113 protein-coding genes, 1 tRNA gene and 1 pseudogene (1 of these 115 only partly in view) are annotated in these 110,541 nt (G+C 63.7%); 68 read left to right on the top strand and 47 right to left on the bottom strand.

Annotation, left to right across the window (positions count from 1 at the left end):
- Positions 1-194: 194 nt before the first annotated feature.
- The gene (locus LDH74_RS01125) at positions 195-1,280 is read right to left on the bottom strand and encodes a succinylglutamate desuccinylase/aspartoacylase family protein (protein WP_226040801.1); all 1,086 of its coding nucleotides are present in this window, start codon (positions 1,278-1,280) and stop codon (positions 195-197) included.
- 186 nt (positions 1,281-1,466) lie between these two features.
- Here LDH74_RS01125 and LDH74_RS01120 point away from each other — a divergent pair, with 186 nt between their 5' ends.
- A complete protein-coding gene (locus LDH74_RS01120) occupies positions 1,467-2,219 on the top strand; it encodes a GNAT family N-acetyltransferase (protein ID WP_226040800.1) in 753 nt (250 codons plus the stop codon).
- 490 nt (positions 2,220-2,709) lie between these two features.
- On the opposite strand, the gene LDH74_RS01115 is transcribed toward LDH74_RS01120, so the two are convergent.
- Together LDH74_RS01115 and LDH74_RS01110 are read right to left on the bottom strand one after the other, a co-directional pair.
- On the bottom strand, positions 2,710-3,867 hold the full coding sequence (locus LDH74_RS01115) for an aminotransferase class I/II-fold pyridoxal phosphate-dependent enzyme (RefSeq protein WP_226040799.1): 1,158 nt from the start codon (positions 3,865-3,867) through the stop codon (positions 2,710-2,712).
- Between the two features lie 2 nt (positions 3,868-3,869).
- Positions 3,870-4,355, bottom strand: a complete 486-nt coding sequence (locus LDH74_RS01110; RefSeq protein WP_226040798.1) for an Lrp/AsnC family transcriptional regulator — start codon at positions 4,353-4,355, stop codon at positions 3,870-3,872.
- A 302-nt stretch (positions 4,356-4,657) separates the two neighbouring features.
- On the opposite strand from LDH74_RS01110, the gene LDH74_RS01105 reads away from it, so the two are divergent.
- From LDH74_RS01105 to LDH74_RS01040, 14 genes are all read left to right on the top strand, one after another.
- Positions 4,658-5,656, top strand: a complete 999-nt coding sequence (locus LDH74_RS01105) for a HEAT repeat domain-containing protein (RefSeq protein ID WP_226040797.1) — start codon at positions 4,658-4,660, stop codon at positions 5,654-5,656.
- Positions 5,657-5,724: 68 nt separating this feature from the next.
- The gene (locus LDH74_RS01100) at positions 5,725-5,919 is read left to right on the top strand and encodes a hypothetical protein (RefSeq protein ID WP_226040796.1); all 195 of its coding nucleotides are present in this window, start codon (positions 5,725-5,727) and stop codon (positions 5,917-5,919) included.
- Positions 5,916-7,046 (top strand): iron ABC transporter permease, encoded by a 1,131-nt coding sequence (locus tag LDH74_RS01095; protein WP_226040795.1) that lies wholly within the window; start codon positions 5,916-5,918, stop codon positions 7,044-7,046. Before LDH74_RS01100 ends, LDH74_RS01095 begins: the two co-directional genes overlap by 4 nt.
- A complete protein-coding gene (locus tag LDH74_RS01090) occupies positions 7,047-7,277 on the top strand; it encodes a hypothetical protein (RefSeq protein WP_226040794.1) in 231 nt (76 codons plus the stop codon).
- Positions 7,274-9,184, top strand: coding sequence for an ABC transporter ATP-binding protein (locus tag LDH74_RS01085; protein ID WP_226040793.1), 1,911 nt, complete (start codon positions 7,274-7,276; stop codon positions 9,182-9,184). Before LDH74_RS01090 ends, LDH74_RS01085 begins: the two co-directional genes overlap by 4 nt.
- A 56-nt stretch (positions 9,185-9,240) precedes the next feature.
- Positions 9,241-10,422: an ABC transporter substrate-binding protein gene (locus LDH74_RS01080; protein WP_226040792.1), complete on the top strand. Its 1,182-nt coding sequence runs from the start codon at positions 9,241-9,243 to the stop codon at positions 10,420-10,422.
- On the top strand, positions 10,419-11,606 hold the full coding sequence (locus LDH74_RS01075; RefSeq protein WP_226040791.1) for an ABC transporter substrate-binding protein: 1,188 nt from the start codon (positions 10,419-10,421) through the stop codon (positions 11,604-11,606). The genes LDH74_RS01080 and LDH74_RS01075 overlap by 4 nt, the downstream gene beginning before the upstream one ends.
- Positions 11,607-12,776, top strand: coding sequence for an ABC transporter substrate-binding protein (locus LDH74_RS01070; RefSeq protein WP_226040790.1), 1,170 nt, complete (start codon positions 11,607-11,609; stop codon positions 12,774-12,776).
- Positions 12,773-13,960 carry an ABC transporter substrate-binding protein gene (locus LDH74_RS01065; RefSeq protein ID WP_226040789.1) on the top strand — a complete coding sequence of 396 codons (1,188 nt, stop codon included), beginning with the start codon at positions 12,773-12,775 and terminating at the stop codon, positions 13,958-13,960. The genes LDH74_RS01070 and LDH74_RS01065 overlap by 4 nt, the downstream gene beginning before the upstream one ends.
- On the top strand, positions 13,961-15,145 hold the full coding sequence (locus tag LDH74_RS01060; protein ID WP_226040788.1) for an ABC transporter substrate-binding protein: 1,185 nt from the start codon (positions 13,961-13,963) through the stop codon (positions 15,143-15,145). It begins immediately after the preceding gene.
- Complete coding sequence (locus tag LDH74_RS01055; RefSeq protein WP_226040787.1) at positions 15,146-15,319, top strand: hypothetical protein; 174 nt, start codon at positions 15,146-15,148, stop codon at positions 15,317-15,319.
- A gap of 182 nt (positions 15,320-15,501) precedes the next feature.
- Positions 15,502-16,428, top strand: coding sequence for an FAD-dependent oxidoreductase (locus LDH74_RS01050; protein WP_226040786.1), 927 nt, complete (start codon positions 15,502-15,504; stop codon positions 16,426-16,428).
- A gap of 148 nt (positions 16,429-16,576) precedes the next feature.
- A complete protein-coding gene (locus LDH74_RS01045; RefSeq protein WP_226040785.1) occupies positions 16,577-16,993 on the top strand; it encodes a metal-dependent transcriptional regulator in 417 nt (138 codons plus the stop codon).
- Between the two features lie 84 nt (positions 16,994-17,077).
- Positions 17,078-17,245, top strand: coding sequence for a hypothetical protein (locus LDH74_RS01040; RefSeq protein ID WP_226040784.1), 168 nt, complete (start codon positions 17,078-17,080; stop codon positions 17,243-17,245).
- A 177-nt stretch (positions 17,246-17,422) separates the two neighbouring features.
- On the opposite strand, the gene dpsA (LDH74_RS01035) is transcribed toward LDH74_RS01040, so the two are convergent.
- Both dpsA (LDH74_RS01035) and LDH74_RS01030 read right to left on the bottom strand, forming a co-directional pair.
- The gene (dpsA, locus tag LDH74_RS01035) at positions 17,423-17,968 is read right to left on the bottom strand and encodes a DNA starvation/stationary phase protection protein DpsA (protein ID WP_226040783.1); all 546 of its coding nucleotides are present in this window, start codon (positions 17,966-17,968) and stop codon (positions 17,423-17,425) included.
- A gap of 278 nt (positions 17,969-18,246) precedes the next feature.
- Complete coding sequence (locus tag LDH74_RS01030; RefSeq protein ID WP_226040782.1) at positions 18,247-18,891, bottom strand: hypothetical protein; 645 nt, start codon at positions 18,889-18,891, stop codon at positions 18,247-18,249.
- A gap of 118 nt (positions 18,892-19,009) precedes the next feature.
- Here LDH74_RS01030 and LDH74_RS01025 point away from each other — a divergent pair, with 118 nt between their 5' ends.
- From LDH74_RS01025 to LDH74_RS01010, 4 genes are all read left to right on the top strand, one after another.
- Positions 19,010-19,237, top strand: coding sequence for a hypothetical protein (locus tag LDH74_RS01025; RefSeq protein WP_226040781.1), 228 nt, complete (start codon positions 19,010-19,012; stop codon positions 19,235-19,237).
- Positions 19,238-19,330: 93 nt separating this feature from the next.
- Positions 19,331-19,942 (top strand): thioredoxin family protein, encoded by a 612-nt coding sequence (locus LDH74_RS01020; RefSeq protein WP_226040780.1) that lies wholly within the window; start codon positions 19,331-19,333, stop codon positions 19,940-19,942.
- A 78-nt stretch (positions 19,943-20,020) separates the two neighbouring features.
- A complete protein-coding gene (locus tag LDH74_RS01015; RefSeq protein WP_226040779.1) occupies positions 20,021-20,809 on the top strand; it encodes an aldolase/citrate lyase family protein in 789 nt (262 codons plus the stop codon).
- A 128-nt stretch (positions 20,810-20,937) separates the two neighbouring features.
- Positions 20,938-22,098, top strand: a complete 1,161-nt coding sequence (locus tag LDH74_RS01010; protein WP_226040778.1) for a mechanosensitive ion channel family protein — start codon at positions 20,938-20,940, stop codon at positions 22,096-22,098.
- A gap of 32 nt (positions 22,099-22,130) precedes the next feature.
- Here the strand turns inward: LDH74_RS01010 and LDH74_RS01005 are convergent, their stop codons facing one another.
- Positions 22,131-23,249: an NADH:flavin oxidoreductase/NADH oxidase gene (locus tag LDH74_RS01005; RefSeq protein WP_226040777.1), complete on the bottom strand. Its 1,119-nt coding sequence runs from the start codon at positions 23,247-23,249 to the stop codon at positions 22,131-22,133.
- A gap of 136 nt (positions 23,250-23,385) precedes the next feature.
- On the opposite strand from LDH74_RS01005, the gene LDH74_RS01000 reads away from it, so the two are divergent.
- Positions 23,386-24,234: a BtpA/SgcQ family protein gene (locus LDH74_RS01000; RefSeq protein WP_226040776.1), complete on the top strand. Its 849-nt coding sequence runs from the start codon at positions 23,386-23,388 to the stop codon at positions 24,232-24,234.
- A gap of 140 nt (positions 24,235-24,374) precedes the next feature.
- Here the strand turns inward: LDH74_RS01000 and LDH74_RS00995 are convergent, their stop codons facing one another.
- The 4 genes from LDH74_RS00995 to LDH74_RS00980 all read right to left on the bottom strand — a co-directional run bounded on the left by LDH74_RS00995 (position 24,375) and on the right by LDH74_RS00980 (position 27,884).
- Positions 24,375-25,613, bottom strand: a complete 1,239-nt coding sequence (locus tag LDH74_RS00995) for a tripartite tricarboxylate transporter permease (protein WP_226040775.1) — start codon at positions 25,611-25,613, stop codon at positions 24,375-24,377.
- Positions 25,614-25,835: 222 nt separating this feature from the next.
- The gene (gene rpl12p, locus LDH74_RS00990; protein WP_226040774.1) at positions 25,836-26,186 is read right to left on the bottom strand and encodes a 50S ribosomal protein P1; all 351 of its coding nucleotides are present in this window, start codon (positions 26,184-26,186) and stop codon (positions 25,836-25,838) included.
- Positions 26,187-26,209: 23 nt separating this feature from the next.
- A complete protein-coding gene (locus LDH74_RS00985; RefSeq protein WP_226040773.1) occupies positions 26,210-27,250 on the bottom strand; it encodes a 50S ribosomal protein L10 in 1,041 nt (346 codons plus the stop codon).
- A gap of 1 nt (position 27,251) precedes the next feature.
- Positions 27,252-27,884 (bottom strand): 50S ribosomal protein L1, encoded by a 633-nt coding sequence (locus tag LDH74_RS00980; RefSeq protein WP_226040772.1) that lies wholly within the window; start codon positions 27,882-27,884, stop codon positions 27,252-27,254.
- Positions 27,885-28,180: 296 nt separating this feature from the next.
- Here LDH74_RS00980 and LDH74_RS00975 point away from each other — a divergent pair, with 296 nt between their 5' ends.
- The gene (locus tag LDH74_RS00975) at positions 28,181-28,789 is read left to right on the top strand and encodes a hypothetical protein (protein WP_226040771.1); all 609 of its coding nucleotides are present in this window, start codon (positions 28,181-28,183) and stop codon (positions 28,787-28,789) included.
- Positions 28,790-28,988: 199 nt separating this feature from the next.
- Here LDH74_RS00975 and LDH74_RS00970 read toward each other — a convergent pair whose 3' ends face one another.
- The 4 genes from LDH74_RS00970 to LDH74_RS00955 all read right to left on the bottom strand — a co-directional run bounded on the left by LDH74_RS00970 (position 28,989) and on the right by LDH74_RS00955 (position 31,834).
- Positions 28,989-29,477, bottom strand: coding sequence for a 50S ribosomal protein L11 (locus tag LDH74_RS00970; RefSeq protein WP_226040770.1), 489 nt, complete (start codon positions 29,475-29,477; stop codon positions 28,989-28,991).
- Positions 29,478-29,581: 104 nt separating this feature from the next.
- Positions 29,582-29,884 carry a divalent-cation tolerance protein CutA gene (gene cutA / locus LDH74_RS00965; protein ID WP_226040769.1) on the bottom strand — a complete coding sequence of 101 codons (303 nt, stop codon included), beginning with the start codon at positions 29,882-29,884 and terminating at the stop codon, positions 29,582-29,584.
- Positions 29,885-29,995: 111 nt separating this feature from the next.
- Positions 29,996-30,187 (bottom strand): HEWD family protein, encoded by a 192-nt coding sequence (locus LDH74_RS00960; RefSeq protein WP_226040768.1) that lies wholly within the window; start codon positions 30,185-30,187, stop codon positions 29,996-29,998.
- Between the two features lie 135 nt (positions 30,188-30,322).
- Positions 30,323-31,834: a phosphoenolpyruvate carboxykinase (ATP) gene (locus tag LDH74_RS00955; protein ID WP_226040767.1), complete on the bottom strand. Its 1,512-nt coding sequence runs from the start codon at positions 31,832-31,834 to the stop codon at positions 30,323-30,325.
- Positions 31,835-32,108: 274 nt separating this feature from the next.
- On the opposite strand from LDH74_RS00955, the gene LDH74_RS00950 reads away from it, so the two are divergent.
- Positions 32,109-34,688: a chromosome segregation ATPase gene (locus tag LDH74_RS00950; protein WP_226040766.1), complete on the top strand. Its 2,580-nt coding sequence runs from the start codon at positions 32,109-32,111 to the stop codon at positions 34,686-34,688.
- 114 nt (positions 34,689-34,802) lie between these two features.
- Here LDH74_RS00950 and LDH74_RS00945 read toward each other — a convergent pair whose 3' ends face one another.
- Entirely contained in the window at positions 34,803-34,934 is a 132-nt protein-coding gene (locus tag LDH74_RS00945) for a rubrerythrin-like domain-containing protein (RefSeq protein WP_226040765.1), read from the bottom strand.
- A 237-nt stretch (positions 34,935-35,171) separates the two neighbouring features.
- Here LDH74_RS00945 and LDH74_RS00940 point away from each other — a divergent pair, with 237 nt between their 5' ends.
- The 3 genes from LDH74_RS00940 (at position 35,172) to LDH74_RS00930 (ending at position 36,356) form a co-directional block, all read left to right on the top strand.
- A complete protein-coding gene (locus LDH74_RS00940; protein ID WP_226040764.1) occupies positions 35,172-35,354 on the top strand; it encodes a hypothetical protein in 183 nt (60 codons plus the stop codon).
- A gap of 152 nt (positions 35,355-35,506) precedes the next feature.
- Positions 35,507-36,097: a class I SAM-dependent methyltransferase gene (locus tag LDH74_RS00935; RefSeq protein ID WP_226040763.1), complete on the top strand. Its 591-nt coding sequence runs from the start codon at positions 35,507-35,509 to the stop codon at positions 36,095-36,097.
- A 118-nt stretch (positions 36,098-36,215) separates the two neighbouring features.
- Positions 36,216-36,356, top strand: coding sequence for a rubrerythrin-like domain-containing protein (locus LDH74_RS00930; RefSeq protein WP_226040762.1), 141 nt, complete (start codon positions 36,216-36,218; stop codon positions 36,354-36,356).
- A 125-nt stretch (positions 36,357-36,481) separates the two neighbouring features.
- Here the strand turns inward: LDH74_RS00930 and LDH74_RS00925 are convergent, their stop codons facing one another.
- Together LDH74_RS00925 and LDH74_RS00920 are read right to left on the bottom strand one after the other, a co-directional pair.
- Positions 36,482-36,952 (bottom strand): hypothetical protein, encoded by a 471-nt coding sequence (locus tag LDH74_RS00925; protein WP_226040761.1) that lies wholly within the window; start codon positions 36,950-36,952, stop codon positions 36,482-36,484.
- A 106-nt stretch (positions 36,953-37,058) separates the two neighbouring features.
- Entirely contained in the window at positions 37,059-37,508 is a 450-nt protein-coding gene (locus LDH74_RS00920) for a hypothetical protein (protein WP_226040760.1), read from the bottom strand.
- Positions 37,509-37,661: 153 nt separating this feature from the next.
- Here LDH74_RS00920 and LDH74_RS00915 point away from each other — a divergent pair, with 153 nt between their 5' ends.
- The 3 genes from LDH74_RS00915 to LDH74_RS00905 all read left to right on the top strand — a co-directional run bounded on the left by LDH74_RS00915 (position 37,662) and on the right by LDH74_RS00905 (position 39,213).
- On the top strand, positions 37,662-38,075 hold the full coding sequence (locus LDH74_RS00915; protein WP_226040759.1) for an SHOCT domain-containing protein: 414 nt from the start codon (positions 37,662-37,664) through the stop codon (positions 38,073-38,075).
- 44 nt (positions 38,076-38,119) lie between these two features.
- The gene (locus LDH74_RS00910) at positions 38,120-38,899 is read left to right on the top strand and encodes an HAD-IIA family hydrolase (RefSeq protein WP_226040758.1); all 780 of its coding nucleotides are present in this window, start codon (positions 38,120-38,122) and stop codon (positions 38,897-38,899) included.
- Between the two features lie 86 nt (positions 38,900-38,985).
- A complete protein-coding gene (locus tag LDH74_RS00905) occupies positions 38,986-39,213 on the top strand; it encodes a glycine zipper 2TM domain-containing protein (RefSeq protein ID WP_226040757.1) in 228 nt (75 codons plus the stop codon).
- A 195-nt stretch (positions 39,214-39,408) separates the two neighbouring features.
- Here the strand turns inward: LDH74_RS00905 and LDH74_RS00900 are convergent, their stop codons facing one another.
- Positions 39,409-39,864 (bottom strand): acyl-CoA thioesterase, encoded by a 456-nt coding sequence (locus tag LDH74_RS00900; protein WP_226040756.1) that lies wholly within the window; start codon positions 39,862-39,864, stop codon positions 39,409-39,411.
- A gap of 328 nt (positions 39,865-40,192) precedes the next feature.
- Here LDH74_RS00900 and LDH74_RS00895 point away from each other — a divergent pair, with 328 nt between their 5' ends.
- From LDH74_RS00895 to purM, 3 genes are all read left to right on the top strand, one after another.
- Positions 40,193-41,962 (top strand): TraB/GumN family protein, encoded by a 1,770-nt coding sequence (locus tag LDH74_RS00895; protein WP_226040755.1) that lies wholly within the window; start codon positions 40,193-40,195, stop codon positions 41,960-41,962.
- Positions 41,962-42,591 carry a metalloprotease gene (locus LDH74_RS00890; protein WP_226040754.1) on the top strand — a complete coding sequence of 210 codons (630 nt, stop codon included), beginning with the start codon at positions 41,962-41,964 and terminating at the stop codon, positions 42,589-42,591. Before LDH74_RS00895 ends, LDH74_RS00890 begins: the two co-directional genes overlap by 1 nt.
- A 108-nt stretch (positions 42,592-42,699) precedes the next feature.
- Positions 42,700-43,683, top strand: coding sequence for a phosphoribosylformylglycinamidine cyclo-ligase (gene purM, locus LDH74_RS00885; protein WP_226040753.1), 984 nt, complete (start codon positions 42,700-42,702; stop codon positions 43,681-43,683).
- 124 nt (positions 43,684-43,807) lie between these two features.
- Here purM and LDH74_RS00880 read toward each other — a convergent pair whose 3' ends face one another.
- A complete protein-coding gene (locus LDH74_RS00880) occupies positions 43,808-44,311 on the bottom strand; it encodes a macro domain-containing protein (RefSeq protein ID WP_226040752.1) in 504 nt (167 codons plus the stop codon).
- A gap of 41 nt (positions 44,312-44,352) precedes the next feature.
- A complete protein-coding gene (locus LDH74_RS00875) occupies positions 44,353-44,676 on the bottom strand; it encodes a hypothetical protein (protein ID WP_226040751.1) in 324 nt (107 codons plus the stop codon).
- 171 nt (positions 44,677-44,847) lie between these two features.
- On the opposite strand from LDH74_RS00875, the gene LDH74_RS00870 reads away from it, so the two are divergent.
- Positions 44,848-45,015, top strand: a complete 168-nt coding sequence (locus LDH74_RS00870; protein WP_226040750.1) for a hypothetical protein — start codon at positions 44,848-44,850, stop codon at positions 45,013-45,015.
- Positions 45,016-45,215: 200 nt separating this feature from the next.
- Here the strand turns inward: LDH74_RS00870 and dpsA (LDH74_RS00865) are convergent, their stop codons facing one another.
- Positions 45,216-45,761 (bottom strand): DNA starvation/stationary phase protection protein DpsA, encoded by a 546-nt coding sequence (gene dpsA, locus LDH74_RS00865; protein WP_226040749.1) that lies wholly within the window; start codon positions 45,759-45,761, stop codon positions 45,216-45,218.
- 201 nt (positions 45,762-45,962) lie between these two features.
- Between dpsA (LDH74_RS00865) and LDH74_RS00860 the strand changes: the two genes are divergently transcribed.
- Complete coding sequence (locus LDH74_RS00860; protein WP_226040748.1) at positions 45,963-47,432, top strand: aldehyde dehydrogenase family protein; 1,470 nt, start codon at positions 45,963-45,965, stop codon at positions 47,430-47,432.
- A gap of 75 nt (positions 47,433-47,507) precedes the next feature.
- On the opposite strand, the gene LDH74_RS00855 is transcribed toward LDH74_RS00860, so the two are convergent.
- On the bottom strand, positions 47,508-48,638 hold the full coding sequence (locus tag LDH74_RS00855) for a hypothetical protein (protein ID WP_226040747.1): 1,131 nt from the start codon (positions 48,636-48,638) through the stop codon (positions 47,508-47,510).
- Between the two features lie 83 nt (positions 48,639-48,721).
- On the opposite strand from LDH74_RS00855, the gene LDH74_RS00850 reads away from it, so the two are divergent.
- The 6 genes from LDH74_RS00850 to LDH74_RS00825 all read left to right on the top strand — a co-directional run bounded on the left by LDH74_RS00850 (position 48,722) and on the right by LDH74_RS00825 (position 54,972).
- Complete coding sequence (locus tag LDH74_RS00850) at positions 48,722-49,699, top strand: carbohydrate kinase (RefSeq protein WP_226040746.1); 978 nt, start codon at positions 48,722-48,724, stop codon at positions 49,697-49,699.
- Positions 49,700-49,766: 67 nt separating this feature from the next.
- Entirely contained in the window at positions 49,767-50,939 is a 1,173-nt protein-coding gene (locus LDH74_RS00845; RefSeq protein WP_226040745.1) for a YhjD/YihY/BrkB family envelope integrity protein, read from the top strand.
- 542 nt (positions 50,940-51,481) lie between these two features.
- The gene (locus tag LDH74_RS00840) at positions 51,482-51,904 is read left to right on the top strand and encodes a hypothetical protein (protein ID WP_226040744.1); all 423 of its coding nucleotides are present in this window, start codon (positions 51,482-51,484) and stop codon (positions 51,902-51,904) included.
- Positions 51,905-52,088: 184 nt separating this feature from the next.
- Entirely contained in the window at positions 52,089-53,213 is a 1,125-nt protein-coding gene (locus tag LDH74_RS00835; RefSeq protein WP_226040743.1) for a metal ABC transporter substrate-binding protein, read from the top strand.
- The gene (locus tag LDH74_RS00830; protein ID WP_226040742.1) at positions 53,210-53,947 is read left to right on the top strand and encodes a metal ABC transporter ATP-binding protein; all 738 of its coding nucleotides are present in this window, start codon (positions 53,210-53,212) and stop codon (positions 53,945-53,947) included. Before LDH74_RS00835 ends, LDH74_RS00830 begins: the two co-directional genes overlap by 4 nt.
- A gap of 5 nt (positions 53,948-53,952) precedes the next feature.
- The gene (locus LDH74_RS00825; protein WP_226040741.1) at positions 53,953-54,972 is read left to right on the top strand and encodes a metal ABC transporter permease; all 1,020 of its coding nucleotides are present in this window, start codon (positions 53,953-53,955) and stop codon (positions 54,970-54,972) included.
- Positions 54,973-54,986: 14 nt separating this feature from the next.
- Here LDH74_RS00825 and LDH74_RS00820 read toward each other — a convergent pair whose 3' ends face one another.
- Together LDH74_RS00820 and LDH74_RS00815 are read right to left on the bottom strand one after the other, a co-directional pair.
- Positions 54,987-55,388, bottom strand: coding sequence for a hypothetical protein (locus LDH74_RS00820; RefSeq protein WP_226040740.1), 402 nt, complete (start codon positions 55,386-55,388; stop codon positions 54,987-54,989).
- A gap of 230 nt (positions 55,389-55,618) precedes the next feature.
- Positions 55,619-56,250 (bottom strand): annotated as a pseudogene (locus LDH74_RS00815) (IS6 family transposase); the annotation flags it as partial.
- Positions 56,251-56,594: 344 nt separating this feature from the next.
- On the opposite strand from LDH74_RS00815, the gene LDH74_RS00810 reads away from it, so the two are divergent.
- From LDH74_RS00810 to LDH74_RS00800, 3 genes are all read left to right on the top strand, one after another.
- Positions 56,595-57,614 carry a hypothetical protein gene (locus LDH74_RS00810; RefSeq protein WP_226040739.1) on the top strand — a complete coding sequence of 340 codons (1,020 nt, stop codon included), beginning with the start codon at positions 56,595-56,597 and terminating at the stop codon, positions 57,612-57,614.
- Between the two features lie 137 nt (positions 57,615-57,751).
- Positions 57,752-58,114: a hypothetical protein gene (locus LDH74_RS00805; protein WP_226040738.1), complete on the top strand. Its 363-nt coding sequence runs from the start codon at positions 57,752-57,754 to the stop codon at positions 58,112-58,114.
- Positions 58,115-58,223: 109 nt separating this feature from the next.
- Positions 58,224-58,859 (top strand): IS6 family transposase, encoded by a 636-nt coding sequence (locus LDH74_RS00800; protein ID WP_226040268.1) that lies wholly within the window; start codon positions 58,224-58,226, stop codon positions 58,857-58,859.
- Positions 58,860-59,222: 363 nt separating this feature from the next.
- On the opposite strand, the gene LDH74_RS00795 is transcribed toward LDH74_RS00800, so the two are convergent.
- The gene (locus LDH74_RS00795; protein ID WP_226040737.1) at positions 59,223-60,479 is read right to left on the bottom strand and encodes a hypothetical protein; all 1,257 of its coding nucleotides are present in this window, start codon (positions 60,477-60,479) and stop codon (positions 59,223-59,225) included.
- 234 nt (positions 60,480-60,713) lie between these two features.
- Between LDH74_RS00795 and LDH74_RS00790 the strand changes: the two genes are divergently transcribed.
- Both LDH74_RS00790 and LDH74_RS00785 read left to right on the top strand, forming a co-directional pair.
- The gene (locus LDH74_RS00790) at positions 60,714-61,688 is read left to right on the top strand and encodes a glycosyltransferase family 2 protein (protein WP_226040736.1); all 975 of its coding nucleotides are present in this window, start codon (positions 60,714-60,716) and stop codon (positions 61,686-61,688) included.
- A 140-nt stretch (positions 61,689-61,828) separates the two neighbouring features.
- Positions 61,829-63,148, top strand: coding sequence for a PKD domain-containing protein (locus tag LDH74_RS00785; RefSeq protein ID WP_226040735.1), 1,320 nt, complete (start codon positions 61,829-61,831; stop codon positions 63,146-63,148).
- 154 nt (positions 63,149-63,302) lie between these two features.
- Here the strand turns inward: LDH74_RS00785 and LDH74_RS00780 are convergent, their stop codons facing one another.
- The gene (locus tag LDH74_RS00780) at positions 63,303-64,628 is read right to left on the bottom strand and encodes a polysaccharide deacetylase family protein (RefSeq protein ID WP_226040734.1); all 1,326 of its coding nucleotides are present in this window, start codon (positions 64,626-64,628) and stop codon (positions 63,303-63,305) included.
- Between the two features lie 221 nt (positions 64,629-64,849).
- Between LDH74_RS00780 and LDH74_RS00775 the strand changes: the two genes are divergently transcribed.
- Both LDH74_RS00775 and LDH74_RS00770 read left to right on the top strand, forming a co-directional pair.
- Complete coding sequence (locus tag LDH74_RS00775) at positions 64,850-66,553, top strand: asparagine synthase-related protein (protein ID WP_226040733.1); 1,704 nt, start codon at positions 64,850-64,852, stop codon at positions 66,551-66,553.
- A gap of 154 nt (positions 66,554-66,707) precedes the next feature.
- Complete coding sequence (locus tag LDH74_RS00770; RefSeq protein ID WP_226040732.1) at positions 66,708-67,193, top strand: hypothetical protein; 486 nt, start codon at positions 66,708-66,710, stop codon at positions 67,191-67,193.
- 67 nt (positions 67,194-67,260) lie between these two features.
- On the opposite strand, the gene LDH74_RS00765 is transcribed toward LDH74_RS00770, so the two are convergent.
- Positions 67,261-67,872 carry a hypothetical protein gene (locus LDH74_RS00765; protein WP_226040731.1) on the bottom strand — a complete coding sequence of 204 codons (612 nt, stop codon included), beginning with the start codon at positions 67,870-67,872 and terminating at the stop codon, positions 67,261-67,263.
- A gap of 377 nt (positions 67,873-68,249) precedes the next feature.
- On the opposite strand from LDH74_RS00765, the gene LDH74_RS00760 reads away from it, so the two are divergent.
- Positions 68,250-69,239: a DUF1616 domain-containing protein gene (locus LDH74_RS00760; RefSeq protein ID WP_226040730.1), complete on the top strand. Its 990-nt coding sequence runs from the start codon at positions 68,250-68,252 to the stop codon at positions 69,237-69,239.
- Positions 69,240-69,818 (top strand): metal-dependent hydrolase, encoded by a 579-nt coding sequence (locus LDH74_RS00755; protein WP_226040729.1) that lies wholly within the window; start codon positions 69,240-69,242, stop codon positions 69,816-69,818. It begins immediately after the preceding gene.
- 411 nt (positions 69,819-70,229) lie between these two features.
- Here LDH74_RS00755 and LDH74_RS00750 read toward each other — a convergent pair whose 3' ends face one another.
- The 5 genes from LDH74_RS00750 to LDH74_RS00730 are packed head-to-tail and all read right to left on the bottom strand — an operon-like array spanning position 70,230 to position 76,695.
- Positions 70,230-72,212 carry a hypothetical protein gene (locus tag LDH74_RS00750; RefSeq protein ID WP_226040728.1) on the bottom strand — a complete coding sequence of 661 codons (1,983 nt, stop codon included), beginning with the start codon at positions 72,210-72,212 and terminating at the stop codon, positions 70,230-70,232.
- Positions 72,202-73,164: a glycosyltransferase gene (locus LDH74_RS00745; RefSeq protein ID WP_226040727.1), complete on the bottom strand. Its 963-nt coding sequence runs from the start codon at positions 73,162-73,164 to the stop codon at positions 72,202-72,204. Before LDH74_RS00745 ends, LDH74_RS00750 begins: the two co-directional genes overlap by 11 nt.
- Before the next feature lie 2 nt (positions 73,165-73,166).
- Complete coding sequence (locus LDH74_RS00740) at positions 73,167-74,237, bottom strand: DUF354 domain-containing protein (RefSeq protein ID WP_226040726.1); 1,071 nt, start codon at positions 74,235-74,237, stop codon at positions 73,167-73,169.
- Positions 74,237-75,295, bottom strand: coding sequence for a glycosyltransferase family 2 protein (locus tag LDH74_RS00735; RefSeq protein WP_226040725.1), 1,059 nt, complete (start codon positions 75,293-75,295; stop codon positions 74,237-74,239). The genes LDH74_RS00740 and LDH74_RS00735 overlap by 1 nt, the downstream gene beginning before the upstream one ends.
- Positions 75,295-76,695 carry a nucleotide sugar dehydrogenase gene (locus LDH74_RS00730; RefSeq protein ID WP_226040724.1) on the bottom strand — a complete coding sequence of 467 codons (1,401 nt, stop codon included), beginning with the start codon at positions 76,693-76,695 and terminating at the stop codon, positions 75,295-75,297. Before LDH74_RS00730 ends, LDH74_RS00735 begins: the two co-directional genes overlap by 1 nt.
- 537 nt (positions 76,696-77,232) lie before the next feature.
- Between LDH74_RS00730 and LDH74_RS00725 the strand changes: the two genes are divergently transcribed.
- Together LDH74_RS00725 and glmS are read left to right on the top strand one after the other, a co-directional pair.
- Positions 77,233-77,697 (top strand): helix-turn-helix domain-containing protein, encoded by a 465-nt coding sequence (locus LDH74_RS00725; protein ID WP_345778539.1) that lies wholly within the window; start codon positions 77,233-77,235, stop codon positions 77,695-77,697.
- 866 nt (positions 77,698-78,563) lie between these two features.
- On the top strand, positions 78,564-80,375 hold the full coding sequence (gene glmS / locus LDH74_RS00720; RefSeq protein ID WP_226040723.1) for a glutamine--fructose-6-phosphate transaminase (isomerizing): 1,812 nt from the start codon (positions 78,564-78,566) through the stop codon (positions 80,373-80,375).
- 1,014 nt (positions 80,376-81,389) lie between these two features.
- Here the strand turns inward: glmS and LDH74_RS00715 are convergent.
- The 7 genes from LDH74_RS00715 to LDH74_RS00685 all read right to left on the bottom strand — a co-directional run bounded on the left by LDH74_RS00715 (position 81,390) and on the right by LDH74_RS00685 (position 87,818).
- On the bottom strand, positions 81,390-82,397 hold the full coding sequence (locus tag LDH74_RS00715) for a carboxypeptidase regulatory-like domain-containing protein (protein WP_226040722.1): 1,008 nt from the start codon (positions 82,395-82,397) through the stop codon (positions 81,390-81,392).
- 567 nt (positions 82,398-82,964) lie between these two features.
- Complete coding sequence (locus LDH74_RS00710; protein WP_226040721.1) at positions 82,965-83,156, bottom strand: hypothetical protein; 192 nt, start codon at positions 83,154-83,156, stop codon at positions 82,965-82,967.
- A 104-nt stretch (positions 83,157-83,260) separates the two neighbouring features.
- The gene (locus LDH74_RS00705) at positions 83,261-83,428 is read right to left on the bottom strand and encodes a hypothetical protein (protein ID WP_226040720.1); all 168 of its coding nucleotides are present in this window, start codon (positions 83,426-83,428) and stop codon (positions 83,261-83,263) included.
- A 172-nt stretch (positions 83,429-83,600) separates the two neighbouring features.
- A complete protein-coding gene (locus LDH74_RS00700) occupies positions 83,601-83,996 on the bottom strand; it encodes a hypothetical protein (RefSeq protein WP_226040719.1) in 396 nt (131 codons plus the stop codon).
- 472 nt (positions 83,997-84,468) lie between these two features.
- A complete protein-coding gene (gene surE / locus LDH74_RS00695; RefSeq protein WP_226040718.1) occupies positions 84,469-85,257 on the bottom strand; it encodes a 5'/3'-nucleotidase SurE in 789 nt (262 codons plus the stop codon).
- A gap of 174 nt (positions 85,258-85,431) precedes the next feature.
- Positions 85,432-87,009 carry a class I SAM-dependent methyltransferase gene (locus LDH74_RS00690; protein WP_226040717.1) on the bottom strand — a complete coding sequence of 526 codons (1,578 nt, stop codon included), beginning with the start codon at positions 87,007-87,009 and terminating at the stop codon, positions 85,432-85,434.
- The gene (locus LDH74_RS00685) at positions 87,006-87,818 is read right to left on the bottom strand and encodes a prephenate dehydrogenase/arogenate dehydrogenase family protein (RefSeq protein ID WP_226040716.1); all 813 of its coding nucleotides are present in this window, start codon (positions 87,816-87,818) and stop codon (positions 87,006-87,008) included. Before LDH74_RS00685 ends, LDH74_RS00690 begins: the two co-directional genes overlap by 4 nt.
- A 202-nt stretch (positions 87,819-88,020) precedes the next feature.
- Between LDH74_RS00685 and LDH74_RS00680 the strand changes: the two genes are divergently transcribed.
- Positions 88,021-89,076: an NAD(P)-binding protein gene (locus tag LDH74_RS00680; RefSeq protein WP_226040715.1), complete on the top strand. Its 1,056-nt coding sequence runs from the start codon at positions 88,021-88,023 to the stop codon at positions 89,074-89,076.
- Positions 89,077-89,087: 11 nt separating this feature from the next.
- Here LDH74_RS00680 and trkA read toward each other — a convergent pair whose 3' ends face one another.
- The 3 genes from trkA to LDH74_RS00665 all read right to left on the bottom strand — a co-directional run bounded on the left by trkA (position 89,088) and on the right by LDH74_RS00665 (position 92,359).
- Entirely contained in the window at positions 89,088-90,425 is a 1,338-nt protein-coding gene (trkA, locus tag LDH74_RS00675) for a Trk system potassium transporter TrkA (RefSeq protein WP_226040714.1), read from the bottom strand.
- A 152-nt stretch (positions 90,426-90,577) separates the two neighbouring features.
- The gene (locus LDH74_RS00670) at positions 90,578-91,099 is read right to left on the bottom strand and encodes an SRPBCC family protein (protein ID WP_226040713.1); all 522 of its coding nucleotides are present in this window, start codon (positions 91,097-91,099) and stop codon (positions 90,578-90,580) included.
- 72 nt (positions 91,100-91,171) lie between these two features.
- Positions 91,172-92,359 (bottom strand): M48 family metalloprotease, encoded by a 1,188-nt coding sequence (locus LDH74_RS00665; RefSeq protein WP_226040712.1) that lies wholly within the window; start codon positions 92,357-92,359, stop codon positions 91,172-91,174.
- A 647-nt stretch (positions 92,360-93,006) separates the two neighbouring features.
- On the opposite strand from LDH74_RS00665, the gene LDH74_RS00660 reads away from it, so the two are divergent.
- The 11 genes from LDH74_RS00660 to LDH74_RS00610 all read left to right on the top strand — a co-directional run bounded on the left by LDH74_RS00660 (position 93,007) and on the right by LDH74_RS00610 (position 104,585).
- Complete coding sequence (locus LDH74_RS00660) at positions 93,007-93,744, top strand: NAD(P)/FAD-dependent oxidoreductase (protein WP_226040711.1); 738 nt, start codon at positions 93,007-93,009, stop codon at positions 93,742-93,744.
- Positions 93,745-94,219: 475 nt separating this feature from the next.
- Positions 94,220-94,954, top strand: a complete 735-nt coding sequence (locus tag LDH74_RS00655; RefSeq protein WP_226040710.1) for a molybdopterin-binding protein — start codon at positions 94,220-94,222, stop codon at positions 94,952-94,954.
- A gap of 64 nt (positions 94,955-95,018) precedes the next feature.
- Entirely contained in the window at positions 95,019-96,191 is a 1,173-nt protein-coding gene (gene coaBC, locus LDH74_RS00650) for a bifunctional phosphopantothenoylcysteine decarboxylase/phosphopantothenate--cysteine ligase CoaBC (protein ID WP_226040709.1), read from the top strand.
- A gap of 115 nt (positions 96,192-96,306) precedes the next feature.
- Positions 96,307-96,975 carry a hypothetical protein gene (locus tag LDH74_RS00645; protein WP_226040708.1) on the top strand — a complete coding sequence of 223 codons (669 nt, stop codon included), beginning with the start codon at positions 96,307-96,309 and terminating at the stop codon, positions 96,973-96,975.
- A gap of 115 nt (positions 96,976-97,090) precedes the next feature.
- Entirely contained in the window at positions 97,091-97,660 is a 570-nt protein-coding gene (gene hpt, locus LDH74_RS00640) for a hypoxanthine/guanine phosphoribosyltransferase (protein ID WP_226040707.1), read from the top strand.
- A 229-nt stretch (positions 97,661-97,889) separates the two neighbouring features.
- The gene (locus tag LDH74_RS00635) at positions 97,890-99,551 is read left to right on the top strand and encodes an ABC transporter substrate-binding protein (protein WP_226040706.1); all 1,662 of its coding nucleotides are present in this window, start codon (positions 97,890-97,892) and stop codon (positions 99,549-99,551) included.
- A 21-nt stretch (positions 99,552-99,572) separates the two neighbouring features.
- Positions 99,573-100,520 (top strand): ABC transporter permease, encoded by a 948-nt coding sequence (locus tag LDH74_RS00630; RefSeq protein WP_226040705.1) that lies wholly within the window; start codon positions 99,573-99,575, stop codon positions 100,518-100,520.
- Between the two features lie 3 nt (positions 100,521-100,523).
- A complete protein-coding gene (locus LDH74_RS00625; RefSeq protein ID WP_226040704.1) occupies positions 100,524-101,648 on the top strand; it encodes an ABC transporter permease in 1,125 nt (374 codons plus the stop codon).
- A complete protein-coding gene (locus tag LDH74_RS00620) occupies positions 101,648-102,727 on the top strand; it encodes an ABC transporter ATP-binding protein (RefSeq protein ID WP_226040703.1) in 1,080 nt (359 codons plus the stop codon). Before LDH74_RS00625 ends, LDH74_RS00620 begins: the two co-directional genes overlap by 1 nt.
- Positions 102,724-104,052: an ABC transporter ATP-binding protein gene (locus LDH74_RS00615; protein WP_226040702.1), complete on the top strand. Its 1,329-nt coding sequence runs from the start codon at positions 102,724-102,726 to the stop codon at positions 104,050-104,052. The genes LDH74_RS00620 and LDH74_RS00615 overlap by 4 nt, the downstream gene beginning before the upstream one ends.
- The gene (locus LDH74_RS00610; protein WP_226040701.1) at positions 104,049-104,585 is read left to right on the top strand and encodes a hypothetical protein; all 537 of its coding nucleotides are present in this window, start codon (positions 104,049-104,051) and stop codon (positions 104,583-104,585) included. The genes LDH74_RS00615 and LDH74_RS00610 overlap by 4 nt, the downstream gene beginning before the upstream one ends.
- 264 nt (positions 104,586-104,849) lie before the next feature.
- Here LDH74_RS00610 and LDH74_RS00605 read toward each other — a convergent pair.
- From LDH74_RS00605 to LDH74_RS00595, 3 genes are all read right to left on the bottom strand, one after another.
- Positions 104,850-104,924: transfer RNA gene (locus tag LDH74_RS00605), tRNA-Met, on the bottom strand.
- Positions 104,925-104,990: 66 nt separating this feature from the next.
- Positions 104,991-105,437: a GtrA family protein gene (locus tag LDH74_RS00600; RefSeq protein ID WP_226040700.1), complete on the bottom strand. Its 447-nt coding sequence runs from the start codon at positions 105,435-105,437 to the stop codon at positions 104,991-104,993.
- Positions 105,438-105,642: 205 nt separating this feature from the next.
- Positions 105,643-105,927: an HAH_0734 family protein gene (locus LDH74_RS00595; RefSeq protein WP_226040699.1), complete on the bottom strand. Its 285-nt coding sequence runs from the start codon at positions 105,925-105,927 to the stop codon at positions 105,643-105,645.
- 222 nt (positions 105,928-106,149) lie between these two features.
- On the opposite strand from LDH74_RS00595, the gene LDH74_RS00590 reads away from it, so the two are divergent.
- The 5 genes from LDH74_RS00590 to LDH74_RS00570 are packed head-to-tail and all read left to right on the top strand — an operon-like array spanning position 106,150 to position 108,367.
- A complete protein-coding gene (locus LDH74_RS00590) occupies positions 106,150-106,431 on the top strand; it encodes a 50S ribosomal protein L44e (RefSeq protein ID WP_098724294.1) in 282 nt (93 codons plus the stop codon).
- 5 nt (positions 106,432-106,436) lie between these two features.
- Positions 106,437-106,610 (top strand): 30S ribosomal protein S27e, encoded by a 174-nt coding sequence (locus LDH74_RS00585; RefSeq protein ID WP_226040698.1) that lies wholly within the window; start codon positions 106,437-106,439, stop codon positions 106,608-106,610.
- Positions 106,607-107,407: a translation initiation factor IF-2 subunit alpha gene (locus LDH74_RS00580; protein ID WP_226040697.1), complete on the top strand. Its 801-nt coding sequence runs from the start codon at positions 106,607-106,609 to the stop codon at positions 107,405-107,407. The genes LDH74_RS00585 and LDH74_RS00580 overlap by 4 nt, the downstream gene beginning before the upstream one ends.
- A gap of 6 nt (positions 107,408-107,413) precedes the next feature.
- Positions 107,414-107,593: an RNA-protein complex protein Nop10 gene (locus LDH74_RS00575; protein ID WP_226040696.1), complete on the top strand. Its 180-nt coding sequence runs from the start codon at positions 107,414-107,416 to the stop codon at positions 107,591-107,593.
- 6 nt (positions 107,594-107,599) lie between these two features.
- The gene (locus tag LDH74_RS00570) at positions 107,600-108,367 is read left to right on the top strand and encodes a proteasome assembly chaperone family protein (protein ID WP_226040695.1); all 768 of its coding nucleotides are present in this window, start codon (positions 107,600-107,602) and stop codon (positions 108,365-108,367) included.
- Between the two features lie 59 nt (positions 108,368-108,426).
- Here LDH74_RS00570 and LDH74_RS00565 read toward each other — a convergent pair whose 3' ends face one another.
- Both LDH74_RS00565 and LDH74_RS00560 read right to left on the bottom strand, forming a co-directional pair.
- Positions 108,427-108,777: a hypothetical protein gene (locus LDH74_RS00565; RefSeq protein WP_226040694.1), complete on the bottom strand. Its 351-nt coding sequence runs from the start codon at positions 108,775-108,777 to the stop codon at positions 108,427-108,429.
- 92 nt (positions 108,778-108,869) lie between these two features.
- Positions 108,870-109,649, bottom strand: coding sequence for a MarR family transcriptional regulator (locus LDH74_RS00560; RefSeq protein ID WP_226040693.1), 780 nt, complete (start codon positions 109,647-109,649; stop codon positions 108,870-108,872).
- Positions 109,650-109,761: 112 nt separating this feature from the next.
- Here LDH74_RS00560 and artA point away from each other — a divergent pair, with 112 nt between their 5' ends.
- A protein-coding gene (gene artA, locus LDH74_RS00555; protein WP_226040692.1) for an archaeosortase A crosses the window boundary here: on the top strand, positions 109,762-110,541 show its 5' portion. Its footprint extends 288 nt past the window's final position; only the first 780 of its 1,068 coding nucleotides appear in the window; the start codon lies at positions 109,762-109,764; its stop codon lies off the right edge, out of view.

The raw sequence follows: 110,541 nt of genomic DNA, 5'->3' as shown, positions 1-110,541 counted from the left end.
TTAGTGCGCGGTAATACCACAAGAATCAAAGTAAATTTTTCCACAAAGGTGAAATCAGTTCGGGCACGTCCTCTCGGATGTCCGACTTCCCGGCGACAGTCGCGAAGCCCTCACCGTACGGATTGCTGTCTGTCAGTTTCGGCGTACCCGCGGGACGGTCGGAGTTTCGTCGACAAACCGGTCAGGGAGCCGCCTCAGAGATCCGATCGCGAACTCTCCGTCGTCCGCTCGCGCTCGAGGGCCGTGAGCGTGTCCGGCGAGAGGCCGACCAGGTGACAGAGCGGGTTCCCCGGGTAGACGACCGGATTCTCGAGGACGCCGACGATGAGGCCGGTGAAGGGGGCCTCGACCGTGACGATGTCTTCCTCCTCTTTGAACGGGTTCGTGACCGTACAGATCACCTCGCCCTCCTCGACGAGCGCGCCGCGACCGCGTTTCATGTCGACGATACCGCCGGCGTCCGCGCGGAGCCAGGTTTTCTCGTTGTCGTCGTCGATGATCGTTCGCCAGCCGGGCCAGTGAACGGAGGACTTCCGGTGACAACCGAACTCCGCGAGGACGCTCGCGACGCCGGTGAGCGCACGATCGATCAGCCGCCGCTGAAACCGGTGGGCCTCGCCCATTTCGACGGTAATCGTCGGGATGTCGGCTTCGGTCGCCTCGCGGCGCAGCGTCCCCGACGGCCCCTCGCCGGCGATGATGACGTTGGAACTGAACGCCATGGCGAGTCTGCCGACGTCCGATCGTTCCATGTTCGCCCGGACGTGGAGCATGTTCGTTCGCCCTCGCGTGGAGGTGTGGAAGTCGATCCCGAGGTCACAGGGTTCGATGAAATTGGTGAAGATCTGGTGGGCCATCCGTCTGGCACTCGTCGACCCCTCCCGACCGGGGAACGATCGGTTCAGGTCCCGGTCGTAGATCGGCAGATACCGCTCCTGTGCGAGGAAGCCGGGAACGTTCATCACCGGCAGGCACACCAGCGTCCCGTGGAGCACGGAGTGGTCCCAGTCGTGGGCGACTTCGCGAACGACCTCGATCCCGTTGAGTTCGTCGCCGTGGGCCGCCGCCGAGAGAAAGACCGTCGGCCCGGGATGTTCGCCGTTGATCACCGTGACGGGGATCCTGACGGGATCGCCGAGATACGTCTCGCTGATGCCGTAGCGAATGTTCGCCGATTCACCGGGATCGACCCGGCCACCGTTGTAGGTAAAGGCCTCGGCCATCGTTTCGGATCCATCCGCTCCGTCGGGTGGCTCGCTCGTCGTCGCGTTGTCGCTCATATGACGTGCTCCGGCGGCACCACCGTGAATGTTCTCCCTTCAGTATTGCCGACCAGTTCGCGGTATACCCTCTCGAGCGATTCCATATTTCCTTTTCCGGAGAAAAAACGGTTTCCCGCCGACTCGGTCAGGCAGAACCTGGGACTGTGGGCATACGTTTTGTATCTGGCTGTGCTACAGACAGCCATGGAAATTCGTGAAGCAACTGACTCGGACGCTGCAGCGATTCGCTCGATCGCACACGACTCGCTCAACTCCACGTACACGGCATTTCTCGAGGAGGAGACCATCGACGAGGCAATCGACCAGTGGTACGGCGACTCGCTCGCCGACGAGTTCGCCGACGATCGCTCGCTCTTTCTGATCATCGAGCGCGACGGCGATATCGCCGGCTTCTCGCAGAGCGAACTGGTCGGCCAGCAGGCGAACACCGGCCACTTGCTCTGGCTGCACGTCCATCCCGACCACCGCGGCGACGCGACGGGCGTTCGTTTGTTGGTCCGCACTCGCGAAGCGTTACTCGAGGAAGGAGCGGACGGAATCCAATGCTTCGTTCTCGCGGACAACGAGGGCGGTAACGAGTTCTACCGATCCCACGGCTTCGAGCAGGCCGGCCAGCGCGAGGTCGAGATCGGCGACGAAACCTTCACCGAGAACGTCTACGTCGAGGCTGACCTCGAGGACGACGGCGGGTGGGGGGCGATCGACGAAGTCACGACGGACGGCGAGACGGTCTACGTGAGCTACGGGGAGGGCGCTCGCGGGACGAGAGCGCCGTTCTACCCGACCTACAAGAGCGAAGATCGTCACGACCGCTACGCCTGGTTCTGCGGGAACTGCGACTCGATCGATAACGCGATGGACGCGATGGGTCGGATCGAGTGCAACAACTGTGGCAACCGGCGCAAGGCGACCCGGTGGGACGCGTCGTACCTCTAGCAGAGTCGGCCCTTCCGTCTCCAACCCCCTTCCGTCTCCGGCTCCTTTCGCACTGGCCCCTGTTCTCGTCTCCGACGATTCCCCTTCTGCTGGGTAGTACCACTCCTCTCTGTTGAGAGAGATAGTGATAATCGCGTTTCGCACACTCAACGTGCAGTACAGGGAAGCAACGTCTCACTCCCAACCGACCAGCCGGTGTGCGGTGGCGCGCGCTGTTGATCGGCCGAGTAACACGAGGCCGGTCGACGATTTCGTGCGAGGGATGAGCGAACGAACGGGGAGGCACGACCCGTGAGAGAGCGAATCGGCTGGGGAGGGCGTGGCTCTTCCCTGGTGCCACGCTAGCAGAACGCGTTTTCCACGACATATCCGCCGGAATCAGCCGTTACACGAACTGTCCCTCTTGAGCGGAAGTACTGTGAGAAGTCAGCAACTCGATCCAAACCGATCCAGTGCTCGAGGCCATCCCTCGAGCCGCTCCTGCCTCGGCTCAGGCGTGTTCATCGACGAACGCTTCGATCCGGTTGAGCGCCCGTCGGAGATCCTCGAGCCCGGTCGCGTAGGAAACCCGGAGGTGGCCCTCACCGCTCCCGCCGAAGACGTCGCCGGGGACGACGGCCACGCCCTGTTCACGCAGGACGGCCTCGGCGAACTCCTCCGCGGTGAACCCCTCGGGAACCTCGGGGAAGCAGTAGAACGCGCCCTTGGCTTCGAAGACGTCCATGCCGATCTCGCGAAAGCGCGAGAGGACGAACTGCCGCCGGCGGTCGTACTGGTCGACCATCTCCCGGACGTCGTTCGCACAGGAGTCCAGGGCCTCGAGCGCGGCGTACTGGGCCGTCGTGGGGGCCGACAGCATCGTGTACTGGTGGATCTTGTTCATCGCGCCGATGGCGTCGGCCGGGCCGAGCGCGTACCCCAATCGGAGTCCGGTCATCGCGTGGGCCTTCGAGAAGCCGTTGAAGACGATGGTTCGCTCGCGCATCCCCTCGAAGGTCGCGATCGAGGTGTGTTCGCCGTCGTAGGTCAACTCGGCGTAAATCTCGTCGGAGAGAACCGTCAGGTCGTTCTCGCGGGCGAACTCGGCGATCGGCTCGAGGTCCTCGGCGGGCATGATCGCGCCAGTCGGGTTGTTCGGGTAACAGAGGACCAGCATGTCCGCGTCGGCCGCGCCGGCTCGTTCGAGGCCCTCGACGGTCAGCCGGAAGTCGTCTTCCTCTCTCGTCGGGACGGGAAGCACCTCGCCGCCGGCGAAGATGACGCCGGGTTCGTACGAGATGTACGACGGCTGGGCGATCGCGACCGTGTCGCCGGGATTGACGAACGCCCGGAAGGCCAGGTCGACCGCCTCGCTCGCGCCGGCGGTGACGATGATCTCCTCGTCGGGGTCGTACCCCAGATCGAAGCGGTCGGCGACGTAGTCCGCGATCGCTTCGCGGAGTTCGCGCTTGCCGCGGTTCGCCGTATAGGAGGTCTTCCCCTGCTCGAGCGACGTGATAGCGGCGTCGCGGGCCGCCCACGGTGCCGCGAAGTCGGGTTCGCCGACGCCCAGTGAGATGACCTCGTCGCGTTCCTCGGCGATCTCGAAGAAGCGCCGAATGCCCGATGGCGGGACCGTCTGCACCCGGTCTGACAGTTCGAACGTCATGATCAGGGTGAAAAGGAGAGGCGGTCGTCGCCCTCGCCGTCGCCGAGTTCGATCCCGTTCTCCTTGTAGGACGTCATCACGTAGTGGGTGACCGTCTGGGTTATCTCGGGGACCGGCGCAACCTTCTCGCTGATGAACTGCGAGACCTCGCGGATGGAGTCGCCCTCGACTTCCATATCGAAGTCGTAGTCGCCGCTGATCAGCCGCAGGGCCTTGACCTGCGGGAATCGCGCGAGGCGCTCCGCGATGTCGTCGTATCCCGTCTCGCGGTCGAGCGTGACGTTCAACTCGACCTCGGCGCGGACGCGTTCGTCTTCCAGTCTGTCCCAGTCGACGACCGCCTGATAGCCCCGGACGAGGCCCGCTGCCTCGAGTTCCTCGATGGCTGCCTCGACCTCGTGCTCCTCGAGGTCGGTCATTCGCGCGATATCCGCCGTGGAATAGCGCGCGTTCTCACGAAGCAACTCGAGCACCTCGCGTTCGCTCATACCGCTTGAAAGCGCGAGCGCGAGTAAAGTTCTAACGTTGTTCGGCCGGCGGGCCGCGGCGGGCACGGAGTGCGCCGACTCCCGTTGGGATCGGCTCCGAGACGCAGCGTCTTCCCGTGGGTCACGTTCGGTGACTCCCGCATTCGAACTCACGCGACGTTCGTCGTCGCGAGGACCTCCTTCGCTCGTCCCGTATTCGATTTCGATCCGCTGCCGATCGCTGTGGGTGCGCGGACGTCCGGCTTCGATGGTGGACTTTATTACCAGTACACCGGGATTTACCGATACGGTTCGAGGTATCTATGGACGATTCGAGACAGCCGCCGTCGATCGATCAACTCGAGGTGCTCTTCGAGGAGGAACCGCGAGAGCGGCTCGTGATCTGGGCCGAACGACTCACGGAGCGTGAGGCGGGAGCGCGGAAAACGACGCTTCGCACCCTCCGACAGTTCGCCGAACGGCAACCGGCTGCGCTCGAGCCCGTACTGACGACGCTGGCGCTATTTCTCACCGACGAGGAGCGTTCGATTCGGCTGACGACCGCAAAGCTGTTCGTCGCCGTCGCCGAGGCCGAACCGGACGCGGTCGAGTCGGTCGTCTCACCCCTCGCTGACCGGTTGGCCGACGACGACGAGTTCTACTACGTGCGCGCTCGTTCGGCGGAGGCGCTCGGCTACGTCGCGCGGGACCACCCGGAAGCGGTCGCGTCACCCGAGGTAATGGCGGACCTGCGAATCGGACTGTCGTTCGACGAGCCCGAGGTGAGAGAGAAATTGGCGAAAGCGCTCGAGTACGTGGCGCTGGGCGACCAGGAGCGGCTCCGACATCACGTTTCGGATCTGGCCAGCCATCTCACCGATTCGAACGAACTCGTTCGATATCACCTCTGTACCGCGCTGGTCGCGGTCGGCTGTGCGTATCCGGACGCGTTGTCCGAGAGCGCCGCTGCACTGTGCGATCGGTTGGACGACGAGAGTCCCTACGTCCGGGGACGGGCGACCGAGGCGCTGGGCCTGCTGGCCCGGTCGGATTCGGACGTGACGATACCCGACGTGCGTTCGGCCGCGGACGACGATTCGGTCGAGTTCCTCGTCGATCGAGTCCGCTATGCGATCGACGGGGACGACGGGCCGGGAGATCCCGTTCCCGAGGAAATCGGGACGATAACGGCTCTCCGTGACCGAACCGACGAGGTCGTCGATGAGATCACCGCTCCAGACGGCGACGAGTGTCCCTACTGTGGGCTCTCGCTCCCCGAACCGGGTCCACCGATCTGTCCGCAATGCGGTGGCCCCCGCTGACGCGGCGCGCCAATTAGGTTGGCCTAAAAATCGGAACGGTTTTATGTTTTAGGTAGGCCTAAAACAGTATGACCGGCGAATCGGGGGAGATCGACGCACTGGCTCGACGAGAACGCGTGACGGACGGTGGGGGGGTCATCGGCGACGTGTCGGTTCCGGGACAGTCGTCGCTGTTCGGTATCGGTGGCGAATCACCCGACGGAACGACGGGCTGTTCCTCGCGTACCGCCCCGATCGAACCAACCGGTGTCCGCCGACGATGAGCGGGAAGAAGTCGAGCGTCGCGACAGGAGAGCCGACGACATCGCGACGAAACGAGACGCGGTTCGGGTGGCTCCTCGATCCGAAACTCGTCACGGTAGTACTCGGCAGCCTCGCCATCGTGTTCGTCGGCGGACTGATACAGGTGAGCTACGGTGCCTACTCGATGACGCACGCGGAGGCGTGGCTCGCACTCTTCAACCCGAACGTGGTGTTCAATCCGCAGGCCTGGGACGCGTTCTTGCTCGGCGAGGCGATGCCCGAGATGAGTACCGAAAGCCTCATCGTCTGGAACATCCGCCTTCCGCGGGTGTTCGTCGCGGTCCTCGTCGGGATGAATCTCGCCGTCTCGGGGGCCATCTTTCAGGCGGTGACCCGAAACGAACTCGCGAGCCCGTTCATCCTCGGCGTCTCCTCCGGGGCGGGACTCATGATTCTGCTGACCCTCGTCGTGTTCGGAAGTTTGACGGCGTTCCTTCCGCTGATCGCGGCCTTCGGCGGGGCCGGTGCGTTTCTCATCGTCTACGTGATCGCCTGGAAGAACGGTACCTCGCCGGTCCGATTAGTGCTCGCCGGCGTGATCGTCGGAACGGTCTTCGGCTCGTTACAGACCGCACTGTTTTTCTTCGCGGACGATATCGGCGTCGTCCAGTCGGCCATCGCCTGGACCACCGGATCGCTGACCGGGACCGACTGGGAACAGGTCCGACTCGTGCTTCCGTGGACGATCGTGGTCGTTCTGCTCTCTATCGCCGGCTCGCGCCAGATGAACGTCCTCTTGCTGGGCGAGCAGACGGCGAAGTCGCTCGGGATGTCGATCGAGAAGGTCAGATTCGCGCTCTCGGGGGTCGCGGTCCTCGCGGCGGCGGCGAGCATCGCCGTCGCCGGCATCGTCGGGTTCGTCGGCCTCATCGTTCCGCACATGGTTCGAAACCTCGTCGGGAGCGACTCGAAGAAACTGGTCATCGGCTGCCTGTTCGTCGGTCCGGCGCTGATGGTCGCCGCCGACGTGGGCGCGCGACTCGCGTTGAGTCCCACGCAGATTCCCGTCGGCATCGTCACCGGACTCATCGGCGGCCCGTACTTCCTCTATCTGATGCGAAAGCAGGAGAACATGGGTGAGATCTGAATGGGACGCGCCGGTACGGACGGGCGACGAACGAGCGAACCGAGAGGCGCAGCTGCCGAGTCGTCGGACGCTAGTGACGAGTCGGCAGTAAGTCCGCTTTCCGGTTCGAACCTCGAGTTACAGGGCTCTCGTCCGGACGAACTCGGCACGGATTCGGATGGCGGCGAGGCGACTCGAGGAACCGACGGCGAGACTGGCGGCCGAAACGCCGGCGCGGAGGCCGCGTGGTGAGCGATCAGGCGACCCTCGAGACGGAACTCGACACCTACCGTGAACGAGTCTCGAAGCCGCTGATTCGCTTGTTCCGCACCTACGGTCTCGGGGAGGGGCGGTGGCTCGCACTCGGACTGGTCGCCAGCGCGCTCGCGTACGGGTCGATCCTCGTGACGCCGCTCGTTCTCGGGACGACCATCGATGCGGTGTTCACCGGCGAGGGAACGTACGCGCTGCCGCTCGTGCCCGGCGCGTGGCTGCCGACCGAGCCGACCGCGCAGTTCTGGCTCTCCGCGACCGTCATCGGAGTCGCGCTCGCCGGCGGCGCGCTCCTCCAGTGGGTCCGGGGCGTGGCGATGAACTTCTTCGCGCACGGGGTGATGTACACGATCCGAACGGACGCCTACGAGAAGATGCAGCGCCTCGATATGACCTTCTTCGACAACAAGGAGACGGGCGAAGTCATGTCGATTCTGAACAACGACATCTCGAACCTGGAGGTGTTCTTCGATAACGCGCTGGGAGACAGCGTGCGGATCGGTGTGATCGTCGTCGGGATCACTGCCGCGTTGCTCTATACGAACTGGCAACTCGCACTGCTCACCCTCGGGGCCGTGCCGCTGCTGGTCGCGTTTACCTGGTGGTTCGTCAGGGTGATCGAGCCCCGCTACGCCGCCGTCCGCTCGACGATCGGCGATCTGAACACGCGCATCGAGAACGGCCTCAGCGGGATCGAACTCGTGAAGACTGCCTCCACCGAGGAGTACGAGAACGGCCGCGTCCGGGGCGTCTCGAGATCGGTGTTCGACGCGCAGATGGACGTGTTGAAGCTGAGTTACTTCTATCGGCCCGGGATGGAGTTGATCACCGGCGCGGCGCTGCTGGCGACGTTCGTCGTCGGCGGGTTGTGGGTGTTCTCCGGACCGTCGCTGTTCTTTTCCGGCGAACTCACGACCGGCGATTTCGTCGTGTTCATGCTGTTGACCCAGCGCCTGACGGGGCCGATGGCCCAGCTTTCGAGCATCGTCGACTGGTACGAAAACGCGAAGGCGTCGGCCAAGCGTATCTGCGGGTTGTTGGACGTCCCGGTCGGGATTCGGGACGCGCCGAATGCGGTCCCACTCGAGGACGTCGCGGGTCGACTCGTGTACGACGACGTTCGATTCGGCTACGAGGACGGGGTACCGGTCCTCGACGGGGTCGACTTCGATGTCGAACCGGGCGAGACGATCGCACTCGTCGGTGCGACCGGCGCGGGCAAGTCGACGGTCGCGAAACTTCTGTTACGGTTGTACGACGTCGACGACGGTACGATCCGCGTCGACGGCCACGACGTGCGTGACGTCCGCGTTTCGGACCTGCGGGAGGCCATCGGGTACGTGAGTCAGGACACGTTCCTGTTCGACGGGACGGTGGCCGAGAACATCCGCTACGGCCACTTCGACGCGAGCGACGACGAGGTATGGGAGGCGGCCGACGCGGCGGAAGCCCACGAGTTCATCCGGGAGCTAACGGAGGGATATCAGACGCGGGTCGGCGAGCGCGGCGTCAAACTGTCGGGCGGCCAGCGCCAGCGGATCGCACTGGCCCGGGCGATCCTTCAGGATCCGGCGATCATCCTGCTGGACGAGGCGACCGCCAGCGTCGACACGGAGACGGAGTACCTCATCCAGCGCTCGCTCGAGGAGCTGACCACCGAGCGGACGACGGTGGCCATCGCCCACAGACTGTCGACGATCAAGGACGCCGACACCATCCTCGCGCTGAAGGACGGACGGATCGTCGAGCGCGGCACCCACGAGGAGTTGCTCGCGACGGACGGCCTGTACGCCGATCTGTGGGGCGTCCAAACCGGCGAGATAGACGACCTGCCCGAGGCGTTCGTCGATACCATCACCCACGGGCCGACCGACGGCGAACGCTGATTTTAGGCCCGCCTAAAAACCGGAGCGTTTATTATGTTTTAGGCGGGCCTAAAACCATGGAGAGGGACGAAACAAGACGTGGGGAATCGACGCGGCGAGAGTTCGTAACGTACGGCGGTACGGCCGTCGGCGGGGGACTGTTGGCAGGGTGTTCGGACTTCGCAGGCCAGAACGACTCGGGATCGACGGCGGGGACGGACGATAGATCGTACTCGGTAACGATGGCACCGGCGGGCGAGGTCGAGTTCGAATCGGTTCCCGAGACGTGGATGGGGTACTTCAGTACGTACGGGGACATGGGGATCGCGCTCGGCCAACTCGATGGGCTCGAGGCGCTCGTCTACCGGGATACCTGGCCGGACGGGCTGTACGATACCCTTCCGGGCGTCGACGTGTCATTCGACGGTGTACGGCAACTCTACAACGCGAGCAGTTTCGACAAGGAGGTGTTCTACGAGCTCGATTGCGACGTTCACCTGCTCGACCCGAACTTCGTTAGCCTGAAGCACGACGGCTTTTCGAAGGGGGACTTCGACGAACTCGAAGCGGGACTCGGACCGTTCGTCGGTAACTACATCCGCCGGCACGACGAGGACTGGCACGAGTACGAGTACTATTCGCTGTACGAGGCGTTCGAAAAGATCGCCGCGGTGTTTCAGGAGCGAGAACGCTACGAGGCGATCAAGGACGTCCATGACGAGTTCATCGACGAACTGCAGTCGGACCTTCCCGCACGAGACGAGCGGCCGGAAATCGGTCTACTCTCCACTTTCTCCGATTTCGAAACCGGATCGTTCCACGCGTACCCCGTCGGCGCCGGCAACGGGAAGAAACAGTACCGCGACCTCGGGATCAACGACGGGTTCGCGTCGCATATAGACGGGAGTTACGCGAACTGGGACTACGAACAATTACTCGCGGTCGATCCGGACGTTCTGGTGTTCACCTACGGCTTTTCACACGTCTCCGCGGCCGAGTTCGAAGAGCGGATGGAACGGCTTCGCTCCAGTTCTTTCGGCCAACAGCTCACTGCAGTGACGGAAGACCGCCTGTATCGGGGCGGCACGTCCTATCAGGGCCCAGTGATCAATCTCCTCCAGACGGAGGCAGCGGCGAAACAGTTCTATCCGGACCGGTTCGGCGAGTGGAACGGCGTCGAAACGCTGCTGGACGAGGAGGCGCATCTGTTCGATCACCAGCGGGTCGCGGACGTCATCAACGGGGACTTCGAACGATGACTGGCCAGAATGTCGATACGAGAGATGCACCGACGCGCAGAGACTACGTGAAGTACGGAGGCACAGTCATCGGCGGTGGACTGCTGGCAGGGTGTTCGGACTTCGTTGGCCAGAACGAATCGCCGGCGGAGACAAACGAAGGGTCCTACTCGGTGACGATGGCCCCCGCCGGCGAGATCACGCTCGAGCGGCCGCCGGAGAACGTCTTCGCGAACCTCGTCCACCACGCCGATATGGCGCTCGCGCTCGGACACGGTGAGTCGATCAACACGATGTACAGTCCGGAGAACTTCGGGGCGCTCTACGAACTCTTCCTCGAGCGCCTCGCGGGCGTGTCCACCGACTGGGCCGACCTCCCGAACTCCTGGAACATCGACAAGGAGCAACTCTACGAGCTAAACAGCGATCTCCACCTGGCCGATCCGGCGTACATGACGGTGATGGACAGTTTGGACCGCGACGATATCGAGGAGATCGGCGAGAACGTCGCCCCCTGGTTCGGCAACGCCTACAGCGATTCCCGCAGAGAGCCCCCGGCTGCGTGGGCCGACGACTACGAATACTACACGCTGTGGGAGATCTTCGAGAAGGTCGCAGCGGTCTTTCGGGAAGAACAGCGGTATCAAGAGCTCACGGAGGTCCGTACGAATCTCCTCGCCGAGATCGAAGCGAATCTCCCGCCGGAGACGGACCGGCCGCGGGTCGCCCGAATACAGACGGCGCTCTCGGACGGGGAACTGAGTATCTGGCCGTTCGCACTCAACGACCCCGGCTACGAGCAGGCGCATCTCCGCCCGCTCGGTGCAGAAGACGCGTTCGCCGACGCGGACGCGTACAGCGAGATCGCCCTCGAGGCGCTCGTCGAAGTCGATCCCGACGTGATTCTCAACACTCACGCGATGGGGCCGACCAGAGAGTTCGTCGAGATCAAAGACTACCTCGAAAACGATCCCGTGGCTCGAGCGATCCCCGCCGTCGAAAACGGCCGCGTCTACCCCATGGCGATTCGGTACGGCGGACCGATCGCTCACCTCTTCCAACTCGAGATGGGCGCGAAGGAACTCTATCCGGATGCGTTCGGCGAGTGGCCGAGATACGACGGTGGGGCGTATCCGGAGTTCCCCGAGTCGGAGCAGTTGTTCGACAGGCAGCGAGTTGCAGCCATCATCGACGGAGAGATCTAAATGAATCCCAAGGATACAAACACGACAGCGACACCGACACGCAGAGACACGCTCAAATACGGCGGGGCGCTCGCAACCGGCGCTACCCTCGCTGGCTGTTCGGATCTCGTCGGACAGGAGGGGGATGCGGAGACCGAGACGACCGGGGCCGAATCGTACTCCGTGTCGATGGAACCGATGGGGACGGTCTCGTTCGACCAGGTACCAGAGCGGTGGGCCGCGTACGACGGCGGCTACGCCGATATGGCCGTCGCACTGGGGCAGGCCGATGGATTGACGGGCGTCGGTGGCGCAGATCGTTACTACACCGACGTTTACGACGAACTGCCCGGCGTGACCGTCGATCAAGACATCCTTGAGCAGTATCCCGAAGTTCGAACCAGAGAGGAGTTCTACGAACTCGAGAGCGACGTCCACCTGTACGACCCCCAGATGCTCATCAACTGGTTCGACTGGAACGAGAGGGATGTCGAGGAAATCGCGTCGACGGTCGCGCCGTTCGTCGGAAACCTGATCTTCCGACGATCCGACGAGTGGCACGACTATCGCTACTACACGCTGTACGAGGCCTTCGAAAAGATGGCCGAGGTGTTCCAGCAGGGGGAACGCTACGAGGCGTTCAGCGAACTCCACACCGAGTTCATCGCGTCGATCCAGGAGCGACTCCCGCCGAGCGATGACCGACCGGACGTCTTCCTCACCTTCGAGGGGACCGAGGAACCGAAGACGTTCTCGCCGTATCGACTCGACGACGCGGGGACGAGCAAGAAACAGTGGCGCGACCTCGGCGTCCACGACGCGCTGGCGGGGACGGACATCGACAATCTCAGCACCACGAACCGCGGCGAACTCGACTACGAGAACCTCCTCGAGATCGACCCCGACGTAATTTTCGTCCGCGGCCACGAACGAAAATCCGCCACGGAGTTCCGAGACGTCGTTCTCGACTACATGCGGAATCATCCCGTCGGGAGCGAGCTCACCGCCGTCGAGAACGGGCGAGTGTATCGCGGCGGCTACCTCAATCAGGGACCGATTCACAATCTCTTCCTGACCGAGCGAGCGGCGAAGCAGCTGTTCCCCGATACGTTCGGAGACGTGACAGGCGACGAGCAACTATTCGACCGGCAGGAGGTCGCGGACATCATCAACGGAGAGTTTGAACGATGAACGACACTACCGACAGAACGACTGGAGCACCGACGCGGCGAGACTACATGAAGTACGGCGGAACGGTCGTCGGTGGCGGGCTGCTGGCGGGCTGTTCGGACCTCGCCGGCCAGAACGAACCGGGTTCGTCCGACGAGTCGGACGGGACGTACTCGGTGACGATGGCTCCGAGCGGAACCGTCGAGTTCGAGCGGCCACCGGAGAACGTCTTCACGATTCTCCCCCATCACGCGGACATGGCGCTCGCGGCCGGCCACGGCGACGCAGTCTCCTCGATGATGTACAATCCGGCGTACAACGACACGATGTGGAACAAGTTCCTCGAGCGGCTCCCGGGCGTCTCCGTCGACTGGGCTGATCTTCCCGGAACGTGGGATCCCGACAGGGAGTTCCTCTACGAACTCGACAGTGACCTCCACCTCGCGGACCCCGCGTACATGACGAACATGCCGAGCTGGACGCGCGAGGACACCGCGGAAATCGGCGAGCAGGTCGCCCCGTGGTTCGGCAACACGCTCAGCAACGCGAACAAGGAACCGGGCGCGGAGTGGGCCGACGACTACGAGTATTACACGCTCTGGGAGATCTTCGAGAAGGTCGCAAAGGTGTTCCAAGCGGAGGAGCGCTACGAGGCGCTCAAAGCCGTCCACAGTGAGATGCTCACGACGATCGAGGCGGATCTGCCGTCGGAAGACGAGCGGCCGTCGGTGGCGATGATCATCCTCATCCAGGGTGAGGAAAGTATGTATACGTATGCATTGAACGGCCCTGGCTTCCTGACCGCCCACACTCGCCCGCTTGGTGCACACGACGTTTTTGCGGATGTCCAGACCGAATCGACAGTTGACTACGAGGCCCTCGTCGAAGCTGATCCCGATGTTGTCCTCTGTCTCGCTGGGATGTCAGAGTCTCGGCACGTAACGAAGACTCGAGAACGGTTCCAGAACGATCCGGTCACTGAATCGGTGACGGCAGTCGAGAACGACCGCATCCACACCCAGGGCGGGCGCAACCAGGGGCCGATAATGAACCTCTTCCAGACCGAGATGACGGCGAAGGAACTCTATCCCGACACCTTCGGAGAGTGGCCGACCTACACCGACGGCCCGTACCCCGAGATTCCCGAGGACGAACAGCTATTCGACCGCCAGGAAGTCGCAGACATCATCAACGGTAACAACTGAATGAGTGATACCGACGACACCACGACCGAGGGACCGACGCGCAGAGACGCGCTGAAGTACGGCGGCGCGCTCGCGGCCGGGACCGCCCTCGCGGGCTGTTCGGACCTGGCTGGACAAACCGAGGACTCGGAACCGGAGTCCGGCGACGGCTCCTATTCGGTGACGATGGCCCCGATGGGCGAGGTTTCGTTCGACTCGCCGCCGGAGAGCATCTTCACGCGGCTGACTCACCACGCAGGCATGGCGTTCGCCCTCGGACGCGGGAACGACGTCAACGCGATGCACGCACCCGACTACTACGACCAGCTCTGGAACCAGTTTACCGAACGATTGCCGGGCGTCACGTTGGACTGGTCAGGATTGTATTCCTCCTGGGATCCGGGCAAAGAAAAGCTCTATAGTCTCGACAGCGATATCCACCTCGCCGACCCGGCGAGCGTAAACGCCCTCGATAGCTGGAACACGACAGATGTCGAGGAAATCCGGGATACCGTCTCACCTTGGTTCGGGAACACGTTTAGTGACAGACACGGCGAACCGCCGGCCGAGTGGGCCGACCGCTACGAGTATTACACTCTCTGGGAGCTGTTCGAGAAAGTCGCAGCGGTGTTCCGCGAAGAGTCGCGCTACGACGCGCTCGAGACGATTCACGCGGACCTGCTGGCAACGATCGAGGCGGATCTCCCCCCAGAAGAGGAGCGCCCGACCGCGGTCATAGCGGGGATGAGCGACATCGAGAGCATGTACGTCTACACGCTGGATACGCCAGGATTTTTGATCGAGCACGTGCGCCCGCTCGATCCGATCGGTGCCCTCGGAGACGACATTTCCTCCGGCGACACGATCGATATGGAGGGGATGCTCGAGGCCGATCCCGACGTTCTCTTCTCACTGGGCGGGATGCACCCCCAAACCGATATGCCCGGAATTCGATCGGCGCTGCGGAATCACGCCGTCGGGCAGGAGCTCGCCGCGGTCCAAAACGATCGCGTCTACGCGCAGGGGGCGCGCTACCAGGGGCCGATTCTGAACCTGTTCCAGCTCGAGATGACCGCGAAACAGCTCTATCCCGAGATATTCGGTGAGTGGCCGACCTACACCGACGGCCCGTACCCGGAACTTCCGGAGGACGAACAGTTGTTCAACCGGCAGGCGGTCGCTGACATCATCGCGGGGAATCACTGAATGCGCGCTCGAGAGTGGGCGATTGCGGGTGCCTTCCGTGACCCGTCGGACTACGACATCCCCGACCTGCCGTCGTGGCGAGTCCGTCGCAGCGAGTGTGGCGGCTTGGCGTTCGCCGATGGGGACGGTGAGCCGTTCATCGCCGCTGACCAGCCAGTGACGGTCAGACGATAACGACGACCCATGATTCACGCCACTACTGATACGACGTACGGAAGACTCGGTAACTCCGTCTCGAGTAGCGCCACTCGTGTGTGCCATACGGGTCTTACAGGAGACGGTGACGACGCACCCGACATCCGCGAAGACGAACAGCGCTTCGACCACCAGCAGATTGCAGAAAGCAGGTTCAACCAATGAGTGTAATCGATACTGATCGAGCGGAGACGACGTTTGATCACGATGTCGTCGTCGTTGGCGGCGGCCCCGCGGGTTGTGCAGCAGGCGTCTTCACGGCCCGGTACGGCCTGGACACGGTCATCTTCGATCGCGGACGCTCCTCGATTCAGCGATGTGCCTACCTCGAGAACTACCTCGGCTTCCCCGCGGGGATCGACATCGAGACGCTGTACGGGCTGCTGCACGATCACGCCGAGGAGGCGGGCTGTGAGATCGCTCCCGATCTCGTCGAGTCGCTCGAGCGCATCGACGACGGCGAGGGATTCGTCATTAGCCTGCAGGACGGGGAACCGGTTACCGCTCGTCGAGTGATCGCGGCCACGCGCTACGACGGCGAGTACATGCGCGGTCTCGACGACGAGACGGCGATGTTCGAGACGCACGAACACGACGGCGAGGAACACGAGCACTTCGACAAGGGGTACGCCGAGAGCGACGGGACGACGCCGGTCGAGGACCTGTTCGTCGCGTCGCCGTACGGCGAGACCGGCTATCAGGCGAGCATGGCCGCCGGACGCGGCACGCGGGTCGGGATCACCGTCGTCGAGGACGTTCGACGGGAAGCGGGGTACCCCGACGCCGTGGCGAACTACTACGACTGGATGCGACGAGAGGCGGAACTGGACGGTGAGTGGAGCGACCGGGATCGGTGGCGGGAGTATTTCGACGACCGAGTGCCCGATGATCACGACCTCGAGGCGAATCGCCTCACTGAGATACGCGAGCGGGAAATCGACCGGAGGCTCGAGACGTATCTCGCCGACGACGATATCGAACGGCGGATCGAACGCGGACACGAACGACTGCTCGAGCACATCGACGACGACCTGATCGTCGAAGCGGCGCGCGAAATCGAAACCGAACGCGAGAACGGAGGGTCGTGATATCACTCCCGACAGTACGATGGCGGATCCCGAAACGCGGCTCGCAGCCGATGCCGTCCCACGGCCGCGCTCGAGCGTGAAGAAGCGCCGCGTCTGCGCGTCGAGATTCGGATCCGCAGCGATCGTCCACACGTCGATTCACTGACCGATGACTGGGGTCTCCCACTACCTTCTCGTTCTCTATCTCGCGGAACAGCGGGGCTCGCCACCGATTTCACCCGGGCACGTGGCCGACGCGGTCGATCGCTCGCCGTCGGCGACGACGGAGATGCTTCAGCGGCTCGAATCCGACGGCTACCTGACGTACGAACCGTACGACGGAGCGACGCTCACGGCCGAGGGGCGAGCGACCGCCGAAGAACTGTACGAGACCTACGATACCCTTTCGCGGTTCTTTCACGACGTGCTCGGACTCGACGAGCACGAGAGCGAGGCGATGGAACTGGCGGGAGCGGTTAGTCCGACAGTCGTCGATCGCCTCGCATCGACGCTTCTCGCTGATGGTGACGACCCGTCTGAAGACGCGGTAAGGTCGCTCTCTTCCACACAGTCGGACCCCCGGTGAGCCGAGGCTTCCTTCTCGGACACGACCGATGACGACTGATCGAAACCGCACTCTTTTTATTTTAGGCCTGCCTAAACAGAGTCAATGACTACCGGTACGCAATCGGATGCCGAACGTGACTCCGAACCGGATGCGGCCCACGGACCCGAGATATCGGTCTGCGAAAGCGGTCCTGACAGAGTCGTCTTCATCGAATCCGGGAACACTGAGGGATGGATTTCGAGCGACCGCGTCGTCGAATCGACTCAATAGCTCGTCTTCCAGCGGCTGCTTTCCCCTCGAGCTCTATTACGATTGCGTTCAGCGCCCCCGTCAAGTAGTAGTTATCGAGATATTCTTCGGCATCGATCGGGATCGAAATCGAACTGAAACTCTCGGAGCGAACCCACGAGAGACCACTCGGAACTCGGTTGCGGTCGACCGCTCGAGTTACTTCGTCGCTGATTCGAGGACGAGGGTGTCGTCTTCGAGGTAGTGTTCGATGTGGTGGGTGTGTTCTTCGATCGTCTCGAGTTGCTCGCGAAGTATCTGCCCCGTCGCGTAGTCGCCGAGCCCCTCCGCAAGTTCGATGTGCTGGCGGTAGCTCTCGATCATGTCTCCCATCATGTCGAGGTCGTTGGCCAGTGAGGTTCGGATATCGTAGACGTCTTCGTCTTCGGGCTCGACCGTCGCGTTCTCCACGAGCGTCGTCATGCTCGCATGTGGAACGCCGCCGAGCGCCTGGAGTCGCTCTGCGAGTTCGTCGGCCGCGGCTTCGACGTCCTCGTAGACCTCCTGGAGGAAGACGTGGACGTCGAGGAACTCCGCACCCTCCACGTTCCAGTGGTGCTTGTGGAGTTGATGATAGAGGACGTACGCGTCCGCCAGATCCGTGTTGAGCGCGTCGATAATCTGCTCGGCCTTTTCCGTGTCGAGTCGAAGCGCGTTCGATTCGACCGTGTCCGCTGCCTGTCGAGTGGTCTTTTGCGTGTTCATCACGTCCGATACTTGGTATGGAAGCCCCTTATAACTTTTCAATTTACGAACTATTTTTCGTACTGCCTAAACTATCGGTACCACCTCGTTATCCCCAGTACGCTCCGAACGTTCCGGAGTGCGTTCGCGCCCAGTACGAATTCCGTCCGAAGACAGGAGGACCGTTCCGCGGTCGGTATCGCTCGAGAAGATCGATCGTCGGGTTCGCGAAGCGACCGCGATGTACTATCCGCGACGCGCGGCAAAAACTGCACAGACAGTGTCGCGACCGGCACGGATCAACGATAATTCTTGAACAGAAGCGCCCGGACGTCGTCTTTCGTCTGGACCTGTTCGCTCGAGCCGTCCGGGAGTTCGACGCTGTACCGGTAGTCCGCCGAACTCGACTCCTCCCACTTGTCGTCGTGGGTCTCGAGCAGGCTCATCATCTCGTCCAACATATCGTCGTCGTCGGCCGAGCCGTCTCCGTCCGTCTCCTCAGCCGAACCGTCTCCGTCCGCGGTCTCGTCGTTCGATTCTCCCTCGTCGGTCGCTTCCCCGTCGTTCGCTCCGTCGTCGGTCGATCCATCGTCGGCGTCCCCGTCGTTCGCTTCGTCAGACTCGGACTCCGGGTCCTCGCTCTCCTCGTCCACGATCTCGTCGGCCGACGGCGTCTCGCCTTCGACGTAGGAGACCTCCTCGAGTTCGTGCGGATCGGTTTCTCCGTCGATGGCGGCACCGACGGACGCGGCGACGTCGTCGGTGGCCGAGGAGTCGAACTCGTCGGCGTCGATTTCGACGTCCTCGTCGAGATTGTCGATCAGGAACTGGACGGCGTCGCGTTCGCGGACGAAACCGTACTTGCCGACGACCGATTCGGAGATCTCCTCTCGGAGGTACTGGATGAACGCGTACTGTTCGTCGGTGACCTCGAGCGTCTTCATACCCTGTCGATGCGGCCGGGGGTACTAATATGTAAGTCGTCACTGGCCTCGTTGCGAACTGATCTCGACTCACGGAGCGCTGGAATTAAGGAGCTTCGACGGCCAGATCCGGACGATCATGGACGACGTACTCGACTTCGTTGATGTCGTCGCCGATTCGGAACTCGAGGGCGCGTTCGTGTGGCTGCTCCGCCTGGTCGGCCTGCTCACCGTGCTGGCCGGCCTCGGCCTCTGGCTGCTGACTGACATGGGACTGCTCGTCGTCCCGCTCGCCCTGATCGTCGTCGGGCTCGCGGTGGCGATCGCCCCCGACGTTCTCCTCTCGATCGCGGAACTCTTCGGCTAGGGTCCTCGCGGGGTAGCCGCTGGGAACGGCCCCGGCCGAGCGGGTCGCTTCAGCGAACGTGACGATTAAGGACGAACGAGACGAATCAACGGTATGGTCATGAAAGAGTCCGACTCCGCACTCGAGGCCGGCGACGCTGCGCCCGACTTCGAACTCGAGGGCGTCGACGGCGAGACGTACACGCTCGAGTCGTTCGCCGACGCCGAGGCGCTGTTGCTCGTCTTCACCTGCAATCACTGCCCGTACGCGCAGGCGAAGTTCGGCCTGCTGAACGAACTGGCCGACGAGTACGACGATGTCGCAGTGGTCGGAATCAACCCCAACGACGCCGAGGAGTACCCCGACGATTCCGTCGAGAAGATGCAGGAGTTCGTCGCCGAGGGGGAAATCGACTACGACGCCTATCTACGCGACGAGAGTCAGACGGTTGCCCGCGAGTACGGCGCGGTCTGCACGCCGGACCCGTTCCTCTTCGCTCGGCGCGCGGCGCAACGCGCCGCGGAGGGGCGAGCGGCAGAGCCGCGAGCCGAGGACGGCGAGTTCGAACTCGTCTACCAGGGCCGCCTCGACGACGCGCTGAACCCCGACGACGAACCGACCCGGGTCCACATCCGCGAAGCCATCGACGCCGTGCTGGCGGGCGAGGCCGTCGACCTCGAGTGGCAGCCGTCTCGAGGCTGCTCGGTCAAGTGGAAAGACGAGTAGGGGCTGATTCGACGCGGAACATCTGATCGGGGCGCTGTCGGAGCCCCGGTTTAAGTGCTGGGCGTGGTAGGGTTGGTCGTGAGCCATCAGCCCCGCGGTAATGCACTCCGCGAGACCCTCGAGTCCGGCGAGGTCGCGCTCGGGGTCCTCGAGAATACGTACAGCCCGACGGTGGTCGAACTCTACGCGGCGCTCGGCGTCGATTTCGTCTGGATCGACCTCGAGCACGGTGGTCCGAGTCCGCGGGACACCGGCCAGCTGGAAGCACTGCTTCGCGCGGCGGACGGTACCGACACGGAGCTGCTGGTCCGCGTGCCGGACACCGATCCCTCGCTCGTTCGGAAAGCCCTCGATGCCGGCGTCCGAAACGTCTTTCTTCCACGGGTCGGGAGCGCCGAGGAACTCGAGGCGGCGGTACGAGCGGGCCGGTTCGAGTACGACGGCGAGCCCGGCCGACGCGGTATGGCCAACCCGCGTGCCAGTCGCTGGGGGCTGACCGACGACTACGTGACCAGCGAGGACGAATCGGCCGTCGTCGGCGTCACGGTCGAGACCGAGTCGGCCCTCGACGATCTCGAGGATATCCTCGCGGTGCCAGAACTCGGCTTCGTCTTCATCGGCCCGCTCGATCTCTCGGTCTCGCTGGGCCATCCGGGCGAGTTCGACCATCCGACGGTCGAGGAGGCCGTCGAGACGATCCGGTCGGCCGCCGTCGAGGCGGACGTTCCAGTGGGCGGACTCGGATTCGGTATGGATGACGTCAACCAGAAGGCTCGAAACGGCTATCAGATGCTGAATATCGGGACGACGACCGGCGCGTTGCAGTCCTCGGTCACGGGCTGGTTGGACGACTACGACGAGACCTGATCAGTTCCACGTCGCCCTCGTTTCGTTGGAGAGTGACCGTCCGGCTGGCGGAACAGCCCACGGCGACGGCGGGGTTGCAACTGCCGGGTTAGTCCTCACGCCCGCCGACTGACTATCACGGACGCTGAATGTCCCGCGTCTTATCGAGCGTCTTCCCGCTCCAATCGCCCCTTCGTCCGGATCCGATTCCCTGGCTTCAGGAAACCTATCTGGCGTCGTTCGAGGCGAAACTACTCGCGACGTTCCTCCTCGTCGCGTTGCTCCCGCTTGGAATCGAGATCGCCGACCGCGTTCGACGTGTATTCCGCCGCCGGTACGGCAAGCAACTCGCCGAAGCGAGTTCCGTCCTCGTGCTCGCCGGGTTCGTCGTCGCTGCCGTCTACGTCTTCGGCGTCATCTGGCAGGTCACGTATCTCCTCAGGTATACGCTCGAGACGATGCTGATCGATCGGTGGCTGGCCGCCCGGCAGCTGATCACCGCCGCAGTGATCGTCACCGCCTATCTCGTGATGCGGTTCGTCAACCGCTCGATCGACAAGCTGTCCCAGACGAAGGCGCTCACGAAACATCAGAGCGAGGTCGCCTATCACGTCGCCGACATCGGAATCGTCGCCTTCGCCGGGACCGTGTTGCTCACCCTCTGGGGAATCGATCTCACGAACATCTTCCTCGGTGCGGGCGCGATCACGGCTATCGTCGCACTGACGGCTCGAGAGACGTTGACGGCCATGATCGCCGGGTTCATCCTGCTCTTCTCGCGCCCGTTCGCCGTGGGCGACTGGATCGAGGTCAACGAGACCGCCGGGATCGTCACCGACGTCACCATCTTCACGACCCAGATCCAGACGTTCGGCGACAAGCACGTCCTCGTTCCCAACGATAAGGTGACCAACAGTCCGCTGACGAACTACTCGAAGAACGATCAGCTCCGGGTCGACGTCGACGTCGGCGTCGATTACGACGCCGACCTCGAGCGTGCCCGCTCCACCATCGTCGAGGGGGTCGAAGACCTCGAGGAGATCAAGAACGCGCCCAACCCGCAGGTGATCGCCAAACGGTTCGACGATTCGTCGGTGGTCGTCGAGTGTCGCGTCTGGATCAGCGATCCGACGATGCGCCGCAAACTCGACGCCCAGACGGCAGTGATCGATGCGATCAGCGACGCCTTCGATCGCGAGGGAATTACGATTCCCTACCCGCAACGGGTTCACTCCGCTCGCGACGAGCCCGGGTTCCGAGTGAGCGGGCCGAACCCCGACGAAACCGAACTCGGAACGGTCTCCGACTGAGAGCGCCGGTCCGCCGCGTTCGACGGGAGTGCCTATCGCTGGACCGCACGCCGGTACTGCACCGGCCACTCCGCCGCGGCGTCGTCCGGATCGCGCTCGAGGTCGTCGGCCGCGCGGAGTCCGAAGTACGGATCGCGCAGGAACTCCCGGCCCACGAGCACGAGGTCGGCTCGACCGTTGCGAATCAGCGCGTCGGCCTGTTCGGGTTCTGTGACGCCGCCGACCGCGCCGACGGCGACGTCGGCACCCTCTCGGACCTGCTCGGCCAGTGGTACCTGAAAGTTCGGCCCACCGGAGATCGCCTGATCGGGGTGGAGCCCGCCCGAACTGACGTCGACCAGATCGACGCCCAGCTCGGCGAGCGCGTCCGCCAGCCGCACCGACTGCTCGATATCCCACGACTCGCGGTCGTCGAGCCAGTCCGTGCCGGAGATGCGGACGAAAATCGGCTTGCCGTCGGGCCAGACATCGCGGACGGCGGCGACGACCTCGCGGACCAGCCGCGTGCGGTTCTCGAAGCTGCCGCCGTAGTCGTCCTCGCGGCGGTTCGTCACCGGCGAAAGGAATTCGTGGAGCAGGTAGCCGTGGGCCGCGTGGACCTCGGCGATCTCGAAGCCCGCCTCGAGCGAGCGTTCAGCCGCGGCGCGGTAGGCGTCGATCACGCCCTCGATGTCGTCCTGATCTGCCGTTCGCATCGCCGGTCGGTCGCCGTCGAACGGCGGATACGCCTCCGGCGACGGTGAGAGGACCTCCCAGCCCGACGCACCGTCGGGATCGGTCTCGTCCGGCCGAATCGGGACGTTACCGTCCCACGGTCGCTTCTTGCTGGCCTTGTGGCCCGCGTGGGCGAGCTGGATCGCCGGCACCCCGCCCTGCTCGCGGACGAACTCGGTGATCGGCTCGAGTGCGGCGGCGTGCTCGTCGCTCCAGATTCCGAGGTCGTGAGGCGTAATTCGGCCGGCGGGCTCGACGGCCGTCGCTTCGGTCATGACGATACCGGCACCGCCCACGGCCCGGCTTCCGAGGTGGACGCGGTGCCACTCGGTCGGGAGCCCGTCCGTCTCGCAGGAGTACTGGCACATTGGAGAGACGGCGATTCGATTTGTAGACTCTATATCACGTATCGACAACGGAGAGAGTACGTCGGCCATCGATCGAGGGTAGCCACGCCGGCGAGAAAACGGCCGTGAAGGGAGCGGGGATTGCCGACTCGAGAAAGGTCGAGGTTGAGGGGCCACCCGATGGAGTACCACGGCCACTTATTCCGCCGGCGGTCCGAGTACGGACATGACCACGAACGGCCCCGTGCTGGATCGATTCGATGCCGGCCGCCCCGTCATCGGGATGGTTCACCTCCCGGCGCTCCCCGGTGCACCGGGATTCGACGGCGACCGCGAGGCCGTTCGAACTCGCGCGCTCGAGGACGCCCGCCGGCTCGAGGCGGGCGGAATCGACGGCATCATCCTCGAGAACTTCGGCGACGCACCGTTCTATCCGGATTCTGTTCCGCAACACGTCGTCGCCGAACTGACCGCTATCGCGACGGTCCTGACCGACGCCGTCGACGTCCCGGTCGGCATCAACGTGTTGCGAAACGACGCCACCGCAGCGGTTTCGATCGCCGCGGCCGTCGACGCCGATTTCGTTCGCGTTAACGTCCACGTCGGCTCCGCCGCGACCGATCAAGGGATCCTCGAGGGGCGCGCCCACGAGACGCTCCGGCTTCGCGACCGGCTCGAGACCGACGTGTCGATTCTCGCGGACGTCCACGTCAAACACGCGACGCCGATCGGTGAGGCGGATATCGGGCGCGCGGCGCTCGAGACGGTCGAACGCGGGAACGCCGACGGCGTCATCGTCTCCGGCTCAGGAACAGGCGTCGAAACACCAGTAGCAGCCACCGAACGCGTCACCGATGCACTCACCGAGCAGGACGATCCCGGACCGCCCGTATTCGTCGGGAGCGGCGTGACGAACGAGACGGTGGACGACTACCTCGAGGCGGGCGCGGACGGCGTCATCGTCGGCACCGCACTCAAACGCGGCGGCGTGACGACCGATCCCGTCTCGCAGGAGCGCGTCGCGGCCCTCGTGACGGCGGCTCGAGCGGCGGGCACGAGTTGCGGATCCGAGTAGTGGACTCGAGTAGCGGACCCGAGTAACTGATCGATTTACGGCGACTCATACAGCGGGGTCAGACAGACTGTTGTGACGGCTTCCCGGCGCGACTGCGACCGTCCTGCGGGTGCGCCGAAAGCGACGTCCAGCGGCCCCCATCAGAGCCCGAGCATTAGCGGTCCGATCAGGACGCCCATCAGATGCACGCGTCGACAGCGCAATCGAACCGGAACCATTCCGACCGCGGTCGCGACGAGGAAGATCACGATGCCAACCGGACCGGTAAACAGGTACGAGAGCCCCAGCAGCAAGACGAGAACCGCACCCGAAATTTTCCAGTACGGGAGCCGACCGACGAGGTCGAGATAGGCGTCCCCGGCGACGATAACGAGCGCGAAGCCGACCAGCCCCGCGAGGACCACGCTCGCGAGCAAAACCGGTAACTCGAGCGGGGCCGCAGTTCCCTCGAAGGCGACGAGCACGCCGGTTCGGGGCTGCCCGATGGCGACCAACGCGAAGAGAGCGAAGATCGTGTTGGCCGTGTCGACGCCGCTGGTCGCGACGATATACCCGCGGTCGCTAGCGCCGTTCGGAACGACCGCCAGCACTGCGACGGCCGCGATGGCGGCCGAGATACCGGGAATGTAGCCGACCACGGCCCCTGCGAGCGCGCCGGCGAACGCCGTCGTGCCGACGAAACGCCGAGAGGTCGTGATCTCGTCGCCGTCCTGTGGCGGGATCCCGCTGCCGCGAATCGCGTCGATCAACACGGGCGCACCGAAGAGGCCGGCGAACAGCGGCGCGAGAGTGCCGCCCGCCTCGAGGGGGGCGTCCGCGGTGAGATCCAAGGTGAGCGCGCCGAGACCGGTCGCGAGCCCGAACGACAGCAGGCCGCCGAGTCGACCACGCCACGTGCGTTCCGACGCGATCAACGCGACCGCCACCATCGCGAGCAAAAGCGACAGGTGTGCCCGGATCGTGGGATAGGCGGCCGTCACCGTCCACGTGACGGGTACCGCGAGCGGCACCGCGGCGAGGACGGCGAGAATACTGCCGAGCGCGGACAGTCGAACGGCCTCGTACCCCCGCCCCTCGAGCACCATCCGATGACCCGGCAGTGCAGTGACGGCCATCTCCGCGTCGGGGACGCCGAGCGCCATCGCGGGGACGGCGTTACAGAACGTGTGAACGACGCCGGCCGCGAGCATCGCACAGCCGACGAACAGCGGCGGGCCGGGTACGGAGGGTGCGACCCCCGCCAGCAAGAACGCGAAGTTGTTCGCGTGCAGTCCCGGGACGAGCCCGCTGCAACTTCCCAGCAGCGAGCCGGCGAGCACCCACGCGAGTAACTGCACCGCCAGCGCTGGCTCGACGACGAACTCGACCGGGGCGGGCATCGCTGACTCTGGCCGCGCCCTGGTTTATATGATGTCGGACCGATACCGCCCCGCTCGAGCGGGGAGTCTGCCCACCCGGGTGGGGAATCACCCAGATTCGGCAGGGTCTCGCCCTAATCGAACGGAATCGAATCGCCTCGAGGCGGTGCAGCGTCGCCACTCTCCCTCGAGCCGAAATAAAATGGATGGTAACAGCTCGTCGAAACCGGATCGACGTGAGCGTTATCCGAAGAGTTCGCCGAGACCCTCGCCGTCGGCCTCGTCGTCCTCGTCGTCGTCGTCCGTCGTGTCCGGCACGTCGCTGGTCTCTTCGGCTTCCTCGTCCTCGTCGCCGCCTTCGTCGGCAGCGGCCTCGCCGCCCGCGGCGCCGCCTGCGGCGGCTCCACCGGCGGGGACGGCGGCGGCCTCGGAGACTGCCTCGTCGATGTCGACGTCCTCGAGCGCGGCGACGAGCGCCTTGACGCGGGACTCTTCGACGTCGACGCCGGCAGCGTCGAGCACGTTCGTCAGGTTGTCTTCGTTGATCTCTTCGTCCGATTCGTTCAGGATGAGTGCAGCGTATACGTATTCCATTGTTGGATCCTCTGTTGGTAGTGTTATCCGAACATCTCGCCGAGACCGGCCGCGCCGTCACCGTCGTCTTCGTCGTCATCGTCGGCGTCTTCGGTCTCAGTCTCGGTCTCGTCTTCGGTCTGGTCGTCTGCCGATTCGTCTTCGTCGTCGGCCGCCGCCGGCTCGGCGGCCGCCGCGACGTCCTGAAGCTCGTCAGGAAGTGCCTCCTCGTCGTCGATCTGGGCCGCGAGCGCACGCAGCTGTGCGTCGGCCTTGCTGACGAGGTCAGGCATGAGGGCTTCGTCCTCGATGGCGGCCTGCAGGCCGAGGCTCTTGGCCTCGCCCGTGGCCTTGGCGATGAGCGTCGGAGCCGTCGTCGCGGTCGGGAAGCTCGCGTTGAGCGAGAGGTTCCGAGCGCGGGCGGCGGCCGTCGACACGTCGCTCCGGTAGGCGTCGACGTCGATGTCGAGGTCCTCCGGACTGAAGAGCACGCCGTCGGCGATGACGGCGCGAAGGTCGAGACCGACCTCCTTGGGCTCGATACCGAGCTCGTTGAGGACGTTCGTCAGGTCCGCGGAGACGGTTCCGCCGGCCTCGAGGACCGTCGAGTCCTCCATGACCTGGATCGACCCCTCTTCGATGCGCGCGTTCGCGCCGACACCCTGGAGTTCACCGACGAACGGCCCCGGATCGACACCGGTGTCCCCTTCGGGGATGACGATGTCGTTCGGGGCGACTTCGCCCTCGTTGATCGGTGCGGGCGTCTTGGACGCCTCGAGCTCCTTGTACAGCGAGAACGGGTTCTCGTCGGTTCCGACGATACCCACCTGCCCCTCGATGTGCTCGACGAGGTCGCCGAGTCCGGCGTCCTCGAGCGCACGCGTCTGCAGGGTGTTGCGGCTGACGCGCAACACGGCGGTTCCGTGCAGGTCGCGGCGCATATCCTGGAGCTGCTTCGAGGGAATGCCGGCGATGCCGACGACGCCGACGCTCTCGTACTCGTCGATGATCTGTGCGAGCTCGTCGACTTCCTCTTTCTTCCACTGGGGAAGGTTCTCGGTTTTGCGTTCAGCCTGTGCGCTCATTCTAGGCCACCTCCACGGACGGCCCCATCGTCGTCTTCACGTAGACGGCGTCGATGTTCTGGGGCCCCTTCTCGAGGTCGGCGTGCAGTCGGCGCAGGATGACGTCGATGTTGTCGCCGATATCTTCGGCATCCATATCTTCGGCGCCGACGAGCGTGTGGAACGTTCGTCGGTCGCCGGAGCGAAGCTGCACGGTACTTTTGAGTCGGTTGACGGTTTCGACGACGTCGTCGTCGGGCGCGAGCGGGTCCGGCATCTTCCCTCGGGGACCGAGAACGGTACCCAGGTGCCGGGCGATGTCTTGCATCATCGACTCTTCGGCGATGAAGAAGTCCGTCTCGTCGGCCATGTCCTTGGCTTCGTCGTCGTCCAGATCGGCCACGTCGTCCCCCGAGAGGACCTCGTCCGCCGCCTCTTCGGCGCGGACTGCGGTCTCACCCTCGGCGATAACGACGATGCGAGTTTCCTGGCCGGTTCCGGACGGCAGGACGATCGACTCGTCAACGCGGTTCGACGGTTCGTTCAGGTCTAAGTCGCGCAGATTGATCGCGAGGTCTACCGTCTCGGTAAAGTTCCGGTCCGGCGAGTCCTCGAGTGCGCGGGCTACTGCTGTGTTAATATCCGAATCTGCCATCGTTCACCTCCGTAGTACGCAGGGTGTGCTCCTACGGGTCAGTGAAACAGGCGATGCCTGTCTCCCTTGGACCAAGTGTCATCCCGAACTTAAACCCGTCGAACTGCGCGTACGCCCCAGTTCTGGCCGAACGCGGTAGTTTTCCCCCTCGATCCCGACGTCGGTGGTGCTCGTTGTCCGACCGATTCCCTACTGACCTCACATTTCGCTTAACCGATACCGTCACGATAGTCTCCAGGAATAGAGGGTCACGATAATCGAAAGTTCTAATAGACGACATAGTGTATCACACTTCCATGTGGCCATTAGACTTATATACAATGGTTGGACTACCGGTCCTTGATTCGGTCGTCCCGGTGTCGGGGAATGGGGGGTATCTCGAGGCGTATCGTTCGATCGAACCGATCGTCCGGGCGGGGGTCCAGTTCGCCGGGACGGTACTCGTCGCGACGGTCGTTCTCGGAATGTTTCTGGGGTACGGCACGCGCGCAGTGACAAAATTCCGCCACAGCCCGATCATCTCCTGTTGTATCGGGTTACCAGCGCTGCTCGTCGTTGGCGGCCTCGCAAGCACGGGATATCTTCTCGTGGATACGAGCGTCGGGATCTTCTTCGGGATTCCGATGGTGATTCTCGGTGCGGCGGTCCTGCCGGTGGCGACGGCGATCGGCTTCACCGCGATCGGCCGCACCATCGCCTCGCGGTTCGGTACCGATCGGCTGTGGGTCGGCGTCCTCGTCGGCGCACTCATCAGCGGACTCGCCGGACTGTCGCTTCCGGCGACCGTCGTTCTCGCCGGCCTCGCGGGCGCACTCGGTCTCGGTGCGAGCATTCGCGTCCTGTTCGGCGGCCTCGGGACGGCGCGGCCGGACGACCGAACCGTTCCGCCCGCGAACAAGATCTGACGTTCTCGGCACTCTGAGTGGCTTGAATCGGCCGCTAACCCGATAGTATACGTATCGAACACCGGTTCCTCGGCCGCCATTGGTCGTCAACGCGTCGCTGATTCGCTCCGTGACGACCGCAGTCTGCACTCGAGACGCGACCAGCTCGATGGTCGCTACTGACAGTCGCGAAAACGAAGACGTGATTTTTGTTCGTGGACTACGCTGCCGCTTCGTCCGCAAGCACGTCGTCGTACTCACCGTTGTCGACGAGTTCCTTGAACTCGCGGGCGTCGTTGCCCTCGATGGTGACGCCCATCGACGCGCAGGTGCCAACGACTTCCTTCGCGGCGTTGATCGTGTCGTAGGCGAGCAGGTCGGGGTGTTTCTGCTCGGCGATCGTCTTGACCTGTTCGACGGAGAGGTCCGCGACGAAATCCTTCTGGGGCTCACCGCTCCCGGTCTCGAAACCGGCCTCGTCCTTGACGAGCGCCGCCGTCGGCGGAACGCCGACGTCGATCTCGAAGGAGCCGTCGTCGTCGTAGTCGACGGTGACGGGGACTTCGGTGCCGTCGAACGCTTCGGTCTGATCGTTGATTTCCTGTACGACGGCCTGCACGTCGACGGGGGTCGGTCCGAGCTCGGGACCGAGCGGCGGGCCAGGGTTGGCCTGACCGCCCGGAACGAGCACTTCGATGGTTCCAGCCATACCCGTCACAACCCGTGCGCGAGTTTTAAGGGTTGCTAATTCGGGTAGTCCTCGCCTGTGAGCGACTGACGTGCGAGCGGTCGACTGGATCTCGAGCGTGAGCGCTACTCGACGCTCTCCGCTCGCCACGTCGCGAACGACTCGAGGACGGCGTCCTCGTCGAATCGCTCGAGACAGGGTACGTCGTCGGGATGCAGATCGCGGACGCGTGCGACGAGTTCGTCGTACGCCTCGTCGGTCGTCTTCGCGAGGAGAATCGCCTCGTCGTCGTGGTGGATCTTCCCCTCCCACCGATACGTCGAGCTCGTCGACAGTCGATTCACGCAGGCGGCGAGTCGCTCCTCGACCAGCGTCTCGGCGATATCGTCGGCCGCCTCCGGCGGCGCCGTGATGTAGACGCTCGGCATGGATGAAGCGACGCTCGAGACGGGGAAAAAGTGTGCTGTCACGGTGTGGGGAACGACCGTTTGTCGCGTCGGGATCGACCGGGTCTCGGGGCGATCGGGTGTCAGGTTCGGTCAGGTATCCGGGCCATCGACCGGATTGAACGTGCCGTTGATGTCCCACTCGTGAATGCAGTGTGGATTGCCAACCTGTTTCTCGCCGTCTTCGCGAGCGAGTTGCCACGCCTCGAGGGTTTCGTCCCATACTTCGCCGCGACCGCACTCTTCGCAGACTCTCGCGGTCGGTTTTCGTACCTGTGCGCTCATTACCCAACCGTGAGAACTCGACACATATAACGGTATTCGTGTGCGGCAAGTGCCGCCCCGCCGATCGGGGACGATATCGGGTCTGAAAACCGGGTGTCCCGCTCTGGGGGCGACTCTCGAGCGATGATCGACCGCTCAGTAGACGGCGTCTTCGATCTCCTGACGGAGGTCGTCGAACTCGGCGAGGTAGTCGCGACGCTCGGCGCGCAGGTCCGCGAGCGCGCTCTCGTAGTCGTCGACGTGGTCCGGGACGTAGTAGTCCTCGATGTCGAGTCCCGGGATCGAGGTGGGGATCGTCAGGTCCGTTTGCTCGTCGTCGGTCCACTGGATGGTTCCGCGAGCGGCCTCGGTGAGGATCGTCACGGACTCGGTGACGCCGATATCTTTCGATTTCTCGCCGAGATAGCCCGTGTTGATGACGTAACAGTCGATATCGAGAATGTCGATCAGCTCGTGGAAGATGTTCCCCTCTTCGCCTTCCGAGCCGATGATGAAGGGGTTCGTTCCGACGACGCGGATCGACTCGCCGGCGCGCGCCGGGTCGCCCGCGCTGGTTTCGATCGACTCGCCGAGCATGAAGGCGACGGCGGCCTGTTCTCTGTTCAGCTTGGCGACCGGCGGCATCAGGGGGTTTCGGGTGATGAAGAAGAGCTGATCCATCCGGCCGAGATCGATCTCGTCGTCGGCGCTCTCGAGTTCGTCACGCTGGACGATCGCTCGTGAATTAGAGGTGTACCGGTCCTCGTCGAAGTGAACGGTGCCGTCGTCATCGACCGCGACGTTCTCGAGGATCGCCGACTCGGCGGTCGCGGCCTCATAGAGTTCGGGTTGCTCGTCCTCGCCGAGGCCGATCGTCTTGATGAACAGTCCCTTCCCTTCGCTGCCGGCGACGGTGCCGTCGGAGAGGAGGCCGCAGACGTCGTCCTGAAGCATAGCGGTTCCTTCCGGTTCCTCGAGCCAGCAGCCGTGGGAGGTCAGCGTGGACTTCCCGGTCGCGGAGAGTCCCATGAACACCTGTCCGACGGTCTGGAGTTCACCGTCGTCGTCTCGGACGCGGGCGCGCTTGCTGCCCGCGTGGAGTCCGAGGCCGCCCTGCTGTTTGATCCGATACATGAACAGCCGGAGGAACGACTTCTTAGCTTCACCGATGTAGTCCGTACCGAGGACGGTCGTCACGCCGGTGTCGGGCAGGACTCGGATCTCGGTTTCGTCGTAGTCGGGCAGGTGGACGGTGTAGAGGTCGGGATCCCGCCCGTCGGACGGATCGAACAGGGACGCCCACGCGTAGGCGATTCGGGCGTGCTCGACGGGGACGAAGAGGCGACAACAGAAGGTCGCGTTCGGGTGGCGTCCCATCAGTCGATCGACGCAGAGCATCTCGCGCTCGCCCGCGAGATCGATGGCATCGTCGACGAGTTCGTGATCGCGGTCGGTAAACTCGTCGTCGACTGTGTTCTTCGTCCGATCCGCACTCCGCGAACGGACCTCGCTGACGTACGACGCCGAGCCGAACTCGGTCGTCGTCTCGTCGGGTTCGGCGAGTTCGCGGAGTTCCTCGAGCGACGGATTGTACCGGACGTTCGACGCTGCGGTCGGATCCGGAAGCTGACGGACCAGTGGACGGGACTCCGTCCCGGTTTCAGACATACACGTGATCCACCATCATCCTGATAGTTAAACGTGAGGATTTCTCTCGTCGTATGCTACGGACTCACCAGGGACGATGTGTCGTACGCTGTCTATGCCCCGGTAACGGACGGGAATACCGATTTCGAACCGCTCGCCCAACGACCCGTGTGCAGGGCCGTCACAAGTATTCAGATGTGAGATAATTCTCGGGAGATTCTCTCGCGGCGAGCCGATTTTCACATCTGGTACTGCGGGGGGAACTTCCAATAGGGCGGTTCGAGTTGCCGAGGGCATGCATTACGGTCTCGACATCGGACCAGGGGCGATCCGGGTCGCCACCGACGCCGGCGACGGCCCGACGATCGACTCCATCACGCCGGTCGCGGTACCGGTCGACGAGGGGAGTCTCGAGGCTGCTGGGCTTTCGGGGACCGGCAGCACCGTCCGGGTGGACGGAACGACGCACGCGGTCGGCGCTGCCGCTCGAGCGGTCGCCGACGCCGACGGTGCGGCCGCGAACGCGGAACCGGAGTCGCTGTTCGCGGCCGGCGTCCTCGCGACGAAGACTGCAGTGGACGCGCCGGCCGCGCTGGACGCGCTCCTCGACGACGTGCTGGGCGATGCGACGGACGGGCGACTCTGTTATACGACGCCGGGTTCGCTCGCCGACACGGCGGCACCGACCGACGCGCACCGCGAGGCCGTCGAGTCAGCGCTGGCAGATCGCGGGGTCGACGCGACCCCGATCAGCAAGGGCTTCGCCGTCGTCTACGATCAGCTCGCGGCCGACAACTACACCGGGCTCGGAATCTGTCTCGAGTCCCAGACGACGAGCGCCGCGTTGGCGTACTACGGTGTGCCGGCGATGGCCGTGACGATCGCGAACGGACGCGAGTGGATCGTCGAGCGCGCGGCCGGGGAGACCGGGCACGCGCCGGCACAGGTCGCCGGCGTGCTCGAGGAGTTCGTCCTCGATCCCGACGCGGCGGCGGGCGAGATCGAGAACGCGCTCGCGGGAGCCTACGACGCGCTCGTCGCCGAACTGATCGACGCGATCCGGGCGGAAGCCGACGAGACCGACGTCCAGCAGGGGCTCTCTGTCCCCATCGCGATCGGGGGCGACGGGACGATCGAGGGCGTCGAGTTCCTCGTCGGCGGTCGATTCGATGCGGCGGCGCTCCCGTTCTCCGTTCGGGGCGTTCGACTCGCGGATGACCCCGCCGAGAGCGCCGCAAGAGGGGCACTCGCCGCCGCTCGAGACGATGTCGAGGCTTACGATGCGGTCACCTGGTCCGAGTCCGCCGCAGACAGCGACGAGACTGACGGAGTCCCGAACACCGCCGACGTGACCGCGGGAGCCGAGGGAGCCCAACAGACCGAGCTCACGTTCGACGAGGCCGCAGCCAGCGACGCGGCTTCCGACCGCGAGGACGACGCCATCGACCAGCTGTTCGACCGGCTCGCGAACCGCGACGACGAGGTTCGGTCCGTCCGCGACGATCTCGAGGCGCTGTCCGCGGACCTCGAGTCCGTCGAGGAACGGACGGCCGCCGCCGACGAGGTGGACGAACTCGACGAGCGCCTCGAGTCGTTCGGCGACGATCTGACCGACCTCGCGACCGAGAGCGAGACCCACGCGAGCGACTCGGCCGTCGCCAGTCTCGACGCCGAAATCGAGCGCCTCGATGACGAACTCGAGGCGCTCTCGGACGCGCTCACAGCGCTCGCGGACGACATCGACGACTACGACGATGCGCTCGAAGATGTCGAGTCGACCGCTGCAGACGAACGGGCCGACCTCGACGACCGGATCGACGATCTGGCAGGCGACCTCGAAGCCGTCACCGACCGGACGGCGACAATCGACGAGGAGATCGACGAGGTGCGGACGGACCTGGAAGACTTCGAGGCGACTGCCGCGACCGAGGCAGCCGTCGAGGAAATCGCCTCGCAACTGAGCGACGACGTCGACGACCTCGAGGCGGGCATCGAGCGAACCGGGACGCGCATCGATGGGGTCGCCGGCCGACTCGAGGAGCTAACGACGCGTCTCGATGACGTTTCGGGCCGCCTCGAGCGACAATCCGACCGAACCGACGCGCGCTTCGACGCGGTCGAGACGACGATCGACGAGGAGATCGAGCGCCTCGAGACGATGGTTCGCGATCTCGACGAGACGATTTCGACGGTGACTACGCAACTGAACGATCTCGAGACGCGCGCGGCCGGTGCGGAGACGGTCGACGGCCTCGCGGCGGACCTCGAGACCGTCGACGGACGGATCGACGACGTTCGGGCGACACTCGAGGAAGAGATCGCTACCCTCGACGACGATATCGACTCGATCGCGGAGCGGATCGACGACGCCGACGCCGGCGCGAACGAAACTGCTGCCACCGGACTCGAGGACGACGTGTCGGCCATCGCCGACCGCCTCGAGTCGCTCCAGACGGACCACGACGAACTCGTCCGGGCCGTCGAATCCAGTCCGGACGAATCGGCGGTGCAAGCGCTCGAGGAGATTCGGATGCTCGACTCCGATATCGACTCTCTGGACGAGCGGATGGCCGCGGTCGCCGAGCAGCACGCGAGTCTCGAGAAACGGATCGAAACGATGGGTGCACGGATCGGAGAGATCGAATCCACCGGCGAACGAGACGACGATGTCGAGGCGCTCCGGACGGAACTCGAGGCCGTTCGCGGCGAGGCGACCGCTACGCCGGCGCTCCCGTCATCGATTATCGCCGGTGGCGGGGGAGCGGGCGTCGTCGCCGGCAGTGTCACCGCCCTCGCCGGCGACGCCGTGATCGGAGTTGGGGCCGCCCTCATCGGACTCGTTCTGATCGGCGTCGCGGTGGGACTCGCCCGCTGACGGGTAGTGCGGTGGTCCCAACCGCGGACGTATCGTCGCGGGAACCACAAAACAGGGCCACTTCGGCGGCACCGCTCGAGGGAGCCGACGTCGTACTGACCGGCGCGGAACTGGCTATTCGCGGATCAACTCGACGTTTCGCATCTCGCCCCCGCACTGTTGGCAGGTACTGAGGAGTGCGTCGCCGACCGTTTCCCGCCGGCCACAGTTGACGCACACGTACTCGCGTTGCTCCTCGAGCGTCATATGGTAACATATATACTGGGTTAGGTTAACTCTTTCCGTGATAAATCCGCGCCGGACGGACAGCGAGATGGATGGACTGACCGCGATCGCCGCCGCTCGTCTCGGGAAGTGACTCGGACTCGACTGAACCGATCCGAACCGACGGATCTTGTGACATTGTCATTATATGCCATACTAATTATAATAGATCCTAACGGGCGAGACTTATATGATAGTTCCTGATAGACTCCGGTACCGATGGCAGCCACTACGTCGACTGACTGGAGCGACCCGATCACCTGTCCGTTCTGTGGAGACGAACTCGCTTCGCCCGGTGCCGGATTCGTCGATCACATTCACGACAACGCCGAGTGTGAGAACGGGTTCGAACACTGGCGGGAGAATCTCGCCGGCGACCTCGCGGGCGAGTGGGCCGGGTGAGCCGACAGCCGATCGGTCGACGTTCGAGTCGTTTCGTGTTCCTCACTTTCTCCGATCAAACTGAGCTGCGATGAGCGTCTTTCCTCAGTTTGAGTCGTGCGTTCCGTACTCAACAACACAACGCGGAAGTCCGGTCGACCCGGACCAGTCGTATGGGCTATCATACGTTTCCGGTCGATCGCGCGGACGCGCTCGAGGATCCCGGTCGCTACCGGTACTGTTCCCGCGAGGAACTGCTGGCGATGCTCGAGCCGTCGGCCGACGGCGTCGTGGCCGATCTCGGCTCCGGAACAGGGTTCTACGCTGACGACGTCGCCCCGTTTGTCGAGACGCTGTACGCCGTCGACGTGCAGTCTGCGATGCACGATCGGTATCGGGAGAAGGGCGTCCCCGAGAGCGTCCAGTTCGTCACGGCCGAGATTTCGTCACTGCCGTTCGACGACGATCACCTCGGCGGTGCGTACTCGACGATGACCCACCACGAGTACGCGCCCACGACGGTCGGGGGCGCAGATACCGAGAGCGACGACCGCGGGTCGCTCGAGGAACTCGCACGCGTGATCCGTCCCGGCGGCCGATTGGTGACGGTCGACTGGTCCGCAGACGGTGATCCGGAGATTGGCCCGCCCCTCGAGGAACGGTTCGGGCTCGACGAAGCGACGACCCAGCTCGCGAACGCCGGCTTCGACATCGAGCTGGCCTGCGACCGACCGGCGACGATCGCGATCGTCGCGACGCGTTGACGACGATCTCTGGACGAACGGTCAGTATAATATCTAATTTAACCTCCTTCAGTTGTTCGTATCGAATGAGAACTGTTTGAACGTAACGCTTTTTCGTGAGAATGTGTGGCTGTCTACCATGGTATACGACGATCCGTACACGCCCGAACGAGCGTACTACGAATGCCTGGACTGTGGCCACCGCGAGACGACCGACTCGCTCGAGTCCTGTCCGAAGTGCCACGGTCGCGTCCGAAACATCGCAGTCGCACGAGAGTGACGGCACGGCCGGTCCAGTTCTCTGACGGCTGGTTCAGTTCCTCCGACGGGCAGTGCGGCTGGCGCGGTTCGTCCTCGCGTCGGTTTCACTGCGCTCGTCTTTCGCTCGAGGACGCCACTGCAGACTCAATCGAAGTCGGGCAGATCCTCGGGTGGCTCGTATTCGGCCTCCCAGTCGACGTACTCCTCCTTGAGGATGACCGAAACGATCTGGCCGAACTCGGTGAGTTCGGCGTTGATCGACGACACCGTCCCCCAGGTATCGAGGTCGGGATGGTACTCCCGTGCCTGCCAGTCCTCCGGAATGCCGGGCGCGTGATAGCCGACTCGATCGGCGAAATCGTCCCAGAAAAAATCGAACCCCGCGAAGAGGTCGAGATCGCGGGCGATCCCGTACTCCCGTTCCTCGAGATCGGTGTCCGCGCGCCACTCGTCGAACGCTTCCGTCCAGGCCCCGTCCTCGAGAAATCCCTGTAGCTCCTCGCGGCGGTAGTCGATCTCCTCGGCCCCGTCGGCGCTGACGGTCGCGTCCTCGTACTCGTTCGGGTCGACGAACTCCAGTTCCGGCGGCTCGGGGGGTTCGACCTCGAGTGTCATACGCGGTCGTTGGTCGGGTTCCCGGATAAGAATTCTCACCGCCCGATCGATGACAGACGACACCCCCAGCGCGACGGATTCCGCCGTGCGAACGCGGAAGGGGGTCTCAGTCCCACGTGTAGCCGAACTCCTCCCCGTCGCGGTGGATGTAGTCGTTTTCGAGCACCTCGCTCACCGTCCGACCGAGCGAGTCCAGCGCCTCCTCGAGGTCGGCGATGTCGCTCTGATCGAGTCCGTCGTGCGTCGCCACCAGTTCGTCCGGAACCGTCGGTGTGCGGTAGCCGACGTCTTCCGCGGACTGGTTCCAGTAGAAGTCGAGTTCGGCGAACAGTCCACCCTCGAGGACCGCCCGAAACTCGTCTTCCGTCAGGTACGTGTCCGCGCTCCATTCGTCGAAGGCGTCCTCCCAAGCACCAGCGTCCAGGAAGTCCGCCAGATCTTCGCGGCGGGTGTCGTTACCCGTCCGCTCTTCGGGTTCGTCGACGGCGTCGTAATCGCCGGGATTCTGCGGGCCGCGGAGCCTCGGCGGGTCGGGAACCTCGACATCGAGTGTCATATCTACTCGTTCGGTCGGCAACGGTATGGGTTTTCCCGTCGACCGACCGGAGTCAGCGCCGGATTCGTCGACCGACCCGAGACGCGGCGACGGGATACCGGCTCACCGACTCGGGACCCTACAGTTATTCCAGTCGAGACACAACTACCGTACATGGCCAGCGAAAGCACCGACGGGCGGAGCTACTCCCTCGTCGAGTTGTTCGCGATGAAGTTCGTCCTGGCCGACGTGCTGATAATCGCGTTGTTGCTGTTAGCCGGTCCGGTGTACGCCATCGCGGCCACCGCCCTGATCGTGATCGGGGGATTCCTGCTCTGGTATCTCACCGAGCGATCGGGAACCGACGACGAGAGCGCAGTCGATCCCGATCGGGACGGTACGGCCGAGAACCGAACGGAAGCGACCGCCGAGCCCGATCCCGTGACGACCTTACAGGAGCGATATGCCGCTGGTGAACTCTCCGACGCCGAGTTCGAGGCGAAGCTAGACCGACTGCTCGAGTCCGACGAGCGGGCCGTCGAGGCCGACGTCGAGACGGACGAACTCTCCCTCGAGCGTGAGCGCTGAGGTTATCCCAACACTCAATCGCCGGCCGGTCGTAGGTGCGGCCAATGACCGACTACGAGGCGGCGATCCTCGACGTCGACGGGACGATCGTTCGGGGCGAGGAGTTGCTCCCCGGTGCGACCGACGGCTTGCGCGCACTCGAGGCGGCGGGCTGTTCGCGGCTTCTCTTCTCAAATAACCCGACGCGCGGGGCCGACCACTACGGCGAGCGACTCGCGCCTCACGGAATCGACATCGATCCGGCCACCGTTCTCACCTCCGCGACCGTTTCGGCGGAGTACCTCGCGGCGACCCACCCCGGCGAGCGGGTCTACCTCGTGGGCAGCGAACGACTCGAGGCGATCCTCGAAAACGCCGCCGTCGAACTGACGGCCGACCCCGATGCGGCCGAGGTCGTGTTGGGATCGTTCGACAAGAGCTTCTCGTACGGAACGCTCTGGGAATCGCTGCGGGCGCTCGAGGGGGACGTTCCCTTCTACGGCACCGATCCCGACGCGACGATTCCGATCGACGAGGGGGAGATCCCGGGCTCGGGCGCGATCCTCGCCGCGATGGAAGCCGTCGCCGGCCGCGAACCGGACGCGATCCTGGGGAAGCCCTCGTCGGTCGCGGCCGCGGCCGCGATGGACCGGCTCGCGGCCGATCCCCGGAACACCCTGGTCGTCGGCGACCGGCTCGATACCGACATCGCGCTGGGGAACCGGGCTGGCATGGAGACCGCGCTCGTCCTCACCGGGGTTACCAATCGGTCCGACCTCGCCGCGGCCGACGTCGAACCCGACCACGTCCTCGAGTCACTGGCCGCGGTCGACACGCTCCTCTGAGGTCGACTCCGTCTGCCCGTCGGATCGACTGCTTCGCCGCACATTCAAGAGACATATTTATCCGTCACAGTCTCCATATAGAACATATGAGAGAACGTATAACGGCAGTGTTGCTTCGCGCACGGTACGCAGCGATCGGTGCGGCAGTCGGTGCGGCGATCGGTGGACTGTTCAGTCGAAACGCCGCGAGTACCGGCGGTGCGATCGGCGGCCTCGTCGGTGCCACCGTCGCGGAAACGCGCGGAACCCTCGAGGGCGTCGTCGAGGAGGCCAAAGAGCGCGACCCGCGAACTAATTCGGTCGACACCGAGTAGCTCGGTTTCGACTCTCTCGCTCGTATTCGAATCGGAACTCGCTTCGGAACGTCTCCGTACTTACGGCGATCGGAACTGCTCGGGTTCGCAGCCTGAATCCGCGACACCCGTTCCAGATCGCGAGCGCTCGAGTCACGAGAGACATCGAACGACCTCGGACGGCGAACGAACGTCCGGAGCAGTTCGACCAGTCCCTCACGAACTGTCGGCGGTTCCCGCCTCGTTCTCGAGCGCCGCCCGCCGCAGCCGCTCGCCTTCCTCGGTGGTGACGGTCAGATCGGGCACCGTCGTCGGCGAGCTATCGTCGTCGATCGCCACGTAGACGAAGTACGATTCGGTCGTCTGCTCGCGCTCGCGCGTCCGCAGGTCCTCGCGCTCGGTGATCAGTCTAACCTTCACGCTCGAGGTGCCCGCCTCGTAGACGTAGGCGGTGATGAACGCCGTGTCGCCGACGGCGATGGACCGCTCGAAGTTCATCTGATCGACGCGGGCGGTGACGCAGGTCTCCCCGGAAAACCGCATCGCCGACATCGCGCCGACCTCGTCCATCCACTTCATGACGTGGCCGCCGTGGGCCGTCTCGAGCATGTTGGCGTGGTTCGGCTGTACCATCTCGCGGTTCTCGATCACCGTCTCGATGAGGTCCGTCATCGGCCGACGTTTTTTGACGCCGGCAATCAGTCTTGCTTTGACCGGATCGCGGCTCCCTGCGAGCAGTCGCCGGTCGCCGATCGCCGTCAGGGAAGCAGCGATCGCTCTCGGCCAGTAGTGACGCTGCCGGCGTCGGGCTCGAGACCGTAAAAGAGTCCGCTGAACGCGCCGACTCGATATCGAACGCGGGAATCGGTGGCGATTGACTGCCCGTCGTCCGGCCCCGTTGATCCGGATTCTCGCTCGTCCGATCGGCGCTACTGCCTCGAGGTGGGACGCGTGTTCGCGGTTCGATACTGGTAAAAGTCGCCGCCGAGTTAAGCCGGTAATGAGCGATGCAGGCGAGGCCGACGTGCCGGAGCCGCCAGCCCCTCCCGACCGCGAGCGCGGCTCCGTCGAAGTTCTCGGGACGGCACACGTCTCGCAAGCCAGCGTCGACGAAGTTCGCGAAACGATCGACCGGGAGGACCCCGACATCGTCGCCGTCGAACTCGACGATGGTCGCTACCGGCAGATGAAAGGCGGGACGCCCGACGACATCGAAGCGGAGGATCTCCTCTCGGGCAACACCGTCTTTCAGTTTCTCGCCTACTGGATGCTCTCGTACGTCCAGTCCCGTCTGGGCGACCAGTTCGACATCGAGCCCGGAGCAGACATGCGAGCCGCTATCGAGGCCGCCGAAGCGAACGGGAGCGGCGTCGCCCTGGTCGACCGCGACATTCAGGTGACGATCCAGCGCTTCTGGAGCCGACTGTCGTTCACCGAGAAGCTGAAGATGGTCGGCGGACTCGCGCTCGGGGTAACCGATCCGCGGACGATCGGGCTCACCTTCGGTGCCGTCACCGGGATGGTCATCGGGCTCATCTTCGGCGCGTTTCTCGCGCCCGTACTCGGCGTCGGCGACCTCCTGTTGTTCGGCGGGCTCGCCTCCACTCCGCTGCAGTACGCCGGCGGCGCCGCCATCGGCGCGTTCGCCGGCCTCTTCGTCGGTCTCATCTTTCTCCCCTCGCTCGAGTCCGCGGAGCGGTACACGGGCGGCTCTCTCTCCGGCTTTTCGGGGCGACTACTCGCCGGACTCGCCATCGGCATCGTCGGCTGTCTCGCATTGGTCGCCACCGGGACGTTCGTCGGGCCGTTCTCCGCGGCGAGCGTCGAGAACGTCGGCGTCTACGCGGTCCGCGGGACGGTCGGAACGCTGGCCGGACTCGGTATCGGCGTGACGCTCGGTGCAGTCCTCGGTCTTTCGTTGGATACGTTCGGCGGCGAGGTCGAGGAAATCGAGGAGGTCGACATCGAGGAGATGACCGACGGCAACGTCGTCGACGCCATGATGGAGGAGTTCCGCCAGTTCAGTCCGGGGGGCGCGAACGCCCTGATCGACGAGCGTGACGCCTACATCGCATCCAACCTCCACGAACTCCGCGAACAGGGGTACGACGTCCTCGCCGTCGTTGGTGCCGGTCACAAAGCCGGTATCGAACGCCACCTGTTGAACCCCGATCAGATACCGTCGATCGAGTCGCTGTCGGGCACCGCCTCGAGCCGCCGGTTTTCGCCGCTGAAGATCGTCGGCTACCTGATCATGGTCGCCTTCTTCGCCTTCTTCTTCCTGTTGCTCATGGCGGGGGTCAGGAACGCGTTCCTGCTGAAGGTGTTCGTCGCCTGGTTCCTGTTCAACGGAATCTTCGCGTTCACGCTGGCGCGACTGGCCGGCGCGCGCTGGACCAGCGCGGGCGTCGGCGGCGCGGTCGCGTGGTTGACGAGCATTAACCCGCTGCTCGCGCCGGGTTGGTTCGCCGGCTACGTCGAACTCAGGCATCGGCCGGTCAACGTCCGGGACATCCAGACGTTAAACGAGATTATCGACGACACCGAGCGGCCGGTCGACGAGGCCATGTCCGCGATGTTCGACGTGCCGCTGTTCCGGTTGATTATGATCGTCGCGCTCACGAACATCGGGAGCATGATCGCGACCGGGCTGTTCCCGTTCGTCGTGTTGCCGTGGCTGGCACCCGAGATCGGCGGCGTCGACGCGCTGATGGGGCTGCTGCTCGAGGGCGTCCGAAACAGTCTCGAATTACTTCGGGGGCTGTTCTAATGAGCTATCGAACCGATCGAAACTCCGATCCCGAACTGTCGTTCAGCGACGCGGAGCTGCGGGATCTCGCCGTGGCCTGGCTCACACTCAGCGCCGCGTTCGCACTCCTGTTCGAGCCGATCCATCGCGGCGGAAACGTCGCGCTGTTCGTGGAGATGGTCGTGTTGAGTCTCGTCACCGTCGGCATGGGATTCCTGCTCCACGAGATCGCACACAAGGTCGTCGCGATCGAACACGGCCAAACCGCGGAGTTTCGCGCGGATTACCAGATGCTCTTTCTGGCAATTATGGGCGCGCTCGTCGGTTTCCTCTTCGCCGCACCGGGGGCCGTCTATCATCGCGGTCAGATCACCGAACGAGAGAACGGACTGATCGCGCTCGCGGGACCGGTCACGAATCTCCTGCTCGCACTCCTCTTCCTCCCGTTGATGATCCTGCCCGGAATACTGGGTGTGATCGGTCAGATGGGGATCTGGATCAACCTCTTCCTGGCCGCGTTCAACATGATCCCGTTCGGACCGCTGGACGGGAAATCGGTCCTCGAGTGGCACAAGGGCGTCTTCACACTGGTGTTCGTTCCGAGCGTGTTGTTGGCCGGATTCGTCGTCTTCTACGTCGGGCTCTTCTGAAACCCGGTCGAACCCGTTCCCGACGAACGCCTCGAGCGCTCACTTCGACAGTGTCGATCCCTCCGCCGGACCGGTGACCTTTTGCTCGCGCCGAGAGGTCGTTCGAGTATGACCGATACGGACGACGAGGACCGACTCACGTACGCCGAGAGCGGCGTCGACATCGACGCGAGCGAGGACGCGACCGCGGCGCTGCTCGAGGCCTTCGGCAGCGACCTGCGGACCGAGTACGCCGGCCTGCTCGACATCGGCGACCGGTATCTCGCGCTGGCGACCGACGGCGTCGGGACCAAGCTGTTGGTCGCCGAAGCGATCGAGGACTTCTCGACGATCGGCATCGACTGCATCGCGATGAACGTCAACGACCTCGTCGCGGCGGGCGTCGAACCGGTCGCGTTCGTCGACTACCTCGCAATCGACGAGCCCGACGAGGAGCTCACGAACCAGATCGGCGAGGGGCTCGCGGTCGGCCTCGAGCAGGCCGATCTCACGATGCTCGGCGGCGAGACGGCGGTCATGCCCGAGGTCGTGAAGGGGTTCGATCTGGCGGGGACCTGCGCCGGCCTGGCCGACAAAGACGAAATCTTCGAGGGCGAGGCCGAGGTCGGCGACGTGCTGGTCGGCTTCCCCTCGAACGGGATTCACTCGAACGGGTTGACCCTCGCTCGCGAAGCGGTGACCCGCGAGCGCGAGTACACCGACGAGTTCCCGCTGGACCCGGAGCGGACGATCGGCGAGGAACTGTTGCGGCCGACTCGAATCTATACGGATCTGCTCGAGCCGATGCGCGAGCACGGGGTTCGCGCGGCGGCCCACGTCACGGGCGGCGGCTGGACGAACCTGCTGCGAATGGGCGAGCACGAATACGTGATCGAGAATCCGCTGCCGGCTCAGCCGGTCTTCGAGTTCGTCCAGGAGGAGGGCAACGTGACCGACGAGGAGATGCATCGGACGTTCAACATGGGCACCGGGTTCGTCGTCGCGCTTCCGGGCGATCGCGCCGAAGCGTTGGTCGCGGTGACCGACGGACAGCTCATCGGCCGCGTCGAGGACGGGAATTCGGTCGAGATTCGCGGGCTGTCACTGACCTGATCCCTGGAAACGCGGCTGCACGGTCCGAGGCGTCGGGTCGGGCTCGTTTTACGGGACGATACCACGGCGGCGATCGCGGCCACAACCGAGTCACAGATCGGGGGTCTCCGTCTCCGGTCCTCGACTACCCGGTTTCGCCCGTCGCTTCCCTGACGGTCTCGAACTCCTCGTCGCTATAGGCGATGAACCGCACGTCCTCGAGCGAATCGGGCTCGTACGCCGCGATCTCCCCGCCGATGATCGCAGCGCCGTCGGCGAGATCGAATCCGGCGACGCCACAGCCCAGCGCCGGAATCACGAGCGACTGGCAGTCCAGTTCCTCTGCTTTCTCGAGGGCGTTGCGCGTGGCAGTACGAATGCTCGAAGCGGTCGCTTCGCCGTCACCGTAGTGGGGCATCGCGGCGGCGTGGATGACGCACTCGGCGTCGAGATCGTAGGCGTCGGTGACCGCGACCGCGCCGAGGTCGACGGGTCCCTTCTCCATCGCCGCTTCATTAATCCCGTCGCCCGCACCGCGTCGGAGCGCGCCGGCGACGCCGGAGCCCATCCGGAGGCTCGTACCGGCGGCGTTGACGAGCGCATCGGCGGATTGTCCGGCGATATCGCCCTGAACGACGTCGTAATCCATACGCGAGCGCTCCACGTGGAGCGCAATGAAACCAGAACGTCTCAGTCCGTCCGAACCCAGTCGGTCCCGGTCGGACCGGGCGAGATATCGGCGTTGGCGAGCCCGTAAAACTTCTCGCGACCGACGGGCGTTCGAAGGCGGAGGATGCACGTGTAGTCGGTCACTTCGAACGCGGTCACGGTTCGGGCGGAGCGTCGGTGTGCGAGCCGAAAGAGCGACTCCGCGCCGGCGTCGACGGTTACGCGGCTGCCGAGGGGCCAGCTCAGCGACTCGACGCGTTCGGTGTCGACGTCGAACAGGTGAGCGATCAGGTTCCGTCCGCGCAGACCCATTGCTCCCTGTGAGCGGTTCTCGTGTGAACTCATATGATGGAAATTTCGTCGCATCGGGAAAAAAGATGTTATTTCCGCGCAGGTAGACCTCACAGGGTTGACACTCACGTGCGCGAATCACGGATCGATTCCGAAACTTATCAGCTCTCAGTATCCTAGGTCGACCAAAACCTTTTTAGATTTAGGCTCACCTAAGTCCACGTAATGGACGCGCCCGCTCGCAGGGAGGACCCTGAACGCGACGAAACAGTCGAGGAGCCGCCGGCGGTCGTGACGAGTCACGAGACCCGCCCCGGAAAGATCGTCTTTACCGAACGAGACAACTGCGACGGCTGGATCGCGACGGATCTGGCCGTCGACCTCGAGCGCTAATCGCGTCGCCACTCGAGGTCTCGATCGGTGCGACAGTATCGCGCCGCGAGCGCCCTTTCTCTCGTGCTGCGATAAAGCGATTTCCGCTAGTCGATCGTCGACACGGTTTCGTGCTCGATCTCTCATACGGACGACTGTCAGTCGGTTTCGGCGCACCCGTGGCGGGTCGCGGGTGTCCCGATCAGTGACAGCAGACCGTCTCAGTGGGTCGCTTCCTCGAGCACTAGCGTGTCGTCCTCGAGGTAGTGCTCGAAGTGGTGGCCGTCTTCCTCGAGCGTGACGAGGATTTCCCGGAGGATCTCGGCGGTTGCTGGATCGCCCAGGTTATCGGCGAGCTCGATGCTGCCGCGCATCGACTCGATGATGTCGCCGTAGATCTCGAGGTCGTTCTCGAACATCGTTCGGACGTCGTAGACGTCCTCGCCCTCGAACTCGACGGTGGCGCGGTCCTCCTGGTTCGACGGGCCCGAAACGGGGACGCCGCCCAGCGCCTGCGCTCGCTCGGCGATCACGTCGGCACCTTCCTCGACGTGTTCGTAGGCCTCCTCGAGGAACTCGTGGAGCGGCAGGAACTCCGCGCCCTCGACGACCCAGTGGTGTTTCTTCAGCTGGTGGTAGAGGACGTAGGAGTTGGCCAGCTCCGTGTTCAACGCGTCGACGATCTGCTCGGACTTTTCCTGATCGAGGCGAAGCGCGTTCTCTTCGACACTGTCTGCCGATTGGCGGACGGTCTTTTGAGTACTCATCCTACTCCTGAGTAGGCGCGCATTCCACATAAAGCCTTCCCCTGAGTGAACATTTCTTTGGCATACCTAAAGACTAGTTCTCGATGAGCGGTGATTTATTCGTCTGAAGTCAGTACCTGTTACCAAACGACACCATCAATATACTCTTTGTTTTTTCGAGTCTGAGTAAACATTTTCAGTGATGCGCTCCAAGGGACGACTATGGCAACCAGAATCGCACAGCGACGAGAGCGGCTCTACGTCGGCGGCGAGTGGCTCGAGACCGAGAACGTACTGTCGGTATCGGACCTCGCCGAGGGCGGAACCTTCGCGCAGATCGCCGCAGCAGGACCCACGGAGGCCCGTGAAGCGCTCGCGGCCGCCCACGAGATCAAACCAGAGATGCGCGAGACGACGGTCGTCGAGCGCGCGACGTGGTGCGAGGCGATCGCCGAGGGCCTGCGCGAGCGCGAGGAGGAGCTCGCGGAGGTCATCGTCCGCGAGGCGGGGAAACCGATTTCGTCGGCTCGTGGCGAGGTCGGACAGGCGGCCGAGCGCTTCGACCGAGCGGCCGAGGAAGCGCGCAACGTCGTCAGCACGGGCGAGTATCGCGAGGGATCGACGGCGGGCCACGAGGGGTGGCAGGCGATCGTCAAGCACGAGCCGATCGGTGCCGTCCTCTGTATCACGCCCTACAACTATCCGTTGGCGACGACGGCGTTACAGGTCGCGCCCGCGATAGCGGCCGGTAACAGCGTGCTGCTCAAGCCCGCCAGCAAGACGCCCATCTCCGCGGCGATCCTCGCCGACGTCATCGCCAACGTCGACGGAATCCCGGACGGCGCGTTCAACTTCGTCCCCGGTGAGGCCAGCGAGATCGGCGACGTGCTCGCCGGCGACGACCGCGTCAACGCGATCGCCATGACCGGCTCCTCGGGCGCGGGCAAACACGTTGCCCGCGAGAGCGGCATGGTCAACCTCCACATGGAACTCGGCGGCAACGCTCCGGCGGTCGTCTTCGACGACGCAGACCTCACCGACGTCGCGGGCGACTGCGCCAAAGGATCCTTCAAGTACGCCGGCCAGCGCTGTTCGGCCATCTCGCGCGTGCTCGCCCACGAGTCGATCCACGACGACCTCGTCGACCTGATCGACGGCCAGATGGACGCCTGGCAGGCCGGCGACCTCTTCGACGAGGACACCGCCTTCGGTCCGCTCATCAGCGAGGACCAGGCCGACTGGGTGGAGACGCTCGTCGAGGACGCCCTCGAGAAAGGTGCCGAGCTCGTCCGCGGTGGCGAACGACGCGCCCCCGAGGGCGTCCCGGACGAACTCGCCAACCAGTTCTTCGAACCGACGCTGCTCGCGAACGTCCCGCACGACGCCCGCATCGTCGACGAGGAACAGTTCGGTCCCATCGCCGCGATCACGACCTTCGAAGACGAGGCCGAGGCCCTCGAGATCGCCAACGGCTCGGACCTCGCGCTAGACGCGGCAGTCTTCACGAACGACTACAAACGCGCGATGCGGATGGCAGAGCGCATCGATGCGGGCGCGGTCCGGATCAACGGCGCGCCGAGCCACGGCCTCGGGGACGTCCCCTTCGGCGGCAACAAGGACTCGGGGATCGGCCGCGAAGGCCTCGACGCCTCGATCCACGCGATGATGCGCGAGAAGAGCATCATCCTGTAGCCCGGCCGATCGCTATCGGTTCGCCATCGGTTTCTACACGCCATCCCCGTCTCGCAATCGCTCGCGGAGCCCCTCTCAGAACGAGACGGGTTCGGTTATGAGGACGTTCTCCTCGCCGTCTCCGACGGCGACGACGGTGATCGTCGCCGACGTACCGGACTCGTACTCGATCGTCTCGGCCTGGCCGACCTCGGTCAACTCGACGCGGACCCCGCTCTCGTCGCGCACCTCGACTCGATCGGCGGTGCCGCTGGAGTGATACGTCACGACGACCGCGTTCGGTTTCCGATTGGTATCGAGGCTCACCCCCGCGTACGGTTCCGTCGGTTGGCTTCCGCGTTCGGCGAACAGGTCCTGATACTCGTATTCCTCGCTCGGGATCGTTTTCGTCGCGATACCGACGTTGCCGTCCGTTTCGACCGTCACGTCGTCGGGCTGGTCCGCGAACGATTCCTCGAACTCGTCCGTCTCATCGGCGTCAGTATAGACGGCGATCGTCGAATACGTCGTCGTCTCGGCACCGAACGTCCACGAGAAGGCGGCCCCGGCACCGTCATCACTGCCCTCGTATTCGCCCCACAGGAAGGCGCTGTCGCCGACTCGCTCGGTCAACTGCGCGAAATTCCCGTGCGCATCGATTCGGCGATCGGTTCCCTCGACGCCCGCCGCGAGGATCGCCTCGAGATCCGCGCCGTCGGCGGGGCTTACGACGACCGTCTCCCCGGAGACGGCGATCGAGACGTCGTCGCGCTCGAAGATCCCGAACGCGCCGGCCGCCGACTCGAGGTCGGCGTCGACCGCACCGGGATCGAACGAGCCGGAAACGAAGACGTTTCCGGTAACGCCCTCGGAACCGAACCTGCACACGGAGTCCACTGCCGACTCGCCGTCCGTGACCTGCTCGACGAACTCGCGACTCTCTCCGTCCGGGAGCGTCGGAACGGATTCGACCACGTCCGCTCGCAAGGCGTTCTCGTACTGCCGAACCGCGGTGAGGTCCCGGTAGTGAAACAGAAGCTCCGAACTCCCCGATGCGGGGACCCAGCGCACGAGGGGAGACAGGTCGCTCCCGTTGTTCTCGTCGCTCTCGTCCGGTTCCTCCGAGTCAGCGGCCTCGTCATCTGAAAGGCGGTCGAGACAGCCCGCACTCAGTGCGGTAAGGCTCGCCCCGGCCGCGAGAAGTCTGCGTCGTGAACTGTGTTTCATACGAGCATATCCCGTTTGTAATCGGCCTCGTATATAGCTTCTCTGTCGACAGAACTACCGCCGTCGGCGGTGGACGCTCGAGCATGTCTCACGACGTCCTCGTCGCCGGCGAAACGCTCATCGACTGGGTACCCGAACGGGCCGGCCCGCTCGAGGACGTCGCCGGCTTCGAACGCCGCCCTGGCGGGGCCCCGGCGAACGTCGCCGTCGCGCTCGCCCGTCTCGAGGGCCAACCGCTGTTCTGGACTCGCGTCGGGGCGGATCCGTTCGGCCGGTACCTCGAGCGCGTCCTCGAGAACAACGGTCTCCCCATTCGGTTCGTCGAGCGCGATCCGGGCGCGAAGACGACGCTCGCGTTCGTCACACACGACGAGACCGGCGAGCGCGCGTTCACCTTCTACCGGGATGGAACCGCCGACACACGCCTCGAGCCCGACCGGATCGACGATGAGACGCTGGCCGACTGCGAGTGGGTCCACGCCGGCGGCGTCACCCTCTCGAGCGGGTCATCGCGCGCGGCGACGCTCGACCTGCTCGAGCGAGCCGCGGCCGCGGGCTGTACGGTCTCGTTCGATCCGAACCTGCGGCCGGCGCTGTGGCCGAATGTAGGGACGTTCGCAAGCGTGGTAGGCGACGCGCTCGCTCACGTCGATGTCTGTCTCGCGACGGCGGCGGAGCTCGAGGCGCTGGGATTTTCCGGCGATTCGGCCGCCGAAATCGCGCGAGCAACGATCGACCACGGACCGCCCCACACCGTCTTCGTGACGCGCGGAAGCGACGGGGCGGTCGGCGTCGCGAGCGACGATGCACCGTGGCCCGCGGACGTGGTCGACCACCCCGGATTCGACGTCGCCGCCGTCGATACGACGGGTGCCGGTGACGCGTTCGTCGCCGGAGCGATCGCAGCCTTGCGAGACGACCAAGAACCCGCAGACGCGGTGGCGTTTGCGAATGCGGTCGCTGCGACGGCGACCACTGCGAAGGGGGCGATGGCGGCGTTACCGACGCGCGACGCCGTGGCTCCGCTGCTCGAAGCGGAGCGTTCCCATCGTCGGTCGTGATCGCCGGTCAAACGGGGCGCGTGGCTGCAAGCCGGAGGGCTATCCGGCCCTGTGATGGACTCCCGGTATGGGTATCAACGTCCGCGGTGCGGTGCCCTTCGCGAAGTCGGTCGTGACGGGCATCCAGGAAAAGAACGTGACGTTCATGGCCGCTGGAATCGCCTATCAGGCGTTTATCTCCTTGATTCCGCTGCTCGTGCTCGTCTTCTTCCTCGTCTCGTTCGTCGGCGACGAGGCGCTCGCCCAGCAGGTCTCTTCGACGACCGAGGGATTTCTCCCCGAGAGCGGGCAGATCATCCTCGAGGACGGGATCGAGGGAGATACCGGCAGCGTCGGAACCTCGATCATCGGACTCGTCGCGCTCGTCTGGGGATCATTGAAGATCTTTCGGGGATTGGACACCGCTTTCTCGGAGATTTACGCGTCGACCGAGGAGAACTCACTCGTCGATCAACTACAAGACGGTGCCGTCGTCTTCGGAACGATCGGCGTCGCGCTGGTCGCCGCGGCGATGACCACCATCGCGTTCGCGTTCTTCCCGAACATTCCCTTCCTCGGAGTGTTGAACCCGCTGTTGCTCGTGGTCGGGCTGACGATCGCATTTCTCCCGATGTACTACTTCTTCCCCGACGTCGACGTCTCGGCTCGGGAGGTACTCCCGGGCGTTATCGTCGCCGCCGTCGGCTGGGCGGCGCTTCAGGCGCTCTTCCAGATCTACGTCGCCATCTCGAGCAGCTCCGAGTCGGCCGGCCCGATCGGGGCGATCCTCCTCTTACTGACGTGGCTCTACTTCGGCGGCTTGATACTGCTCGTGGGCGGCGTCGTCAACGCGACACGGTCGGGGCACATCGAGATCGAATCCGACGAGACGGCCGCCGGAGACGGATCGCTCGAGGGGATTCCAGAAGATGCGGACCGCGACCCCTTCGTCGATTCGAACCGGTACGAACGCGACCGTCTCGAGGCTCGACTGTCCCAACTCCGGCGGGAGCGCGACCAGTTGCGAAACGACCGGGACGCCCAGCGGACGCGTCGGTACCGACTCGAGGACCGCGTCGACGACCTCGAGGCGCGGATCGATCGCCTCGAGGCGGAAAACGGAGAGCTCGAGGACGAGAACGAGCGGCTTCGGCGCGAGCTCGCGGCCCGTCAGGGACCGTCGTGGCGACGGCGGGCGCGCGGCGTCCTGCGGCGAGCCCGGACGCTAACCGTCGGATCCGTCGAAAGTCGGAACGAGTAGCGCTGGACCGGTACGCGGTCGACTGGGGGAGAACGTGTTCATCGTCTCGAGCTGCTATCTGAGAAGCGATACAGGTGAACTACGTCTCACTCCAGGCTGGCCAACCGGTGTGCGGTGGCGCGCGCTGTCGACCGGCCGAGCGTCGCGAGGCGCGAACACAGTGAGGGCCTCGGAGAGCGAGCGGTGACCGCAGGGAACCGTGAGCAAAGTGAGGTCGGTCGATACCACTGCGCGAGGGATGAGTGAACGCCGTTAGGCGTGAGCGTTAGCGCGGAACCGACGGTTCCGCGAACCATGCGAACGGGCGCTGCACGCCCGTGAGCAGAAATCGGTTGGGGAGGGCGTGGCGATTCCCTGTTACCACGATAGCAGGACGCTTCGTCTCACCCAATACCCATCAGTAACTCACCGCTCTATTCACACGGCTATACAACGGATAATCCAACCAGAATCCAGCGAAACGGGCCCAGCGGGAGTGATTATCTACCATGGATGCGATTCGAGTCGGGACATCTTTGTAAGTCCCCGTTCCACCGAAAGCCGTGTCCCATCCAGTTCGTGACGCTCGGCGACGGATCCAGACGGATCACGCGCCGATCGTCGCCGGGATCGACGCCTGCGCCGACGCAGTCGCCGACCCCTGGGATACCTCGAGAACGACGGACAGCCACGCGGTGGCCGACGGACTTCGCCGACTCCTCGAGGAAACCGGAGTACTCGAAGCCCTGCTGAGCGTCCTCGCCGACGCGGTCGAAGCAACCGGTTACGACCTTCGGGCGAGTCCCGTGGCGGGACCGCCCTACGTCGTCGTGACGAGCCGCGGCCCCGTCCTCCGGGCGACGATCGATCCCGGGCGGCTCGTGATCCGATTCAACGCGTTCGAGGTGATTCGCGATTCCGATTCGGACCGTCCGCCGGCCTATCGTCGACTGGACGGAACGCAACTCGAGGTTTCCCTCGAGTGACCGTTCGCAGGTCGTCCCAACCCGTCGATGACACTGGATCGACTTCGCTCGAGACGACCGGATTACTAACTCAGCTCGCTATATCGCCAGTTATTGTTAACAGACTCGACCATCGAGCGTTGCAGTTAACAAAATAAGGCTCTAAGATAATAACCCTTATACTCCGGCGGGACCAGTCTCGAGTATGAACCCGACACGACGCGCGCTGCTCAGAGGGGGAGCCAGCGCACTCGCCGCCGGTACCGTCGCCGGCTGTCTCGACGACATCGACGCGACGAACGCGGACCTCGAGACCGGCTACGCCGCCTTCTTTACCCTCTGGGACTGGGGCCAGCAGGTGAGCGGCGACGCGGTCGATTTCGAGAACCCGGTCGGAACCGGCCAGCCCGGCCACGGCTGGTCGCCAAGCGGCGATCTGACTCGAGACATCGCCGACGCCGGCGCGTTCGTCTACTTCGACACGCCGGAATTTTCGTGGGCACAGGACATCGCGGCGACGCTCGAGACCGACTACGATACCGTGGCCGTGATCGACGGGCTCGAGGGGCTCGAGGGGGAACTGCTCGGCTGGGACCACGAGGCCGACGCCGGTACCCACGCTCACGAGACCGAGAACGATCACAGCAATGATTCCCACGAGGACGAAGGCGATCACAGCAATGATTCCCACGAGGACGAAGGCGATCACAGCGACCACTCTCACGACAGTGAGGACGGCCACGGCGACGAGACCCACGACGGCCACGATCACGACCGGTCGTCGGTGGATCCCCACGTCTGGCTCGACCCCGTGCTCGCGCAGGATATCGTCGATACCATCGCGTCGGGACTCGCCGACGCCGACCCGGACAACGCCGGAACTTACGAGGAAAACGCCGCCGCGTACACGGACGACCTCGCAGCCCTCGACCAGCGATTCGAAGACCTAATCGACGCGGCCGACCGTCAGATCGCCGTCTTCGCCGGTCACGACTCGTTTACCTACCTACAGGAGCGATACGGGTTCGAAATCCACACGCCGACCGGTGTCAGCCCACAGGAACCGAGTAATAACGATATCTCGGCGACGCTCGAGCTGGTCGACGAAGAGGGAATCGAGACGATCCTCTACAGTCCCTTCGAGGACCGCGAAGGCGAGTACCCGCCGCTGGTCAACACCATCCTCCGGGACACCGACGCGACCGACGCGATGCCGATCACGCACCTCTCGGGGACTCTCGCGAGGTGGCAAGAGCGGGACTGGGGCTACGTCGAGCAGATGGAAGAGATAAACATCCCCGCGTTCAAAAAGGCACTAGACGCACAGTGACCGTCGTCGACCTCGAAAACGTGACGTTCGCCTACGGCGAGCAGCCGGCGGTGAAGGACGTCTCACTTCGGGTCGAAGAGGGAGACTTCCTCGGGCTGATCGGCCCCAACGGCTCGGGCAAGACCACCCTCCTGCATCTCATGCTCGGACTGCGCAGTCCCGACAGCGGCTCGATCGAACTGTTCGACGAACCCGTCGACGAATTCGACGACGGCGAGCGGATCGGCTACGTCTCCCAGCAGGCGACCAATCGTGGCGGCTCGATGCCGGTCACCGTCCGCGAGGTTGTCACCATGGGCCGGTTCGCCCACGCGGGCCACAGCCGACTGACCGACGAGGATCACGCGGCCGTCGACGAGGCCCTCCAGACGGTCGCCATTACCGACCTCGCGGACCGACAGGTCAATCAGCTCTCCGGCGGCCAGCGCCAGCGGGCCTACATCGCACGCGCGCTGGCCTCCGAGGCCGACCTCCTGGCGCTCGACGAGCCGACCGTCGGCGTCGACGCCGAGTCCCGCGACGCGTTCTACCAGTTGCTCGAGTCACTCAACGAGTCGGGGATCGCGATCATCCTGATCGAACACGACATCGGCGTCGTCACGGACCGGGCGAGCCGGATCGCCTGCATCAACACCGAACTCTACCACCACGGCGACACCGAATCGTTCGTCGAGAGCGACGCCCTGACCGAGGCCTACGGCGCGACGGGCCAGGTCGTCCATCACCACCACTGATATCGATGACGCAGCATCACTCTCTCCGTCGTCGGCTCGAGCACGTCGGAATCGGCCTCACCGCGATCCTCGCGGTCGCGATGGTCGGCCTGCTAACTATCGACGCGTTGCGCGAAGCGCCCGTCGTCGGCGTGCTGTACGAACAGGCCCGAATTGCGGGCTGGTGGGCGGATCACTACCTCGGGACGAACGTCTTCTACCATCCGTTCATGTGGCGCTCGATCGCGACCGGAATCCTGATCGGGGTCGTCGCGCCGCTGGTCGGGACCTATCTCGTCCACCGCGAGATGGCGCTAATCGGCGAGACGCTGGCCCACACGGCCTTCGCCGGCGTCGCGGTCGGCTTGGTTGTGAGCGCGACGACCGGCTGGAACGGCTCGCTGATGCTCGTCGCGCTGATCGTTGGCGTCCTCGGTGCGCTCGGGGTCCAGTGGCTGACCGAACGGACCGACACCTACGGCGACGTGCCGATCGCGATCATGCTGACCGGCAGCTTCGCCGTCGGCACGCTGATCATCAGCTACGGCCGCGGCATGACCGGGTTCAACGTCGAGGGCTATCTATTCGGGAACATCTCGGTCGTCACCCCCTCGGGGGCGCGGCTGATGGCCGTCATCACCGTGGTCGTCGTGGTCGTCACCGTCGCGACCTACAAGCAACTCCTGTTCATCACCTTCGACGAACAGGCCGCCCGCGTCGCGCGGCTCAACGTGACGTGGTACAACACCCTGCTGATCGTGATGACGGCCGTCGTCGTCGTCGGCGCGATGCAGATCCTCGGCGTGATCCTCGTCGCCGCGATGCTCGTCGTCCCCGTCGCCGCGGCCACGCAGATCGCCCACAGCTTCCGGGAGACGCTCTACTGTTCGATCCTTTTCGGACAGGTGGCGGTCATCGGCGGCTTCGTCTTCTCGATTTCCCAGGGGCTGCCCACCGGCGGCTCGATCGTCGTCGTCGCCATCGTCTGCTACCTGCTCGCGATCTTCGCCTCGAGCCGGTCGACAGCCGCCATTTCGACTCACTGACGGGCCGCGAACCGTTACGTGCGGGCTCGAGTCCGCGATCCGTCGAAGAGTTGCAGGACGACGCCGAGCACCGAGCAGCCGATCCCGATCGGGACGAGTACGAGCCCGATTCCGGGCCCCCACGCGGGACCGGGGACCAACATATCGAACACTCGTGCGACCAGCACGGGGACGACCAGCAGGAGAATTGAGAGACTCCCGGCGACGGCCCCTATCGTGAGTACCCGTCGCGACCGTTCGGACGGCTCCCGCAGACGAATACTGAAGTACAGGATCCCCGCCTCCGCGAGCGCGAGGATACCCGCAATCACGGATAGCAACACGAAGATTCCGGTGAGACCGGCCGCGAACCCGTCACCGGGCGGGTTTTCTGGAATCGCCGCGAACAGCAACGCCGCGGTTAGGAGGCTGACCACACCCAACAGCGCGGTGCCGGCAGCGACAGTTCCGGACCGACGGAGAGATGTCGATGAGATAGACACTACTACTGACAGACGTGTGATAAACGTTGCGCGTCACAGCAGCCGGGTGCGGATCGGTCTCGGCTCACTCGGCATCGCGAGACGATACCCGATGCCTCGAACGACGACCGACGGCCGTGGTTCGGAACCGTCCGTCCTCCATTCGGCTGGAACGGTCGTGTTTCGTTTGTAGCATTGTGCCAGACGGCGAAGGCTTGGAGCCACGATTCTGCTGTCGACGGTTGTGCGTGGCTAAAACTGTTGATAACGAAGATAGACGACGTTTTATCTCACAGAAACCACGTTCAATACTGTTCCGATTTCCATGTTTTTCGTATTGAAATCGGAGTCCAGATCGGCGGAGTGCAGTCTGGAGATGTTTTGCTCCCTCAACGAGAAACACAGCATCGTCAAGGTCATGTTTCTCGGTGGGCTCCCGCAGGAACCGTTCTGTCAACACGATCGTGATCGTCGAATACAGCCGTATATGGAGTATATTGTTTGTTTCTGGATCGATAGCAGTGTACAGCCAATAGCGATGTTCGTCAAGTTGAATCACCGTCTCGTCAAGCGCGACGTGATTCGGTTTCTCGTCAACTGCCGGCTGTAGATCGCATTTGTAAACCCAATCGTGGACTGTCTTTCGACAGCGATCGACGCCGAATTTCTCTAATTCTCGAACGGTATTCGAAAGCGATAGGCCAGCAAGATGGAGTCAAATACCGAGTTCCATCAGCTGACGCGGTGTCCGCTCTCCCTCCACAAAACCCAAATCAATCCAGTCGCTACACCCGCTGAGGCGGTCGATTTGTGGCATGGACACCATAAAATCGTACCGCCTCACTTTTCACGCTTAACGAAACAGCGCCCGCTGGATAATTGAAACCGCCTTCTCAGCCATCAAGCGCTGGTATGGATTCGCTGTCAGGCCACGTACTTGTACCGAGGATTTTGTGAGTTGGTGTTCATCTCCGCAGTCTACACCCTCGAACAACCCATCAAACAGCCACCGTTACGTCGCCACTGGATTCAACAAGACAGTCTCGTGTCGGCAGAGAAATCCACAGCGACGGTGGGAGACGATGTTCTCGATTCTAATCTATTAAGTAGAATTAGATACAGGAGTTAGTTTTTTATATCCCCATATTATAAATTAGGTTGATGGTATACGATGACTATACCACGTACGGAAACGGTATAAATCGACGAAAAGTCCTCCGGGGAATGGCCATCGGAGGCGCTACTCTGACCGGGGCTGTCGGCACTGGCTCAGCGCAGTTGGATTGGGAGGCATCTGGGAATGCTGATCAAGAGTTTGCCAACTCACGCTTCAAGAAACGCCCAGCGGCTCTTGGCGACGTCTCCGTGATAAAGGAGTCTAACGCTCTTCGCGATCTTCGCCAAAAAATAAGTGATAGTACAGGACGGACGGTGGAAAATGTGCTCCCACTGTCGCTCGAACTTACGACGAATAATGAAGACGTCAACGCACTCAATCCCTCGCTCGCCGTTTCACTCCTGAAAGATACCAGTACCCCATGGGAGAACACTACTCCTCAAGATCTCGGTGTGCTAGTGGCAGGTGTTGTCGACGAACCGGAGTCTGGAGTCAACTCAGGCGATTCGGTTCAGGCCAATGATGGAACCGGTAGAATTCCTGTCTCTGCCGGAGCAGTTACTCTTCACGGTAATTCCTCTGATAGTGCCAGTTTGAGTCGATCCAAAGATAGGACACACAAGACTGCCGAGTCAAATGACGAGGTCCAGTATGAACTCTTCAGCTACGAGGAGGGTAATGAAGTCGTCCAGAACCAACAGCAGGGACAACTACCCAATACTACTGAACCGGTTGGTACCGTAAGTAGCCAGAGTTCCGAATTGCCATCTAGCCTCACGCCTGAGGTGGTTGAGAGCTATCAAAATGATACTGGTGTTAGCACACAGGGTCTAGCCGGTAGGATCGGCTGTACCACCTGTACTGCGGTCATTCCTGCGATATGTGCTGGCACGTCGCAACTTGGCTTCTACGGTTGTGCAACCCGGTGTGTCCCATACGCTACAACTTATCCAGTGCTAGCGGGGGCTTGCGGAGTCTTTTGTAGATACGTAACTACCGTGCAGGGAGCAGCACTTTGTGCAGCGTCGCCAGCAATTATCTGTGCAGGCGCGTTCGGCTGCTGATCGATTCACTCACCAATCCAACATTTAAATATCTTCGGTGTGGCATTGGTGTTTACAGATTCCGAACAATTACTGGTGAAATATATATCCAGAATTCTGCCGATAGATTTATTACTTCTCATGGAGAAACATTCCCTATGGTAGATCCCGACTTTAGAAAACTGATTGAGCGGATCGGGGTTCGGGAAATAGTTGTCCTACCGGTCGTCTCGCTTGTTCTGTATCTGGCTACAGGAGACCTGTATATATCAATAATCGGTCCCGTTGTCGTAGCGCTAGTTTCCCTTGCCTTCGCAACAGTCGATATCATTAATGGTGATAGACGGTATGTGAAGTTGGGCGTATTCATCTTCGGAATCGCGGGAGGTGCTATTATGTTTGTAAGCGCAAGTATCCCTGCCTGGTTTGGCATTATGATCGCTCTCGTTTCCTTGTGGTGGACCGCGAGCACCTTGGTAAATATCTCCCAGCATGACTGGGAGACTGTTCGCGATTCCTGATGATTAATATGGATTAGGGTTCACACACTGGCTTAACCAGACAACGCCGCTGGAACGGCCGTGTTTAGTTAATCGTGAAAAGTGAGGCGTGCTGATTTTCAGCTGGTTCATGGCAGAAATCGCACGCCTCAGCGGTAGTAGCGACTGGATTGATTTGGATTTTGTGGAGCGAGAACGGACACCGCGTCGGCTGATGGAGCTCGGTATTCGACTCCATCTTGCTGGATTATCGCTTTCGAATACCGTTCGAGAATTAGAGAGGTTCGGTGTCGAGCGCAGTCGCAAAGCAGTCCATGATTGGGTTCACAAATGCGATATACAGCCGACAGTTGACGAGGAACCGAATCACGTCGCACTTGACGAGACGGTGATTCAACTTAACGAACATCGCTATTGGCTGTACACCGCTGTCGATCCAGAAACGAACAACATACTCCATATACGGCTGTATTCGACGACTACGACTGCGTTGACAGAACGGTTCCTGCACGAACTCACTGAGAAACATGATCTTGATGATGCCGTGTTTCTCGTTGATGGAGCGAAACATCTCCAGACTGCACTCCGTCGATCTGGGCTCCGTTTTCGATACGAAAAACATGGAAATCGGAACGCGGCGGAACGTGTCTTCCGCGAGATAAAGCGACGTACCTCCTCATTCTCAAACTGTTTCAGTCACGCACAACCATCAACAGCCGAATCGTGGCTCCAAGCCTTCGCCGTCTGGCACAATGCTACAAACTAAACACGACCCCCGACCGCTACCGAACACTGTTCCGACAACCGCACGTTCTCCCTGAAGCGGCAGACGGCTCCGTCACGCCCTCGGTCACCACAGCGATACTATCGGCACATCATCGTCACAGCCAGTCATTCGTCACAACCGGTCAGACACCAGCTATAGTAGCCACTGACAGTCACGGCACACCTGATTGCATGAGAGTGGCGCGGTTCGGAGCGAGTGCGGTTCGGAGCGGGCGCGGTTCGGAGCGAACGTAGTGAGCGAGAACCGCGGGGACGCGAACGGCGAGCGAAGCGAGCCGTGAGCCAGCACTGTGAGTGAGAACTGCGGACTGTGCGATCAGCGTGGAAATCGTTGCAGTGGCTACTACAACAGGTCCGTCGCAGTAACGACATCCACGTTCTGTTCGTCGATATACTCGAGCAGGTCCGCGAACGCCTGCACGCTCATCCCGTCCTCGCCGATGTAATCGAACTGCAACACCGCGAGCTGGCCGTACTCGGCGGCGTAGTCGATGTACGTTTCCGTTTCGTTGCCGGCGTCGCCGGCGAAGAATCCTACGTTGTAGGGATCGGTGAGCGCCAGCCCGTTCGGACCGCCGCCGAACCGAAACGCCTGTTCATGGTGTTCCTCAACGAGGTCGCGAGCGGTCGGGCTGAGCACGTTCCGCGGGGTGACGAAGTGCTTCGCGCCGTCCTCGAAGCCGCGGCTCTCGAGGTACAGCTTCGTGTCTCGGATCATCCGCGCTTGCTCTTCGGGGGAATACTCGTGGAGAAAGTGAGCGCCGGTTCGCGGCCGAGCCGCCATGTCCCAGCCCGCGTCGCTCAGTTCCTCGAGCCTGTCGATCGTGAGTCGCTCTCCCTCACCGATGGCTTCGGGCATGACGGCTTCGACGCCCGCGTACCCGTAGGACTCCATCCGATCGAAGACCTCCGTGTAGTGGCTCTCGAGCATCCCATCGAACAGGAGCATCACGTTACCCCTCTCCGGTCGGTCGACGACGCGGAGATCGTCGACCTGGCAGTCGATCGAGCCGGACGTGTCACCGCGCCGACGGGCGGTCAATCGAATCTCGCTGACGTCCGTCAAATCCGGCTGCTCCTCGATCTGACCGGTGCCGAAATCGACGCGAACCCACCGATCGGACGGGCCGATGAGCGTCCGCTGCAGCACGTGAGCGTTCCGCGAGTTCGGCGCGAATAACTCGAGCGAGAGCCGGAGCTGCTCGCGGCCGGTGAACTTCACGGCAAGCGAGAGGTTCGAATTGCGCAGGTCCAACCCGTCGACCACCTTGTAGATTGCCGCGTACTCCGTGTCCTCGCTCGCGGTGAGGCGAGCCGACTGCGATCCGCCGTACGGATCGTCAGTCCCGGCCTCGAGGGTGCCGCCGTCGATCATCGCGATCCAGTCGTCGAGGGACTCGAAGTCATCGATCGATTCACCAGGGAGCTCGGGCAGTCCGTCGGCGCTCGGCTGATCGGCGTCTCCGCTCGGCGTCGACTCCGCCGGCGACGAGGTATTGCCGCCACGCCACTCCCGCAACTGCGAGAGACAACCGGAGAGTCCGAGCGTTCCAGCCGCTGCAACGGTCGTCACGAACGATCGTCGGTTTCTGTTCGTCATTACCCACGTCGACGGATCGTTTGATCTTTCTTATACAGTTGTTAGTTGGGCCCTGTCGACCGATGAGAGCCGGTCGGCTGTCCTCGAGCGATGGTCGGTCGCTACAGCCGTACCGGTTCGTCTCGGGGTAACGGTACCGACAGGCACTACGTGCACGCCACCACGCGAGACGACGAGGGGCGACGGCGTTTAGCCACGCGATAATAAACCGATCGGGACAGGTACGACCGGCAAATGACTCGAGTCAGCGTCATCATCCCGACGTACAACAGAGCAGCGACGCTTCAACGCGCGATCGACAGCGCGCTCGAACAGACGATCGACGACCTCGAGGTCGTCGTGGTCGACGACGGTTCGACCGACGACACCGAGTCGGTGCTGGCCGCGTACGAGGATCCGCGGGTTCGGACCGTCATTCACGCGACCAACCAGGGTGCGAACGTCGCCCGGAACACGGGTCTCGAACACGCACGCGGAGAGTACGTCGCCTTCCTCGACTCGGACGACATCTGGCTCCCTGAGAAACTCGAGCGCCAGCTTGCGGCTCTCGAAGATCGCTCGAGCATCTGGGTCGGGGCCTACTGCGACACGACGTACGATCTGTCCGGAACGAGCGGCTGGCTCCGATCGACCGCCGCATCCGTGCTCGCTCGCCGGGATGGCGAACCCACGAAAGAGGGCAACGATGAGCTGGTCGGCGAGATTCTCGCCGACAACGTCCAGCCGGGTGCCGGCTCGACACTGCTCGTCCGCACGGCGGTTGCCAGGGAGGCCGGCGGCTTCGACGAGGACCTGGATCGGTTCCAGGACCCGGAGTTCTGTCTGCGCGTCCTCGAGCAGGGCAAACTCGCCTGCGTCGACAACGTTCTCGTCTACCGCGACGATACCGGCCACCCGTCAGCTGACGTCATTAAAAACGCGAGCGAGCAGTATCTCTCGGCGTACGAAGACGAGGTCGAACGCTTCGAGGAGGAGGGGTACGAGATTCGCTCGAGCCACGAACTCATCCTCGCGAAGCGGTACCTCGCGGAGGGACGATTCCTGCGAGGGGCGTGGCACTTGCGGAACGCCGCCACGTCGCCGCGGTCGTACCCCGGTATCTGCTGGGTCACCGGCACTGGGGTTCGTCGGCGACCGCTTCCGGTCGTCTTCGCGCTCGGCTTCCTGCTCGTCGCTCTCATATTCAGTCAGCGCACACGTTCTCGGTGAATGGGCCCGTTCGCGGCTGATCGCTTTCGACCACAGCGTGTGCGTTCTCTTGCCGCGAACCATTGCAAAACCGGAACAATTCCGTTTCCATCGGTTACCGTACCTGTAGTAAAGCCGACCGCAACCGAGGGGCCGAACGGATGAGACGCGATTCACTTTCACGGAGATCGGTACTGGGAGCGACAGCCGGGTTTGCACTCGCGAGTGCAAGTGCCGCCAGCGTCGTCGGCGGTGCGATCCAAAACGAGGAGGGGAGCGTCAGTCGAGACTCCATCGTCATTCGGGAGGGAACGGACGAGGAGACGACGGCGTACGTGACGAGCGCTGACGCCGAGGGACCGACAGCGATCGTCGTCGGCGGACTGCACGGAAACGAGACCGCGGGCTATACGGCCGCGGGGCAGATCGCCGACTGGACGATCGACGCCGGCACGCTCGTGGCGATCCCCGAGGCGAATGCCGTCGCGATCGAGCGCGGGACCAGGAACGACGACGAGGGGAACAACCTCAACCGACAGTTCCACGAGGGGGAAACGCCGGAAACGGCACTCGCACGCGCCATCTGGGAGGTCGTCAGCGAGTACGACCCGGACATCATGATCGATCTCCACGAGTCGACGGGGATCTACGCGGGCGACCCCATGGACGGGGTCGGGCAAGCGATTTTCCACTCCAGCGGTGATGAGGCGGCTGCCGCCGCGGATGCGGCCGACTACGTCACTCGGAACTACGTAGACGACCCCAATCTCGCGTTCCAGACCGGGCCGTTCTCCATGCCCGACACCGACCCGAGTGGCTTGCTCGCTCACAAGGCCGCGCGCGATCTGAACGCCGACGGATTCCTCGCCGAAACCGTTTCGACCGACGTCGAGCTCGAGACGCGCGTCAGGTGGCATACGGCCATCGTCGAGCGGCTCCTGGAGGGCGAATTGCTCCTCGAGGACTCCGACAGCGGCAGTACTCCCGACGAACCGGTCGACGAGGAGCCGGCGGAGTCCGAACCCGAGCCCGAGGAACCCGAAGAGCCCGAGCCAGAGCCCGAACCCGAACCCGAGCCTGAGCCCGCGGACGACAACGCTAACGATGATACCGAAGCGCCCGGAAACGAGGCCGGTGATGAGGCCTCAAACGAGGACGGTAACGAGTCTTCGGACGACGACGGTGAGTCCGCAAGCGATGAGTCACCGGCCGCGAAGATCGAGGTTCGTCCGACGTGGACCAGCGAAACGGCGATCGAGCCGGGCCAGACGGTCACGCTCGACGCGTCGGGGTCGTCCGATCCGGACGGCGAACTCGTCGGCTACGAGTGGTGCGTCGGCAACGACGGCTCGTTCGACGAGACCGGCGAAACGGTCGAGGTGACGGTCAGCGCACCCGGCGAACACCCGGTCGCACTGCGAATCGTCGACGAAGACGGCTCGACCGACACCGCCCGGATCACGCTCGCGACGAACTGCTGATCCGCTGAGTGTCGGGCCAACCGCGCGACCACGACGGCAGCCACGGCCGGAGCACCGTCGCTTCCGGCTCGTGAACAGCGGCAGTTTCTACGGGACACCGACCGTTTCGAGAAGTAGTCCGCACGCACCGAGCGGGTGAGCCGACCGTCGCCGATCAGAGGTTGCTCGTCCGCATCTTCCAGAGATCGTCGAAGGTAATAACCTCGACATCGGAGCTATCGATGTGCTCGAGTAACGTCTCGTAGTCACCCTCTGGCATCGTGTTGTCGGCTTCGAAGGTGTGGAAGTTCAGGATCGTACACTGGTTGTGCGCTGCGGCGAGATCGACGCACCGTTTCGAGATTTCGAGGTCGTGCCCGATCGTCCGCGGTAACGCGAGCGGATCGAAGCCGTAGACGTTCGTCGTGTTGACGTTGCCGGCCTGATTGAAGCCGCCGCAGTAGTGGTATTTGGCGGTCTGCTTGAGGCTCGCCTTGTCGTAGCTGTTGTGCGGGTAGACGATGTAGTTCGCCCCTTCGAACCCGTTGTCGATGTACCACTGCTTGTCCGCCTTGAGTCTGCCTTCGATTTTCGATTCGTCGGTTTCAGCCATCGGATCGTGCGTCCCGTGGACGACGATCTGATCGCCCGCCTCCTGGCGCTCTATGAGCTCCGAGCGCGACATGGTTCCGTCTTCGCCCTGTTCGACCCACCGCGGAACCGGTGCCTGCACCGTCTGGAACCCGTACTCGTCGTGGAGCGGCGCGGCCGTTTCGTAGTAGTCGAGCATCCCGTCGTCCCAGCTCAGCATGACGTACCCCTGATCGGGCGTCTCGTGCGTGCGCAGGTCGTCGATCCAGACCTCGGCCTCCGGCATGGAGTGAAGCAGCTGGATCTCGAGCCGATCGAGGTTATCGAGGTCGGGTTCGTACTCGCTCTGCTTGAAGACCCCGGGGCTCGCCCGGAACCAGCCGACGTCGGGCGAACGGTACGTAATTTCGCGGAGCGAGTACACTTTCGAGCTCCCGAACCGATCGACGAGACGCAGGTTGACCGTGATGCTCTCTGGGGTCGTCGTCCGAATGGCGAAGGACAGGTCCGTCCCCGTCATGTCCTCGCCCCCGAGACTTCGCTGGGCAACGACGTTCTCGCTGCCGTTCGACTGGAGCTTGAAGCTCTGCTCGCCGTCGAAGACGACGTCCGTGTCCGCTTCGCCCGATCCCTGCTCGACGGTCCAAGGCTCGAGATCGCTGAAATTGTCGAACGATTTACCGGGTTGGCGAAGCCGTTCCCTGCTGTTGAATTCCGTTTCGAGCGGCGGAACGCCGTCAGCCAACCCTGGTACCGAGCTGTCCGAATCGTCCGTCGTGTCGTCCGATGAGTCCCCGTTCCCCGTACCGGTCGCAGACCTGATCTGCTCTGCACAGCCCGCCATCCCGGTGAGACCGGCTGCACCCGATAGTGCGAGGAACCGTCGTCGTGTCGCGCGTTTCCGTGACATTAGCGATCCGATGGTACTGCCAGCAATCCTATTATTATAGATCTAATAGTCGGGATCGGGGGCCGCTCGCATCGGCGCTCAACGGCCGTTTCAGTACTTAATAGTCGCATAGTTATTGAGAACTCCCGCAAAGAGAAGACCACGAAGGCGTCCGTACGTGGGGTGGGGGCGAGCGTATTCCACGCTCCGATCGGACGTCATCTACGCGGTGGTCTTCGACGATGAACAGGGAACTCTTCGGTGTATTCGGCGGTATTGATGCGTTCGAACGGTTCAGATCCAGTGAGGACTTCGACGAAGTACTCACCGGATCGACCGTCACGGTCGGAATCAGGGATTCTGATCTCGGGACGCCCGGCTGGAGCGCGACGTACACTCGCGACGACGGCTACTGTCTCATCTGGGGGGAGGCGTACGTTCCCGACGACGAGCCCAACACCGCTCGCTGGCTCCTCGAGCACTACGAGTCGGAAGGGGTCGACGCACTAGAGCGTCTCAACGGCTCATATCTGGCCGTGATCGACACCGAAGCGAGCGATGAGGCGTTCGTCGCGACGGATCCGATTCGGTCTCGAGAGTGCTTTTACACCGACGAGTCCGGAACTCGCGTCTTCGGAACAGATTCCGCCGAAGTCGCACGCACGATGACGGACCCGACGCTGCATCGGAACGGAATCCTCGAGTACCTGCACCTGGGGGTGACGCTCGGCGAGAAGACGGCCGTTACGGGACTCCACCGACTGCCGATCGACAGCCGACTCGAGCCCGCGTCGGTCGACTCGTTCGAACGGTTCGTCTACGATCCACAATCGTCTTCGGAATTCGACGTCGTCGCCGAGCTCGCCGATCGCCTCGAACGGGCGATCAAACGGCGGTCGTCGCTGCCCGGACAAAAGGGAATTCTCCTCTCGGCGGGCTACGACTCGCGGATCGTCCTCTCACAGGTCAATAATATCGACTGCAGTTACACGGTCGGCTCACTGGACGCACAGGAGGTCCGCGCCGCGAGATCGCTCGCCGCTCAGTATGGCACGAGTCACACCGCCTTCCCCCCGGACGAGCGGTATCTCCTGCCGGACGAGTCGAAGATCCCGTACTCACAGGGGATCAAGGAATCGTTGCACATCCACCACGCCGGCTATACGGACGAGATCGGAGTCGATACGATGTATCACGGCCTCCTCTGTGACACGTTCTTCCGGGGCCATTTCACCGCCTCGAAGACCGTCGACGTCCTCGACAAGCGCATCCCGACCGGCGGACTCGAGTCCGATCCCGACCCCGTCGAAGTGTTCCTCGAGAAGTTCGGGTACAGCCGCGACGCCAGCCTCCAGTTGGCCGACCGAACGTCCTTCGACGTCGATCCGGACGCGTTCGTCAGGGCGGCTATCGCCGACGAATTCGACTCGAAACGATGGCGCGCGGACCAAGTACAGAACGCGCTGTCCTGTTGTGGCATCGCGAACCAGCCGTCGATCCCGTTTCACAATCACCTTTCCGATCACTTCGTGACGTCGTTTCTGGCGACGGATCGCGAACTGATCGACTGGCATCTCCGGACGCCGCCGGAACTCCGAACGACGGAAACATTCCTCCGCGCGTGCGAGCAGGTCGACGACGATATCCTGCGACACAGACCGCCCGATCGACCGTACGATGCGACGCTACTCAACGAGGTCGAAGGGTTCCTTCGCCGGAAGACGCCGTTTCTCTCGTCGTTCGAACCGCCCTGGCCGGACCGGAAGACGCTCTTCGAACGCCACGACTTCGATCGACGGCTACTGGGCGACCTCGAGCACGTCCACGGCCTGCCGGCCAGACACAAGCTCAGGCTCACTGACCTCCGCGGGTGGCTTGAGTGCAGGTCTGAGTTACAAGAGCAACTGGTCCCGTGGCTCCGGCCACCGGATCCACTAGTCGCGTAACACGTTCTACTCGTCCCGACGGGTGTACGGGAGTAGCTAGATTTCGACTCCAATAATCATTATCACCTTTGAAAACGCACTAACACCCCTTTATTCCGTTCACGAGCGCTAAACCGTAAGAACCCTTATATACCGCGGTGTTTTAGCGCGCAATATGCGTCTGACGCCGTCTTGGTTGCGCTCTTCGTCGGCAGATTCCGCCGAAGAGCAGTCCGAGGATTCCGATGCGCTTTCCGGAGTGACGATGGTCTACGCTCCCGGAAGCGATTTCTCGGGGGACGGTACGATCGACACCCGTATCAGGGACTTCATTCCGGAATCCGACGCTGCCCTCGTCGCCGTCCTCGACGAGATGAGCACCCCGGTGACCGTCGACGAAGTTACCGATACGCTGATCGAACCGGCTCGCCCATCGATCGAAACGTGGGCGACTATCCACGAACGACTGCATCAGAACCGCCTACCGGCACTCGACGCGAAGGGTGCCATCGAGTTCGACGAAACACAGGGGTTGATCGAGCGGTCGACGGATCAATCAGGTGAGAGCCGGTCCTTCTCACGAGCGAGGCTTGCAGCGATCTCGGTCGGGTTATTGCTCGTGCTCATCGTGTTCGTCTCGGCGTTTGTTCTCATTTCGTAACGGCAAAACCGACGAGTCCCGTTCCTGTATCGGTCACGCTGTAGCGAGAACAGTTCACTAATCGTCGTTAGTTGACGAGCCGACTGATCGTAAGCACCGTAAAGAGCGACAGGATGAGTGCGCTCAGGCCGATCCCCGAGAGGAACGAGGTAAACGGCAGCTCGATCACTGCACCGAGGAGGATCGCATAGGAGAGCACCGTTGCACCGATATAGTAGTCATCCCACTCCGGGCTCTCAGGGCCCGTCTCGTCGACCGATTCGTCGGTCGAATCCAGCTCGAGGTATTTGTCGACGCGATCGGCGAGGGGCTTTCGCTCGACGATACCGCGGTTTTGCTGGTAGTCGATCAGGCCAGCCTCGTCGAGCTTCGAGAGATGCGACTGATAGAGCGGGATGTAGACGCGCTGGCGCTCCGTGGACGTGAGCTCTTCGACGGTCGTATCGTGCTCCCACGCTGCAACCTGCTCTGCAACGTCGCGCATGCGTACGGGACCGTCAGAGCCGCGGAGGTACCGGAGGACCATCCGACGCCGTTCGTTCTGGAGGAGATGAAAGACATCGTCTTTCGAAAACGTCTGCTCCTCGGAGGGACAATCAGCTTCGTCAGCCTCGTCCTGAGCGTCATCGGTCACACCCTTCTCAACTTTCTCTTCGGAGCTGATATGTTTCGCGTTCATTTCGACAATCAACCCTATTCAGGAGAGGGTAATAAAGGATAGAAATCGTGTATCTGAGAATTACTTGATTTACGTGATTTCACAACTGCCGATTTACCTTTTAGTTGTTTTTATACGCCCATATAGCCGGGTAGATGGCCTAAATAGAGCGATTTGGATAGGGGGTAGGGCATTTATTTCGAGAAGATACTCTACGCGGATTATCCAGATTTTCAGATCGTTCACGGTCCTATAGCGCTCAAGCATCAGAGCACGAAAACGGAGTAGATTCGGTGTCGGGATCGTTATAACTCAGCGTCAGACGACCGTCAGACCGGCCGTTATATCGGGCTTATATTGGCGATAATAAACCGCCACCGTCCCCTCGTGATGGGACAATGAGCGACAACCACTTGTGGTATCTCGATCTGGCAGTCGTCATCGCAGTCACTGGCGCCCTCACGCTCGGTATTCTTTCGGGAGTATCCGGAGCGATACGAATCGCGTTATCGATTCCACTTATTCTCTTTCTTCCGGGGTATGCACTCGTCTCTGCCCTCTTTCCGGACAAACCTAACGACGACTATCGCTCCTTCGATCAGGAAAAAACTGGCCTCGGCAATCCGCTGTTAGTCAGTGGCGGACTCCAGACGATCGAACGAACCATCCTATCAGTTGTCTTTAGCGTTGCACTCGTTCCCGCGATCACCCTTTTTTCAAGCTTGACCCCTAGGGGTTTGACGCTTGAACCGGTACTCTCCGGGCTTGCAGTAGTCACCGTCGTCCTGGCACTTCTCGCGATCGGATCTCGCTACCGCTGTCCGCCCGATAGACGGTTCGTTCCCGCGGTTTCGTCGATATCCCCGTTCTTTACCCGAGGACGACCAAGCCCGTATGGGCGAATCGACGTTCGCCCGTACAACATCGCCATCGTGATCGGAGTCGGCCTCTTGCTCGCGAGCGCTGGGTTCGCCCTCGCGAACCCACCACAGCACGATGGATATACGGAGATTTCCGTGGAAACGGACAACGTTACCGGCGACACCGAAACGATCTACGACTCGACGTATACCGCGGGAGAGAGCCAGGAACTGCAGGCGACGATCACGAATCAGGAACACGAAGAGCAGCGGTACACGACCGTGGTACTGCTCCAGCGGGTGAGTTCCGACGGTGAGACCGTGACCGTCAACGAGTCGGTCGAGATGGACAGGAAAAATGCAACAGTCGCCGATGGTGACTCTCACCAGCAGCCCCTCGAGATCACGCCGACGATGCGAGGGAACGATCTTCGGCTGACCCTATTGCTTTACGAGGGCGAGCCACCGGCGGAGCCGACGGCTGAGAACGCCTATCGCAAACTTCACTTGCCGATCGAGGTCTCATAGATGTGGCCGTGGGAGCATCTCGCGTTCGCGTACGTCCTGTACTCGCTGGCCAGGAACGTGCTCTCCCGGACATCACCCTCGGCCCAGGAAACGATCGCCGTCGCTGTCGGCTCACAGTTTCCGGATCTGCTCGACAAGCCGCTCGCCTGGACGTTCGGAGTCATAGACACCGGATACGCTGTCGGACACTCGATTTTTGCCGCGCCGTTCATCATTCTTGCAGCGTATGTAGTGGCCGCTCGTCGAGGAAACCGAATCCTCGCGGGTGCTTTCGCGTTCGCACATCTCTCGCACCCGGTTGCCGATCTGCTCAACCGCGTACTCAGGGGACGACCAGTCGACCTGCGGATCGTTCTCTGGCCAATCAAATCACCGCCACCGGCCACGCAGGGCGGTTTCATCGATCATTTCGCCCGCTACTTCATCCGGTACGTGAACGCGATCGTCGCCGGCGGACTGACGCCGCAGATCGTCTTCCAGTCGCTGCTCGGTCTCGCCGTCCTGGTGCTCTGGCTGTTCGACGGTGCGCCGGTCGCTGCTGACGTCTGGCGAGGGTTGCACGCCCAAAGACGGCAGTGAGCGGCAATCGAGCGGCGTCGGAACAGTCTCGAGCGAGCCACGACATATTCGACAGTGTTCGTTCTCGAGACGCTGCGTTCGCTACTGCAGCTGTTCTCTTAGCCGCGTTATCCGTTAGTCGACCGGGCGAACGACGGGCAAGTACCTGAACCGTCAGCCGTGACCACGGGTCACAGTTGTGCCGCTACGTGTTCGCTCGAGAGCACTGCTGGTCGACACATTGGCCGCAACAGCGTAGCGCTTCTCGGCCTCGAGACGATGCGGATGAAATACGCGGGCTGATCGAAAAATAGTACTGACCGTTCTGAGATCGGCGAGACGCAACCGAAAGAAGCAGCTGATTGGATTCGTCGTCTGATCTGCGTCAATGATTCGAACGCAGACGAATGGAACCGCCGACGAGAGCGGTGATCAGTTCCCGGCCGGGGAGGGCGTACAGAACGTTACGTCACCGTTCGTGTAGACCGTCCCCTGATCCGGACGGCAGATTTGCTCTCGAGAGGGATTCATTATCTCCGCGTTCCCGTTGGCGTCCGGGAAGAACACCGCGTCGGTCGATTGCTCCGTTCGATAGACCGTGTAGCTGTGATTCGTTGCGCCGCCGTCAGGAACCGTCGCGGTCGTCGTTGACTGATACGCGCCGGTCCGACTGATCAGCGTCTGATAGGGATGATCGGTGTGGAGCTGCTGATCCCTACGGATCTCGTCACCGTCCGGTGAGCCGGTCAGTTCGCCGATCGCCTGCGCCGCGGCGAGTTCCGTCTCGTCGTACGCGAGGCGCTCGTGGTGATCCGAAAACACCGGGTTGTCGGCGTTGCTCCCGGGAGCGAGGACCATCGCGCCGGGAAAGACGAGCGAGAACACGATCAACACGGTGACGGCGAGTGCCGGCGTCAGGCTCCCCCGAAGCGTCTGCAGTCCGATCGCACCGAGGATGGCCATCGGCGCGTAGAGGAACGCGAACCAGCGCGTCGGGATGAAGTTCCGGATGCCGAACATCGGCAATCCGAGGACGAACACGAGCATGAACGCCGCCGCAAGCAGGAGGGTGAACACCGACTGTTCAGCGCGTCTCCTGTGGACGACGTACAGACAGCCGACGAACGTCGCTCCAAGCAGGAACAAGAAGCCGAGCGCGTCAACGTAGGGAACGACCTGGTCGATCAGCGACGGTGCAGCCTCGGCCCCCGCCTCGCCGCCGTCGGACGAGGACGCGCTCGCGATATTGAGGAAGCCGGCGCTCTCCTCGAGCGTCTCCGAGAAGTAGCTCAGCACCGTGGCCAGGAACGACCCCTGTCCGTACGGCGTGAGCGACCAGACGAAGATCGTCAGCCCCAGATTGAAGACGACGAGGCCGACGAGGTTGACCGGTTTCTTCGTCCGGAAGACGCTCGTATCGAGCCGCGTCAGCCCCAGCGGACCGATCACGAACACCACCTGCGCGAGGAACGCCGCGAGTAGCAACACGAGCATGATGAACGTCGACACCTGGTGCGTGAGGATGACGGCGACGCTCATCAGGAGGAGGAGAGAAAAGTCCCGAATCGTGTACTCGATCCGCATCACCCGGATCAGTGCGTACAGCATCCCGAGGAAGAAGACCAGACCCAGACTCGTCGGGATGATGTGCATTCCCCACCTCGCGACGTGACTCGAGAACGCGTAGAGCGCCGTCGCCAGCACCGCCCACCGCACCGGAACGAGCAGGTTCGTCGTCGAGTAGACGAGCAGGGCTGCCAGGGGCATCACGATCCCGATGGAGAGATACAGCGCAGCGCGAACCGGAACGTCGTACAGCAGTGACGAGGCGGCCACCAGCAGGTGGTAGAACGGCGATCCGTAGTGTTTGTCGTGAGAGATCCCGCTCAGTGATTCTTCCCTGAGAAGAGCGTCGACGAGCCCTTGATGCGTCCAGATGTCGATCCCGACGTATCCCGGCGTCGCGTACAGTGCGGTAAACCGGAAGACGAACGCGAAGCAGATGATCTGAAACACCAGCAGTCCGGGGTGGAGGTCGCGATCGTTCGCGAAGAGGATCTGGCCGATAACGAGGGTCCCGACGACACCCGCCAGTCCGAAGAAGAGCGGCGTCCGTACCCCCTGGACGACTGTGAGCGTCACGAGCGCGGCGAGTCCGACCAGTACGACGCTCGGGAGTGCCATCGTCACCGCGGACGGGAGGGTCGGGAACGTCTGCGACTCGTCCCGCTGCTGGTACAGGGAGAGGAGATACAGCGCACACGCGGTTCCGAGTACCAGCGGAACGGTATTGATGTACAGCTGCGACGTGAGGAATCGGAGCGGGAACAACAGCGCTGCGAACAGGAACCCAGCGATCGCCGCGAGCGTGTCGAGTCGCAGCGGCCGCAGTTCCGACAGCGAGCTAAACCTCATGGCTGACCCCCGCTCGATGGGGCGTCCCGGTCGGTCGCTCGAGGACGCGACGATACACGTCGAGGAGCTGATCGCCCATCGCCTCGAGTCCGAGCCCGTCGATCGCTTCGCGCCCGTTCGATCGACGGGGGCCGTCGAGGACGCGCTCGAGGCCGGCGGCGAGTTCGTCGTCGGCCGTCCCCACGACACAGTCGTCGACATCGCCGATCGTCTCGCGGACGAAGCCGACGTCGGTCGAGACGATCGGGACGTTACAGGCGGCGGCCTCCTTGACGACCAGCGGCCCGCTCTCACGTGTCGAGGTCACGAGGAGGACATCGCTCGCGTTCATGTAGTAGGGCATTTCTTCGTAGGAGACGTCGTCGATCGTCCGTACCTCGAGGTCGACGTCGGCGCGCTCGGCGACGCGTTCGGCTCGCGGGAAGTCCTTGACATCCCGACTCCGATCGTACGGAAACAGTGCGATCCGCGCGTCGGCGTCCCACCCGATTCGATCGCGAGCCTCCTCGCGCGGGATCGGTCTGAACAGCTCCGTGTCGATGCCGAACGGGATCTCGACGTGTTCGGCGTCGAGTTCGGTGGACATCGCCGGACTCGGGACGATCGTCGCGTCGGCGAACCGAGCGCCGTACCGGCTGATCCGACGGAGCCATCCCATATCGCTCATCAGGTCCGTCCCCCAGAGGCTCAACACGACGGGACGGGTCGGCTGAGCGAGGAGGAACGGCGCGACGAGGCCGTAGTGGCCGTGGACGAGATCGTACTCGTCCGACAGTACGTGCGAGAGGACTCGCGGATAAAAGCGAAGGTAATCCAGCGGCGTCCGCGGAGAGTCGGCACTGTACTCCCCGGGAACGCCGATGACGGTACACTCGATACCGCGGTCTTCGAGGACCGATATCTGCTGTTCGAAGAACGACCGCGTGGAGGTGATGAGATGAAGGACGTGCATAGTTAGCCTGGATTCGACGCGAGCGTCGATTTGTTCGGATCGGTTCCGGAACCGGCTATCTCGACTTCCCGGACGATGACGTCGGTGACGTCGACCCGGTCGGCAAGGAGCCGGTCACGCCGGCGCTGCCACGTCGACTGGTCGCCGTCCTCGACGATCGATACCGCCCGCTCGAGCGATTTCGCGTGGCGATCCTCGCCGTTGTAGCTGAACACGAGATCGTACTCCTCGTCGAGTTCGGTCACGTAACCGAGCGCGAGCGAGTTCACGTACACTGCCGGCGTCCCGAGGACCGCCGCCTCGGCGGCCATCGTCGCACCCTCGCCGACGAAGCAGTCCGCATAGGCGAGCAGATCGTGCATCCGGTCCGGCGCCATCGTGTATCGGCGGGATTCGAGTTCGGCCGGGAGGTCGACCTCCGACGTGAGCAAGACGGTCGCGCCGGCGTCCTCGAGGCGTTCGACGACGTCGACGGGATCGTCGAATCCGCCCTGTCCAACGTCGTGCGAGGAGTCCCAGCTGCTCAGGCGCATCACCACGAGCGTGTCGTCCGGCTCCAGCCCGGCGTCCTCGAGCACCGCGGGATCGGGCTCGAACCGGTCGGGGTGCAGGTACGCGAGTTCGTGATAGCCGGGGTACGTGCGGTGCTTCGGACCGATATCACCCTGATAGCACTCGGGCGTACAGACGACGTCGGCGAACGGATACGCGAGTTTCGTGATGATCGTCGCGTGTTCCGTGTCGTAGAAGACGACGCTCTTCGCACCAACCACCGACGCGACGTGAGCCGCGGCGACGCCGCCGATCGCCGTGATCACGTCCGGCCCGATCCGTCGCGCCCGCCGCAGGAGCCGCGTCTCGTAGGTCGCCTGCACGGCCGCCAGCGAGAACAGCGAGTTCGACTCGCCGGCCAGCACCTCGTGATCGATTCCCGCGCGCTCGAGCAGTTCGACTGTGACCTCGTTTTCGCGGGCGAAGACGTGGAGTTCGTGGCCCTGCGACTGGAGTTCCCGGATCGCGTGCTTGAAGAAGTGGACGTGACCCGGATGCTGGATCGTCACGATCGCACGCATCAGCGACGCACCCCCAGTTCGGCGTTGTCCCTCGCGTCAGTTCGCATCGCGACCAGGAACAGCCCGACGCTGGTGAGGAGCGCGAACGCGGCCGCAGTCGGTTCGCGCACAGATGCCTCGCCGTCGACCGCGTTTACGCCACCCAGGATCCCGATCGCGGCTGCGGCCGCCAGCACGGCGATCCCCGCCGCGTAACAGAGGACGGTAGGGTGCAGTCTATCGGCGGCGAACTGCGTTTTCAGCCGCTGACAGAAGCCACGCAGTAGCGTGATCGAGGTGACCGGGATGAAGGTCTTATACTGGATCGTACTCTCCTCGTCGGCGTAGACGGCCGGCATCGACACGTCTGCAACGCGCATCTCCGCGACGTTCAGCCGGACGAGCAGGTCGTTTGGGTACTCGTGATCGTCCGGAAGCGACTCGATGTCGATCGCGGATAGCGCGTCGTGAGAAATCGCGGTGTACCCGTTCTGAGGGTCCTGCAGGCGCCAGTACCCGCTCGCGATTTTCGTGAGCTGGGTCAGAACCCAGTTCCCGAACAACCGGAACGGTGGCATCTCCCGACGCGAGGCGCGATCGGCGAGTCGGTTCCCCTTCGTGTAGTCGGCGTCCCCCTCCACGATCGGATCCAATAGCTTCGGGAGCTGATCCGGGTCCATCTGCCCGTCAGCGTCCATCGTAACCGTAATATCGATGTCGTCGTCGCGCGCGCGGACGTAGCCGGTCCTGAGCGCGCCGCCGGCACCCTGGTTCTCCGCGTGTCGAATGGGGACGATTTCCGGTCCCACGACGGCGCCGCCGTCCGGGAGGGACGCGCGGAGGCGCTCGCTCTCGTCCTCGGGCACACCGTTTTCGGGCGCTTCGTCTTCGGCGGACTGATCGTCCTCTTTCGAGGCGGCCGCGTACGTCCGGATGATCCGCCAGGTGTCGTCCGTCGAGTCGTCGTCGACGGCGTAGATGCGGTCGACGAAGTCGGGCATCGTCGCGAGGACGTCACCGACGTGATCTTCCTCGTTGTACGCCGGGACGATCACGCCGATCGTGTGTCTTCGATACATTATAAACTGCGGTAGACGAGTTCGGCGTCGGCTGCATCGCCCGGTTCGAACGCGCCCGCGATGTCGATTAGCGCGCCGTCGTCGTTGAGGGCCGCCGCAACGTCGTCGAGTTCGATATCCTCGAACGCCGAGTGCGAGGTGGTGAGGATGACGGCGTCGAACCCGTCGAACGAGAGCGATTCTTGAACGTCGATATCGAACGACGCTCGGATCTCGTCGTCGTCCGCGTGCGGATCGTATCCCTCGATATCGATGTCGAACTCGCGGAGATGGTCGATGACATGGGCAACCTTCGAACTGCGAATGTCACCCACGTCCGACTTGTACGCGAGTCCGAGCACTAGCACGCGACTCTCTCGCAACGTCTTGTGACACTCGTTGAGCGCCTTGATCGTCAACTCGGCGACGTGGTTCGGCATCGACTCGTTGACCGACCGGCTCGTGAGCATCAGTTCCGGATCCGCCCCCGCTCGCTTCGCGCGGTGGGCGAAGAAGTAGGGGTCGACCGGAATGCAGTGCCCGCCGACGAGTCCCGGCCGGTAGTCGTGGAAGTTCCACTTCGTCCGCGCCGCCTCGAGCACCTCTCGCGTGTCAAGGCCCATCTGTTCGAAGGCCATCGATAGCTCGTTGACGAGCGCGATATTGACGTCACGCTGGATGTTTTCGATGACCTTGCACGCCTCGGCGACCTCGATCGACGGGGCGGGGTGGACGCCCGCGTCGACGACCGATTCGTACAGCGTCGCGACGTCCTCGAGGACCTTGTCGTTCTGCGCACCGACCACCTTGACGACGTCCTCGAGACCGTGGTCGTCGTCGGCCGGCGTCGCGCGTTCCGGCGAATAGCCGACGAAGAAATCCTCGCCCGCGCTCAGCCCGGACGCGTCCTCGAGCGCCGGGACGAGGACCTCTCGCGTCGAGCCCGGGTAGACGGTCGACTCGAGGACGACGGTAGTGCCGGGATCCATTTTCGACCCGACGGTCGTCGCCGCGCTCTCTATGTAGCCGAGGTCCGGCCGCTCGTCGTCGTCAATCGGGGTGGGAACCGCGATAATGACGTAGTCGGCTTCGGTGATCGCGGTCGCGTCGGTCGTATAGGAGATATCACCGTCCTGGATTGCTTCGTCCGTGAGGTCACCGGTCGTGTCGATACCCTCCTGCAGTCGGTCGACCGTCACGTCGTCGACATCGTAGCCGATCACGCGGTAGTCCGACTGCGCGAATCCGACCGCGAGCGGGAGCCCGACGTATCCCAGTCCGACGACGCAGATCGTCGCCTCGCGGGTCGATTGCTCCGTCGTGTGCTCGAGGGTGGTTCCCTCACCGCTCGATTCGAGCGCGTACTGACCGCTCGCTCGCTCGTCCGCTCGCTCTTCCGTATCGCCAATTATCGTGGTCATGAGTGATTGTTATCGCGTGACCGTCACACGACCGAGTGCGACGGTGACTGTTCGAGAGTGGACGCCCGCCATCGGTTGGGCGCGCCGTAAAATCGAGAAGCCGCCGTCGGGGGTTTACTATACCCCGGATAAACGATTGCAAGCGTTCCACGCAGTGAAACCGGGAACGGGCGGGCGCTATCGACGGTAGTGACCAGTCAACGGCTCGGTGACCGGATGAGAGCTTAAACCGTTGTTAAACGCTCCTATACGAACTCATAATGAAGGTCCCCAGAGCCGGAGTACCAGTACGGTCGGCGAGTTCACGTCATCGTGACTCGGCTCACGCACCGGCCGTCACAGAACCGCGTAATCATGGTGTCCAATCCCCAGATCGGAGTCGGAGCCCAGCTCGCATCGATTCACAGCGCCGTCTCGATCGGACCGGGTCCGGCTTCGACTCACCACCAGGGGACTCACGCAATTCCCTCGAGGGCTATTTCCCTCGGGGCTGGCGATCAACCCGATGGACCGTTGTCCGCGATACAACTGCTTCGCGTGTCGTCATTCTGGGAAACGGCCCTGATCGCGGTTCTATTCCTGCTAATCAGCGCACTCATCGGGATTCGCATGGGCGACGTGCTGTCGAAACGCGAGCTCAAGATGTCGTCGCTCCCGTTTATCGTGAACGCAGCAGGTGACACGGACGAATCAGTCCACACGCACACGAACGATCAATGGGCGTCCGAATCGTATCTGTCGCCCGAAACGCCACCGAAACTCCTGAGCGACGAGGGAAAGGTCGTCCGACTGCTCGTCGCAAACGACGGTCGCATCCGCCAGCACCAGATCGCCGACGAAACGGGCTGGTCGAAGTCGAAAGTCAGCAGGATCTGCTCGCAGATGCACGCCGACGGGACGATTGAAAAGCAGTCGGTCGGTCGAGAGAACCTCATCGTCTTCTCCGAACCACTACCCAACGACGAGACGCGGTCTACCGAGATCGGGAATCCTCAGCCGTAAGCACCTGACGACCACAGCAGTGTCCAACCGAGAATAGCGTTGTTTTACGGACCGAATCGTGTTCCACCGACCGCATCGCTACGGCAGCGATGCGATTTCGAACTCAGTCCTCGAACGAAGCCCCGTTTTGAACCGCGAGGTACCAACGATAGTAGCCACTCAACATCGGTGGACACTTGATCGAACGATGAGAGCGCGGTTCGGAGCGAGCGCGGTTCGGAGCGAGCGCGGTTCGGAGCGAACGTAGTGAGCGAGAACCGCGGGGACGCGAACGGCGAGCAAAGCGAGCCGTGAGCGAACGTAGTGAGTGAGAACCGCGTTGTGATCACTATGTAACTCGTTTCAGTGGCTACCATAGCGCCTCGCGTAGCAGTTCGTACTTTCACAGGAATCCGTACGGCTGAGTCAGTGTGTCGAATCGACAACCAGTCTCGGATACCCGCTCGGCCGGCGATGGCCGTCAATGTAATCGGTTCACCTGTCTCGAATCGGTCTCTCACCCCGGCACGAGCGGAACTGTACGAATGTCGCGTTTTGCTGGGACAACGGGCTGAGTGAGCCGTGAAGCCGGAATTGGAAATAACGAATGGGGTGTTATGCACTCGATAGCTCGCGTGATATTCGCAGTACGGTCTTATTCGTGGCATAGTAATGCCCGCTGTTGTCCGTGGTAGGAGTAACGCCCGATCCGTCGGCAGTGAACGGATGGGATCAATGATACCAATGACACGGAACAGTCCTCCACGTAAGGCAGCGGTCTCGAGCCGACTCGCTACGTCCGTCACAACCGCCGATCGCCCCGCCGACCATCGCTCCGAGAGCGTAGCGTGGTCGCTGGCCACCGCTCGAACGGAGGTGATCGGCTGATGTGCGGTATTATCGCACGGATCGGTCACGGGGACGCCGCAGACACGCTCATCTCGGGGCTCGAGAACCTCGAGTACAGGGGCTACGACTCGGCGGGGATCGCCGTCCAGAACGGCTCCGGCGTCAAGGTGCACAAGTGTTCGGGTGAGGTGTCCCGCCTCAAGTCGAACCTGGACGGACAACCGCACGGAAACATGGGGATCGGTCACACCCGATGGAGCACCCACGGGCCGCCGACCGACGAAAACGCCCATCCGCATACGGATACGGCGGGCGACGTCGCGGTCGTCCACAACGGGGTCATCGAGAACTACGACGAGCTCAAGGACGAACTCCGAGCGAAGGGCCACGAGTTCGAGAGCGACACCGACTCGGAAGTCATCCCGCACCTCATCGACGAATACCGCGACGAAACCGGTGACACCGAACAAGCAGTCCGCCGGGCCGTCGACACGCTCGAGGGGAGCTACGCGATCGCCGCGATCGTCGACGGCGAGGAAGCGGTCTACGCCGCACGGAAGGGGTCGCCGCTCGTCCTCGGTCTCGACGACGAGGAATGGTACCTCGCGAGCGACGTGCCGGCGTTCCTCGAACACACCGACGAGGTAATCTACCTCGAGGACGGCGATATCGTGGTTCTCGACCCAGATTCCTACCAAATTAGCGATCTCGATGGCACCCCGATCGAGCGATCGATCGACACCGTCGACTGGGATCCGGAGGACGCCGGCAAAGGCGAGTACGACCACTACATGCTGAAGGAGATCAACAACCAGCCGGCGTCCCTCGCCAATACGATCGAGGGCCGAATCGAGGACGGTGACGTCGCCTTCGAGAACCTCCCGCCCGGCTCGTTCGACGATATCGACACCGTCCAGTTCGTCGCCTGCGGGACATCCTACCACGCGGCGATGTACGGCGCACAGTTGACCCGGGAGGCCGGCCTCCGGACCGAGGTCCTCCGCGCGAGCGAGTACGAATCCACGTCCGGGCCGGTCGACGAGAACACGCTCGTCATCGCGGTCACCCAGAGCGGCGAGACCGCCGACACCCTCGATGCGGTCCGGCAAGCGACCGAGCGCGGTGCTCGGTCGCTCGCCGTCACTAACGTCGTCGGTTCGACGGCCGCGCGCGAAGCCGACGATGCGATCTACATCCGCGCCGGCCCGGAAGTCGGCGTCGCGGCGACGAAGACGTACTCCTCGCAGGCGGTCACGCTCGCCCTGCTCACCCAGCGAATCGCGGCGGACGTCCCGGAGGGGACTCCCGCCGACGATCGAGCGGGGATGCTCGAGGCGCTCGAGGAGCTCCCACAACACGTCGAGACCGTCCTGGAGACGAGTGGGGCGGAGGCGCTCGCCCGAGACGTGTTCGATAGTAAGTCGTACTTCTTCATCGGTCACGGGCTCGGTCACTCGGTGGCCCTCGAGGGTGCGTTGAAGTTCAAGGAGATCACCTACGAGCACGCGGAAGGGTTCGCTGCCGGCCAACTCAAACACGGTCCGCTCGCCCTCGTCACCGATGAGACGCCGGTGTTCGCCGTCTCGACCGGTAGTGACAGTGACAGTAAGACGAAGACGAACGCGATCGAGGCCAAGTCCCGCGGCGCGCCGATCGTCGCCGTCGGACCGGACGACCAATCCCTCGTCGACGTCGCCGACGCACACCTGTCGGTGCCCGACACCCACCCCGTCTGGGCGGGCCTGCTCGCCAACGTTCAGCTTCAGTTGCTCTCCTACTACGCCGCAAAGCAACTCGACCGCCCGATCGACAAACCGCGCAACCTCGCAAAGAGCGTCACGGTCGAATGATCGTCTCGTTTTTCGAGTAACGTCTTTTCAACGCGCCGTTCGACACCGACTGCGGCAGTTCTGAAACGAATACCGTACGGAAACGGTCGCGTGTATCCAGCGAACAGTGAGTCACATCGCTCGAGGAGCGACTGGATCACAGGTGACGGCCCGCCCGTCCGTTCGAACGGCCGAGAGACGACGGTAGTGGTCACACATACCTGGAACATCGAGTGGTCACGCACACCTATAGTAGCCACTGAAAGTCACTGCACATCCGATCGCACGACTGCTGTGCGATCAGTGTGAATCGTTTCAGTCGTTACTATGGAACAGCAGACAGCCAGGCATACCCGAAACGCCAAGTAGCCATGTACACCCGAAACGCTGAGCAATCACGGACACTCGGAATGTCGAGATTCGAGCGGTGACAGCCACGATCGTCCGATGCGAGACGATCGCTACTCGACGTGTTCGCGATCCGAGTATCGAAGCGACGATGGCGGAACGATCCCTTCATCGCTCGTACCGTTCTCACTCGAGTGCGCCACCGATCTCCGTACCGTGCCGCAGTAGGCGTGGTACGCGCCGGGTACAGGATGCCACTCCTCTCGAGTGGTCACGAGGATTCGCTTCACGTGTCCGATATCCGATCGATCACGAGGAGTCCTCGAGGGGAGAGGGACGCACGTTGGCACCGCCTTTGCACTGCTTCCTGCCCTCGATGTCCAGCGAACACGATCATCGATGGTCTCGACAGGTGATCGAATGATGGATCAGGGGCCACTGGGACGGATGTCGATGAGACGGTGTCGATAAAACGAGTGCCGAAGGGGATTTGCGACGGCTCGAGGCTCTGCGTCGCGTTCGAACCCCGATCAACGAACGGAGTAGCGAGTGTTGCTTCTACCAGTACGAGAATAGATCCAGAGTCGCGTCGACAGCGAGCAGGCGGTCGATCGGCGAACCAGACGGCACGGCTACTCGAAAAAGCAGTGAAACCGAGCGGTAAAACGCGTTCGGACCGGACCGTCTCTAGCCGTCAGTCGTCTCGTACGTCACGACCTGTCTCGTGTCGCCATCGACTTCGACGGTGTATTCGTCCGATTCGTTCCCGTCTACGGTCACGGTGAACGAGTATTCGCCGTTCTCGCGCTCGAATTCGACCTCGCCATTCTCGTCGACGGTTTTCTCCTCTTTCCCCCCAAACAGCGCTTGCTCCTCGAGCGCAACGGTCGCGTTCTCGAGCGGGTCGCCGTTCTGGTCTTCCACGACGAACGTGACCGTGTTACTGCCGTCGCTCGAGTCGTCATCGCCCGAACTATCGCCTTCTTCCTCGAGCGTCAGTTCGATCGATTCGTCGCTGCCGTCGATCTCGACGCTGTCTTCAGCGGACTGGTATCCGTCCGCATTCGCGGTAACGCTGTAGGTGCCGTCCTCGACCTCCCACTCGACCTCGCCATCTCCGCCGGTCGTTTTCTCGTCGCTGGAGAGGTCATCAAGGCTCACGTCGGCTCCGTCGACCGCATTACCGTCTTGATCTACTACGGACACTGTCAACGCGTGTGTTCCGTCGTCGCCGCCGCTACCATCTCCGTTGTCACCACCGTCGCTATCATCACCGTCGGTATTGCCATCGCCACTGTCGCCATCGCCGTCACCGCCGTCACCGGTATCGCCGTCACCACCATCGCCGGTATCGCCGTCACCGCTATCGCCGGTATCACTGTCACCTCCGTCACCGGTATTGCCGTCACCACCGTCGCCGGTATCGCTATCACCGCCGTCAGTATCATCGGTTTCGTTACCACCGCCACCGCTCGCAGCGTCACCATTCGACGAATCGATATCGTCGTCAGCCGGTTGGCTCGAGTCGTCAAATCGGTCGGTGACAGACCCGATCGCGCTACTGACGGATGCCCCGCTCGCAGCGAGTACCAGCCCGGCCAGGAGGAAGAGGATGCCACTGACGGTGAGTATAACCTGGACGCTGCTCTGAATCGATCGGGTCTTCGTTCCGTGTTGTTGGGTGTTGCGGCTCATTATCGGTAATTGAAGGATTGCAATCCGGTGATCAGTGGGTTACGCACTCGTCGTCTCGCTGATCGCTGAGACTGTCAGTCGTCGTCGGACCGCGGGCGGCCAGTCCGTGGTCTCCGCCCTCGAGCGATCAGTTTCCGCTGTCGGAACGACCACGTTCTCGGACGAATGTCGATTTAGACGGCCGCTCGAGGCGTTGTGCCGGTCGTGCTGCCCGTCTCGGACGGGTATGCGAGATTTCATTACGGGATACTTTCGCTGTTCGGCGGTTCACTATACGGATCATAAAGCCGTTTTGATCGGACAATTGCCCTCGCTCAGAGCCTGAATGACGTGGATTGCCGCCGTTGATTCGGACCGGCGATACTGTTTCGGATACCGTCAGGCCCCGTTGAGTACCGGCTGAGCGACGACTACAGTAGTCACTGTCTCTCTACAGGCGGAGCAGGCCGAGTGACTCGGAGTCGTCCGAGAATCTTCGATTCTCGGGATGACGAGGCATCGTTGGCGTCTCGAACCACTTGACACCGAGGCGGTTCACGCGCTTCTATCCTCGACAGCACGCTCGGATCAACCGCCGTCGGGGTCGGCCCCGAGACCGTCATTCGAATCGTCGACCAGTTCGAAGTCGGTCGAACCGCACGAACAGCCGTCTTGCCCGATAATCTGAATCTCGCCGTCCGGCCACCGCCGTGCCGCGTAGGCGGATCCACATGCCGTACACGCTGCGAGTACCCTCGTTACATCGTCTTTGTGTGCCATCCCCACCAGCACGTTGGAAAAACACCGGAATGAAGGTTTCCACTCGACGGGGAGTGTCACGAAAGCGGATGCGCTGCGTACCGGAACGACGCTACCGACATCAGTCACGGTAAACGATGTACCCCCTGCGTCTCGAGTTCCTCGTCAGGTATTGTCGCCTCCGGCACGCTCGTCTCCGCGTACTCGAGTTCGGTGTCGCCGACGACCTCGAAAGCGTAGTCGGTCCCCTCGTAGTCGACGAGGACCCGCGCGTTTTCGATCGTGAGAGCCATCAAACTCGGCTCCGCATATGCCGACACCGCGTATAAACGTGGGCTGGGAGATAACTTGGTGACAGCGTTCGTCGGGACGGAGAGGGAGAACGGATGACTCGTGCCGATCGAATCCGCCGCCGTTTCGGGGGGAGGAGAGCTGCGCCGTCATTTGGGACGGGGGACCGAGCCGTTATTCGTTGAGGTGGCCGCGATAGCCCTTCGGTTCGAACCCGCGCCGGCAGATCACGCGCTTGCGGCCGACGGTGATGGCGCTGACCTGGTCGTCGTCCTCCATACGGTCGATGACGTCCTCGAGTCGATCCGTCGACCACCCCGTTTCCTCGCGAATGGTCGATTGGTCGACGCGGCCGCCGCGTTTGACGAGCAGTCGGAGAATTTTGTCTTCGTCGGGGAGATCGTGTTCGTCGACGCCGTACTCGATTTCTTCGGCATAGCTTAACGTTTCGTCGTCGGGTTCTTCGCTTGTTTCCTCGCTCGATGTCGATGCGGACTCGCTCGCTCGGGACTCGTCGGCCGAACCGCTCCAGAGAGAGGAGATACGAGCCCAGAGTGTATTGAATACCATCTATTGATCACGCTCCATTGGAACTATCACAACTTGAACGCCCACCTACCTTGGTTTTATGTTTTGGGAATGACATGGTTACGACCCGGCGATTACGGCGTGACTATCGTGACGGTTCCGTCATCGAATAGCGGCTGCCTTGCGACCCGCAAGCCAGTTATCACTTTGAGCGACCGACAGGCACGCCGACAACGCGATTCCGATCGAGGCGCTCATCTACCACACGCTCGATACTGCGGTAGTCACCGATTTCCCCGTCTCGAGCCCTGTTACTGGCCGTAACGCGCGAGCACTATTACCACTTGCGACACGCAGCACGCGTCGACAGTTCGAGTTGGTGTCGACGCGACTCGCTCGCACCAGGCACCACGCCGTCAGCTATCAGCGGAGTCGTCCCGCTTTCGAGCGAGCCGAGACGTGACCGTCACCGCATCCGATCACGCCGCTGCCACGAGATGCGAATTCCCCCGCGTCAGAGACTACTGTAAGTGTCAGCGAGCGCATCGAGCGCCTCGTGGTGGTTCGTCGAATGAGGTGCGGTCAGGGGTGAGACGCTGATACGACCCTCGACGACCGCGCGGCGGTCGGTGCCCTCGGGATCGGGAAGCCTGTCGGGGGTCATATCCTCCCAGACGCGGTCGTGGAGAGTGACGCGTGCGCCGTCGCGTTCGGCGTCCATCTCGTAGCGTTTCGAGGGGCGCGTGACATCGATCGGGGCGGGTTCACCGTCCGGCAGCGGAACGTTGACGTTGAGATAGGCGGCGTGGTCGAAGACGCCGGCCTCGAGCGCTCGATCGGCGAGATAGGTCGTGACGCGGGTCGCTTCGGCGTAGTCGTCGGTGGTTACCTCCGTCTCCGCGAACGGGGTGTCGTCGACGGGGACGTACAGCGAGGTCGCGATCGCGGGAACGTCGAAGAAGGCGGCCTCGACGGCCGCACTAATCGTCCCCGAGCGACCGAGGACGTACTCGCCGAGGTTTGCCCCCTTGTTACAGCCGGCGACGACGAGGTCCGGAAACGGGCCGAGTTCGGCGAGACCGGCGACGACGCAGTCTGCAGGGGTCCCGTAGACCGCATAGCCCAGTTCGTGATCGTCGACCTCGACTTCGTGGGAAAGCGATCGGCCGCAGGCGCTTCGGTCGTCGGCCGGCGCGACGACGGTCACGTTGGCGTGCTCGGAAAGGGCGTCGTACAGCGCCCTGATACCGGTGCTGTCGATCCCGTCGTCGTTGGTCAACAGGATCTCGAGGTCGTCGCTCATGTCACGCCGGTCGGTCGGCGGTGCGAAAAGCCCACCGCTTTCCCGTCTCGGGCGGTTCGATCGGTTATCTCGGGCGGTTTAGCCGACCGTTTCAGACGGTCCGCTGTCACCGTGTCCCGACGCACCCGCGACCCGTCATGCGGGCGCGCCGGAACTGACTGTCAGGAGACCGTCTCAGCCGATTCGATCGACGACCGTCTCCTCGTCGACGACCAGATTGTAGGCTTCCTCGTCGTCGTTCCAGAGCGCGAGGATGCGTTCGAACGTGCAGACCTCGCCGTAGTCGGCCTCGAGCAGCGGTCCGTTGAGCGACGTTTCGTTCGTCACGACGGCGTAGTGATCGACGGCTTCGCTGCCGTCGCTGATCTTGAACAGCGGATTCGACCGGCCGCCGCGGCCGCCGTTCCCGTCGCCGTCACCGCTTAACGACCGGCTAAGCTTCGCCGCCACGATGTCGATCCGGTTCGTGACGTGGCGTTCCATCTCGGCCATCTTCGCCCACTCGTTCGTCTCGAGCGCCATATCGATCCGCCGACGGCCGTCGAGACGCAGGAGCGAGTAGGAAAACTGGACGTCGACGTTGACGAACTCGCCGGGCGCGTGATCGTCGTCGTCGGCCGGCGCGGCCTCGTCGAGTCGCCGCTGGAAACCCGGTACCTCCAGATCGGACCGGACATCGAAGGACCACCCGCGATCCGAGGGGGTTTCGCCGGGCCAGAGCCTGACGGTGGGGCCGTAAACCGTCACCTCCCCGCGTCGATAGGTTGCCGAATCGGAATCGCCAGTCGCGTCGAAATCCATCGCCGCTCGGTCCCAGAGACGCTCGCCCTCGAGGTCCCGTTCCACCTCGCGCAGTCCGACGCTGGTGTTCTTGTCCGCGGGGGCCATCGCGAGCAGCGCGCCGTCCGGCGCGAGCGTCTCGAGGAACGATCGCGTGACTTCGGCGGGGTCCTCGAGTTCGCTCAGGACGTTACAGCCGAGAATGAGATCGAAGCCGTCGTCCGGTGCAGTGGGGTCGAACCCGTCGCCGGAACCGCCACTGTCACCGCCACCGTTCACGGCCTCGCTCGGATCGAACGCCTCCGCGGTCGTCCGGTGAATCGTCGTGTGGACGTTCCGCCCCGTCTCCGCGAGCAGTTCCTCGAGCACGTCCGCGGCCGCGCTGGGCTCGATCGCGTGGTACTCGAGCAAGGAATCGTCGGGGAGGTAGTCACAGAGGCCGAGCGCGGGGCCGCCGACGCCCGCGCCGATATCGAGGACCCGAAGCTTCCGGCCCAGCAGCCCTCGTTCCGCGAGATCGTCGAGCGCGTACTGCACCGCCGCGTAGTACCCCGGAAGGTGGTAGATCGCGTACCCCGCGGCCACGTCGTCGTCGTACTCGACCGGTTGACCGTCGAGGTAGCTCGCTTTGAACCGACGGATCGTCGAGCGGAGCAGGTCCCCCGACGCGCCGCCCTCCCAGTTCGGGCCGTACCGATCGGCGAGCAGGTCCTCGAGCCGGCGTTCGTAGTCGGTCGGAAGCCGTTCGATCGGTCCCCGCAGGGGTCGAACCGGCTCGTCGTCGACCGGAACGAACAGCCCGTCGTCCCGCTCGAGTAGTCCGAGGTCGGCGGCCTCCTCGCGGAGGAGCTGTCTGACTACCGCCGGATGGGGGTTCCCCTCGACGTACTCGCAGATCTCCTCGGGGTCGATCGGTCGGACGTTGCGCAGATACTTCGCGTTCGATCGAACGGCGTCGCGATGGTCGCTCACGTGGTGTTCCCTCCGGTATCGCGTCGTTCGTCGTGTTTGACACCTTCGTCGTGTTCGTCACGTTCGTCGCGTTCGGCGTGCCAGTTCGCGGCCGCCTCACGGTACAGCGCCTCGAGTTCCTCGGGTCCGGCGGCGGCGATTTCGTCGGCGGCGTCGGCGACGGCATCCGCGCCGTCGAACGTGTCCTGAATGTCGGCGTAGACACGCGGCGTTCCCGCGGTTACCTGTCGGGCGAGTCGCCGCAAATCCTCGTAAATCGGAGTTTCGAACCCCTCAGGGACCGATTCCGCTGCGAGGGCGAAAGAGAAAACCGCGGCGTGGGTCGCCGCCTGAACGGTCTCCATGGCCTCGTCGTGTTCCGCGGCCGTCGTCTCGAGTAGTTCGTTCCCCCGTTCCTCGAGGGCCGCAAGTAGCTCGTCAGTTACCGGCCCCGAACGAGCCCGGACGACGGCGATAGAGCCGGGTGCCCGCTCGGGTGCGAACAGCGGGTGCAGGCTCACGCGCTCCAGTTCCTGGGCGTGACGTTCCATCGCCGCTATCGCGGGCTCCATCACGCCCGACACGTCGACGACCGCCCGCTCGGCGCGGTCGGCCTGGTCGGCAATCGCGTCGGTCACGTGAGTCATCGGCACCGCGAGACAGACGACGTCGAACGTCGTCTCCCCCTCGAGGTCGGTGACATCCCCCCCGACCGCCTCGGCCGCGGTCGCCGCCGCGTCTCGGTCGAGATCGGCGAACGTGACCCGGGCGTCGATCGCGTCCCCGAACCACGTCCCCATCGACCCCGCGCCGACGATCAGTACGTCCATCGCCCGCTCCTACCTGCCGACGTTGCAAAAGCCGTTCGATCCGACGGTTCGCGTGACCGTCCGATCGCTCGAGACGGGGCGGTGACGCCCACACGTCGGCCGACATCGATGACCGGCGAGCGGCGTGGTCGACGGGCCGCCGAGCGTTCGGACCACTGCAGTTCGGGCCGGCTTACTTGATCCCTCGAGTCGAACTGCGATCGTGATGCGAATCGGAATCGTCGGTGCCGGGGCGGCCGCGGCGGCCGCGGCCTACGCCATCGACGGAGCGCCGACCGAAACGGAAGTCACTGTTCTCGAGAAGTCTCGCGGTCTCTGTGGCCGGGCCGCGACGAGGCGTCGCGACGACGTCGTCTACGACTACGGCGCGAACTACGTCACGTCGGACGACGAGCGCGTGGTCGAACTACTAACGGAGACACTGGACGACGAGGGACTGGTCGACGTGACGGAGCCGGTCTGGACGTTCGATCGCGCGGGTACGGTGTCGCCGGGAGACGGCCGCGACGATCATAAGTGGACCTACCGACAGGGGCTGACCCAGATCGCGAAGCGACTCTTCACCCGTACCGACGCGAGCGTCCACCGGGAGACGCGAGTAGAAACACTAGTTCGTGAACCCGACGACGGAGAGGGGAGCTGGCGACTCGAGGACGCGTCCGGAACCCGCTGGGGCCCATTCGACGCAGTGCTCCTGAATCCGCCGGCACCGCAGACGGCCGACCTGCTGCGGTCGGCCGACTGGTCGAGCGGCACCGATACGTGGGAGTCGCTCGCAGCCGCCGTCGAAGCGGTCCCCTTCCGGACGATCTGGACCGGGATCTTCCACTATCCGTTCGAACTCGAGCGTCCCTACTACGCGCTGGTCAACACGGACAAGGCCCACGAGATCGGCTGGGTCGCCCGCGAGGAGTGCAAACCCGGCCACGTCCCCGACGGGGAATCGGTGCTGGTCGTCCAGGCCAACCACGAGTGGTCCGTCGACCGCTACGACGAACGACCAGCAGAGAACTGCGAACGACTCGCGGCGATGACCGCCGACCTCATCGGGGACGAGCGCCTGCGCGAACCCGACTGGATCGACTACCAGGGGTGGCGGCACGCGCTCCCGGAGGACGGCCTCCCCGGCGAAGTGCTAGAGCGCGCCGAACGCGAGGGGCTGTACTGTCTCGGCGACTGGGTCGCCGGCGAGGCCCGACTCCACGCGGCGCTTCGCAACGGGCTCGAGGTCGGCGAGCGAGTCGCCGACGCCGGGTGAGACGACCGGAGTTACAGGGCCGACGTGGCCTCCTCCAGCACCGCCGTATCGACGAAGACGACCACGTGATCGCCGCTCTCGACTTTGGTCTCCCCTCGCGGGGTGATCAGCTCCCCATCGCGGGTGATCGCTCCGATGACGATTCCGGCGGGAAGGCCGGCCATCGCGTCCCGGATCCGCTCGCCGGCGAGCGCGCTCTCTGAACCGACCTCGATCTCGAGGACCTCGGCGCGATCGGACTCGAGCATGGCGACGTTCTCGGTCTGTCGCTTGCGGGTGAAGCGGGTGATCTCCTCGGCGGTCACGAGCCGCGGGTTGACCCCGACGTCGATCCCGACGGTCTCGAAGAGGTCGACGTACTCCCCGACCTCGACGATGCCGATAGTGCGCTCGACGCCGAGTCGTTTCGCGAGCAGCGAGATGAGCAGGTTCTTCTCGTCGCCCTCGACCGCAGCGACGACGATGTCGGACTCGTCGACGTGTTCGCGGACGAGGAAGTCGATGTCCGTCGCATCGCTCTGCAGAACCAGCGTTCCCGGCAGTTTCTCGGCCAGCTCCCGCGCCCGCTCGGGATCCCGTTCGACGAGTCGCGGCTCGAGCCCTTCGGCCTCGAAGAGTCGCGCCGTCTGGTAGCCGATCTCGGTGCCGCCGACGATGACGATCTCGTTGGCGTCCTCGAGGGACGGCCCCGGCGTCAGGATGCCCGCGAACTCGCGGACGCTCGACCCGGAACCGATGACGACGACGGCGTCGCCCGCCTCGATGACGGTCTCTCCGCGTGGAATAACGATCTCATCGTCGCGCAACAGCGCCGCGAAGGTCAACGACTCGAAGCGGTCGGCCTCGGAGACCGTGTCGCCGGCGATCGGACTGTCGGGTCCGACTTCGAACTCGGCCATCTGGACGAGCCCGTCGGCGAACGTCTCCACGTCGTGAGCGCCGGGCAAGCCGGCGATCCGAACGATCGTCTCGGCGGTCTGGAGATCCGTACAGACCATGAAATCGACGCCGAACGCGCCTCTGGACTGCTCCCACGTCCGCAACAGGTTCGTCTTCTTGACGCGGGCGATCGTGAACGGCTCGGCGACGGCCTTCGCCGCCCCGCAGACGACGATGTTCGTCTCGTCGATGTCGGTACTCGCGATGACCATATCGGCCTCCTCGACGCCGGCCTCCTCGAGCGTCCCGAGGGCGGTCCCGTTCCCCCGGATCGCCAACACGTCGTGGGAGTAGGTGACCGACTCGACTCGTTCGGGATCCGTGTCGACCACGACGACGTTGTGCTCGTCGTCGAGGCTGGCAGCGATGTTCGACCCGACCTGGCCCGCACCGACGACGATTACGCGCACCGGCGTCTCACCCGCGAAGATCGCGGCCTCGGAACGACGCTGATCCGGGTCATAGTATCGGTATCGGTCGCCGGACAGTAGTGGGTTAGCCTTGCGTTAGGACCGGGCGCAGCGAGAACGTCCGCGCACATAGTCGAGGGGAGCGGACGGAGCTACGGCATTTCGTGAACCGTCAACTCCACCTCCCGCGGCCGACCCTCGATGTCCGCGACCAGCCGCTGGACGACGGTCTCAGCCTCGCCGATAAGTTTGGGTTCGACCTTCCGGATAACCCAGTCCAGCGAGACGAACCGCGGCAGCGAGATCGCGTTCTCGTCCGCCGAGTGGGGATCGTAGACGGCCTCGAAGTAGATCCGACTCGCCGTCTCCACGTCCGCCGGCGCGGATTCGGGTTCCGGTTCGACGCGCCACTCGCCGCGGGCGTCGAGATCGTTGACCAGTTCCCACGTGATCGACTCGGGCGGGGAGATATCGGTCACCCTCGAGCGGGCGGTGTAGCTGAGCTTCCACCACGCCAGTTTGAGGTCGTAGACGGAACCGACGCCGCCGTTCCCGTTGACGCGCACTTCCTTCAGGTGGTCCGTGTACCGCGGGTAGTCGGTAAACGACTCCACGTACGGAAACACCTCCTCGGGCGACCGATGGGCGAGCGTACTGAGGAGAATTCTGTCCACACCCGCCGTACGACGGAGCCGAAAGTAAGGATTTCCATAGCGTCGAGTACCGCTCATACGGGGTCCTCCGCATCAATCGCTCGGCGTCGCCCGAGCCCCCTCTCCCTCGGCGTCGTCCCGAATCGCATCGATTCGGTCGGCGATCGGCGGGTGATGGGTCGCGAGGCTGTAGAACAGGCCCGCCTCGCGGCGAGTATCGTTCGCGTCGGCCAGCGTCTCGAGGGCCTTGCTGATCGCCTCTCGACCGGCCTCCCGGGCCGCGTACGAGTCCGCCCGGAACTCCTGCCATCGCGCGAGCCCACCCAGCAGGACGACGTGGTAGAGCGCGTACAGCGCCATGAACGGGACGAAGAAGCCGACGAAACCAAAGCGCTCCTCGAGCCCGCCGAGTCCGAACCGCTGGACGCCGAGGATCCAGGCTCCGAAGACGGCGACCGTCAGCAGGCCGCGCTGCCAGAGGTAGCGGCCGGCGACGTGGCCGAACTCGTGGGCGAGGATCGAGCGCAGTTCGTCGTCGTCGCACTCCGCGAGCAAGTAGTCGGTCAGGAAGACGTATCGCAGCCCGGGAACCGTGCCCGCGACGAGCGCGTTCGCGGTCTTGGTGGACTCGCCCTCGAGCAGGAACAGTCCGCGGGGTCTGTAGCCCAACTCCGTACAGAGCCGTTCGACGCGCTCGCGACGCTGCCCCTCGAGCGGAACGCGGTCCCGGAAGAGTACGATCAGGTACGGAGAGAGACCGAAGCTGGCGAAGACGATCGCACCGAGAGTGGCGACGAGCACCGGGGCCGACGACCCGACGACCGAAATGACCGCGAGGAAACCCCCGACCCCGATCATCGCCGAGCCGACGGCGACCGCCATCACCGTGACCGTGCCTTTCGCGACCCGCCACATCGACGCCGACGTCTCCCGCAGCGAGCGCACCGTGGGATACGTGCCGAGGGCCATCGACACGATCGGAACGGTAACGATCCCGAAGGTGACCGCGATGAGTACTGCGAACTCGAGGAACGCGATGCCGAACAGTTCGACGCCGCCCGTCCCGACGGCGGCAGTCGCTCGATCTACCAGTCCGAGGGTGTAGCCGGCCAGAATGGCGACGATCGGCAATCCGAATCCGCCGACCTGCTGGACGCGATTGAGTCGGTGCAAGCGGTCTTCGACCGGTCCGTCCATCGCCTCGACGCGGCGGGCATACGCTCGAAACCCGAGGAACGGCCCGACCGCAAGGACGAGGACGAACGCAGCAGCAGCGAGCATAGTCGTCGATTCGATATCACATATCAAAATAGTGTTGGGATTTACACACGACTCGGAGCCGTAATCCCTGCTGTGGGTCCGTAGCCAGAATCTGTCGGCGATATCCGATCAGTAGAGGTTATCTACGTACTGCACCAGATTGCTCACCCGGCAGCGGTGGCGCGCGCTGTGCCGCGGTGAACTGCGAGGCCTGAACGAAGTGACGGCCTCGATGGTGTGAGCGGTGACCGCAGGGAACCGCGAACCACCGGTGAACCGCGGCACGACGCTGCGCGAGGTCTTCGCAAACGGAGTGAGGGAAGGCTTGTCAGAGCTCGCTCTGACAGTGGATGAGCGAACGCCGTCAGGCGTGAGCGTTAGCGCGGGACCGACGGTCCCGCGAACCATCCGAACGGGCAGAGCGCGGCGCTACGCGCCGCGACCGTCGAGGCGGTTTCACCGCCTCGCAGCGCCCGTGAGGAGAAATCGGCTGGGGAGGGCGTGGCGCTTCCGTGTTGCCACGGTAGCAGAACGCTTCGTCTCATTCATCCTCACCGGAACCCGCTTCCCCATTCACAACTGTCCCGTGCGCGAACAGACGGAAAACAGCAAGCACGAACAGACGGAAGACGGCAACCTTCTATACTCGCGGCCGGCAACGAGCGAGCATGCGAGACGTTTGTATCGTCGGCGGAGGCGTCGCCGGCCTCGCCGCCTCGATCTTCACCGCACGCGCGGGACTGGATACCCTCGTCATCGACGGGGGCGAATCGATCCTCGAGCGCAACGCCAGCCTCGAGAACTACCCCGGCTTTCCCGAGGGCCTCGACGCCCGCAGGTACCTGCAACTGAGCCGCGAACAGGCCCGCAACGCCGGCGCCGAGTTCGAACTCGGTCGGGTCACGAGCACGGAACTGGTCGACGAGACGGACCTCGAGGCCGGCTTCGTCCTCGAGACCGAGGGCGGCGACCCGCTCGAGGCGCGGCGGGTGATCGCGGCCTCGTGGTCGGACAGCGAGTATCTCGTCCCGCTCGACGTGGGTCGCATCCAGCGCGGGAGCAAGCACTTCGTCGACACCGACGAGGCCGGCCGGACGGCCGTCGACGGCGTCTACGCCGCGGGCCGACTCGCGGAGGAACCCCACCAGACGATCGTCGCAGCGGGCCACGGTGCGAAGGTCGCCCTCGCCGCGATCCACGATTCGGACGCGAACTTCTATCACGACTGGGTCGCGCCGGAGGGCTACTTCACCGGCCGCGGGCGCGAGGTGCCGCCGGGCTGTGAGGAGATCGACGACGCGGAACGGCGGGAACGAGACGACAAAGCGAGAGCCCGCCTGCTCGAGGCCTTCGAGGAACCGCTCGACGAGGTGCCGACGATGCACCCGAGCGTCGCGGAAGACTAGCAGTAGGTAGTTCCCTCCCGACAGTCGGTGACCAACAACCCGAACGGAAAGTGCCAGCTTTTCCCAACCCACCAGTGTATGGAACAGCCGATCTACCGGGAAAGCAGCGATAGAAGCGTCCTGCTATCGTGGTAACACGGAATGGCCACACCCTCCCCAGCCGATTCGTTCGCGCCTCGCGGCGCTCACTCATCCCTCGCACGGCTTCGAGCCGCGGCTCACACGGCTCACGGTTCCCTGCGGTCACCGTTCGCTTTCCGAGGCGCTCACTTCGTTCACGCCTCGCCTCCGTTCGCCGCGGCCCAGCGCGCGCCGCCGCACGCCGGTTGGCTGGTCCGGAGTGATACGTGGTTCCCCTTCATCGAGCGCCCGTCACACGGTCAGTCTGCAGAAAAACGCGCTCCCAATACGGCTGTGTCAGGGGGAGGCGCGCTGGGCCATATCCTTTTGCCGGCTGCCCGCGTCGAGTCAGTCGATGGAGGTCGCCATCCTCACCGTCGGCGACGAAGTGCTCGCCGGAGACATCGCGAACGCGAACGCCCAATGGCTCGCGACCCGGCTGACCGACAACGGCGCGACCGTCGACCGCATTCTGACGATTCCGGACGATCGCGACCGCATCGCGGCGACGATCCGAACGTGGACGGACGCCCTGGACGCCGTGGTCGTGACCGGCGGCCTCGGCGGCACCCACGACGACGTCACCGCCGACGCGCTGGCAGACGCGTTCGACCGCGAGCTGGTCGTCGACCAGTCCGTTCGACGGGACGTCCTCGAAACCGTCGCGGACTACCGGGACCTCGATCCGAAGACGGTAACGGCCGACGACCTGGACGTAGATGTCGACGCCTGGGCGGCGCTGCCCGAGGGCAGTCGGCCGGTACTCAATCCCGAGGGGCTCTGTCCCGGCTGCGTGCTCGAGAACGTCTACGCGTTCCCGGGCGTACCCGCGGAGATGCAGGCGTTGTTCGAGCGCGTCGCCGCGGAGTTCAGCGGCAACGCCGTCTCGCGGGTGGCGTACACGCCCCAGCCGGAGGGTTCGATGGCCGCGGCCATCGACGGCGTACGCGAACGCTTCGACGTGACGATCGGCAGCTACCCCGACACGGAGCGGCGAAACCGGCTGAAGGTGACCGGCACCGATCCCGAGACCGTCGACGCGGCGCTCGAGTGGCTCGCCGAACGAGTCGACCTCGACGTGAGCGAGTAAGCGAACCCGACCCGCGGCGACGCCTCGCTACGCTTAACATACCCCGAGAGAGACTAGCAGACGAATGCTCGAGGGAGTCAACGTCGCGCTCGGGATCACGGGGTCGATCGCGGCCGTGAGGACGGTCGAACTGGCCCACGAGCTGCGACGCCACGGAGCGGCGGTTCGCGGCGTGATGACCGGCAGCGCGCAGGGGATCATCCACCCCTGGGCGGTCGAGTTCGCCACCGAAAACGAGGTCGTCACGGAGATCACGGGCGGCGTCGAACACGTCGATCTCTGTGGCTACGAGGGCTGGGCCGACGTGTTCTTGATCGCACCCGCGACGGCCAACACCGTCGGCAAGATCGCGGGTGCCGTCGACGACACGCCCGTCACGACGTGTGCCACGACCGCGCTCGGTGCCGACACGCCGGTCGTGATCGCGCCCGCGATGCACGAACCGATGTACGACCACCCCGGCGTGCTCGAGGCCATCGACACCGTCTCCGAGTGGGGCGTCGACTTCGTCGATCCCCGCATCGAAGAGGGAAAGGCCAAGATCGCGAGCGAGGAGGCGATCGTCTGCGACGTGGCCCGCGCGGCCGGCGACCGGCCGCTCGAGGGCGAGCACGTCGTCGTTACGAGCGGCGCGACGAGCGAATCGATCGACCCCGTCCGGGTCATCACGAACCGATCGTCGGGCAAGATGGGGCGAGCGGTCGCGAAAGCCTGCTACGTCCGCGGAGCCGACGCGACGCTCGTCCACGACGGGCCCGACGTGCCCTACGCCGACGTTTGCGAGGTCGAGAGCGCGAGCGAGATGCTCGCGGCCACGCGCGAGGCCTGTGCGGACGCCGACGCGCTCGTCTCGGCCGCCGCGATCGGCGACTACACCGTCGAGGGAAGCGACGAGAAGATCCGCTCGGGTCAGGAGTTCACGCTCGAGTTCGAGCCGACGCCGAAGCTCATCGACGAGATTCGCGCCGACTACCCCGACCTGCCGATCGTCGGCTTCAAGACCGAGACCTCCGGCGACGACGGGGCGATGATCGAGCAGGCCAGAACGACCCTCGAGCGGGCCGATCTCGCGTTCGTCGTCGCCAACGACGCGAGCGTGATGGGGGCGGAGACGACGAGCGCGCTGCTCGTCCACGCGAGCGACGTCGCACGCTACGAGGGAACGAAAGCCGGGCTGGGCGGCGAGATCGCCGATTCGATTGCGGCGGTGCTCGGGGCGAGGCCGGCGACGGACTGAGCGGTCAGCGCGCCCGTCAGGAGAATTATATGGGTGGGGTTCATCCGACCGAACTAATGGGTATTCGACCTGGTTTGAACGCGATCGAACGACCGGAGCCGTCCGGTACCCCGAGGTGACCGACGTGGCGCAACGACACCGAACCGACGACGCCGACACCCCCGATACCGGCGGCGATGACACTCCCGACACCGGCGGCGATGACGCGCCCGACGACGATCACGACCCGCCCGACGAAGCGCTCTCCAAAGGCGAGATCTTCGAAGTGCTGCGGAATCAACGGCGTCGCTATATCCTGCAGTACCTCAAACAGGACGACCGGCCCGTCGAACTCGGCGATCTCGCCCAGCAGATCGCCGCCTGGGAGTACGACACGACCCTCGAGGGCGTCACCCCCGAGCAGCGAAAGCGTGTCTACACGACGCTCCAACAGACCCACCTTCCGAAGATGGACGCGACCGGCATTCTTTGCTTCGACGCCGATCGAGGCGTCATCGAGGGGACCGATCGAACCGGAGACATCAGCGTCTACCTCGAAATCGTCCCCGGCCGGGAGTTCGCGTGGCGCGAACTGTACCTCTCGCTGGGCGCGATCAGCTGTGCGCTCGTCGCCGCGCTGTGGCTGGAGATCTATCCGCTGACGCATCTCTCGGAGCTGACCTGGACGGCCGCCATCGCGGGGACGTTCACGCTCACTGCGGTCGTCCACATCTACCACGAGCGAAACATGCGTCTCGGTCACGGCGACCAGCCACCGGAACTGAGCTTCAGCGCCGACGACTGATCGGTCCTCGAACGGTCCGGCAGGTCGAAACGGGTGGCGATCTTCCGGTCGAGAAATATCGCGGCTCCCTCGCTCGGATCGTCAACTTTTACTCCGCGACGGTTCGACCCACAGCATGGATCAGCTGAAGCAGTCCCTCCTCGAGGCGCCGATCATCGAGAAGAACGGCTATCACTACTTCGTGCACCCGATCAGCGACGGGCTCCCGAAACTCGATCCGGGGCTGCTCCGCGAGATCGTCATCCGAATCATCCGGAAAGCCGAGCTCGAGGAGGTCGATCGGATCGTGACCCCCGCGGCGATGGGCATTCACATCTCCACCGCCGTCTCGCTGATGACCGATATCCCGCTGACCGTGATTCGGAAGCGCAAGTACGGCCTCGAGGACGAGGTCGCGATCTCCCAGAAGACCGGCTACTCGGAAAACGAGATGTACATCAACGACGTCCGCGAGGGCGAGCGCGTCCTGGTCCTCGACGACGTCCTCTCGACGGGCGGCACGCTCGCGTCGGTGCTCACCGCGCTCGACGAGATCGGCGCGGAGGTCGTCGACACGGTGGCCGTGATCAAGAAGGTCGGCGGCGAGAACAAGGTCGACGACGCCGGCTACGACGTCAAGACGCTAATCAACGTCGACGTCGTCGACGGCGAGGTCGTCATCGTCGACGAGGAAGGCGATCAGTAAGCGATCGCCGGCGGGCGGGTCGTCGAACGGCCTATCACACGAATTGACCGGAACCGAGGGACGTGTCCCGCTGTCTTCGTCCGATCACCCGCGACGGTCCGGCGAATCGCGATATCGACGACCGGTCAACAGATTGCGGCCGGGATTGGGACTCGCGTTCGGGGATTTCGAGCCGTTCCGTGTCTAGCCAACACAAGGAATATGTTCGCAGGATCAGAACTCTACGACTATGTCAGGGAATAGTGTCGGGCCGAGTGAACGCGGTCGTCTGCGACGGCGTTCACTCCTGAAGCGTGCGGGGGCGGCCGGGATCGCGGGACTCGCTGGCTGTATCAGATCCAACAGCGTCACGGCCGACGGCCCAGCCGAGGAGCTGATACAGGAGGGGTTCGAGGCGGCGGACGTCGAGCCGCCGTTCGAAACCACGATCGCTATTACCGAAGACGAGGAACGAAACAAGTTCGCACAGCTTCTCCGGAGCGAACTCAACGGGACCGGCTTTTTCGACATCTCGATCACCTCTCAGGATTTCGGCTCCCACGTCGATATGATGTTCGCCGCGGCCGAGCAAAATGAAAACGCCATGTTCGTCTCGAGCTGGACCGGCGGCTGGGATCCGAGCAACTACGTCGACATGCTCTTTCACTCGGACGATCACACGCCGAACGGATCCAACGTCGGCCACTACTCCGATGAGACCGTCGACGAGTATATCAACGCCGGTCTCACCGAAACCAATCAGGAGGACCGCGTCGAGATCTACCGAAACCTGCAGGAGAAACTGGTCGCCGACTCGCCGGCGTCGTTCGTTCGCTTCAGCGAAGCGACTCACGTCTGGGACGGCGACGTCGTCAGCGGTTGGGAGACGTATCCGCTTCGGCCGGGGACGTACTACGCGATATACGCGCCCTGGGCCGGGGTCTACACCGAACTCGAAGAGGGGTCCGAGTTCGTCGGCGACCTCGGGAGCGACGTCACGAACTACGATCCCGTCACGATAAACGGGACCGTCTCCAGTCAGGCGACGGCGCTGCTTTACGAGCAACTCGTCGGCGTCGACTTCGACGGCGAGATTCGACCGATGCTCGCCACCGACTGGGAACGGATCGACGACGGGGGAGGCGACGGGATGACGTATCGATTCACCCTCCGCGAGGGCGTCCGGTTCCACAACGGCGAAGAGCTCACTGCGGCCCACGTCAGAGGCTCGCTCGAGCGCTACGAGGGAACGCCGCGAGAGAACGACGTCTACGACTGGTACGAGACCAGCGAAGTCGTCGACGACGAGACGATCGAGATCAGTTGCTCGCGGGAGTACGGCCCCTTCGAGAGCGCGCTGTTCAACGTCTCGATCGTTCCGATGGCGGTGATCGACGGCGAACACGACCTCGAGTCGGAGCCCGTTGGAACCGGTCCCTACCGGTTCGTCGAACACGAGAGCGACAACCACTGGCGAATGGAGCGCTTCGACGATCACTGGTTCGAGGGGAACAAAGCGGTCCCCGAGACGGCACCGATCGAAACCGTCACGCTCGAGATTATCACCGAGAAGTCGTCCCGACAGGGCGCACTCGAGGCCGGGAACATCCACTTCAGTTACGGCGTGCCGTCGGCGAGCGTCGCCGATTTCGAGAGCGACGCGGCCTACGGTGTCGGGCGCCACGTCGGCGGCGGCTTCGATATGGTGATCTACCCCACCTACCGCGCGCCGTTTTCCGAGCGGTCGGTCCGTCGCGGCTGTAACATGTTGCTTCCGCGCGAACGAATCCTCGAGAACGTCTACCGCGGCATCGGCCAACTGGCGTACACGCCGGTCTCACCGCTGCTCGAGGAGTACGCGAGCGAGTCGTTTCAGGAGACGATCGCCGACGAGTACGTCCGTCCGAACTAACGTTACACTCTACTCCCACCAATGACGCTCGGCCGATACGTCTGGACGCGGTTGTTGGTCACCGCGCCGGTCCTCTTCGGCGTCACCGCACTGACCTTTTCGTTCGTCCACCTGTTGCCGGGCGACGCGGTCGACGCGATCATCGGTTTTCAGGACGTTAGCCCGGCGGTCGAGGCGTCGATCCGGGCCGAGTACCACCTCGACCAGCCGGTCTGGAAACAGTACGTGCTGTGGCTGGGCGACGCGGCCACCCTCGAGTTCGGCGAGTCGCCGATCACCGGTCGCGACGTCTCGGCGACGATCGGTCGGCGACTCCCGGCGACGCTCGCGCTCGGCGGGGCCGCGTGGCTGCTCGCGCTCGCGGTCGGGATTCCCACGGGAATCGTCGCCGCTGTCAGGGAAGGCGAGCCGGCCGACGAACTCGGGCGGATCGCGGCGCTGGCCGGGATCGCGACGCCGAACTTCTGGCTCGGCCTCATCCTATTGTTCGTCTTCAGCGTTCGGCTGGGCTGGTTTCGCGTTATCCCGCCAGACGCGCCACTCGCGAGCCTCGCGATGGCGAAGTTCATGCTCCTGCCGACGATCACGCTCGGGACCGCCTCGGCCGCGCTGATCACCCGCCTGTTGCGGTCGTCGATGCGTCAGGAACTCGAGGCGGCCTACGTCCGGACCGCACGCGCGAAGGGGCTCTCCGAACGAACGGTGATCCTGAAACACGTCCTGCGAAACGCCCTGCTTCCGGTCGTCACCGTCGCCGGCCTCCAGCTCGCCTTTCTCGTCGACGGTGCCGTCGTCGTCGAACAGATATTCTCCTGGCCGGGCATGGGGCGGCTGCTGGTCCGGTCGATCCTCCGGCGTGACTACACCGTCATCCAGGCGGCCGTCCTCGTTATCGGCGTCGCGATCGTGTTCGCGAACCTGCTCGTCGACGTCGTCTACGCGATCCTCGATCCGCGAATTCGATACTGACCAATGAGCGACCGACACCCCACCACCCAGCGCGGTCGGATTCGCATCGTCGGCTTCGACGACGCCGTCGCGGACCAGCAGGCGGGTGATCGGGAAACCGACGATACCGACGATGCAACAGCAACGGGACCCATCGCCAGTTCGACGACGCCCGCGGAGACCGCAACAGAGACAGAGACAGAACTCGATCGGCCGAGACGTCGTCTCGAGGACGCGTGGCGTCGGTTCCGGCGGAACCGAACGGCGATGGCCGGACTGGGCGTGATCGTCGTAATGGCGATGCTGGCCGTCTTCGCCCGACCGATCGAGGTGTCGACGTCGGCGGTCACGATCACGCTCCAGCCGTTTTCGATAGCACCGTACGATCCGTCCGCGATGTTCGTCGGCCCGGCGAACGCGCCGCCTTCTCGAGCACATCCGTTCGGGACGGACTGGGCGGGCCGCGACCAGCTCTCGCGGGTCCTCGTCGGCGGTCGGTACACGCTGGGGATCGGGCTCGTCGCCGTCACGCTGGCGCTTTGCGTCGGCGTCCCCCTCGGCGCGATCGCAGGCTATTTCGGCGGCTGGATCGACGAGGCGATCATGCGGCTCGTCGACGTACTGTACGCCTTCCCGTTTCTGGTGCTGGCGATCGCGATCGTCCCGATCCTCGAGCCGATACCGATCCTGGGCGGCGGCTTCTGGACGGTCGTGCTGGCCCTCGCTATCACCGGCTGGATCGGCTACGCTCGGCTGTTACGCGGCGAAGTCCTCTCGGTCCGGGAGCGCGAGTACGTTACGGCCGCGAGAGCGCTCGGCGTGCCCGACCGGACGGTCATCCGCAGACACGTCGTCCCGAACGCCGTCGCCCCAGTCGTCGTCCAGGCGACGCTCAACGTCGGCACGGTCGTCCTCACCGCGGCGGCGCTCGGCTTCCTCGGACTCGGCCTCGAGCCCGGAAGCGCCGAGTGGGGCGCGATGCTCTCGCAGGGCCGGAGTTCGCTCGTGCAGGGCCACTGGCACATCACCGTCTTCCCCGGGCTCGCGATTTTCCTGTTCGTGCTGGCGATCAACCTCGTCGGTGACGGGATCAACGACGCGCTCGATCCCCGCCGGGACGCGAGCGACGAACGGAGGCGGCTGCGCTGATGGCGCTGCTCGAGGTCGAGGATCTCGTCGTCCAGTTCTATACCGAAAACGGCGTCGTCCGGGCGGTCGACGGCATCAGTTACGAAATCCGCGCGGGCGAGACGCTCGGACTCGTCGGCGAGAGCGGGGCCGGCAAGAGCGTCGCCAGCCTCGCGTTACTCCGCCTGATCGAATCCCCCGGCGAGATCGTCGGCGGCGAGATCCGCTTTCGCGGACGGGACGTCCTCGAGCTGTCGGCCGACGAGATGCGAGGGCTCAGAGGCGACGAGATCGCGATGGTCTTCCAGGACGCGGGCGCGGCGCTCAACCCCGTCTACACCGTCGGCGAACAGGTATCGGAGGCGATTCGCGCACACGAGGCCGTCACCGACGAGACGGCTCGCGACCGTGCGATCGCGCTCCTCGAGCGGGTCGGGATCCCGGACCCGGCCGCCCGGTATTCGGACTACCCTCACGAGTTCTCCGGCGGGATGCGACAGCGAGCCGTCATCGCGATGGCGCTGTCCTGCGATCCAGCCCTGCTCATCTGCGACGAGCCGACGACCGACCTCGACGTCACGGTCCAGGCCGGCATCCTCGAGTTACTCGCGGACCTCGCCCAGGAGACCGAGACGGCGATCCAGCTGGTCACCCACGATCTCGGCGTCGTCGCCGAAATCTGCGACCGGGTGCTGGTACAGTACGCGGGAGAGATCGTCGAACGCGCCCCGGTTGAGGAGCTATACTACGACCCGAAACACCCCTACACCGTCGGATTGCTAGCCTCGATCCCTCGGCTGGGCGACGACCGCGAGCGCCTCGCGACCGTCCCCGGAACGACGCCCGATCTCGTCGACCCGCCGACCGGCTGCCGGTTCCATCCGCGCTGTCCGTACGCGGAGGCCGTCTGTGCCGGACATCGCCCACCGCTCGTCGAGACGGCGTCCGTAGCCCCGGACGACGGCGACCCCGAAACCCACGTCGCCGCCTGTCTCGAGTACACCGGCGACCTCGAGGACGGACTGGACTACGAGGTGCAGGTGCGGGACGGAGCGAACGACGACTGTCACGAGCGAACGACGTCAGGTGAGTCTCGGTGACGGCAGCCGACGACGAGCCACTGATTCGCGCCGAGGGGCTCGAGAAACGCTACACGACGGCCGACGGCGTTCTCGATCGACTGCTCGGCCGGCACGAGACGGTTCGGGCGGTCGACGGCGTCGACCTCGAGATCCGCGCAGGCGAAACCCTCGGGCTGGTCGGCGAGAGCGGCTGCGGCAAGACGACGCTCGGCCGGGCGCTCGCCCGGCTGCTCGAGCCCACCGCGGGCTCGGTCACTTACCGCGACACCGAACTGACCGAGTGCTCCCGGTCCGAACTTCGGGCGCTGCGATCCGAGATTCAGTACGTCTTCCAGGATCCCCTCGCCAGCCTCAACCCGCAGCTGACCGTCGCCGACATCGTCGGCGAAGCGCTCACGGTTCACGACATTGTCCCGCCGGATCAACGCGACGAGCGCGTTCGGGAGCTGCTCGAGACCGTCGGACTGCAGGCCGGCCACGCGAGCCGGTATCCCCACGAGTTCTCGGGCGGCCAGCGCCAGCGGATCGGCATCGCCCGCGCGCTCGCGGTCGAACCCGAGTTCGTCGTCTGCGACGAGCCGGTCTCCTCGCTCGACGTCTCCGTGCAGGCCGGGATCCTCAATTTGCTCTCCGACCTCCAGGAGGAGTTCGGGCTCTCGTACCTGCTCATCACCCACGACCTCTCGGTGGTCGAGCACATCGCCGACCGGGTGGCCGTGATGTACCTCGGGGAACTCGTCGAAACCGGGACGACCGCCGAGGTCTTCGACGCACCCTCTCATCCCTACACCGAAGCGCTGCTGTCGGCGATTCCCGAACCCGATCCCTGCTGGGCGGGCGATCGGATCGTCCTCGAGGGGGCAGTTCCCTCCCCCACCGATCCCCCATCTGGTTGTCGATTTCACACGCGCTGTCCGCGGGTCATCCCGCCCGCCGAGTACGACCTCGAGACGGACTCGTTCCGCTCGATCATGGCGCTCCGAACGCAACTCGCCGAGGCGGACGCCGACGCGGAACTCGAGGCACTCCTTCCGCGCCCCGACGCCAGCCGGGATGTCACTGCGGCGATCCGGGACGCCAACGGGATCTCCCACCAGCTCTCCGATCCGGACGCGGAGGACGCTCTCGCGGACGCGCTCGAGGCCGCCGCTGACGGCGATCTCGAGGCCGCACGGGATCGGCTCGCGTCGGACTTCGAGACACCCTGCGAGACGACCGAACCGGCGCTCGAAGCAGGGACGGCCGACCATCCGATCGCCTGCCACCGGTTCGACGATCGACTCGAGGGCGACCCCGAACCGATCGCCGGAACGAAACGCCGTACGCAAGGGGCCGACCGATGAAACGAATCGACGACGCCGACGCGCTCGAGCGGTCGGACGACGATCCGTTCGTGCCCGACTGGCGAGAAAGTGACGACGGGAACGGGGGCGGGCGCACGATCGACTGGGCTTCGTTCAGCCACGCGTTCACGCCTACTGCACTGCGCCACCGCGCGATCGACATCAGCGTCTCGACGGATAAACGCCGATACGAGCCCAGCGAGCCGGTCGAGATCACCGTCGAGTTCCGCAATCGGCTCCCGTTCCCGATTCGGCTCCGGACCGAGTCGCCAAAGCGCTGGGTCTGGGCCGTCGACAGCTACAGGGAGGCCTCGCAGGTACCGCGAACGGTTCCCGACCGGCCCGCCACGTTCTCCTTCGCCCGGAGCGAGCGCAAACGCTTCCGGCGGCAGTGGTCCCAGCGAATCCGGGTTTCCGACGACGAGTGGGAGCCGGTCGACGCGGGCACGTACGCGATCGAAGTGCGGATCAACCGCGCTGACGCTGCGACCCGCGGTCTCGTCGATCGAACCGAGATCGTGATCAGCGGCTAACGCACGCGTCAGTCGGTCCCTCGACTCGGGTTGCCCGTCTCTCGCTCGAGTGATTTCGCCGCTCGAGCGAGTAGTTGCTGACTGTTCGCACTCGAGACGGAACATCCTGTGTCCAGGGGAGCGCTCACGGATCGATTCGCGTCAAAACAGAGCGGGAGGTAGATTTGAACCAGACGGCACCCGAACGAAGCGAGGGTGACGGCGTGGTTCAAATCTACCACCGTGCTATACTTGCTGCTCGCGGATTTGCTCGCAGCAAAAGTATAGCGGGAGGTAGATTTGAACTACCGGTCTGCGGGTTATGAGCCCGCCGGAATCTCCTGGCTATCCCATCCCGCTATCACATCATATCCGAGTGCGCTAGTTAAGGGTTGTGATTCGGTTGCCCTATGCGGGTTTCTACCGCTACTCCTGATGGACCTGCCACGTGTAGAGGCTCTCACAGGTGTAGTTGACGAAGAAGCCGACGCCGATTCCGACCACGTTCGCCGCCACGTACCAGACGTCGAATTGGAGGACCAGCACTGCTAGTATCGCGAGCGTCACCAGAAATCCGCCTAACCGAACCAGATTCGAGCGGAGAAATCGTCGACCCAACGGTCGGAGTCCGACCTTTCCGTACCCCGAAAACGTCCACCGTTCGTTGATCGCGAAGATGACCACGATTCCGAGCTCCCAGGAAAGCACCTTCGCGGCGACCGGGCCGAGAACCGTCGCCTCGACCAGCAACACGAGGACCACGTTATCGACGGTCGCACCGACGGTACCGACGCCGACGAACTGGCCGAACCGCGTCGTCGACCAGAGCGCACGAATCCGCATCCGGACGGCCTCTGACAGGGAATCACTCATCGTCGTGTTCGATCTCGAGCGTACCGACCACTGACGACGGCACCGGTTTCCATCTTCCGGTCGCCGTCTCAAACCGACAACTCGACGACAGCTTCTCCGGATAGTTCGCCTGTCTCTCCGACTCCGTCGGCTGTACGGTACTGATCAAAATCGAAACTAGCCGGATCCGAGCCGCTGGTTGCACCATTTCGGAGGCGAGTACCGATTAGATCGCGAGATCGCTCTTTGCCCGGACGACCTCGACGTCCTCGGCGTCGACGCGGTCGACGTCGAGGAAGTGCGGCGTGAAGTTCCGTTTCTCGTAATCTTCGTACTCGTCTTCGGCACCGACGGTACACCAGAGCTGGACCCGATCGGGTCCGTGATACTCGCCGTTTCGATTGATACCGAAACAGACGACCTCCGATTCCCCGCCCCCGTCCTCTCCCCGGTATCGAACGATGGCCCCGTTTCGAATTCCGGGATCCCCGTGGATGATGAGCTGCTTCATGCGCCCAGCTTCACAGGAGAGCGGATTAAACGCTTCGGAGGCCCGCTGGCTCTGCCGCCTGTGCCGTCGGCCGCGAGATAATGGGCGACCAACAGAAAAACGAAATCGCTCGAGATAATGATCGGCCGCGCGCGAACCGAACTCCGCTACCCGGTGGGGCCGAACGACGAACCAAACGGGTTATAAACGGCGCTATCTTAGCCCACGGCAAGTGAGATAACTATGCAGATGCCACGCCGATTCAATACGTACTGTCCGCACTGCAACGAACACCACGAACACGAAGTCGAAAAGTCCCGAACGGGCCGCTCGAGCGGCATGAAGTGGGACGCTCGCCGTACCCGACGTAACAGTTCCTCGATCGGGAACTCCGGCCGTTTCTCGAAGGTACCCGGTGGCGAGAAGCCGACCAAGAAGACCGACCTCAAATACCGATGCAGCGAGTGCGGCAAGGCCCACCTCCGCGAGGGATGGCGCGCCGGCCGACTCGAGTTCCAGGAGTGATACCAATGGCAGGAAATTTCTACAGCGTTCGATGCAATGACTGCGAGAACGAACAGACCGTCTTCGGCAAGGCCTCCTCGGAGGTCGCCTGTGCCGTCTGTGGCACGACGCTCGTGCGACCGACCGGCGGCAAAGCCGAGATCGAACACGAGATCCTCGAAACAGTCGAGTCACGATGAAGTACAGCGGCTGGCCCGATCCCGGCGAACTCGTCGTCGGCAAGATCGACGAAATCGAGGACTTCGGCGTCTTCGTCGATCTCGAGGAGTACGAGGACAAGCGGGGACTGATCCATATCTCCGAGGTCGCGAGCGGCTGGATCAAAAACACCCGCGATCACGTCCGCGAGGGTCAGATCGCCGTCTGCAAGGTTCTCGACGTCGACAAGAGCTCCCAGCAGATCGATCTCTCGCTGAAAGACGTCAACGATCACCAGCGCTCGGATAAGATCCAGGAGTGGAAAAACGAGCAGAAGGCCGACAACTGGATGGAACTGGCCTTCGGCGAAGAGATCGACGACGAGGACTACACCGCGATCGCCAACGAACTGATCGCCATCCACGGGGGGCTCTACGAGGGCTTCAAGCAGGCCGCGATCCACGGCGAGGAGGCGCTCGAGGACACCGACCTCGACGACGACGAGATCGAATCGATCGTCGAGACGGCCCGCGAGAACGTCTCGGTGCCGTACGTCAACGTCACCGGCTACGTCGACCTCGCGAACCCCACCGACACCGGCGTCGACGGGATTCGCGAGGCCCTCGAAGCGGCCGAAGGCAACGGCGAGATCCCCGAAGAGGTCGATCTCGAGGTGAGCTACGTCGGCGCACCCGAGTACCGAATCAAAGTGAAGGCGCCGAACTACAAGACCGCCGAATCGCACCTCGAAGAGAGCGCACAGCGAGCGGTCACCGCGATCGAAGGCCACGGTGGCACCGGGCAGTACCACCGCGAGCGCCGAACCGACGACGAATAAGGACCGATGAAATCCGATATCCGGGTGTGTTCCGCGTGGCACGAGGCCCACGACCGCCCGGTGTATACCCTTTCTGAGAGCTGCCCCGACTGCGGTGCCGAGACGGTAAACAGCGCGCCAGCGCCGTTCGACCCGACTGACCCCCACGGCGAGTACCGACGCGCTCTTAAACGTCGCAACCGCTGATACGGTATGGACGAACTCGAGATCGATGTCGTCGCCGAGGTCGAACTGGACGACCCCGTTCTCGTCGAGGGGTTGCCAGGAGTGGGACACGTCGGTACCCTCGCCGTCGAGCACTTGCTCGAGGAACTCGAGGGCGAGAGCACGCTCGTCCGACGGATCTATTCTCGGGAGTTCCCGCCGCAAGTGAGCGTCGAGGACGGCGTTTCGGAACTGACCTGTGCGGAGCTCCACGCCGTCGACGTTCCCGACGGCCGCGATCTGCTCCTGTTGACCGGGGATCATCAGGCCCAGAGTAACGAGGGCCACTACACGCTCACGGACGCCTTCCTCGACATCGCCGAAGAGTTCGGCGCGACCGAGGTGTACGCGCTCGGCGGCGTTCCGACCGGCGAACTCATCGACGAGTACGCCGTCGTCGGTGCCGTCAGCGACGAATCGCTGCTCGAGGCGCTCGAGGACGCGGGCGTCGAGTTCCGCGAAGACGAACCCGCCGGCGGCATCGTCGGCGTCTCCGGTCTCCTGCTCGGGTTGGGTGAACGGCGCGGCTTCGAGGCGACCTGCTTGATGGGCGAAACCAGCGGTTATCTGGTCGATCCCAAGAGCGCGCGAGCGGTGCTCGAGGTGCTCGAGGACGTGCTCGGTTTCGACCTCGAGTACGAGTCTCTGGACGAACGAGCCGACGAGATGGAGGAGGTTATCGGCAAGATCCAGGAGATGGAACAGCAACAGCAGATGGACGTGCCGACGGACGACGATCTCCGATACATCGGCTAACGGCATCGCGTCGCTCTCTGTTGGAGCCCGCGTCCGATTGCGCGTTGTTCCGCTAGATACTACGAGAGACGGGTGAACCGTGGCTCCGGCGGCCACTCGTCGAGTTCCTCGGCGGCCTCAAACAGCACGTCGACACTGGGGTCGTCAGTGAGCGTGACCGTTCCGTCGCTCCAGTCGACGTCGACGACGCCCTGCTCGATCAGGGAGGGAAGATGAATGTGGACCATTCGGACGCGAGCACGGTCGATTTCGGGAATGGAAATCTTCTCGCTCGTCGTCCGGTGTCTCCGGATGGCGATCCGCCGTGAGAGTTCCTCGACGGTACTCTCGCCAGTCCCGTCGTGGAGTTCGTAGAGAAGGTACTGACGGTCAGCACTGGCGAGCAGTCTGAATGCCTCCGTCGACTCCATACGATTGCTACTCGAAGGAAAGCCACTCATCGAGAAAGGGACACCGCCTACAGTCGTTGGACACTGCTCCCATCGCGTCGGTGGCGGGACACTCAGCCCTCGAGTACTTCGTAGGAGACATCTGCGTCTCGAAGCGCGTCCGTGACCCGGCCGACCTCGTTCGTCGTCGCGACTGCGGTCACGTCGAGGCCGCGTTCGGCGCCGTCGGCGGCGACTGCACCGGCCGCGAACGTGACCGCCGGATCGGTTCCGAACTCTCGGCAGGCGACGACCGCCTCGACACCGGACGCGACGACGAGATCGGCGTCTTCGCAGTGCTCGGCGACGGTCTCCGAATCGACCGCTCGGCTGCCGCCGGTTCGAACTGCGGGCACCTGCAGGACGGTCACCGAGCCGGGCTCGAGTTCCATGACGCCCTCGAAACTCGTGACGCCGACGTCGGTGCCGGCCTCGGCGTCGGTGGTCGCGACGCCGGTCGCCGGTCCCTCGTCACCGGGGGTCGCGTGGAGTAATCCGTCCTCGACCGAAAGCGAGACGGTCTCCCCGTCGGCGATGTCGTCGGTTGCGATATAGGCAGCCTCGCTCATCGCGCCGAGGACGTCGCCGGTGACGTGGTCGGCGAAGCGGCGAACGTCGTCCGCGGTTCGAAAGAGCCAGTCGACGCCTTCGTTGGTGACGCGGTATCTGGACCGCCCCTCCTTCTCGACGAACCCCTCGTCGACGAGATCGCGGATGTACTCGCTGACGGCCTGGCTCGTCACGCCGACTTCCTCGGCGATCTCCCCCTGGCTGACCGCGGGCTGGCGCTCGGCGATCTGCACGAGGATCCGAAACCGCGTCGCGGCCCGTTTGTTGTCGAGGACGTCGACCATACGGCTAGTGTTTCGTGAGAACGGCAAAAAGGTACGCGATCGCACGATCGCGGCCTGCGCCGGACCGAGGCGTCAAGTTGATAGCGGGAGAGTCCGTCGGGTTCACGTGAATATGTCGGCCCTACCCGCGACGATCCTCGCTTCGACTGCCGGATCCATTCCGTTCGCGGACTCGCTCGCGTGGATCGCGATCGGCGCGTTCGTCGTAGCGATGGCCCTCGAGTGGCGCGGTGCCGTCGACCCCGCTCGATACCTCGCTGCGGGTGCCTGGGTCGTCTTCGGCGTCTTCTGGCTGACGATGGTCCCCCACTACTATCTCGAGGTCAAGAGCCCCATCCAGACGCTGCTGACGCTCGCCGCGTTGCCGCTGTGTGCCTACGCGGGCTACCTGCTCGTCCGGGGCCGCGAGTCGCTGCTCTTGCTCTCGAAAGCGGTCGCGTTCATGGGACTCATCTATCTGCCGGCCGAGACGATCCCGTTCGTCCGCACCTGGCTGATCGAGACGACCGCGTCCCAGACCCACTTCGGGATGGAACTGTTGGGGCACAGCCCCGGCATCGAAGAGGGCTCGAACGGCTACCAGAGCCGTTTCGCCTTCGATCCCGACGAGACGGTCACCGGACGGACGACCTACATCATCATGTCCTGTACCGGGATCGGCAGCATGGCCATCTTCGGCGGGCTGATCGCGGCGGTCAAGGCGCCGCTCAAACGGAAGATAGCGCCCTTCGCGATCGCCATCGGCGTCATTTGGTTTCTCAACCTCGTGCGCAACGTCTTCATCGGCCTGGCCTCGCCGTGGGGCTGGTTCCAGCAGGACGTCCTCGTTTACGTCGCCACGGAGTTCATGGGCGCGCCAGCCGACCGGACCTCCTACATCGTCGCCCACAAC

Origin of the sequence: Natrinema sp. DC36 (assembly GCF_020405225.1) — an archaeon.
Lineage (GTDB): Archaea > Halobacteriota > Halobacteria > Halobacteriales > Natrialbaceae > Natrinema.
The sequence above is the reverse complement of the archived record's forward strand: the minus strand, read 5'-3'. Positions and strand labels throughout refer to the sequence as shown.

What these genes read in the sequence shown, in the direction of transcription:
- LDH74_RS00580 (WP_226040697.1), top strand. Translation starts at nt 106,607, where the DNA reads ATGAAGTACAGCGGCTGGCCCGATCCCGGCGAACTCGTCGTCGGCAAG.
- LDH74_RS00755 (WP_226040729.1), top strand. Translation starts at nt 69,240, where the DNA reads ATGTGGCCGTGGGAGCATCTCGCGTTCGCGTACGTCCTGTACTCGCTG.
- LDH74_RS00600 (WP_226040700.1), bottom strand. Translation starts at nt 105,437, where the DNA reads ATGAGTGATTCCCTGTCAGAGGCCGTCCGGATGCGGATTCGTGCGCTC.
- LDH74_RS00635 (WP_226040706.1), top strand. Translation starts at nt 97,890, where the DNA reads ATGTCAGGGAATAGTGTCGGGCCGAGTGAACGCGGTCGTCTGCGACGG.
- hpt (WP_226040707.1), top strand. Translation starts at nt 97,091, where the DNA reads ATGGATCAGCTGAAGCAGTCCCTCCTCGAGGCGCCGATCATCGAGAAG.
- LDH74_RS00610 (WP_226040701.1), top strand. Translation starts at nt 104,049, where the DNA reads ATGAAACGAATCGACGACGCCGACGCGCTCGAGCGGTCGGACGACGAT.
- LDH74_RS00910 (WP_226040758.1), top strand. Translation starts at nt 38,120, where the DNA reads ATGACCGACTACGAGGCGGCGATCCTCGACGTCGACGGGACGATCGTT.
- LDH74_RS00940 (WP_226040764.1), top strand. Translation starts at nt 35,172, where the DNA reads ATGGCAGCCACTACGTCGACTGACTGGAGCGACCCGATCACCTGTCCG.
- LDH74_RS01120 (WP_226040800.1), top strand. Translation starts at nt 1,467, where the DNA reads ATGGAAATTCGTGAAGCAACTGACTCGGACGCTGCAGCGATTCGCTCG.
- LDH74_RS00590 (WP_098724294.1), top strand. Translation starts at nt 106,150, where the DNA reads ATGCAGATGCCACGCCGATTCAATACGTACTGTCCGCACTGCAACGAA.
- LDH74_RS00630 (WP_226040705.1), top strand. Translation starts at nt 99,573, where the DNA reads ATGACGCTCGGCCGATACGTCTGGACGCGGTTGTTGGTCACCGCGCCG.
- dpsA (WP_226040783.1), bottom strand. Translation starts at nt 17,968, where the DNA reads ATGAACACGCAAAAGACCACTCGACAGGCAGCGGACACGGTCGAATCG.
- LDH74_RS00895 (WP_226040755.1), top strand. Translation starts at nt 40,193, where the DNA reads ATGAGCGATGCAGGCGAGGCCGACGTGCCGGAGCCGCCAGCCCCTCCC.
- LDH74_RS00570 (WP_226040695.1), top strand. Translation starts at nt 107,600, where the DNA reads ATGGACGAACTCGAGATCGATGTCGTCGCCGAGGTCGAACTGGACGAC.
- purM (WP_226040753.1), top strand. Translation starts at nt 42,700, where the DNA reads ATGACCGATACGGACGACGAGGACCGACTCACGTACGCCGAGAGCGGC.
- LDH74_RS00975 (WP_226040771.1), top strand. Translation starts at nt 28,181, where the DNA reads ATGTGGCCATTAGACTTATATACAATGGTTGGACTACCGGTCCTTGAT.
- LDH74_RS00960 (WP_226040768.1), bottom strand. Translation starts at nt 30,187, where the DNA reads ATGAGCGCACAGGTACGAAAACCGACCGCGAGAGTCTGCGAAGAGTGC.
- surE (WP_226040718.1), bottom strand. Translation starts at nt 85,257, where the DNA reads ATGAGCGACGACCTCGAGATCCTGTTGACCAACGACGACGGGATCGAC.
- LDH74_RS00995 (WP_226040775.1), bottom strand. Translation starts at nt 25,613, where the DNA reads ATGCCCGCCCCGGTCGAGTTCGTCGTCGAGCCAGCGCTGGCGGTGCAG.
- rpl12p (WP_226040774.1), bottom strand. Translation starts at nt 26,186, where the DNA reads ATGGAATACGTATACGCTGCACTCATCCTGAACGAATCGGACGAAGAG.
- cutA (WP_226040769.1), bottom strand. Translation starts at nt 29,884, where the DNA reads ATGCCGAGCGTCTACATCACGGCGCCGCCGGAGGCGGCCGACGATATC.
- LDH74_RS00915 (WP_226040759.1), top strand. Translation starts at nt 37,662, where the DNA reads ATGGCCAGCGAAAGCACCGACGGGCGGAGCTACTCCCTCGTCGAGTTG.
- LDH74_RS00775 (WP_226040733.1), top strand. Translation starts at nt 64,850, where the DNA reads ATGAACAGGGAACTCTTCGGTGTATTCGGCGGTATTGATGCGTTCGAA.
- LDH74_RS00740 (WP_226040726.1), bottom strand. Translation starts at nt 74,237, where the DNA reads ATGCGTGCGATCGTGACGATCCAGCATCCGGGTCACGTCCACTTCTTC.
- LDH74_RS00585 (WP_226040698.1), top strand. Translation starts at nt 106,437, where the DNA reads ATGGCAGGAAATTTCTACAGCGTTCGATGCAATGACTGCGAGAACGAA.
- LDH74_RS00565 (WP_226040694.1), bottom strand. Translation starts at nt 108,777, where the DNA reads ATGGAGTCGACGGAGGCATTCAGACTGCTCGCCAGTGCTGACCGTCAG.
- LDH74_RS00705 (WP_226040720.1), bottom strand. Translation starts at nt 83,428, where the DNA reads ATGGCTCTCACGATCGAAAACGCGCGGGTCCTCGTCGACTACGAGGGG.
- LDH74_RS00730 (WP_226040724.1), bottom strand. Translation starts at nt 76,695, where the DNA reads ATGACCACGATAATTGGCGATACGGAAGAGCGAGCGGACGAGCGAGCG.
- LDH74_RS00735 (WP_226040725.1), bottom strand. Translation starts at nt 75,295, where the DNA reads ATGTATCGAAGACACACGATCGGCGTGATCGTCCCGGCGTACAACGAG.
- LDH74_RS00800 (WP_226040268.1), top strand. Translation starts at nt 58,224, where the DNA reads ATGGCAGAAATCGCACGCCTCAGCGGTAGTAGCGACTGGATTGATTTG.
- LDH74_RS00655 (WP_226040710.1), top strand. Translation starts at nt 94,220, where the DNA reads ATGGAGGTCGCCATCCTCACCGTCGGCGACGAAGTGCTCGCCGGAGAC.
- LDH74_RS01105 (WP_226040797.1), top strand. Translation starts at nt 4,658, where the DNA reads ATGGACGATTCGAGACAGCCGCCGTCGATCGATCAACTCGAGGTGCTC.
- LDH74_RS00685 (WP_226040716.1), bottom strand. Translation starts at nt 87,818, where the DNA reads ATGGACGTACTGATCGTCGGCGCGGGGTCGATGGGGACGTGGTTCGGG.
- LDH74_RS01110 (WP_226040798.1), bottom strand. Translation starts at nt 4,355, where the DNA reads ATGAGCGAACGCGAGGTGCTCGAGTTGCTTCGTGAGAACGCGCGCTAT.
- LDH74_RS00660 (WP_226040711.1), top strand. Translation starts at nt 93,007, where the DNA reads ATGCGAGACGTTTGTATCGTCGGCGGAGGCGTCGCCGGCCTCGCCGCC.
- LDH74_RS00780 (WP_226040734.1), bottom strand. Translation starts at nt 64,628, where the DNA reads ATGTCACGGAAACGCGCGACACGACGACGGTTCCTCGCACTATCGGGT.
- LDH74_RS01050 (WP_226040786.1), top strand. Translation starts at nt 15,502, where the DNA reads ATGAGTGTAATCGATACTGATCGAGCGGAGACGACGTTTGATCACGAT.
- LDH74_RS00970 (WP_226040770.1), bottom strand. Translation starts at nt 29,477, where the DNA reads ATGGCTGGAACCATCGAAGTGCTCGTTCCGGGCGGTCAGGCCAACCCT.
- LDH74_RS01010 (WP_226040778.1), top strand. Translation starts at nt 20,938, where the DNA reads ATGTCCCGCGTCTTATCGAGCGTCTTCCCGCTCCAATCGCCCCTTCGT.
- LDH74_RS01005 (WP_226040777.1), bottom strand. Translation starts at nt 23,249, where the DNA reads ATGGCCGACGTACTCTCTCCGTTGTCGATACGTGATATAGAGTCTACA.
- LDH74_RS00770 (WP_226040732.1), top strand. Translation starts at nt 66,708, where the DNA reads ATGCGTCTGACGCCGTCTTGGTTGCGCTCTTCGTCGGCAGATTCCGCC.
- LDH74_RS00890 (WP_226040754.1), top strand. Translation starts at nt 41,962, where the DNA reads ATGAGCTATCGAACCGATCGAAACTCCGATCCCGAACTGTCGTTCAGC.
- LDH74_RS00835 (WP_226040743.1), top strand. Translation starts at nt 52,089, where the DNA reads ATGAACCCGACACGACGCGCGCTGCTCAGAGGGGGAGCCAGCGCACTC.
- LDH74_RS00710 (WP_226040721.1), bottom strand. Translation starts at nt 83,156, where the DNA reads ATGGCACACAAAGACGATGTAACGAGGGTACTCGCAGCGTGTACGGCA.
- LDH74_RS00860 (WP_226040748.1), top strand. Translation starts at nt 45,963, where the DNA reads ATGGCAACCAGAATCGCACAGCGACGAGAGCGGCTCTACGTCGGCGGC.
- LDH74_RS00905 (WP_226040757.1), top strand. Translation starts at nt 38,986, where the DNA reads ATGAGAGAACGTATAACGGCAGTGTTGCTTCGCGCACGGTACGCAGCG.
- LDH74_RS00935 (WP_226040763.1), top strand. Translation starts at nt 35,507, where the DNA reads ATGGGCTATCATACGTTTCCGGTCGATCGCGCGGACGCGCTCGAGGAT.
- LDH74_RS01080 (WP_226040792.1), top strand. Translation starts at nt 9,241, where the DNA reads ATGGAGAGGGACGAAACAAGACGTGGGGAATCGACGCGGCGAGAGTTC.
- LDH74_RS00760 (WP_226040730.1), top strand. Translation starts at nt 68,250, where the DNA reads ATGAGCGACAACCACTTGTGGTATCTCGATCTGGCAGTCGTCATCGCA.
- LDH74_RS01075 (WP_226040791.1), top strand. Translation starts at nt 10,419, where the DNA reads ATGACTGGCCAGAATGTCGATACGAGAGATGCACCGACGCGCAGAGAC.
- LDH74_RS00745 (WP_226040727.1), bottom strand. Translation starts at nt 73,164, where the DNA reads ATGCACGTCCTTCATCTCATCACCTCCACGCGGTCGTTCTTCGAACAG.
- LDH74_RS00665 (WP_226040712.1), bottom strand. Translation starts at nt 92,359, where the DNA reads ATGCTCGCTGCTGCTGCGTTCGTCCTCGTCCTTGCGGTCGGGCCGTTC.
- LDH74_RS01060 (WP_226040788.1), top strand. Translation starts at nt 13,961, where the DNA reads ATGAGTGATACCGACGACACCACGACCGAGGGACCGACGCGCAGAGAC.
- LDH74_RS00920 (WP_226040760.1), bottom strand. Translation starts at nt 37,508, where the DNA reads ATGACACTCGATGTCGAGGTTCCCGACCCGCCGAGGCTCCGCGGCCCG.
- LDH74_RS00750 (WP_226040728.1), bottom strand. Translation starts at nt 72,212, where the DNA reads ATGAGGTTTAGCTCGCTGTCGGAACTGCGGCCGCTGCGACTCGACACG.
- LDH74_RS01095 (WP_226040795.1), top strand. Translation starts at nt 5,916, where the DNA reads ATGAGCGGGAAGAAGTCGAGCGTCGCGACAGGAGAGCCGACGACATCG.
- LDH74_RS00805 (WP_226040738.1), top strand. Translation starts at nt 57,752, where the DNA reads ATGGTAGATCCCGACTTTAGAAAACTGATTGAGCGGATCGGGGTTCGG.
- LDH74_RS00925 (WP_226040761.1), bottom strand. Translation starts at nt 36,952, where the DNA reads ATGACACTCGAGGTCGAACCCCCCGAGCCGCCGGAACTGGAGTTCGTC.
- LDH74_RS01100 (WP_226040796.1), top strand. Translation starts at nt 5,725, where the DNA reads ATGACCGGCGAATCGGGGGAGATCGACGCACTGGCTCGACGAGAACGC.
- LDH74_RS00955 (WP_226040767.1), bottom strand. Translation starts at nt 31,834, where the DNA reads ATGTCTGAAACCGGGACGGAGTCCCGTCCACTGGTCCGTCAGCTTCCG.
- LDH74_RS00950 (WP_226040766.1), top strand. Translation starts at nt 32,109, where the DNA reads ATGCATTACGGTCTCGACATCGGACCAGGGGCGATCCGGGTCGCCACC.
- LDH74_RS00785 (WP_226040735.1), top strand. Translation starts at nt 61,829, where the DNA reads ATGAGACGCGATTCACTTTCACGGAGATCGGTACTGGGAGCGACAGCC.
- LDH74_RS00595 (WP_226040699.1), bottom strand. Translation starts at nt 105,927, where the DNA reads ATGAAGCAGCTCATCATCCACGGGGATCCCGGAATTCGAAACGGGGCC.
- LDH74_RS00845 (WP_226040745.1), top strand. Translation starts at nt 49,767, where the DNA reads ATGGGTATCAACGTCCGCGGTGCGGTGCCCTTCGCGAAGTCGGTCGTG.
- LDH74_RS01065 (WP_226040789.1), top strand. Translation starts at nt 12,773, where the DNA reads ATGAACGACACTACCGACAGAACGACTGGAGCACCGACGCGGCGAGAC.
- LDH74_RS01030 (WP_226040782.1), bottom strand. Translation starts at nt 18,891, where the DNA reads ATGAAGACGCTCGAGGTCACCGACGAACAGTACGCGTTCATCCAGTAC.
- LDH74_RS00765 (WP_226040731.1), bottom strand. Translation starts at nt 67,872, where the DNA reads ATGAACGCGAAACATATCAGCTCCGAAGAGAAAGTTGAGAAGGGTGTG.
- LDH74_RS00875 (WP_226040751.1), bottom strand. Translation starts at nt 44,676, where the DNA reads ATGAGTTCACACGAGAACCGCTCACAGGGAGCAATGGGTCTGCGCGGA.
- LDH74_RS01000 (WP_226040776.1), top strand. Translation starts at nt 23,386, where the DNA reads ATGACCACGAACGGCCCCGTGCTGGATCGATTCGATGCCGGCCGCCCC.
- LDH74_RS00930 (WP_226040762.1), top strand. Translation starts at nt 36,216, where the DNA reads ATGGTATACGACGATCCGTACACGCCCGAACGAGCGTACTACGAATGC.
- LDH74_RS01070 (WP_226040790.1), top strand. Translation starts at nt 11,607, where the DNA reads ATGAATCCCAAGGATACAAACACGACAGCGACACCGACACGCAGAGAC.
- LDH74_RS00810 (WP_226040739.1), top strand. Translation starts at nt 56,595, where the DNA reads ATGGTATACGATGACTATACCACGTACGGAAACGGTATAAATCGACGA.
- LDH74_RS00945 (WP_226040765.1), bottom strand. Translation starts at nt 34,934, where the DNA reads ATGACGCTCGAGGAGCAACGCGAGTACGTGTGCGTCAACTGTGGCCGG.
- LDH74_RS00715 (WP_226040722.1), bottom strand. Translation starts at nt 82,397, where the DNA reads ATGAGCCGCAACACCCAACAACACGGAACGAAGACCCGATCGATTCAG.
- LDH74_RS00560 (WP_226040693.1), bottom strand. Translation starts at nt 109,649, where the DNA reads ATGGTCGACGTCCTCGACAACAAACGGGCCGCGACGCGGTTTCGGATC.
- LDH74_RS00870 (WP_226040750.1), top strand. Translation starts at nt 44,848, where the DNA reads ATGGACGCGCCCGCTCGCAGGGAGGACCCTGAACGCGACGAAACAGTC.
- LDH74_RS00880 (WP_226040752.1), bottom strand. Translation starts at nt 44,311, where the DNA reads ATGGATTACGACGTCGTTCAGGGCGATATCGCCGGACAATCCGCCGAT.
- LDH74_RS00620 (WP_226040703.1), top strand. Translation starts at nt 101,648, where the DNA reads ATGGCGCTGCTCGAGGTCGAGGATCTCGTCGTCCAGTTCTATACCGAA.
- LDH74_RS00790 (WP_226040736.1), top strand. Translation starts at nt 60,714, where the DNA reads ATGACTCGAGTCAGCGTCATCATCCCGACGTACAACAGAGCAGCGACG.
- LDH74_RS00700 (WP_226040719.1), bottom strand. Translation starts at nt 83,996, where the DNA reads ATGGTATTCAATACACTCTGGGCTCGTATCTCCTCTCTCTGGAGCGGT.
- LDH74_RS01020 (WP_226040780.1), top strand. Translation starts at nt 19,331, where the DNA reads ATGGTCATGAAAGAGTCCGACTCCGCACTCGAGGCCGGCGACGCTGCG.
- LDH74_RS01055 (WP_226040787.1), top strand. Translation starts at nt 15,146, where the DNA reads ATGCGCGCTCGAGAGTGGGCGATTGCGGGTGCCTTCCGTGACCCGTCG.
- LDH74_RS01125 (WP_226040801.1), bottom strand. Translation starts at nt 1,280, where the DNA reads ATGAGCGACAACGCGACGACGAGCGAGCCACCCGACGGAGCGGATGGA.
- LDH74_RS01045 (WP_226040785.1), top strand. Translation starts at nt 16,577, where the DNA reads ATGACTGGGGTCTCCCACTACCTTCTCGTTCTCTATCTCGCGGAACAG.
- LDH74_RS01090 (WP_226040794.1), top strand. Translation starts at nt 7,047, where the DNA reads ATGGGACGCGCCGGTACGGACGGGCGACGAACGAGCGAACCGAGAGGC.
- LDH74_RS00625 (WP_226040704.1), top strand. Translation starts at nt 100,524, where the DNA reads ATGAGCGACCGACACCCCACCACCCAGCGCGGTCGGATTCGCATCGTC.
- LDH74_RS01025 (WP_226040781.1), top strand. Translation starts at nt 19,010, where the DNA reads ATGGACGACGTACTCGACTTCGTTGATGTCGTCGCCGATTCGGAACTC.
- LDH74_RS00855 (WP_226040747.1), bottom strand. Translation starts at nt 48,638, where the DNA reads ATGAAACACAGTTCACGACGCAGACTTCTCGCGGCCGGGGCGAGCCTT.
- LDH74_RS01115 (WP_226040799.1), bottom strand. Translation starts at nt 3,867, where the DNA reads ATGACGTTCGAACTGTCAGACCGGGTGCAGACGGTCCCGCCATCGGGC.
- LDH74_RS00825 (WP_226040741.1), top strand. Translation starts at nt 53,953, where the DNA reads ATGACGCAGCATCACTCTCTCCGTCGTCGGCTCGAGCACGTCGGAATC.
- glmS (WP_226040723.1), top strand. Translation starts at nt 78,564, where the DNA reads ATGTGCGGTATTATCGCACGGATCGGTCACGGGGACGCCGCAGACACG.
- LDH74_RS00850 (WP_226040746.1), top strand. Translation starts at nt 48,722, where the DNA reads ATGTCTCACGACGTCCTCGTCGCCGGCGAAACGCTCATCGACTGGGTA.
- coaBC (WP_226040709.1), top strand. Translation starts at nt 95,019, where the DNA reads ATGCTCGAGGGAGTCAACGTCGCGCTCGGGATCACGGGGTCGATCGCG.
- LDH74_RS00985 (WP_226040773.1), bottom strand. Translation starts at nt 27,250, where the DNA reads ATGAGCGCACAGGCTGAACGCAAAACCGAGAACCTTCCCCAGTGGAAG.
- LDH74_RS00575 (WP_226040696.1), top strand. Translation starts at nt 107,414, where the DNA reads ATGAAATCCGATATCCGGGTGTGTTCCGCGTGGCACGAGGCCCACGAC.
- LDH74_RS00795 (WP_226040737.1), bottom strand. Translation starts at nt 60,479, where the DNA reads ATGACGAACAGAAACCGACGATCGTTCGTGACGACCGTTGCAGCGGCT.
- LDH74_RS00900 (WP_226040756.1), bottom strand. Translation starts at nt 39,864, where the DNA reads ATGACGGACCTCATCGAGACGGTGATCGAGAACCGCGAGATGGTACAG.
- dpsA (WP_226040749.1), bottom strand. Translation starts at nt 45,761, where the DNA reads ATGAGTACTCAAAAGACCGTCCGCCAATCGGCAGACAGTGTCGAAGAG.
- LDH74_RS01040 (WP_226040784.1), top strand. Translation starts at nt 17,078, where the DNA reads ATGACTACCGGTACGCAATCGGATGCCGAACGTGACTCCGAACCGGAT.
- LDH74_RS00980 (WP_226040772.1), bottom strand. Translation starts at nt 27,884, where the DNA reads ATGGCAGATTCGGATATTAACACAGCAGTAGCCCGCGCACTCGAGGAC.